Here is a 115343-nt window from a genome sequence, read left to right as displayed (position 1 = left end):
AAAGCGGCATAAGCTTTGTGCGAATTATTAAAGCTCGTCCACACTCGCTGTGGACGTTTTGTTTTTACCGCCAGCAGTTACGCATGGCGAAACGATTAAGTTAAATTAAATGGCTATGAATACAGAAACCTTATCCTTGATAAAGCAAAGCATTAAAACGATTCCTAATTATCCTAAGGAAGGGATTCTATTTCGCGATGTGACCAGTCTGCTGGAAAATGCCGCGGCCTATAAAGCGACTATCGATTTATTAGTTGAGCAATATCGTAATAAAGGCTTTACCAAGATTGTGGGCACTGAAGCCCGTGGTTTCTTGTTTGGTGCGCCTTTAGCACTGGAATTAGGCATTGGTTTTGTGCCTGTACGTAAGCCTGGTAAATTGCCACGCGCGACCATTAGCCAAAGCTATGAGCTGGAATATGGCCACGATAGCCTTGAAATCCATACCGATGCGATCACCGCGAATGATAAAGTATTAGTGGTTGACGATTTGCTGGCAACTGGTGGCACTATCGAAGCCACAGTCAAACTTATCCGCCAACTGGGTGGTGAAGTGCAAGATGCAGCCTTTGTGATTTCATTACCAGATCTCGGTGGCGAAGCCCGTTTAACTGCCTTAGGTCTTGAGTTGGTTAAACTTTGTGAGTTTGAAGGCGAATAATTCTTCAGCCAAAGGCGCCTAGGGATAGTTTAATGGCATGTCGCTAATTGACATGTTATCTTGCAACTATCTCGGGGCGCGATCCCCTTTTTTGTACCAACATTCTTGTCATGCACATTGGGGAGTTCCATGTCATATCAGGTGTTAGCCAGAAAATGGCGCCCTGCCACATTCGAACAGATGGTCGGCCAAAGCCACGTGTTGCACGCGCTCACGAATGCGTTAACGCAACAACGTTTACACCATGCTTATCTTTTTACGGGTACTCGCGGTGTGGGCAAGACCAGTTTGGCGCGTCTCTTCGCCAAAGGCCTCAACTGTGAAAAGGGCGTAACGGCTTCCCCCTGTGGTGTGTGTGGCAGCTGTGTCGAAATTGCCCAGGGCCGCTTTGTTGACTTGATCGAAGTCGATGCCGCTTCGCGCACTAAAGTCGATGACACCCGTGAACTCTTAGATAATGTGCAATATCGTCCGACCCGTGGCCGTTTTAAGGTCTACCTGATTGACGAAGTGCACATGCTCTCCCGCAGCAGTTTTAATGCGCTGCTAAAAACCCTCGAAGAACCGCCAAAGCATGTGAAGTTTTTGCTGGCGACAACCGATCCGCAAAAGCTGCCTGTGACTGTGTTATCTCGCTGCCTGCAATTTAACTTAAAGAGCTTAACCCAGCAGGAAATTGGCACTCAGCTACAGCATATTTTAACCCAAGAGCAATTGCCCTTTGAGCACGAAGCCTTAACGCTGCTCGCCAAAGCGGCCAATGGCAGTATGCGTGATGCCTTAAGTTTGACCGATCAGGCCATTGCCTTCGGTGGCGGCACGGTAATGCTCAACCAAGTGCAATCTATGCTGGGCAGCATCGATGAGCAGCATGTGCTGCGCTTACTCAAAGCCTTAACCGATGCCGATATTGGCGTTTTAATGCAAAGCTGCGCACAGGTGCTCGCCTATGGCGCGGACGCCCAAGAAGTGCTGCGCAGTTTACTGGAATTATTGCATCAAATTACTTTGACTCAATTTGCACCTGCTGCGGCGCAGCAATCCCTTTACAGCGCGCAAATTCAGGCTTTTGCCGAGCAGTTAGCGCCGGAACAAGTGCAGTTGTATTACCAGATTTTACTGACTGGCCGTAAAGACTTACCCCATGCGCCAGATCCTAAATCGGGCCTTGAAATGGCGCTGCTCCGAGCCGTGGCATTTGTTCCCGAAAAGCCTGTGAAACGTTGGCAAGTTGAAGACGCAGCAAAGGTGAGCTTGCCTGCTCAGCAGCCAACGTCTACTACGCCCGCATCAAATATGCCTGTGGTTGAACAGGCCGTTAATCAGGCTGTGGCTGAAAAAAAAACTCCGCTAACCGCTGAGCGTGACTCACAGACTCTGCCACAAGCTGCAATCTCTGAGCCTATGGCTAAGAGTGAGAACACTACAGCTTCGCAACAAGCCTTATCTGCTGAGGATATGTTAGCTGTCGATGATGCGATTGATGATGAGGCTGAACTGAATGCCGCATTAATTGCCGAGCAGCAAGTGATCTTAAGCCAAGCCCATAGCCAAGGCTTTGGCGCAAATGCCGAGACGGTATCGCGTACTGAGGCCCTCTCAACTCCAGAAGCAAAAGTTGACTCAAGCGCTGAATCGAACTCAGTTTCTATGCCGGCATCGAACATTGATGCAGAGCATAATCAAGCTGCAACAGTAGATACTGCTAGCGTTGACCAGGGGCCTTCTCCAGCGACATTAACAGAACCCGTAGCCTTATCTCTTGATGATATCGAGGAAAAAACTCAAGCGAGTGTTAATGAGAATGCTGATGCGGTAGCGCCGGACGAGTATTCCGCTGAAGATTACGGTCAATACAATTATGCCGCCGCGCCGCTCGATGCCTATCAGGATGATTATTCACAATTTATGGCTGAGGAGCAGGGCGGATTCTCTGGCATGGAAGAGAGTTCGTTTAATCGCGACAGTGCTCAGTCTATCGACCATAGGGATGTTGTGCATAAGTCCGCCGCGGACCCCAAATCGCAGTCTTTTGTCGACAATTCAGCTTCAACAGCTTCTCAGGCTTCAACACCTCCAGCTTCAACTACAGTGTCCCTCGAGGATGACGATATTTTATCGGCGGTATTAGCTGCGCGTGACTCCTTGTTATCCGATCTTGATGCGCTCAGCACCAAGGAAGGTGATGGAAAAAAGCCAGCAGCGGAAGTTAAGCTTAAAACCCCGAGCCAGAATGCGCATACCGCGCCAGTCTCTCACGCGACTTCACAAAACACGCCTTCAGTTGATGCATCTATCAAGCCGCAAGTCGCCAATAACGCGTCCGATAACGAGTTTGAGCTGCCCTTTGATGATGATTTCGAGGCCGAGCTCCATCTTGAGTCACAGTCAAATGTTACGCCAACTCCGCCGCTTGATCCGAACGATCGCCCGCCATGGGAAGAGGCGCCAGTTGCTGCGATGGATGAGACCCATGCGCCCGCTGCAAGTGTTAACCTACAGACTGAATCCCCTGTCGCGGCGCAAACAGCTGTTGAGCATTTAGGCGCTGCGCCCGTTGCCGCTCAAATATCGCCAACGGATAGGGAGGCTACACGGGTTGTGCAAGCGTTAGAGCAAGCGGCTGGACAAGAAAGCGAGCCTGCGACGCAAAGCCCTGAGCCGAATACGCCGCAGCAGCCTCAGGCGAAGGAACTTACACAACCAAAAACTCAACCACAAACTCAGCAACCAGCATCGGTGCAGTCACAGTCAAGCGAGACTGTACAACCAACGTCATCCACTGCATTAGCGCTGGCGCAATCGATTACAGGGCATCCCTTAGACTTGCATTGGTATAAGCTTATGGCGAGCCTAGAGATTGGTGGCCGTGTGCGTCAGTTGGCGGTAAACTCGATTTGTCAGGTGCAGGCTAACCCCTTGCCGTTGCTGCTAAAACCCGACCAGAAACATTTGGCGGCGCCCGTGGCGATTGAGCAGTTAGAGCAAGCTCTGACGGCCGCATTGGGGAACCCGAGGCAGGTTGAGGTGGTCATAGGAACAGATCCCGCGCGGGAAACCCCCTTAGAGATGCGTAAACGTTTCCACCAAGAGTTACTGCAGCAGGCGCGCCAATCGCTAATGATGGACGATAATGTGCAATGGCTGATTAACCGTTTTGGCGCCGAGCTGGATCAGGATACTTTACTCTATCCACCAGAATTGCTAGCCCAGCGTAGTGGACTTATTCCCGCACTGCCTGAGCCCGAGTAATATTTCCTCTGTGCATATGCTGCGTGGAGTGGCAGAGTTTGTTAAAAACTCACTATCAAGATCATAAGTTTAGTGATGGGATATCGGCATTGATTGCCAATCCCATTTATTTCAGTAAGATTAGCCAGCTTAAAAGCTTGCGACTAACCCTAATAGAAGAGAAATGACTATGTTTGGAAAAGGCGGTATGGGCAATCTGATGAAACAAGCCCAGATGATGCAAGAAAGAATGGCAAAAATGCAGGAAGAAATTGCCCGCATGGAAATGGTCGGTGAATCAGGTGCTGGCTTGGTTAAAGTGACCATGACTGGCTCACACACAGTTGGTAAAGTCGAAATCGATCCAAGCTTGATGGAAGACGATAAAGAGATGTTAGAAGATTTGATTGCCGCAGCGTGTAACGATGCCGCGCGTCGTATCGAAGAAAACCAAAAAGCCAAAATGGCCGAAGTGACCGGCGGTATGCAATTACCACCAGGCATGAAAATGCCATTTTAATTGAGATAGACGATGAAATTTAGTCCCCTGCTTGACGAGTTAATTCAGTCCCTGCGCTGTTTGCCAGGGGTTGGGCCGAAATCGGCTCAACGTATGGCGTTTCAATTGCTTGAGCGCGATAGAAAAGCTGGGCTTAAATTAGCCTCGGCGCTGTCGAGTGCCATGAGCGATATCGGTCATTGTCAGTCTTGCCGAACCTACACTGAAGAAAGCCTCTGTCCGATTTGTTCTAGCCATAAACGCGGGTCTTCGTCGACGATTTGTGTGGTCGAAACGCCGGCCGATGTGTTAGCCATTGAAGCGGGTGGACATTTTACCGGTCGCTACTTTGTATTGCTGGGCCATTTATCACCACTCGATGGGGTGGGACCTGAGGAGTTAGGCTTGGCGCTATTAGAGCGTCACTTAGCCTCGGGCGATGTGGCTGAGCTTATCCTCGCGACCAATCCCACGGTAGAAGGTGAGGCCACCGCCCACTTTATTGCCGATATGGCAAGGCGCCACAAAGTGGTGATCAGCCGTATCGCCCACGGCGTTCCCGTGGGGGGCGAGCTGGAATATGTCGACAGCACCACCTTAGCGCTGTCCTTCAATGGGCGTATCCCGCTGTAGCGAGTGATGGACTCAAGATAAAACCCGCCAGCCCAGTGCTCGCGGGTTTTTATTTTATGGGCGCAGGATGATGTGATTAAAGAGTATTGAGCAGATGGTCTTAGTGTTCTTGTTCACCGCGTTAGCATCCCTCATTTACGGCTGACGACTCCCCAAATATCTGGGCCATTGGCCGTATTTTCGCCCAAGATTGCCTTATTTTTCGCCATTTGATCTGTGATTTTATCTCCCCCCTTGAAAAGTGGATTTACAGCCCCATTTTATTAATCACTAAGCGTTTGCTTTAACCAAATTGCGTAACAAATAAGGAAAATTTCATGTCACAACAAGAAACTCATGGTTTTCAAACTGAAGTCAAACAGCTGTTGCATTTGATGATCCATTCTTTGTATTCCAACAAAGAAATTTTCTTGCGTGAACTGGTCTCCAATGCTGCGGATGCGGCCGATAAGCTGCGTTACCTTGCGTTGACCAACGACGCGCTATACGAAGGTGACGGTGAGCTACGTGTGCGCATTAGCGCAGACAAAGAAAAAGGCACTGTAACCATCGAAGACAACGGCGTAGGTATGACCCGCGATGGTGTGATTGAGCATTTAGGCACGATCGCCAAATCGGGCACCGCTGAATTCTTTAAAAACCTCTCTGGCGAAGCCTCAAAGGATTCGCAGCTGATCGGTCAATTCGGTGTGGGCTTTTATTCGGCCTTTATCGTGGCGAAAAAAGTCACTGTACGCACCCGTGCGGCAGGCCATAAGGCTAATGAAGCCGTATTGTGGGAATCGGAAGGTGAGGGCAGTTTCACAGTCGATACCATCACTAAGGCGAGCCGTGGTACCGAGATCACTCTGCACCTGCGTGATGAAGAGAAAGAGTTTGCCGATGAGTGGCGCCTACGCTCCATCATCACTAAATACTCAGACCATATCTCTGTACCAGTTGAAATGTGGCAGGAAGGCACCCCTGAGCGCGATGGCCCAGACGGTGAAAAAATCCCCGCAACCGAAGGTTACTGGAAAGTCATGAACAAGGCGACTGCGCTGTGGATGCGCAATAAGTCTGAGATCAGTGACGAAGAGTACCAAGAATTTTATAAGCACATTTCCCACGACTACACAGACGCACTGCTGTGGAGCCATAACCGCGTAGAAGGTAAACAGGAATACACTAACCTGTTGTATATCCCTTCAAAAGCACCATGGGATCTGTGGAACCGCGACCGTAAGCATGGTCTAAAACTCTTTGTTCAGCGCGTGTTTATCATGGATGACGCCGAGCAGTTTATGCCATCTTACCTGCGCTTTGTGCAGGGTTTGATTGACTCAAACGATCTGCCGCTGAACGTGTCTCGCGAGATTTTACAGGACAACCACATCACCAAAGCGATGCGCACCGGTATCACTAAGCGCGTGCTGGGCATGTTGGAAAAACTGGCAAAAGACGATGCGGAAAAATACCAACAATTCTGGGCCGAATTTGGTCAAGTGTTGAAGGAAGGTCCAGCGGAAGACTTTGCAAACCGTGAGCGTATCGCAGGCTTATTGCGTTTTGCGTCTACCCATACGGGCAGCGCGGCACCGACTGTTTCACTCGATGACTACTTAAGCCGCATGAAGGAAGGCCAAAACAAGATTTACTATATCGTGGCCGACAGCCACGAAGCCGCGGCCAACAGCCCACACTTAGAACTGCTGCGTAAGAAAGGCATCGAAGTGTTGCTGATGTCAGAACGTATCGACGAGTGGTTAATCAACCACTTAACTGAGTACAAAGAAAAACAATTGCACTCAGTCACCCGTGGCGAGCTGGAGTTAGGTGAGCTGGAAGATGCGGCCGAGAAGGAAGCGCAAGAGAAACTCGCCGAAGAGTCTGCGCCATTGATTGAACGCATTAAAGCGGCATTAGGCGCTAGCGTGGCCGATGTGAAAGTGACCTCACGCTTAACCGATACCCCAGCCTGTGTGGTGACGGGGGAAGGTGAGATGTCGAGCCAGATGATCAAACTGATGCAGGCTGCGGGTCAGCCAGTGCCAGAGGTCAAGCCGACGTTTGAGGTAAACCCTGCGCACCCATTAGTATCGCGCTTAAACGATCTTCAAGATGAAGCCGCCTTTGCCGATTGGTCGAATCTGTTATTGCAACAGGCGCAATTGTCGGAGAAGGGCAGCCTAGCGGATCCATCGGCCTTTATTAAGCTGATGAACCAAATGTTATTGGCGAACCTGAAGTAAGACATTCGGGGCACTTGAGTCGAGACACAAGTGCCCCGATTCCGTTTTAGGCACCGCAAAGAGCATTATCCTAGGGCATTTCTCTGTAGAGGTGCCAGTTTGGGAGTAAGGAAAACCATGGACAATATCCTCGATCTAACGAAAGACAATATTCAGCAAGTGGTTGATGCTTCGATGCAGCAACTGGTGGTGATGGTGTTTTGGGCCCAGCCACAGCCGCAGAGTGTTGCCATGGTGCAAACACTCGAGCAACTTGCCGCGCAACATGCTGGCCGTTTTGTGCTGGCGAAAGTGAACTGCGAAACCGAGCTGGAAATCGCTAACTATTTCCGCATTCAAGCACTGCCGACCACCTTAGTGCTCGATAAGGGCCAGCCAATCGATGGCTTTGCGGGTATGCAAGAGGCGGCGCAGGTGAGCGCTATGCTGGAGAAACACTTGCCACCCCTATGGCAATTACAGCTTGAGCAAGCCAAAGCCCTGTTAGCCTTAAGCCAAGTGTCGGCGGAGGATTTATCCACGGCGGCCGTGTTACTGAAAGACGCCCATAGCGCCTCACATCAGGCGGCCGAGGTGAGTTTAGTGCTTGCCGATGTGTACTTGATGCAGGGTGAACTCGCCCAAGCGCAGCTGCTACTCGAGCAGATTGGCCTTGCCGACCAAGATGGTTATTACCAGAGCTTAAAGGCGAAATTAACCCTTGCTTTGGATGCGGCGGACACGCCAGAAATTCGTGATTTGCAGCAGAAGTTCGAGCATAATCCGCAGGATTTAGTGTTATTACTCGAACTTTGTAAGGCCTTGCATTCGGCCCACCGAGACGAAGAAGCGCTTGCACATTTATACAGTGTGTTATCTAAGGATTTAACCGCTGAAAATGGCAAAGTAAAACAAGTCTTTATGGAGATTTTAACGGCGCTTGGGCAAGGCAATAGTCTGGCGAATCAGTACCGCCGTAAGCTCTATACCTTGCTCTATTAAGGATTAAATTGGCCGCAAAACTGCGATTTATTTACGGTTTCTGAGGCTAAAGTCGAAGCTAAAAGCCTTCTCAATGGCGGCCAGATGTGCGAAGATCGCCGCCCTAAGAAGAATATCAATGCGAAAAAGAGGACTCTTGAGATGCGCATTATCCTATTGGGCGCCCCAGGTGCCGGTAAAGGTACCCAGGCCCAGTTCATTATGGAACAGTATGGTATCCCACAAATTTCTACTGGCGACATGTTACGTGCTGCCGTTAAAGCCGGTACTCCGCTGGGTTTAGAAGCGAAGAAAGTGATGGATGCAGGCCAACTGGTTTCTGATGATCTGATCATTGGACTGGTTAAAGAGCGTATCGCACAGGACGACTGTGTTAAAGGTTTCCTGTTAGACGGTTTCCCACGCACTATCCCACAAGCGGATGCGATGGCGGCAAACGGTATCAGCATTGATCACGTGATCGAAATCGATGTGCCAGACGAAGAAATCGTTAAGCGCATGAGCGGTCGTCGCGTTCACCCAGGTTCTGGCCGTGTTTACCACGTGGTATTCAATCCACCTAAAGTGGAAGGCAAGGACGATGTAACAGGCGAAGACTTAGCGATTCGTCCAGATGACGAAGAAGCCACAGTGCGTAAGCGTTTAGGCATTTACCACGAGCAAACTAAGCCATTGGTTGAATACTATGGCAAAGTGGCTGCGGCGGGTAACACTCAATACCACAAGTTCGATGGTACTCAGTCGGTAGCGGCTGTGAGTGCACAGTTAGCCAGCGTGCTGAAATAAGCATCATTGCTAAATTCGAGAACAAGTTCTCATATTAGGAAAAAGCCTGCTATTGCAGGCTTTTTTTATTGGCGACCGAATGTTAGCCTGCCGAGGTATTTGGCTGATAAAAGGTAACACATTGACTTCTCCCTCTCCTGCGTTTGGCGTGTTATTGGTCAATCTCGGCACGCCCGATGAACCCACTCCCAAAGCGGTTAAGCGATTCCTCAAACAGTTTTTAAGTGATCCTCGGGTCGTCGATTTGTCCCCTTGGCTGTGGCAGCCGATTTTGCAAGGGATAATCCTTAACACCCGACCCGCCAAGGTGGCTAAACTTTATCAGAGCGTGTGGACGGAGCAGGGCTCGCCGCTGATGGTGATAAGTGAGCAGCAGGCGCAAAAGTTAGCCACGGATCTGAGCGCGACCTTTAATCAAACCATTCCGGTGGAACTCGGCATGAGCTATGGCAATCCTTCGATTGAGAGCGGCTTTGCCAAACTCAAGGCCCAAGGCGCCGAACGTATCGTGGTGCTGCCGCTGTATCCGCAATATTCCTGCTCAACCGTCGCCAGTGTGTTCGATGCGGTGGCGCAGTATTTTACTCAAGTGCGTGATATTCCTGAGCTGCGTTTTAGCAAACAGTATTTTGACCATGAAGCCTATATCGCGGCTTTAGCGCATTCTGTGAAACGCCATTGGAAAACCCACGGGCAGGCCGACAAGTTGATTCTTTCCTTCCACGGTATTCCGCTGCGGTATGCCACCGAAGGTGATCCCTATCCTGAGCAGTGCCGCGCGACGGCCAAGTTACTGGCGCAGGCGCTGGAATTAACTGACGGACAATGGCAGGTGTGTTTCCAATCCCGCTTTGGCAAAGAAGAGTGGTTAACCCCCTATGCCGATGAGCTGCTGGCCGATTTACCCCGCCAAGGCGTAAAAAGTGTTGACGTCATTTGCCCTGCCTTTGCCACCGATTGCCTTGAAACCTTAGAAGAAATTTCCATTGGCGGTAAAGAGACTTTCTTGCATGCGGGCGGCGAGGCCTATCACTTTATTCCCTGTTTAAATGATGATGAGCTCCATATCGAGCTGCTCAGGCAACTGGTGCAAGAACAAGCTCAACCATGGATACGCGCGGAGTGACGGTAAATTTCTCCGGTTGAAACCGAAACACGGCCTAGTTTCATGCTGATTTTATGGTAGAATCTGCGCCCTTTATGGCTCGGGAGTGGATTTTTTATCTCTCTAGCCTAGACTCATTATTTTTAGGACACGATGAGCAACGCTCGTTGTAATGCCCATTAGCATGGATGCCAGGAAAAGAGAGCCACTATGAAGTTTCCCGGTCAGCGCAAATCGAAACATTATTTTCCGGTCAAAACCCGTGACCCATTGCTTGAGCAATTAACCCAGCAACCTCAACCCTTTGCGACTTATGTCAGCGGTATCGATCAAACCCTAGTGGATATCGAAGCCAAGGTAGAGGATGAGTTGCTCAGCCGTTATGGTTTACCTAAGGGCAATTCGACCCTGATCAATGACGAGCAAGCGCATGCCCTGTATACCGAGCTGAAACAACAAGGTTTGATCAGCGATGAGTTCGCGGGCGGTACTATTGGTAACACAGTGCACAATTATTCTATTTTGGCCGATGACCGCTCAGTGTTGTTTGGGGTGATGAGCCAAAATATCGAAGTTGGTAGTTACGCCTACCGTTATCTTTGTAACACTTCCTCTAAGGTTGACCTTAACTTCCTGCAACCCGTCGATGGTCCTATTGGCCGTTGTTTTACGCTGATTTCCGATTGCGGTGAGCGTACCTTTGCGATCAGTAAAGGGGCGATGGACAAGTTAACTCCAGAATACATTGATAAAGATGTAGTGCAGGGCAGCTCTGCCTTGGTATTAACCGCCTATTTAATGCGTGCCAGTGGCGGTGACAGGATCACCGATGCGGCCATGTGCGCGATTGAATACGCCAAAGCCGCCGAAGTCCCCGTGGTATTGACCTTAGGCACACGCTTCTTAATCGATGAAGATCCCGTTTGGTGGCAAAACTTTATCCAAGAGCATGTGACCATTTTGGCGATGAACGAAGATGAAGGTGAGGCCTTAACCGGATTTCGCGATCCGCTGCTTGCCAGCGAAAAAGCCCTCGAGTGGTGTGATATGGTGTTAACCACCGCAGGCCCCATCGGGCTTTACACCGCAGGTTATACCGATGATGCCGAAAAGCGTGAGACCAGCCATACACTGCTGCCCGGTGCTATCCCCGAGTTTAACCGTTATGAGTTCTCGCGTCCTAAGCTGAAACGTGACTGCGAAAACCCGATTAAAGTGTTTGCCCATATTTCGCCTTACATGGGCGGCCCCGAGAAAATCGGCAACACTAACGGCGCCGGTGATGGTGCGTTATCGGCGTTATTGCACGATTTGGCGGCCAATACCTTCCACAAGACCAATGTGCCAGGCTCAAGCAAGCACAAGCGTGATGGTCTGTGTTATTCGTCATTCTCGCAAATTTGTAAGTACGCTAACCGCGTGGCTTACGAGGTGTTGGCGCAGCATAGTCCGCGTCTCTCCCGCGGTTTACCTGAGCGCGAAGACAGCTTAGAAGAATCCTACTGGGAAAGATAAGTCAGTACTGGCTTGAGTAAATAAGGGCAATAGCGGCAAACCGTTATTGCCCTTGTTGTTTTTTGGAACAGACGAAAACTTGAGCCAATGACGTTTTCTCAACAATTAACCCTGTGGATGGTAATTTTTGCTACAGGCAGACCCGAATAAATGATAACGTTAGCCCAATCACTGCTCCCAATAACAGCGAATATTAAGGTGGAATTTTCGGTGAAAGCGCAGATCTTAACAGAAATGAAGGTACTCAAGACCATCGATCCTGAGTTCGAAGTGCAGCGCCGTGTGGCGTTTATTAAATCTAAACTGCAAGCTGCCCGCAGCAAAGCCTTGGTCCTTGGGATCAGCGGTGGTGTGGATTCTTCCACGGCGGGACGTTTATGTCAGTTGGCCGTTGATAGCCTCAATAGCGAGCATACTGACGGCGGTTATCAGTTTATTGCGGTGCGCTTACCCTATCAAATTCAAAAAGATGAGCACGAAGCTCAGCAAGCTTGCCAATTTATTCAGCCGACCAAATTAGTCACCATCAATGTGCATCAAGGGGTCGATGGTGTGCATCAGGCGACTTTAACGGCCTTTGTCGAAGCGGGATTGCATTCACCGGATGCGGCTAAAGTTGATTTTATTAAAGGTAACGTGAAAGCGCGCATGCGCATGATTGCCCAGTATGAGTTAGCCGGTTTAGTGGGCGGGCTTGTAGTGGGAACCGATCATAGCGCCGAGAATATCACCGGTTTTTATACCAAATGGGGCGATGGCGCCTGCGATCTTGCGCCTTTATTTGGACTTAACAAACGCCAAGTACGCCAGGTGGCAGCATATTTGGGCGCGCCAGAGTCCTTAGTCTATAAAGCGCCAACGGCGGATTTGGAAGACAATCAACCACTACTGGAAGATGAAGTCGCGCTAGGGCTGACCTACGAGCAAATCGATGATTTCCTTGAAGGGAAAGAAGTCGGCAAGGATGTTGAAGAAAAGCTTATCAATATCTACAAGGCCACGCAGCATAAGCGTCAACCTATCCCCACTATTTACGATTAATTTAAGACGGTTACCGTCTGAGACATAACGAAAAAGCACCCTAGTGGGTGCTTTTTCATGTGTGAATGCTTAATGCTATCTCGCCAAGTGTCTCGATTCGAATTGAGCTTAATCACATTGTGCTTAGCCATATTGAGCTGAGTTGCATTGAACTCACCTCATTCCTTTAGCGCTGCTTCGCTTGGAGATGGTTACGCGTCAGGGCAATCAAAGCGTTTGAGTATTGGCGATAGTCTAAATAAGGCGTGAGTAGTACACAGCTTGAGAGTGGAGACTGTGACAGTATCATTGCCGTGACGTCTTGCAGTTTAGCCTGTGAGTCTTGCATTAATTGCTGTTTGGTTGTTTGCAACGCGTCAGTAGCGATATGGCTATCGACTGCAATCCCTAATGCCATGGCGGCGGCTTGCCCACAGACAATATGAATATTGGCATGTGGTGAGAGGGCATTGGCACCTATTAGCAGCATTTGCTGCTGTTTGAGTAATAAGTTGTCGCGATAATCGCGCCAATCCTCACTGGGAGCGCAAATTTTTGCCATAATTGTGAAGATCTTACGCCAGTGATTGCCGTTTAAGGCGATGAGTTCTGCTATCGCGTTATCCTGCTCCCAATGCCAATCTTCAGGCAAGAGTGGGGGATTCGGGAGATAAAAAGCATAGGTCGCTGCGGCTGGGCCAATATGCATAACAGTCGAATATGGGAGTCAAAGTGGGGCGGATCTTACCCTAACTTAGGCGCACAGCCGAAACTAAATTGCCGCGAGATCAAATATTAAACATGAAAGTTGAGGTTTTTTTTTATCTAACCTTATAATCTGATTGCGCATTTTACGGGATCCAAGGGACGAGAATGAAAGCCATCATCATAGGCTCAACCAAGCATTTATTTTTCGCGGCATTTTATGCCTGTTTGGGGATTGCCGTTGCCCTGTTGGTGACAGGCATACATTTTCTCAATGCCAGACCCGATCTTTCCCTCTGGCACACTACTGAGCTTAAAAACGAGTTTCGTTACAACACTAAATTAGACAAATTCAGTGATTACATCGCCTTAGAAGATAAGTTATTTGCCGAAGTGGACAATAAAGTCCTTAAAAAAGTCTCGGCGACGGATGCTTCACCCGTGAATCGCTATGTTAAAAACAGTCTGTCGGATCCCGCCCGTTGGCCCCATAACTGGAATCGCACCTTCGAGTGGCCCAAGGCCGATGCGCCCTTTGGCGTACTGTTGCTCCATGGTATGTCCGATTCGCCCTATGCCATGTCCAATGTGGCGGCACATTTTAAGGGTAAAGCCCATGTGCTTGGCTTAAGACTCCCTGGCCATGGCACCATTCCGAGTGGTTTGACGAGCCTCTACTGGCAGGACTTAGCCGCGGCGGTGAACTTGGCTACAGCGCATATGAAACAAGAGCTTAAAGGGAAACCGCTGTTTGTGATTGGCTTTTCAACGGGCGCCGCGGTAGCGCTAAACCATGAGTTAGAGCTTATTAATCAGGAGAAAGATCCTGATTATGCGGGAATGATTTTTATGTCGCCCGCCATTGGGCTTGCACCGATTGCGGCGGCGGCCCGTTGGCAAAGCTGGATTGGCCGTTTACTCGATTTAGATAAATTGCAGTGGAACAGTATTCAGATGGAATACGATCCCTTTAAATACACCTCTTTTGCGGTGAACGCGGGCGATGTGGTCTATCAATTAGCGCTGCGTAATCAAAGCTTATTGAGTGGGCTAACGCCTTCACAACGTGAGTCTATTCCTGACATATTAACCTTTCAATCTGTCGCCGATGCGACGGTGTCAAGTGCCGCGGTAGTGAACCTGCTTTACCAAGTGCTGCCCGAGAAAGGCCATGAGTTAGTGTTGTTTGATATGAACCGTACCGTGATCAACAGTAAATTGATGGCAAATGATCCGCTGCTCGCGTTATTACCGGCATCCTCCGACACTATCCATTACCGTGGCACCTTGATTGAAAATCAGGATAGCGAGACGACTCAGGTTCAAGCGCGGGAGTTTGGCCTTATACCTCAAGATAATAGTGTGCCAGCGCTGGAAAGCTTATCTTTGCATTGGCCTGCGGGGGTGTATTCTCTGTCCCATGTGGCCTTACCCTTTAATGAAGATGATGGACTATACGGCATTAAAACCAATGAAAAATTACACCGGATCCAAATTGGCGCTGCATCATCCCGTGGCGAGCGTGGAGTGTATAGCGTGCCCGCCGCGGAAATGTTACGCCAAAAATGGAATCCGTTTTTCCCCTATATGCTGACGCGGATTGACCAATATCGCACCGCGCATATGCCCGATTAAACTGTGACTAGGGTGCAAACCACGCAGTTGCGCCCTTGTTCCTTAGCTTTATAGAGGTTCTCATCCGCTTGTTTTAACCAAACTTCAAGCGTTGAGCTGTAAGCGGCATCGGCAATGATGGCGCCTATGCTGACTGTGACACTAAAAGTGACTTGATCGGCTGGGTTCGTAATCACCACGCTGGCGAGCTTTTCGCGGAAGCCATTAAGATGTTGCTCAACTTTCAAGGTATTACACATAGGTAATATCAAGACGAACTCTTCGCCGCCATAACGACACAGCAAATCGACATCACGCTTAAAGTGACTCGTTAACACTTCAGCCATCACCCGTAGGCATTCATCGCCCGCCAGATGGCCGTAGGTGTCATTCACTTTTTTAAAGAAGTCGAGGTCGAGCAATACTACGGCAATGGCATCTTGGCCTCGCTCACACAAGTCTTGAATTTTCAGGAATTGCTTTTCGGTATAACGTCGATTGTACAAATTGGTGAGGGAATCCCGCTCGGCCATATCCTTGAGTTTGCGGTTAGCGATTTCTAAATCCATAGTGCGCTGTTTTACTTTATCTTCTAACTCGAGTTGATGGCTAAGCAGCACTTGCTGATTGGCTTCTAAGCTCTCGTACAGGCTATAGATTTCCTTTGGCGTACTGTTATCGAGTAGCTCGTGTTCAAATTTTTCCTCATTGATACTGCCGTCTTTCTTTTGGCTAAAATGTTGCGCCAGTAAGGCGAGGGGAGTAGTCGTTAAACGGCTGATTGCTTTGGCGATAATAATGGCGCCGACCATACTGAGTAACAGTAGCACTATGGTCTTAGTATATTGCTCTTGGGCTAAGGTAAGCAGAGGGATAAACGGCTCAACCACATACAAATGCCAACCATTTTTGAGTTTATGGTGGGCGTAAATATATTCAGGCGTTTCGGTATCCTCCTGATTGATATTCATCAGCTGTAATCGCGTGCGATACTCAGTGCTACCCGTGACATAGTTGAAAGGGGTTAAGGGTTGTAGCCCGAGCCTTTCCGAGGCGTAAACAATATTTTTCTTCTCATCCAATAAGATAATGGATTGTGTCTCATGGTGTTGATTTTGCTTGTCAATATTGGAGAAGTAACTTAAATCGAGGCTGCCCTCAACAATACCAATCGCAGTTTTAGACTCTTCTTTAAAGATAGGGGCACTGATGGCGATGATGATGTCCTTGCCGAGCCCACGGCCAATAAATACTGGCGAGACAAAGGTGTTATGGTGAATAAAAGCTTGGATAAAGTAATCCCTATCTAGCACATTTACTTTTTGTGGTAACAGCCTAACTTGGTTAAGTTTCTCAAGTGGGCTGCCCGCCACTATGTCGCCATCTTCATTGGCGATAAACATAGTCGTAAAACTGGGGGTTAACCCTTGAACACTATCGAGGACGAGTTGCCATTGTTCGAATGGCAAACCCGATACGCTGATAAATTTACCTATGCTGGCAATAGTACGGGTGTTAGTGCTGATATAAGTTTCGGTGGCGTGGCCAAGGGAGATCCCTGTGTCATTGAGGTTTTGATTAATCAACACCTGTTGTTTATCCATAAAATAATGATTAAACACGAGGGATGAGGTCAGTAAGCTGATGGTGGTAATCAAAATAAACAGATAGCTAAGCTGCGCACTCATGGTGCGGCGAGTATGGTTTACCAGCTTATCTTTTAAGTGCCACAAACTGGGGAGTGCCACCACACAAAGCTCACCTAAGGTAGTGTAGAAAATGCCATTAAAAGCTTGTTTTACCGTGGTAAAGGGAATGTGGTAAGTCGGCATCCCCGTGATTAACCACAGGTATAAGCCCATTAATGGCAAGCCTAACAACAGCCAATAACAAATGCTGGCGTAGAGTATGGGGAAATCTCTGCGCCGCGCAAACCCCAACCACAGCGCCTCAAGCAAAAACACCAGATACACGTGGGCACTAGACCAAGCTAACATCAAACCCGTTGCCGTAAATAGGGCAGTAAACAGGGCATACCAAGGCCCGAGTAAGATGGCAACAATCACCACCGCCGCGTTGCCTAAAATAAGCTGGACGTTGGCAAAAAGTGGAATAGGGTAGATGTTGAGCACTAAACCCACTAGGCCGAGAAAGGTGGCTAACTTTAGATGGGCAATATTCAGAGCTGATACACGCAAAGATAAGTCCCTTTAGTCAAAATTATGCTTAAAAAGCAATCGATTGCACTGAAACTATAAATTATATCTAGCTTAGCAGAAGTTTCTTAATTTGATATTGAACAGGTGGTTTAAGTTTGGTCTTAGCTCACAGTCTGGCATTCTCCATGGTTTTACCTGCTATAGGCCATATGGTTTCTGGCAAAAATTAGCCACACAGACCAGAAACTAAGCAGTTGATCAAACTCATCTCACTAAGCACTTGCACAGAGGCGAGGCAATTGCTAAAGTCTGGCTCACTTAAGGTGAACCCCAATCAATAGCATCTTAAGTAACAAGTGCTTAAGCTTATCTAAGATAATTTAGTTAAGCACGACATTTTCGGTATGTAGCGCAGCCCGGTAGCGCACTGTCATGGGGTGTCAGGGGTCGGAGGTTCGAATCCTCTCATACCGACCAAATTCATAAACAATAAAGCCTGCAATCTTAATCAGTTGCGGGCTTTTTTGTGTCTGTGATTTGCATTGAAGTGGTGTCTTTACGTTTTGTATATGGGGAATACAACCGAGTTATTAATAACTTAGGGAGTTTTTCGTTGGTATGGCTTATGGCAATCAATGGCATGTCAAATAGCGGACGGTCGCCTCGCTAATCACCACGGCTCGCCTGTTTAGCATCGGTTTAGCCTGTAGGTTTAAAGAAATGCTAAGCAGTTTTGGGACATAAATGAGTTAGATTATTAACTCTAAATTATGAGTTTCGGATTATAATTTCTATGGAGATAACGCTCGCCAGTTTGAGCATGCGAAATTACAACGTTCAGGTTGGAGAAACTTACTCCATGGTCAAAGAAGCAGGATAAACTCACAGGGCAAGGCATGCCTGAAACTCAATATATAGTGTGATATTTAAACAATTAAGAGGCATTTTGTACCGAAAAACAAAGACCAATACAAAGTTAAGTTCTTTAGAATATATAAAACTTATCTCAAAGTTCCATAAATGCTAGTATATTCACTTGAAATTTTTGACACACAATTCCTATAGTCTTGAAGCATCCTTTTAAATATAAAATATGCTGGCTGTTCTTTATTGTACTTAAAAATTAGCTTTGTAGTTTGATCAGAGTTAGTTAACATTTTAAATAGTTCACAGTTATACAGTTCTATAACTGATACTCCAATTCTAGGATCTATATAACTTAAGAAATATTGAGATGTATTTATAAATTCATGTATCCTGGCAGGATATATATTAAATAAAAACTCATATGCGTTCAAATTTTTAGCTGTACGAACATCTCTTATATCGCTAGTTTGCATTGCAACATCGTCATAAATAGAAAAACTGACCAAAAAACTTTCCAAATATTCATCACTTGGAATTGAGAATTTTATTTTATGATTTGAAAGTATATTGAAAAATGATTTAGAGTTTTCCATAATCATTTTCATAATCCTATCGGAGTATGTTTTTTTGAACAATAAATCGTCATAGTTTTTTAAGCACGCAATTACCATGTAGAAAACATAACCATTAAAAAATGTTAGTGCTGAGTTGCTTATCAACTTGGAAACTTCATCTCCTTTATCAAACAACTCTGGTGATGAACTAAATATCACATCTATCAATATAGAAACTACCAAACTAATAATTGCAATAAAAGTAACTACTTTATGTGAGTTAAAAAATCCTTTAATAGTTGTGAACCACATTTTTTTATCCATGTAAAAAACTATAAAATTGATTTTGTGAACTGTTATGTTAACTATAGTGCCATGAATTAAAAGACTCTACAATCAGCTATTCCCCTTCCTATGTGTAGAAGGAAATCAAACACCTGAAAGCCTGGAATCATATAGCTTTTACCTCATCAGCATCAAAAGCGCATCTTGGTAATATCTTGGTCGCAAAGACAATATTGAATGACCCCTTATGAAGTAGCCACTTTGTAGCATTACTAAAATTTGTTCAATTATCTAACGCTGAAGAAGGCACTTTGTCACCCTATCAACACGGAAAGGGGCATCGTCGTAATAAAGGACTCTTCTTCCTCGCTAGGGACAACTAAGAGATGGATCAACTGCCCTGTGCGGAGCCGCATGCATGGTGGTGTGGAGGCTAGATACCTCCGGCTACTCGATTAGAGCTGCACTCCACACTTGCCTCGTAGGACAATGACTTATAGCCGCAATGCTGTTCCATTAATTTCAAAAACTCTTTCATTTTTATAAGTGAAGCATCAGTCTCTTCACAGCTGGGAGCTGCATGCATTTGCATAAAGTACAGCTCCATTTCGTTTCCGTATTTTGGCATTACCGAGAACAAATACTTACCGTTTTCATTGCTGGATATTGATAGTTGGTTTTCGTTATGTGGCTCAGCCTTAAGATTGATGGATGCAATATTGTCATATACACAATCCCAACTCCCTTCATATGCTGGTTTCACTGGTAGGCGCAAACCGTGGAGCGTATCGCACCCAGCAATTAAAATTAGCGACGAAAGAGCGCAAGCCAAGCATTTATGCGCCCTTTTAAGTAATTTGTTAGCTTTCATTGCCTTGAACAATACTAATATTTTTAGCGCCTAACAAAGCTGTCTCTACTAAAATTTGAATGAACTCTTTTTTTTCAGTTAAAACAAGTTTAACTTGTTCATCGAATGAATCCCCATCATCGCCAGGTAATTCCGTACCTGCATATCGCGCTACAGGGCATGCTTGGAGCATTTGCTTTTGAGTTTTAGCATTAAACAATGTTGTACATACAGAGGCAAAATTCATTACTGTAGAAACACCTCCTTTTGAAGCAGTATACCTACCATACCCTTTCGTATGTGGTGCTATATCGGTTGTGTCACGCGTGCTAAATACTAAAACGTATGATGCACCTGAATTTTCAGCCATTTCAAATATTTCATTATTAGCGCTTCCAAGATCTAATGAATAATCCCAGTGACTAGTTACTAGTTCACCAACTTCGTTCGCTTTATCTGACTTGAACGGTAAAAATTGGAATCGTGATTTAGCTAACTTGATGAAGTTGTACGCTATTAATGAGTCTACATCCCATTCCCTCACATCAACTTTATTAAGTTCATCTGAAAATGCACCTGTATTTCTAATTGAAAGGTTATTCCCTAGAGCTGATACAACAAGTATTTCTTGATTATCAGGAATCTGTTCTATCTGTTTTAAACTAGTTGATTGGCATGCCGAAAGTATAAATACACACAATCCACACATGATATATTGAAAAAGATTCACAGACTCTCCTTGAAAGCTAGCATTTTATTCGTGCGCATGTGCGTTTATCACGTTAGAACAGTAGAAACGCGCATGGTTAACTACCTGTATGTAAAGAAGTTATCAGCTTTTTATCAAATATACTATCCGGAAAAATGCGCATGCGCGATTACCAAACCTATTATCTAACCTTTTCTGTTTCTATCATGCTGATTTTAATAGGCTTTAAATTATTTCCATTGGAAAATCGCGAATGGATATTGCTCTAAGGTCCTCAAAATAAGCATTTTTAAGATATAGCTGTATGTTTATCCAGTATCTAGCTGCTATAGAGAAGCACTAAAGCGGATGGCTAATAGATGAGATTTTGTAGGGTAACTCTTTCGTAAAGCCCCGAATGAACAAACGAGTGCTAAATTGGAATGAGGCAAAAGCTTTTAGCCAGATGAACAGTTCAATGGTCGTAAAGATTGTCATTGTTGCAACTGTGACCGTTGGCGGCATGGATGCCGCCGTCGAGCCTATAGGGACATATTCACGGCGTGTCACTGGGGAAACAATGACAATTCATCCTGAACACCTGACGACAAACTTATCTCGTTTTGGGGCAAATAGGTATTTAGCTGCACGAAGAGTTATACAGTCAGTTCGGATTGGCATTGTTGCTATCTCATCACAAGTCTTACACCAATCATAAATGGACTAACTTTATTTGTATTGTTAGACCGCATCACAGACTTGATTTCTACCTGCTCGCTTGGCTTGCATCATGGCCTGATCGGCATTATTGAATAGGGTTTCCAAGAGGGTTTGTGCCTCATCGGGATGATTGATTTGAGGCAAGACCAAGGATGATATGCCAAAGCTTGCTGTGCAGTGGATGCTGTGGCCGTTAAGCTGTAGTGGCTGCGTATCAAACCCGTGTCGAATTGACTCCGCCACTTGCCATGCTTGCTCATGGTGAGTGTTGGGTAAAATCAGCCCAAACTCTTCGCCGCCTAAACGAGCAAGAATATCATTTGTTCTCAGTTTGGTTTGCGTCAATCTTGCGATATGGATAAGCGCCGCATCACCCATCGCATGGCCCCAGCGGTCGTTAATCCGCTTAAAGTGATCAATATCGAACATGATAAAGGCCAGTGGTTGTGCTGTTTGTTGCGCAATTTGGCGACCGAGATTGAAAAAAGCCCGGCGATTATAGAGTTGGGTCAGTTCGTCAGTGTCGGCAAGGCGCTCGGCCGTGGATTTTGCCTCTATCAGCGCTTGCTCCATTTGTTTGCGTTCGGTGATATCGGTGGCGATTTCGATTCTAACTAATCGGCCATCGGTCCAATGAATGGCTTGATCGCGACATTGGTACCAACGGCCATTTTGGGTGTTTTGAAACTCCCACACATGAACGCCAGCAGGATTTCCCTTTTCATCCAATAGTTTAGGGTTAGTACAAAATTGACAAGGCGAGTGTTGTGCCGATTGCAGCACTTGATAGCACTTTTTACCTTTTGCCTCACCCCAAACCGATACACCGTAGTCATTGAGATAGAGTAAATCATAGGTATCTAAATCAGAGACATAAACCAGCGCATCGAGACTATTTAAAATAGTATCAATGGCTTGACTATGGTTGGTATCGGAACCCGTTTCGGCGTGTTGTGGGGCAATTTTTGTCATGGTTCGCAGCCGTGCAATTAAAGGGAGTACTAACAACATGGGGTACTATTTATAGATGCTAATATAACCTATAAATATAAATCTGTCCGATATTCAATTAATTATGTTGTTCTAAAATGGCTAGATTTCTATTACTAGGCATTCACTTTGCCTCTTTAACGCCTTTCGCCGTGACATTTCAACCTGTCGGTTTAAGTTAAATCTGACTTTTTAAGTAATCGATGGCCGTTTGTGCTCGGCGGGACAAAGGCCACTCGGCTCTGTGGATCAACCAAATGGTGTCCACGACTTGGCTGCCACACTCAACCACATAGATTTCCTCTTGCCGTTCAAAGGCCTTACGGGCATAACGTGGGATCACGGTAAAGCCGAGTCCCTTGGCGACGGGTTCCAAGATTAAGCTTATCTGATTGATAAAACCTTTACAGGGGATCTCTTGGATGCCAGGACTCCCTGGATATTTGCGGCTCAATAAACGGGTGGCCATGGCTTCGCCATCGGGGTGGGAGATAAATCCGAGGCGCTGCAAATCTTGCCAACTGGTAATTTTCTGCCCCGCAGGCACAACCAACTCGAGGGGCTCTTCGGTAAAATGGCTGCTGCAAATACTGGGATCCGACGGCTTAAACGTCACCATCCCCAGCTCATGTTGATTAGCGAGAATGGCGGAGAGGATTTCATTATCGGGGGCAAAACGATGATGAATTTTTAGCTGCGAAAACGCCGTTTGTAGCTGTAAAAGCAAGGGGTAGAGGGTTAAGCCAATACTGCCAGGGGTGATAAGGCTAATCTCGCCAATATGGGCATCGTCTTGAATGAGTTTTTGCTGTAATCGCTTCTTGGCGCAGTCTATATCGTTGACGTAACTCAACAAATGCTCACCAATGGGAGTGATTTCGAGTTGGCGGCTACGGCGCAAAAATAGGGTGCCGTACTCTTCCTCTAAGCGACTGATATGCTGGCTGACCGCGGCTTGGGTGATACCTATGGCTTCGGCCGTGCGGGTAAAGTTTCCCTTTTCCACTAACACTGCAAAGGTATTGAGCCATTGTGGATTTATCATAACGAAATCTTATAGAACCTATAATATGGTGATACTTTTAATTATGGCACGTTCGTTTTAGTCTGTCCTCATCTAGTTAACCCATGGTTAGGACTGTCAGATGACCCAGCTATTTTCTCCTTTCAGATTAAAAGATATCACGCTTAAAAACCGCATTGCCGTGGCACCTATGTGTCAGTATCAGGCTCACGACGGGCTGAGTAACGATTGGCATCAAGTACATTACACTAGTCTCGCTCGCGGCGGCGCAGGTTTAGTGGTGGTTGAGGCGACGGCCGTATCGCCTGAGGGACGGATCACCCCGCGCTGCTTAGGATTGTGGAACGAGGAACAAGCGGCAGGTTTGGCCAACATCGCCTCGGCGATTAAAGGTGCTGGCGCGGTGGCGGGGATCCAAATCGCCCATGCTGGTCGTAAAGCCAGTGCCAACATTCCTTGGGAAGGGGATGACCATATTGAAGGTGACGAAGGATGGCAAACGCTTTCGCCATCGGCCGTGGCATTTGGTGCTAACCTTGGCAAAGTACCAACAGCCATGACGATTGACGATATTCAACGTGTGAAAGCCGATTTCGTTGCAGCGGCCAAGCGGGCGCTCGAGGCAGGGTTTGAATGGTTAGAGTTGCACTTTGCCCACGGTTATTTAGCGCAAAGCTTCTTCTCGACCTATGCCAACCAACGTACCGATGAATACGGTGGTGATGCACAAGGGCGAGGCCGTTTTCTTATCGAGACGGTTGAGGCGGTGAGGGCGGTTTGGCCTGAACATTTACCGTTAACGGCGCGCTTTGGGGTGATTGAATTTGATGATAAAGACGAGCAAACCCTGAGTGAGTCCATCGCCTTGGTGAAGCAATTTAAGCGCGCTGGTCTCGATATGCTTAACGTCAGTATTTGTTTTTCAACACCTACGGCCAATATTCCATGGCGCCCGGCTTTTTTGGCGCCTATTGCCGAGCGAGTGCGTCGTGAAGTGGGTTTCCCGGTGGCAACGTCATGGGGCATGGATAATCCTCACCACGCAGAGCAAGCGATTCAAGATCAGCAAATGGATTTAGTCATGATAGGTAAAGCGTTCTTGGCTAACCCTCACTGGCCGTATCAAGCGGCACAAACCTTAAAGGTTTCGCGTCCATCTTGGGTGTTACCTTCATCCTACGCCCATTGGTTAGAGCGTTATTCCACCGTGAAGGCGGAATCATCCATAGATTGAGCTAGTTCTTAGCCAAATAAAAAGCCCCACGATGAAGTGGGGCTTTTTGTTTATTGTTTATTTTTTTCTCGTTTTAATCCAAGCTTTACTGGGAGCAATAACGACCTGTAACGATTGGCTCGCCTAGTAACTCTCTACTTAATGATTATAGAGGCGACGGCCTTCTCGCATCACTTGGATAAGCTCGGGCGCACTCATCTTCTTATGCAGTCTGTGCTCAAAGTTTTCATCGTAAATGCGGTATTTACCATGGCGGTCGATGACGGTGATTTCCGACTGTTGGTAAATGGCAAATATGCGACTGTCACCGATGTAAATCCAGGTCTCTTGGCTCGGTTGCAGTAGGCTACGGCCCGCGCTGTAGTCAGTGGTGTTATTGGTGCAACCTAAGATATGGGTCATCAAGGTTGGCACTACGCCATAGTGACTGGTGCGGTATTTAACCTTACTGGCGCCGACATTCGGCCAATGAATAACCATAGGCACTCTGACACTCTCGGGAGACAAATTGCGCTGGGCTTCATCGCTGTTGCTGGTGAATATCTTGCCGTTAACGCCAGTGATCACCACTAAGGTATCGCTCGGCAACTCACTCACTATCGCTTGGATTTGTTTATCAATAAAATTCAACGATTGGCGATATTGGTTAAACAGCACCTTTTGTGCGGGTTTCAAATTGGCATCGGCCTTAACGGTTTCGATGCCAAGGAAGCCGACTGGGGTATCAAAATTCTCTGGTGCCTTCAGGTTGACGAGGGCGAACCATGGGCTCTGTTGCTCGCTTTGCCATTGCTTAAAGTGGCCTACACTGCGTAAATCCGCATCGGCACTGCCATTGGTTTCTTTGGCGATGACTGGGGTAAAGTCATTAAACATGGCCTGCGCGGAGCGTAAATTCAGATTGGTTTCTGGGATAAATAAGCCAAGCTGATAACCCGCCTGTCTAAAGCTTTGGGTCATGATGGGGCTAGTGCTATTGAAGATGCGCGCATCGCCATAGCTGCCTTGCAAGCCATAGAGAAGGGAAAACATGCCGGTTCTAAATTGATTGCCGCCACTGTAATGCTGGGTAAAGCTCTGATTCTGCTCAGTGTATTGATGCAAAAACGGCATGGTCTTAGCGTCCACCATGTCGGCACGTAAGCTGTCGATGGTCAGCATTAACACATTGGGTTTGCTGTCGGCTTGACACTGTAGTGGCTGCGTGGGGTAACTGAGCGTGCTGGTCGCATGATTGGCTTCATCATCCGATTGTGAAGAGCCATCAATACCATGGCTTTCCATAAAGGAGCGCGCCGTGGCGGGGTATGACAGCGGATAAGTATCATCGAAACGGGTTATTTCGGTGATATCGGCCGCGTCGGCCCAAATGTGGATCAAATGGCTGCTGACAAAACACACCCCAATCAGGGTAATGACCTTATTGCCAAGATTTAGCTTTTGGATTTTCTCAATCCGTTTCCACAGGAAGTTGGCCGCCGTTAGCTCAATCACCAAAATGGCGATAGGCGTGACAATATAAGAGGTACCGTGGAGCAGGGCATTTAAATCGGCCCAGGCTAAGTCGAAGGCGAAGGGGCTCAAGTGCATGCCATAATCGGCATACACTATGGTGTCGTACAGTAAGATACACAGGCTTAAGGTGGCGATAACTGCCGCTAAGCCCCTTAAAATCTTGGAATAAGGCAAGATTAAGGTCAGCGGGAATAGGCAGATCAAGTAGGCGATAAAAGCAAGAAAACTGAACTGGCCAATGGTGCTGACGGCGAGGTAGCCCCAGCCAAACCAGGTTTCGGGATAACCCACACTGCTCAGATAGCGTGTGCCGACAATCATGGCCAACAGGCCATTAAAGAAGGCGAACCAATGTCCCCAGTTGATGAGTCGTGACACGCGATCGCGGCTCATTTGCTTTTTTCGCTCGACCATAGTGATCCGCTTATTCCTAAAAGACGTTGTATCTTATGTTGTTTTAACGATTGTTACTCGACTAACTTAATTGGATTTCACCGATTGTGCGAGTGCTTTTGCAAATTGTTCAGCGACCGCTTGGCGAGATTCGCTTGGCACTTTGCGCTCAAGCAGGTGAGTGACACAGTTGCCCAGCGCCATGAGGCTTAAGTCAGTAGGGGCTTTGTGCTTTTCGAGTACCGCTAAAATCTCGGCGATTAATGATTCAACTTGTGCGTTTGAGTATTTCGATTGGATTGCCATAATCAAAAAATGTTTCACTTTGGAATGGATTAGCGGCATATAATAGCGGATTTATTCCAGCATCACTATCAGGGCTTATGAGTATTAACATCGAACAAGCAATTATTCACGAGATTTCCCAGGACAGTCAGGGGCAATTACGCTGCCGTTTACGTCCTCAACCTCTGCTGAACAGTCAGGCTGTCGAGATGATGCTGGAAGAATTGCATCAGACTTATACCAGCAAATCCGGCAAAGGATTTGGCTATTTTGGTATCCACGGTGATGACGGTGAAGCCAATCCAGCTTTTTCTAATGCGCTGCAGGAATACCGTGCAGGGGATTTAGGCTTCGTCGAATTTACCGGCCAAGCCAGTAAGTTGTTGCAGGAAGAGTTGGCAAAATATGATTTTAGCCAAGGCGGATTCCTGTTGATGTCCTGCTATACCAGCATGGCGAGTGATTTTTTGTTTGTGGCGCTGCTCAGTGCCAAATCATCGATGACGGTACTCGATGATATGGAACTGTCGCAAAACAACCACTTAGATTTAAGCAATATTCAATTAGCGGCGCGTATCGATCTTACCGAATGGCAGGCCGATAAGGACTCTCGTAAGTACATCTCCTTTATCCGTGGCCGTGCTGGTCGTAAGGTTGCCGATTTCTTCCTCGACTTTATGGGCTGCGTTGAAGGGGTGAATACTAAGGCGCAAAACAAAACCCTGATGAACGCGGTGGAAGACTTTGTTGCCAGTAGCGAACTGACGAAGGAAGAGCGTCAGCAATGCCGTAACAAAGTGTTTGAGTATTGCTCCGAGCGTTTCGACGAAGGCGCAGACATTGAGATCAAAGATTTAGCCGATGAACTCGCCGACCAAGGTATGGAGTCTTTCTATGACTTTGCCCGTGGCGGCAGTTATGAGTTGGATGAAGAATTTCCCGCCGATAAATCGACCTTAAGACAATTGAAGAAGTTTTCGGGTACTGGTGGCGGCGTCACCATTAGCTTCGATGGTGGCCATTTAGGGCAGCGAGTGATTTACGATCCGATTTCCGACACGCTCTTGATTAAAGGCGTGCCCGCTAACCTAAAAGACCAGTTAGATAGACGTCTTAAGGGCGAATAAGCCGCTAGGGATATTGTCACTTAAGCTTTAAGCGTCCGCTTTTTAAGCTGCCAGCATTAAACAAAAAGGCCGAGGATGAATCCTCGGCCTTTCTCTTTTGCGCGAAAGCGACTTATCTGAAGTGCCGTTTAGCTCGGATTACTTGGTTGCTGCTGCAAATGGTACAGGGCGCGGCGTCGCTTTATTCGATGGCGGCAGAATTGGCAGAGTGATCTGCGGCTGTTCACCTGTGAGTGAATTTAAAAACGACACCATTTCCTTGGTTTCCTTGTCGGTAAGCTTTTGCCCTAACTGAATATCTGCCATGGTATTGACCGCTTCTTCGAGCGTCCATACGCTGCCATCGTGGAAGTAGGGATAGGTGAGCTCGATATTACGCAGCGTCGGTACTTTAAACACATATTTATCGGCTTCTTTGCCCGTCACGCCTTTACGCCCTTCGGCAGGATTATTGGTGTGGAACGGTTTGATTAAGCCCATCTTCATAAACATAGTGCCACCGACCGCAGGGCCGTTGTGGCAACTGACGCAGCCTTTGTCCTTAAACAGTTGGTAACCCGCTTTGGCTTCGCTGCTAATCGCATCCTGTTTACCCAATAAATATTGATCGAAGGGGCTATTCGGTGTGACTAAGGTTTTTTCGAAGGCGGCAATGGCATCGGTTAAACGATCGATATCGACTTTGTCATCACCGTAGACCTTAGCAAAGCGAGCACGGTATGCGGGCATTGAGGCAATGGTTTCGGTGGCCAGCTCATGGGTAAAGCCCATTTCCTTCGGATTGGCAATCGGACCCGCGGCCTGTTCTTTTAAGTCGCTGGCACGGCCATCCCAGAATTGCGCCAGCATAAAGTCGGCGTTCAGCACGGTTGGGGAGTTAATTGGACCCTCTTGCCAATGGTGGCCAATCGATGTAGGTAGGGCATCCACGCCACCGGTGGAAAGATTGTGGCAAGAATTACAGGAGATAAAGCCTGATTTCGACAGTCTAGGTTCGAAAAACAGCATCTTACCCAGCTCGACTTTTTCTGGCTCAGTGATTTTAGCAGGCGTAATCACTTCAATCGGTTCGGCAGCAACGGCGTAGTGCCCGCCTAACATGGCCATAATACTGATCGCGATAGCGGTGAGTTTTATCATCTGGTCTCTCCCTTATTAACCTTGTTTTATGTGTGGTCTATAGGGCGATACTAACGGCTTAATCGGCTTAGGGATAACGCCTTGTTTCGATTGGGTCTATCGCAGTTGTGGATTAGATTTTTGTGAGCTAATTCGCTGTTTTTGTTTGATTATCTCGATAGGCTGGGCGGTGTTTCGTTTAGCAATTCATCTGCTAATCGCGAGTATCTATTAACCAGCCTGTATTTATGCTCGTCTATTCATCGCTATTGATCAGATGTAACCCTTGGCGGGCTTATCGAGATGTTTCCGCGCGCAAGGGATGGGCGAGTGGCGTAAGAGCATTTTGCTTTTTGCTTACTCAGCCATTCAATTAGCCATTGAATTGGTTAACTCATGCGCGCAGCTTGTGCATTTGTTGTGTCATACAGATAAAAAGCGCCTAACAGCGGATTCATTTGTCGCGGGGCGAGGCAGAATTGATTAGAATCCTTATTTACTGTTTGGGTAAGCTTGGTGTAAGACCAAGTGAGCGTGCTCGGCCATCGCTAAGTGGCGCAATCCCTATTAAGGCGGACTGTTTTTCTGCCGAGGAGAGTCAATGCAACTGTTTGTAAAAGATTTAACCGTGATCGATTTTTCCTATCTTTGCCCCAAGCGTGGCATGGTAGGGGAAAGCTGGATTGTCGATGTGGTATTAGAAGGCGGCCTAGACGAGCAAAATATGGTGCTCGATTTCGCTAGAGTGAAACGAACCATTAAGCAGACTATTGATGCGGTGGCCGATCATCGTTTATTGGTGCCGACCGCCTACAGTGGCGTGCGTTGGCAGCAGCAGGGCGATCGGGTGTGGATGGATTTCGATAGCGCGCTCGGTGAGATCCACTTAGCTTGTCCTTCCCAAGCCTTTGCACTCGTTCCATCGGAACAGATTGATATTCCAAGCGTTAATGCCTTTTTACAAAAAGCACTGCGGGAAACTCTGCCCGATAATGTTGAAGGTATTAGCCTCACCTTAAGACATGAGATCCTGAACTCGCCTTACTATCATTACAGCCATGGTTTACGTAAACACGATGGCAATTGCCAGCGGATAGCCCATGGTCATCGCAGCCCGGTTCAAGTGTTTGAAAACGGCATTCCGGCACCGAAATGGGATGAATATTGGGCCAAGCGTTGGCACGATATCTACCTCGGTAGTGAAGAGGATTTAGTGTCAGTAAAGACCTTAAACCTGTCGCCACAAACGCGGATCAGTGATGACAGCCATTATGGCTTTCACTATCAAGCGCCGCAGGGGGATTTCCAACTGGCCATGCCCAAGGAATGTTGTGATTTGATCCCGCACGATACCACGGTTGAATTGCTGGCCGACTATATGGCGACCACCTTAGTGGCAAAAGTGCCTTCAAGCCAATTTACTGTGATTGCCTACGAAGGCGTGGGGAAAGGCGCCATCGTAAGTAAAGGCAATTAACCCGTCGATTTTTTATAACGCCCTAATCTTTAGGGCGTTATTGTTTGAATAAGGATTTTTGAGAAGATGCTAAACGCTTTACCAAATGCGCTACCTAAGTTGTTAAAAACTTTGCCGAATACACCATCGCGCACTTGTAAGACTGCGATCTTGTCGTTCTTAACTCTGTTTAGCTTATCGACTCAGGCGCAGGTCAGCTTTGAAGGGCAATTTGAGCAGGGCGCGTTAATTCGTGGTAAAGCGCCGGCGGGCACGCAGATAAGTCTTAATGGTGAAGCATTAAAAGTGACGCCAGACGGCCATTTTGCCTTTGGTTTTGATAGGGATGCGCAGCTGAGTCAAGAGCTACGCTTGGTCTATCCCGATGGCTTAACCGAAGTCAAACCGCTTAGTGTCACTAAGCGTGAATACAATATTCAGAGCGTTAAGGGCATCAGCAATAAAATCATGAAGCCCGATCCGGTGGCCCAGGAGCGAGCAGCTAAAGATACGGCGCAGGTGAAAGCGGCTCGTGGCACTTTTAGCGAGCAAACGGCATTTTTACAGTCGTTTATTTGGCCATTAACCGGCAGGATCTCGGGCGTCTATGGCAGTCAGCGTATTTATAACGATGTCCCAGGCAATCCACATTTTGGTGTGGATGTCGCCGCGAAAACTGGCACTGTGGTAGTCGCGCCTGCCGATGGCGTGATTAGTCTTTCGGTTCCCGATATGTTTTATTCGGGCGGCACTATGATCATCGACCATGGTTATGGTGTGAGTTCCAGCTTTTTGCACTTAAGCAAACTCTATGTCAATGCGGGCGAAACCGTTAAGCAAGGGCAAGCAGTGGCAGAAGTCGGCGCGACAGGCCGAGCGAATGGCCCGCATTTAGATTGGCGATTAAACTGGTATCAAATGCGCCTCGATCCTACAACCATAGTGCCCTCTATGGCGACCGTGCTGGCGGCGGAAAAAGCACAGAAAGCGCAAAAAGTCGCGAAGTAACTCCCGCGACTATCTCTTAGTCTATCTCTTATCTCCTAACTGGGCGCCTAATCATTGGCGCCCTGTTTTATGCTTGAGCGGTTATTGCAATAACGGGTGATCTGTCGGCAGATGTCGGATGATCCACAGTACCAGCTTGTGCTTCATATTCGGGCCATCTTCCTTGTCTTTGGCTAAGGGTTGGATCAAATTATCGGTCACTAAAAGCCGATAAATACATTCCACCTTATCCTTGGGCGACACACCCTTATCAAAGTCGTCAAAACCACGTTTTTTGGCGTAGCCGATCCCAATATCCAAGGCGAGTTTGAGTAGCTGTGCTTCATGCTTGTGGGGTTTCATGCGCTGCGTCCTTATAATAACAGGGGAAGCCTGCTGGCATTCCCGTGTTCGATAACACAAAAATCGATAAAACCTAATGGCGAATCAAAGCGTTAATAGTCATAAACTAGACTATTTCCACCTTTATTGTTGCTGACTTTTTCTCAAACTGCCTGTTTTGTGCAGGCGATTGTCAGTAATTGGTATGGGGCTCACACTCTTCTCGAGAAGGGGCGCAAATGGATTGCTGTTTCCTCTACGCCTGTTCGCTGGCGATAACCGCTTTTATGCTGTGCGGGTGAATTTTGATACAAATATCGGCTTGTTTAAAGGCAATGGTGGGGTTGGCTAAACGTTCTTTATCACCCTTGGGCGAGCTGAATTTCACTTTTATCGGCGCTTCGGTTAAGGATGCCGTTTTCCCTTGGAGTAATGGCACAAGTGATGGGCTCAACTGAGCTAGTTCTTGGCTTAGGCTGTCGCAGTCCTGTGCAGTGGATGGCTGTACCAGTTCGATATGTTCCCAACCTTCTTGGGGATAAAGGGTATCACCGGGATAGGGTAATTCGACGCAGTCGATGTTAAAGCTACCTAATATTAATGGCTTATCAAGTTCGATAATCAGGATAGTGCGGCCATTAATTTGATTATCCGAGATGATCCGCCCGCGTGCGTTAAAGGCCTGCTTGAGTGCATCGGCAGCAGCTATGCTGTTCACTCTCAAGGCGACATGATCGCAATGCAGCGCCTTGTCCGCTAAGCCTAATTGGTCGAGAAATGCGAGGATTTTCGCCTCAAACTCTGGCCATGTCAGCTCTAATGTGGCGTAGCTGAATACTTCAGCCTCTGTAGTGATTGTTGACATAAAACATCCTTAAAACGGGTACAAACAAAAACGCCCATTTGACTGGGCGTTGAGTCGCATAGGGCTAATCAAGCTTAGCGCTTAGGGCCAAATCTCGATGGGCGTGCCTTCATCAACGGCTTTCCACACTTCATCCATCTCGGCGTTGGTAATGGCGATACAACCGTCGGTCCAGTTGTATTGCTGCGCCTGCTCGGGAGTGAGAGGTGAACGTGGGTTCTGGCCGTGGATCATGATCATGCCACCCGGGCGGATCCCCAGCGCCTTGGCTCTTAACTTATCTTCTTCATTGGGATAAGAAATATGGATCGATTTGTAATAGGCGCTATCGGATTTTTTGTAGTCCAGAATATAACGGCCCTGCGGCGTACGTTGGTCACCTTCAGTTAACTTGTGACCCGTCGGTAAGTCACCCATGGCAATACGGTATTGCTTGAGGATTTTGCCGTCCCTTAATAGCGCCATATTGGACTCAGACTTAGTGATCACCACTAAATCGACTTTACCTATACCCGATGAGGCGAGCACTTGGGGTGAAATCAGTGCGGCGAGAGTCATGGCCACAGTAATTGTTTTAGTGAGTAGGGGTACGCGCATGTCTTCCTCTAAAAATAACGCAGATATAGGTTTTTCGCGCATCATACCGCAATTTTATGTCTATGTGAGTAGATAATTTTGAGCTAGTGGCAATTGCATGGCAGACTTTGGGGATTTGGAAAAGATAACGCTTTTTGTCGCAAGGAAGTTTTCCCTTATGTCAGATCTGTCGCCTGAAAAACCAGACACCGAAAGCCCATTAAAACATCAGTTACGCACCATAATTTTTGGCACTGATACGCCCGCAGGACGTTACTTCGATATCGGCTTAATGGTCTGTATTGTGCTCAGTGTTGCGTTGGTGTTCCTAGATACGGTCGAAGCGGTTCACCAAGATTATGGGCACATCATTCGCGTTTTAGAGTGGGTGTTTACGCTGATTTTTACCATTGAATATGGTTTAAGGCTGTATTGCGCGACCCATCCTGTGTTGTATGCCCGCAGCTTTTACGGTTTAGTGGATTTATTGTCGGTATTGCCGAGTTATCTGGCGCTGTTTATTCCTGGGGCGAATTTCACCTTAGTGATCAGGGTGCTGCGCCTCTTTAGGATCTTTAGAGTACTGAAATTACTGCGCTATTTAAGCGAGGGTAATCTGCTGCTCAAGGCCATGTTGCAGTCGAGCCGCAAGGTGTTTTTGTTTTTCTTCTCGGTGAGTTTAATCATCATGGTGTTAAGCGCCGTGATGTATGTGGTCGAAGGCCCTGAGAATGGTTTTAGCTCTATCCCCAAATCTGTCTACTGGACAATTGTGACAATCACGACTGTGGGTTATGGCGATATCACGCCAAAAACCGAATTAGGTCAAGCGATTGCGGCTTTTACTATGTTGCTGGGTTATTCGATTATTGCGATCCCAACGGGGATTTTAACCGCGGAAATCTCCCAAGAAGTGGGCCGTCACAGGGACCTACGTTCCTGCAACCAATGCCATAAGATGGGCCATGATCTCGATGCCACTTATTGTAATCGTTGTGGTTGTGAACTGGATAAGCTTGAAGCGCCCCACTGGAAAGGAGATAAGTAGCATCAAATGTAGGTTTCTTCATCCCTTAGTGCGTTAACGGCACTAAGGGAGGAAGGATTAGAAGGGATAAGAAAGGAGGAACAGATTAGCTGGCGACGGCGTTCAATGTATCGTCTTTTACCTTGAGATTTTTATCCTGATCCAGCCCAAGGCTAGAGACTAAACGCAGCTGCATCCCTAAAGCCGCCATCTGTTTCTGTTCACGCTGCAAATCTTTCATAAACAAACTGATTTTACGTTTATGGCTGGGCAGCACTAGCATGAGTCCCTCTGGAACCACTTGGATTTTCTCAAGCACTAGGGCCTTGGCAATCCGGCCTAAATGCACTAACACCGCTAAGCGCAGCAGACAGGCGAGGCGAATGAGGGTGAGTTTGTGGTTTGGCTCTAATTCGGCGAGTAACAATTCATTGGGTTTCTTACGGTGGTTGGCGATAAGCCTAGCTAAATCCTGTTGCAGCGCCTCACTAAAACCCGGTAAGTCACTGTTACTGATGATATAAGCGCCGTGTTTATGCAATGCCTTTGAGTTGATGTGCAGCCCAATCTCATGCAAAGTGGCAGCGTAGGACAGCAAACGCGCATGGGGTCTTAATCCCCATTCATCGGCGACTTGCTCAAACAGCGCCATGGCGGTGTCCCGCACTTTGGCCGCGTGGGGCATATCCACATGGTAAAGCTGGGCAATACTGTCGACTGTGCGATGGCGAATATCTTGATATTGACCGATTTTCGCTAATTCGTAGAGTACGCCTTCGCGCAGGGCGCCCGGACTAAATTCCAATTGTTCAATAGGTAAGCGCCTAAAAAAGCTGATTAAAATTGCAAGGCCAGCGGGCACGAGTGGCGTGCGTTTATCATCGACATTGGCAAAGTGCACTTGGCTGATGTGTCCGCACTTAATCAGTTTCAGCTTTAATTGTTTGAGACGGGCGAGGGTGACGATTTCATCGCCATGATCTTCCTGAATCGCTTCGCAAATGGCTTTGACTGTACCTGAGCTGCCAAGCACTAAGTCCCAATCGCCACTGAAATATTCTTTTGATAGCGAGGCAAATTGTTTATCGGCGGCGCTTTGCGCTCCGCGAAATGAGGCCGGCGTGATTTGTCCATCGATAAAAAAGCGTTCGTTAAAACTCACACAGCCACAACGCAGGCTCGATAAATAGGTGGGGGTATTTTTTTGCCCGAGTACCACTTCGGTCGAGCCGCCGCCGATATCGATAACGATATTGCGTTTACCCAGCACTTGGCTTTGGGCAATGCCGTTATAGATGAGGCGCGCTTCCTCGTGGCCAGAAATCACCTCCACCGGATAGGGCATAATGCTGAGCGCCGCTTCAATAAACTGCTCACGGTTTTTGGCCACCCTTAGGGTATGGGTGGCGACTAAACGTACCTGGGCTTGGTCGAGGTTGGAAAAACGCTGATTAAAGTCTCGCAGGCAATTGAGGCCGCGCTCGATAGCATCCATGCTGAGGATGTTCTGCGCATTAAGGCCCGTCGCTAACTGAACTTGTTGTTTTTCTTTGTGCAATATTTGCAAGCTGCCGTCTTGCTCACGGGCGATAACCAGATGAAAACTGTTTGAGCCCATGTCGATAGCGACAAAGTGTCGCGGTTGTGAATGTGTGGCAACCAATCGGATTATCCTTAGGCAATCGAGACGATGATAAAGCCAGCGTTAGCTGGCTTTGGCCTGTAATTCGAGATTGTGGGCAAGTTCCGCCGCGTGCTCCGCTTCAAGCTTTGCGGCTTCGCGCTGGGTGCTAAATTCTTGCTGCAATCGCTTCTCATAATTAATCAGATATTGATAAATGGCAATTTGAGAACGCACTTTACGTTTATTACCGCGGTTACGATAAGGATTGCTCTGTTCCTTATTGATGATGCGCGCCTTAGTGTTGTCATTGAACTGTAACGATAAAATATCCATCACCATTTGTTTTAGACGCGGATCATAAATAGGCACACTCACTTCGACGCGGTTATCTATGTTGCGGCTCATCCAATCGGCGGAGCTGATAAATAATTTATTCTCACCACCGGCATGGAACAGCATCACCCGTGAATGTTCTAAAAATCGGTCGACAATACTGTAAATCTCGATGTTGTCGCTGATCCCCGGAATTTGTGGAATCAGCGAGCACATACCGCGGATCAACAGTTTGATTTTGACCCCCGCAGCCGAGGCCTCATAAAGTTTTTGGACTAAGGATTCATCTAGCAGGTTATTCAATTTTAAGGTAATCGCCGCCTTAATATGGCTCTGGGCATTGACGATTTCGTTATCAATCAAATGGGTCAGTTTTTGTCTCGCATCATAGGGCGACACAATCAAATGCTGGAAGTTATCGCGGCGGTATGGATGTTCAATCAGGTCAAACACTTGCTCCACTTCGCGGGCGATTTCCTGATTGGCGGTAAACAGCGATAAGTCGGTATAGACCCGCGCCGTGCCTTCGTTAAAGTTGCCTGAACCTACGTGGCAATAGAGCTTCATCTCGCCTTGCTCTTCGCGGCCAATCAAACACAACTTTGAGTGTACTTTTAAGCTGGTGATCCCATGGTGGACTTTCACGCCCGCCTCGGCGAGCACCCGTGTCCACTCAATATTAGATTGCTCGTCAAAGCGTGCCCGTAGCTCAATCACGGCGGTGACTTGTTTACCATTTTTCACCGCATCGATAAGCGATTGCATCACATGGGATTTTTTCGCGACACGGTAAAGGTTGATGCGAATAAAACGCACAGCAGGATCGTAGGCGGCCTGACGCACCATTTCGGTAAAGTGGGAAAACTTATGGTACGGATAGTTGACCATAATATCGCCCATCTTGATCGCATCGAAACTGTTGGCGCTGCGACCAAAGCCCGAGCTATTGAGCGCGGGCAATTTCTCGTTTTCGAGGTAATCACGGCTAGGGTTAGGGAAGCCGATAAAGTCTTTGAAGCTGTGGTAGCGCCCGCCGGGGATCAAACATTCAGTCGAGCTGATGTTTAAATTTTCCTTTAGCATTTCAAGCATATGCTCGGGCATTTCTTTGTCGTACACCAAACGCACGGGTTCGGCGGTCAGGCGTTTTTTCAAACCCTTGGTCATTTTTTCAAGCTGGGTTTGTTCAAGTTCGTCGGTAATATCGAACTCGGCGTCGCGAGTCAGCTTCATCGAATAGACTTCAATCGCATCGTACTCGAAGAAGGGACCAAAGAGATCGTCCACACAGTGGCGAATAATATTATCCAGCAGGATTAAGTATTTTTTCGCCTTCGATTTTTCGGCGGGTAACTCAATAAAACGCGGCACATTTTTGGTGGGCACTTCCACGAGGGCATATTGTCTGCGGGATTTAGTGAACAAACACACACACAGATAAGTGGCGTCGTCGTTGATATGCTTTACTAAATCGCGATTGTTGTTAACGATAAGCGGCGCGATATGGCGTTTAAAATGATCGCGAAAATGTTTTTTAAGCCAGTTACTGTGGAACTCACTTAATTGTTTTTCGTTAATTAACAAAATGTTGCGACGGACTAACTCACGCATCAGTTCGACGTAAATGCTATCGAAACGCTCCTGCAATGCCATCACTTTAGTTTGAATTTTGGCCATGAGGTGACGGCTATTGCTGCGACCTTCCTGCAACGCGGAGAGTAGAATTGAACGTCTGACCGCGGCCACCCGCACCCGAAAGAACTCATCCATATTATTGGAGAATATGCCTAAAAAGCGCACCCGCTCCACGATAGGCACATTGGGATCACAGGCCTCCTGCAGCACCCGCTCGTTGAATGACAACCAAGAGATTTCTTTATCGATCGACAGTTTATCGGTATTCGGGGACACTGCACAGCTCCTTTAAGCAAGCGTCATGGCGCAATATACAATAGCATTCATCCATCGGAGTGCAATCAGATTTGCTACTGAAAAATGAAGGGATTTACTGACCATTTCCCCTTCAGGCGAAAGTGATATGCGCTCAAAGATACGAGCTGAATATGTCAGATTGATGACAAGTGTGACAGAAATGTGACTTTAAAATGAACTTACATTTAGCCGCAAATTTACAAGGTAAAGCAGGGAAACTGTGCTGGGCTTCCTTTGGGATTGGGGCAAACTGTGTTACCTTGCTCGGCTTTTTGATTGTGGTTTGACTGTAGGGGTAAGCGGATGTTTGTCGGATTTGATTATGGCAGTGCCAACTGTGCCGTTGGGATCATGCAGGGAGATGACGTTTCACTGTTACCCTTATCGAGCGATTCAGCCTATTTACCTTCCACTGTGTATGCAATGGATAGAGAGCTTATTGCCGAGGCCGTTTACCGTGGCTTGCCGCAGGCGTTAAAAGCGGATTATGCCAAGAAGCGCGCCGCGCAATTGAGCCGCGCCCGTATGGTGCGCCATGAATTAGATCTCGATGCCGAAACCCAAGCGGTGTTTGTGGGTGAGCAGGCCGTGGCCGCTTATCTTGAAATGCCGGAAGAAGGTTTTTATGTCCGTTCGCCAAAATCCTTTTTAGGGGCAACGGGCCTGAGACCCGAGCAAGTCGCCCTGTTTGAAGACATAGTCACCTTAATGATGCAGCACATTAAAGTGCGCGCCGAAGCCGTACTCGCTGAAAAGGGCGTCGTATCTGAGGGACAGACCAGCATTACCCATGCGGTGATTGGCCGCCCAGTGAACTTTCAAGGCATTGGTGGTGAAGAGAGTAACCGCCAAGCTGAGGCCATTTTGACCTTAGCCGCGAAACGGGCGGGGTTTGTTGATGTGGCATTCCTATTCGAACCACTGGCCGCGGGGATGGACTATGAGGCGAGCCTCAGTGCCGACCAAACCGTGCTGGTGGTCGACGTCGGTGGCGGTACGACCGACTGCTCCGTGGTCAAAATGGGGCCAAAGCATCAGGCGAGTTTCGATCGCAGTGCCGATTGCCTTGGCCACAGCGGCCAGCGGATTGGCGGAAACGATTTGGATATTGCGCTGGCGATGAATGCCTTTATGCCGCACTTTGGCTTAGGCTCGCTGATGAGTAATGGTAAGCCTATGCCGAGCAATCCTTTTTGGAATGCGGTCGCCGTCAACGATATTAGCGCCCAGCGTGAGTTTGCCACCCTAAGCACTCGCAAGTTGATTGATGAACTCATTAAAGAGGCCGAGCAGCCGCAGCTGTTAAAAAGATTGCTTAAAGTGCAGCAACAACAGTTAAGCTACCAAATTGTACGACTAGCAGAACGCGCTAAAATTGCCCTGTCGGAGGCACAAACGACGCAGAGTGCGCTGGACTTTATTGAAGCATCACTTCGGGCCGAAGTGAGCCGCACGGGCTTTGAAACGGCGATTGAGCCTTCGCTCACCAAGATTGAGGCGCTGATGCACCAAGCGTTGACTCAGGCGGCAAAGAGTCTTGCGGGCAATGGCTTAGCGCCAGAGGAGCTGTCTGTGGATGCCGATAGTCTTGAGTGCAAACCCGATGTGATTTATGTGACGGGAGGCACCGCGCGCAGCCCAGCGATTTACGCTAAAATCACTAGCCTTTATCCCGATACCCCTGTGGTCGTCGGTGACCACTTTGGTTCGGTGACGGCGGGGTTAACGCGCTGGGCACAAAAGTGTTTTGCTCAATAAGGAAGGATGATGAATAAGGATAAACAGATGAAAAGAGTCAATAAGGCTTTGATGTCTTTGCTGGCCGTGACGCTGGCGGGGATGGTACTCACGGGCTGTGGCGATGATGTCGGTAAAGTGAGCCTTGGGTTATTTACCACTAAGGATGTGATTATCGATGCCAAGCAGGACCCCAAAATCCCAGGAGTGACCTGCCATATTAGCCGTATCGAAGCGAACCTCGATTTTGCCGATCCTTCGGATATGGGCATAAGTTGTCGTCAAACGGGGCCGATTTCCGCCGCCGATATCGCCAACATCGATAAGAGCAAACACGGCGAAGTGGTCTTTACCGAATCTTTAAGTATTTTATTTAAGAGCTTAAAAGTGCGCCGAATTTACGATGCGCCCAATCAAACCTTGCTGTATTTGTCCTATTCGACTAAAGAGACTAATGGTAGCCACAAACATGCCTTATCGACCGTGCCTTTGTACGGCTCACAGGCGTGGATTGACCCCGCTGTCAGCGGGGCTCAGCCAAAATAGCAAAGGTGAATTGAAGCCGAAGTAATACGATGGCGGGGCACAAAGAAGGCGGGGCAAAATAAAGGCGGGAGAGTTCCCGCCTTCGTTGTTTAACATATAAGTTGTTTAAGCTTTATTTGGCCTTGGTGGCGAGTACGGCATTAAAGCGCTCAAAGCCCGCGCTGAGATCGGCAATTAAATCATCGGGATCTTCTAGGCCAATATGCACACGGATCAACGGCTTGCGTGCATCCCACTGAGTGGCACTGCGGATTTTTTCAATCCCGAAAATCCCTAGGATCAGACTCTCATAACCGCCCCACGAAAACCCCATTTTAAAATGCTGCATATTTTCAACGAGGGCGGTGACCGCTTCTTGATCCCCTTGCTTTAACACGAAGGAGAACAGGCCGTTGGCGGCGCTAAAGTCGCGTTTAAAGAATTCATGTCCAGGGCAGGTATCAAAGGCGGGGTGACGTAAATGATCAACCTCGGGGCGCGTTTTCAACCAGTTAGCTACTTTAAGGGCATTTTTCTCATGCTGCGCCATGCGCACGCCTAGGGTGCGTAATCCGCGCGTAGCGAGATACACATCGTCGGGGGAGGTGGTTTGCCCCAATAAATAACTGCGCTCACGCAGCTGCGGCCAGTGCTTCTCGTTGGCGGTCGCGGTGCCTATCATCACATCAGAGTGACCGACGATATATTTGGTCGCGGCTTGAATCGACACATCGACACCCATCTCGAAGGGCTTGCTATTGATTGGCGACGCCCAAGTGTTGTCGAGAATAGTCACCAATCCATGTTCATGGGCGATACGGCATAGGGTTGGGACGTCCTGCACTTCCATGGTGATGGAGCCGGGAGACTCTAAAAATAGCACCTTAGTATTGGGGCGAATAAGCTCGCGGATGCCTTCACCAATTAGCGGATCGTAATAGGTGGTCTCAATATTAAAGCCCGCCAGAATATGGCTACAGAGATCTCGCGTTGGCTCGTAAACACTGTCGACCATCAAGAGGTGATCGCCCGCCTGTAAAAACGATAACAAAGCCGCGCTAATCGCTGCCGCACCCGAGGGATAAAGCGCCGTACCTGCGCCACCTTCGAGCTCACTGATCGCCGCCTGAAACGCAAAATGGGTTGGGGTGCCGCGGCGGCCATAAAACATTTCGCCATTGGTTTTGTTTTTAGCGGCGTGACGCATGTCTTCCATGGTGTCGAAGACGATAGTGGATGCGCGAAATACGGGCGGGTTAATCACGCCCTTGGTCCATTTTTTATCTCGACCGACGCTGACGATTTGGGTGGCTAGCTGATGTTTATCTGTCATAGGGCTTACCTTGGCGAGTCAGTTTTTATGTTGTTATCCATTGTGATGGCCGTCATCTTAGCATCTGCCCGTGAAAATGGCAGGAGGCAAACAGATGAGTTTGCCTCAAGTTGCAGAGCGTGGATTAGCTCAGCGGCAGGGTGACCAGTATATCGACCCCATCGTTTTCGCTGCGGTTGCGGGCCAAAATTTTACCCTGGTGGAACTCGGTCACGAGCCTCGCAATATACAAACCTAACCCGAGGTGAGGTTTGTCTTGGGCTTGATTGATCCGCACCGAAACCATGGAGTCGAAGATCTGCTCCGACATATCCACTGGCAACTGTGGCCCTAAGTTGCTGATAAGCAAAGTAGCTTGTTTGCCAACTTGGGTGAGGGTCACTTCGATCGCACTGCCTTGATGACAAAACTCGATGGCGTTGGCGATAAGTTTGTCCATCAATTGGGCGATGTATTCGGGTACGCCCTGCATCATCAACGGCTGCTCGGGCACTTTGACGCTAAACTGCTGCTCAGGGTAGGTCATTTGATAACCTTGCATACAGCCGCTCACCACTTGGGATAGCGGGAACTTAGCCACATCGGCCTGAGTGAGGCTCTGCTCGAGGCGCGTTGCCTCACTCATATTGTTCAAAATCATGCTTAATCGGCTCACCCCTTCTTGGGCGCGGTCGACGTACTTTTGCGTGTCTTTATCTAAGGTTTGTAAATTTAAGTGTTCTAACGAGGAGCGCACTACTGCCACCGGCGTGCGTAATTCATGGGACAGGCGCGACGACATATTCTCTAGATAATGGGTGTATTGACCCAAACGGCCGACAATACTGGCAAAGCTGCGTGATAAGTCGCCAATCTCGTCCCGCGCCTTAGAGGGTTTTAAATGGTTACGCACACGACCTTGGCTGTCGATAGCATTCTCGGCTTCATCGCGCAGTTTGCGGATACGATTAGAAATGCTCGAGGCGAAGAAAAACAGCGCTAAGGTGCCCATGCTCATAATGGTCAGGATCACGTTAAACAGTTTTTCCAGCGCACGGTTACGCAGGGTGCGAATACCGTGGGTGGTTTCTTCGGCCACCACGGCGCCCATCACATTGTTATCAATCCAAATGGGGCTTGCGGCCGCCAGCACCACAGCCTTATTGTCTGGGGTCAGTCGCCAGGTCGAGCTTTGTTGTCCCGCAAGTGCCTTTTGAATATGGCTGCCGTCGAGCTCAGTCGAATCTTGCAGGGAATCGATAAAATCCTTAGGTGGTTTAGTGAGGATTTTATAGTAGAGCGGGTGTAGGTAGTCGCGCTGAAAACGTTGCCACATAGAATTGCTGTTTTCATCATCGAGGGTGCGCGTCCACACACTGTTGCTGTCACGGATATCGCCAGACTTCGCGAGCACACGCCCGTGTTTATCGACCACCCAAATCCGTGAGCTATAGTGGCTCATCCCTTTGATAATATTTTCAATTTCGGGTGATGGCACTAATACTGTACCCAGTTTATCGACGGTATCTAAGGCGGAGGTGCCGACAACCGCAGTGATATCGCGGTACTTGCTGTCGTTGACATCGGAAATTGCAAATCCCAGTTTACTGCCCACCATGTCTAAGGGGATCCGCAGTTCGATATTGTAGCCCACATCCGTGGTGGCCCATTGTCCTTGAATCCGGACTTCGGGTGTCACGGGCACGGTTTGTTTAGGATTGGCGGGCAGTTCGAAGGCACTGATCCAGCCTGGCTGGGTCGTAGCCACGATATAGCGTTTAAATTTATTGTCGGGGGCAAGGGTCGCAATCGACAGGTGATCGTTTCTATCGACGCTTAAGGCATTCTTTCCCCGAAACACCACATTGGGATCGACCACCTGAAAAAAGGCATACAGATAACCATCGTACTGACCCACCATATGGGTAAAACTCAAGGTGAGCGGCGTACTGGGATCGGCACGCATGATGAGATTCGCCTCACCGTACTGGATAAATCTGTGCTGATATTCCTGCCATTCATTGAGTTTGCCATCGAGCAGGATCGCACCTGCGAGGGGGTAAGCATAGAGATCGCGACTCTTTTCAACCTGCTTTAAAAAGCTGGCCTGACCGTCGAACAGCTTGGGCCGCTCATGTAAGGCGGTCGCTAAGGCTTGAGTGGTGCCCTCTAAGGTGCGTTCCTGACCGTGGCGCAGGTATTTTTCCATCTCCCACACATATTGGTACCCCAGCCAAGGTAGGCAGAGTAAAAACAGGCTGAGGCCAATAACTTTAGTGCGAAGACCGAAGGGAAAACGTGTCATAGAATGCTGGCTAATCTGCTACTTTGCATGGTTTAGGCTAGGCTGTCCCAGCGATAGCCCATGCCATAAACGGTATCAATACAATCAAATTCGGGCGCGGCGGCCATAAATTTCTTACGGATTCGCTTCACATGGGAAGTAATAGTGCTGTCATCGACAAAAATCTTCGCCTCTTGCATTAGCTCATGGCGGCTACGGACGTGCCCCGGGTGCTTGGCAAGGGCGTGCACCATCCAAAACTCGGTGACTGTGAGTTCAATCGGGATCTGGTTCCAAGAAACCTGCATCCGATTGGCGTCGATGGTGAGCGGTCCGCGCTCCAGTAAATTTTCCTGCGGCGTTTGGCTGGTGGCTAGCTCAGAGCGGCGAAACAGTGCGGCTAAACGCGCGGTCAAATGGGGGAAGCTCACTTCTTTGCTCAGGTAATCATCGGCGCCTAAACGCAGGCCGCACACAGTATCAAAATCGCTATCCCGCGCGGTTAAGAAGATGATCGGCAAAGTGCTCGACATGGCGCGCAGGGACTGACACAGCATAAAACCGCCGTCAATCTCATTGCCAAGGCCGATATCGATAATGGCTAAATCCGGCAGACGGGTATTAAACGCCAACATGGCCGATGGCCTGTCGGCATAGGTTTGCACACTGTAACCGTGTTGCTGCAACACATCCTTGTAATTTTCGCGAATGGCCGCTTCATCTTCCACAATGGCGATACGTTTCATTAGCCATCTTCCTATTGACTGCTGGGGATAAGTTTTCGTGACTATACAGGAATTTATTTCTGAGAAAAGCTCCCAAATGCAATTGCCATTTTGTTGCCACAATTGATAGTCGCATTGCCATTTTCCATCCCCGCTTATGCCATGGCGCTTGTGTTTAATAAGCTCATTCCGTTTTACCCGCCGCGCTAATGACTTAGGCGGGTAAGCGCAGCACAAATCAAAAGGAATGAGATGATGAAAAAGACGCTGATTAATATCTTGGTACTGAGTGTATTCGCCGCGCCCATCGCTAGCGTATCGGCAAGGGTTTCCTTGCAAAATCAACCCGTGCTCTCAGAGCCACAGACTGAGATGCTTGAGCAAGATGAGGATGATGGTGAAGCGCTGATAGGTCTTGGCGGCGGAGCGTTACTTGGCGCCCTAGTGGGCGGGCCTGTTGGCGCCATTATCGGTGGATTTACCGGCACCTTAATTGGCCAATCGGTCTCCGATACCGACACGGTTAAAACCCAGCAACAGCATATTGCCTTGCAGCGCCAACAACTGGCGAGCATATCGGCCAAACAACAGGCCAGCGAGCAACGCGCTGCCGAATACGCCTCAACCCAAAAGCAACTCGATGAACTGCTCGCCGAGCAACAACAACTGTTAAGTGAGTTGGCGCTGGGCATGAATGTGCAGTTCCGTACAGGCTCGTCGGAGCTTGAAAGCCATTTTTTGCCCCAATTAGACAATGTCGCCAAGGTGATGAAGCGCTCGAGCGAGTCCAATCTCGAGCTGAAAGGTTATGCCGACCGTCGCGGTGATCTGGCCTACAACCAAGCGCTCTCGGAGCAACGTTTGTTAGAAGTGCGGGGCTACTTGATTAAGCAAGGCGTAGCCCCCGAGCGGATCACCACCCAAGCCTTCGGCGCCAGAATGCCGCTCAATGATCAGCAAGATAGTGAATCCGATGTGTTCGATCGCCGAGTCACTCTGACTATGCAGCCTAACCAAGGACTGATGGCGAGCCGCGTGACCGAATAATTCAACAATATCAATCGTATTCAATCAAGATCAGGAGCCTTTGTGATGATCACAGGGAAAAGGGTAAAAGAAGTTTGTCAAACACTGGCGATGCTAGTGATCGGCGCCTCCATTTGTTGGGGGCTACCATTTGCGGTGTTAGCCTCACCGAACAGTGTGGGCACCTTATCGGCGCCACAAAATATTGCCGCGACCTTCGATGAACACACTGCGAGCATATTGCCAGCGTTTAGTTTCGACGATGTCACCCAAGGGATGCTGGTGTATCAAACCGCCAGCGGCCGTTTAATGCCGTCCTTACCCGTGGACACGCAAGTGTCGATGCAGGTCTCGGGGCTGACCAATAGGGTGAGCGTAAAGCAGGTTTTCAGTAATCAAACGGGATTTGTCCTCAATGGCCGTTATCTGTTCCCTTTACCCAATGAGGCGGCTGTGGACTCACTGCGTTTGCACATTGGTGAGCGGATCATCGAAGGCCAAATTCACCCAAAACAGCAAGCAAAACAGATTTTTGAGCAGGCCAAATCCGAAGGGAAGCGTGCCAGTCTAGTCAGCCAAGAACGGCCCAATATGTTCACGACCGAAGTCGCTAACCTCGCTCCCGATGAGGAGTTGGTGGTCGAAATCAGCTATCAAGAAACCATTCATTATGAAGATGGTCTCTTTAGCCTACGTTTTCCGCTGGTGGTGGCGCCGCGCTATATCCCTGGCTTAACGCTAGGCGGAAACAATGGTGAGCGCGTGACCAGCAGCCAAGTCTTCGATGCCGACCGGATTATTGCCCCGATCCGTGATGCCAATAGCGAGGCGGATCCCGTACTCAAGGCCGATATTAAGGTCAAACTCGGTGAAGGCGTGGACAAATCCGCCGTGGTGAGTCCGTATCATCCCATTACGATTGATGAAAAACAGGGCCAACTGACGGTGGCCTTGGCTAATCGCGTGCCTGCCAATCGTGACTTTGTGCTGCAATGGCGTCTTAAGCAGGGCACCAGTCCCGTGGGTTGGGTATTCAACCAAGCGGGCAAAACCCATGTGTCGCAGGACGATAATGCGAGTGCGGATACAGGTCCAACTGGTAAAAGTAGCAATACAGATAACTACAGCTTAGTGATGGTCCTGCCGCCCAAAGTCGAGGCCAGTGAACAACTGAACTTGCCCCGAGAGCTTATTTTAGTGATTGATACTTCGGGGTCGATGGCGGGAGACTCTATCATTCAGGCGAAAAATGCCCTGCGTTATGCGCTGCGCGGTTTAAGGCCACAGGACAGTTTTAACATTATCGAATTTAACTCTGATGTGTCTTTACTATCGCCAACACCATTGCCCGCAACCGCGAGTAATCTTGCTATGGCACGTCAGTTTGTGAATCGTTTGCAGGCCGATGGCGGCACCGAAATGGCGCAGGCTTTAAATGCCGCGCTGCCAAGACAGGCGTTTAACGCAGCGTCGGCTGAGGATAAGTCGCTAAGACAAGTGATCTTTATGACTGATGGCTCAGTCGGCAATGAGTCGGCGTTATTTGAGTTAATCCGCAATCAAATCGGCGACAACCGTCTTTTTACCGTCGGCATTGGCTCGGCGCCAAACTCGCATTTTATGCAGCGTGCGGCTGAACTTGGGCGCGGTACTTTTACTTACATTGGTGATGTGGATGAAGTGGAGCAAAAGATCAGCCAGTTGCTAGCCAAAATCCAGTATCCGGTACTGACCGATTTGCAGGTGCGTTTTGACGATGGTTCTGTGCCTGATTACTGGCCCGCACCTATACCCGATCTTTACCGTGGTGAGCCGGTATTGATCAGCCTAAAGCGCCATCCTCGTGAGCCTCAGGAACTGGTGATCTCCGGTCGTCAGGGCCATAAAAACTGGCAACAGTCGTTATCTTTGCAAGCCAATGTCGCAACTGATGTAGCGCAATCCTCAGCGGGACTCGATTTACTCTGGGCGCGCAAACAGATTGCGGCCTTAGAGCTGAGTAAAAACGGCGCTAACGATGACAAGGTCAAACAACAGGTCACGGCGCTGTCGCTCAACTATCACTTAGTCAGCCCTTATACCAGCTTGGTCGCGGTGGATTTAACCCCTATCGCCAGCAATGCCATGAGCCGCGATGCGGTGGTGCGCCAGCATTTACCCTTGGGTTGGCAGCCAATGGGCGTTTTGCCACAAACATCGACCTCGAGCCGTTTCGACATGCTCTTAGGGGGCAGCGTGTTACTGCTTGCCTTGATGTTGGCACTGTCGATTCGTCGCCAGCAGCGGCAGCAACGCGCGCTGTCATTCGCGCTGAACGGCTGAGTCATGTCCATGAGTAGGCGCATGACTCAACAGATACAAATAGGATTGCTGGTGGGATTGGTATTACTCGGCATCACGTTGTTTGGAAAAGGATTCTATATGCAAGCGAAAGCACACTTTGCCCAATATTTGATTGAACAAGCCTGGGCTAAAACCTTAATCGATGGTCAATCCCATAAGCCTTGGTCCTGGGCCGATACCTATCCCGTGGCTAAGCTCTCCATCGAGCAGGCCAAAAGACCGAATCACTTCGATGGTCCGGCATCCAACGACAGCTTATATGTGCTGGCGGGCGCATCAGGTCGTAATTTGGCCTTCGGGCCAGCCTTAGTGTTATCGAGTGCCCCCGCTGGCGCGCAAGGTAATACTGTGATTGCAGGGCACAGGGATACGCATTTTGCGATGTTAAATGGCATCAGTGTTGGACGCCGCTTGGCGCTGCAAACCGCGACGGGCAAAGAAATTGTTTACCAAGTAGTCGCGACCGAAGTGGTGCACGAATCGCAAACTGAGTTGATGGCGCCAAGTGAGGATAATCGTTTAACCTTGATCACTTGCTATCCCTTCGATGCGTTGCAAGGTGGGGCGGAACTGCGTTTTGTGGTGCAGGCTTTTCCGATCGAACCCGAGCCTGCTGCGGTACAATCCGCTGAAACGATGGCCACACAGGCGATGGTTCAAAAGGTGGCCTAGCGGTAACGCTTTTATCCTAAAACTTATTTAAAAACGTTGAGTTAACAGCTTTGTGTAAATTCTAACGTGAAGATAAGCATGTAAATAAGTCGGTGAGATAAAAAGAGGGCGCTAAGCCGCTGTTGATAAAGCTCACGACAATCAAAGCGTGATAACCATGGCCTGATGGGCATGGCGTGAAAACTGGCGTGATGAACAAAAAGGCAGAACCAGAGTTCTGCCTTTTTGTTCGAGCTAGTTGCTCATCGGCATCACCCGATTTCGACCTAAGCGTTTGGCTTCATAAAGTAGCATATCCGCTCTTTCGATGAGGTGAATAGCCACTTGTTTTTCCTGCCACTGGGCGACACCGAAGGAGGCGGTGATATTGTCGATACGTTGATCTTTGCGCCTATCCTTGAGGCTGAGTTTCTCGAGCCCACGGCGCATGGCCTCGGCCAGTTGCCGCGCAATACGCAGTTGGCTTTTCGGCACGATAATCGCAAACTCCTCGCCGCCGAAGCGGTACAACTTACAACCATCCCGACAGGCTTCCTGCAAACGCTTTGATACAGCTTTTAATACTTGATCGCCCAGCTGGTGGCCATAGTTGTCGTTAAAGGCTTTAAAGTGATCGATATCGACCAAGATAAGACAGGTGCCCTCGGGGGCCTGTGCCAACATGCCGGCGAGGTCGGCGTCGAAGGCGCGGCGGTTTAAACAGCCCGTGAGTGCATCGTAAAGTACATCTTTCTCTGATTTTTCAAGCTTTTGTTTTAACGCATCAATCTCAGTCTGTGCTTTTTGTAACTGGGAAGTGAAATACTCAGTGCTCGAGCGAATATTCTCGGACTCTTTCACCAAATTACGCACTAAATCCAGCACTTGCTCGACGCTAAGCGCGCCTTCTTCAATGCCATTGAGTTTGGCAAAGTTGGTGTTAATACAGGTCTGGAACTCAGTTGCATCGAGATTGGTATCCCGAATCGATTGCGACAGCTCAGTGGCCATGGCCTCAAGGTTGAGCCGCATATCGCGAACATCCAACTCAACCGGATCGGCGACATACTGGCGAAACAACAACTCGCTACTGACTGGCGGGCAAGTGTTGTAGTGGGCGATAACCGTATCAAGCTGTGCGTTTAACGCTGGGTTTTGTTCGCCCACGTAGGTATACCACAGGGCATAATTGATTGGCGTGGTGGGAATTTGATGCTTGAGCATTAAGGGAACCGCTTTTTTAAGATTTAAGGCTGCGGTTTGTAATAAATCTCGTGACATGGATACATCCCAATAAAAATAACTCGATAAACTTGGTATACCACATTTGGGTAAACAGTTTTGCTCGTTAAATCCCGTTACAACTAATGCCCAAATGCAGGCTGAATTACCTGCCAAAAGCGTTGGGGGATATGATAGAGTTTATCGCTAAAATTAAATAATGATAATAACTTGGGAGAAAGTCTTGAAAAATTTCATCCTTGCCGGTGCCCTAGGTTCCTTACTGTCACTGCCTGCTATGGCCGCATCTTCCTTCAGTGATAGCCTGGATCTCGGCCAGTATCGCACCGACGTTAAAACCTTAGCCAGTGATGCCTTCGGCGGTCGCGCGCCCTTATCTGAAGGCGAGCAACTGACGATTGATTACCTTGAGAAGGCCTTTAAAGAGATGGGGCTTAAGCCTGGGTTTGGCGACAGCTATTTGCAGGCGGTACCGCTAGCGAAAATCACCGCCGATCAAAACATGCAACTGGATATCGGCGGACTCAAGTTTGCCAATGGCAGCGAATTTACCGCCAGAACCCAGAGAATTAGCGATAAAGTCAACCTCAGTAATAGCGATGTGGTGTTTGTCGGTTATGGCATCAATGCGCCTGAATATGGTTGGAATGACTATCAGGGCCTCGATGTCAAAGGCAAAACCGTGATTGTGCTCGTCAATGACCCAGGTTTTGCGACTCAAGATCCCAAGGTCTTTAAAGGCAATGCCATGACCTACTATGGTCGCTGGACTTACAAATACGAAGAGGCCGCGCGTCAAGGCGCCGAAGCTGTATTTATCGTCCATGAGACGGCACCTGCCGCCTATGGCTGGGGCGTGGTGCAAAACTCCAATACTGGCACTAAATTCACCTTGATCGATGCCAATAATAATCAAGGGCAGGTGGGCGTGATGGGCTGGGTGCAACATGATGTCGCCAATAAGATTTTTGCTAAGGCCGGCATGGACTTCGATACCTTAAAGCAACAAGCCGCCAAGCCAAACTTTAAGGCCATTCCCTTAAAGTTAAAGGCGAATGTGAGTTTAAATAATACGATTGAGCGCGCCGAATCCCACAATGTGGCGGCATTGTTGCCCGGCAAGAGTCGCCCCGATGAAGTGGTGATGATGCATGCTCATTGGGATCATCTGGGTACAGTCATTGAAGATGGTAAGCCAGAGATCATTAATGGCGCCGTGGATAACGCCAGTGGTGTGGCGGGAGTGTTAGCACTGGCGCGTTACTTTGCTAAACAAGCGCAAAGTGCGCCGCTTGAGCGTTCGATTCTGTTTAGTGCCTTTACTGCCGAGGAAACTGGCTTGATCGGCGCCCAGCACTTTGCCCAGCATCCGAGTGTGCCGACCAAAAATATCGTGTCGTTTTTGAATATCGACGGCATGAATATGAACCAAGGTGTGGATTATATTCTGCGCTACGGTGAGGGTGTGTCTGAATTAGAAAACTATTTGAACAAGGCCGCTAAGGCGCAGGGACGGGTGGTGAAGGGCGATCCAAGACCACAAAATGGTTTGATGTTTAGATCGGACCACTTCGCGCTGGCCCAACAAGGCGTGCCCGGCTTGTTATTTATGAGCCTTGGGGATACGGATCCTGACTATATTGCCCACAAATACCACAAGGGCGCCGATGATTATGATCCTAACTGGACCCTCGAAGGGGTGAAGCAGGATTTAGAGCTGATGGCGAGCATGCTAACCACCTTAGCCAATGGCACCGATTGGCCACATTGGTTAGAGGCATCAGACTTTAAGACCAAGCGTGAGCAAGACGGTCGGAAAAAGTAATCATATTAAACAAAAGCAAAAAAGGACGCCTAGGCGTCCTTTTTTATGCTTATCAATCTATTAGAAGGTATAGCTGACCGAAAGCATCGGGCCGATAAAACTGTAGTAAATGTTGTAGTCGGCGATTTGAGTATCTTTATTCGGTGATTTTTGGGCGATATCCACATCGACCTTGTAGTAGTTGTAGGCCACGCTCATGCGCCAGTTATCGGTGATATTGGCATCGATGCCGAGTTTAACATCTACCAGTTCGCCTTTTACATCATTGAGTTTGATGTAGAAATACTGGGCATGGGTCGTCAGCTTCCAGCCGGGGATAAATTCATAGTTGGCATAGACGCCAAAATCAGGCAAAGGTGCAGTGACATTTTCATCGACGATGCGGGGGATGGCTTGGCTACCACAAACATTGTTCAGCAGCTCAGAGGCATGGCAGACACCGATAACGCCTTCAAAGCCGGTCTTGATAAACATAGTGTGCAAACCAAGGGAAATGCCCACATCGTAGTCGCTGCCTTGGATGGCATCGTAACCGTAACCGAGCCGCAGAATATCAATATTTAAGGTGGAGTTGAGCTTGCCCCCAGCCTTAATGTCGTAAATGGTGTCGTTTATTTCGATTTGAAAGGGTTTGGATAAGGCTTGCGTTTCGGCGCTGCGGTGAAGTTGTTTCCAGTCGAGGTAAATATTATGCCGCTCGTTAAAGTGATAATTGACTTCAACAAAGGGTAAAAACTCATTCTCGGCCAGTTGCAGATCGGATTCATAGTCTAAGGTGAAGTTATTACCCGTGGTCGGGTTCGTCACCTCCATATTGGTATCAGACTGTGAATAAAATCCCCCTAACTCAAGGCTCAATTCCCCCGCCAGCACAGGACTGCTGCCGAGTAGAGCGATCAATAGGGGTGTTAGACGAGTAGAAATCAACGTTACTCCAGTATTCTTCTTATTATATCCAGCGATAACATCAGACTTTTGTGCCATAAGCCATGGACATTTGGAGTGTAACAGCAAATTTCAAAATGTGAATAAAATGTTTTATAAATTGCCGTGTTTTGTGATTTAAAACAAAAGTAGTACTGCTAATAAGCTTGGTATGATGAGCTTGTGGGGCGGATCACGGAAATTTGCATCCCAGTGATTTGTGACGAAAATGTATAGTCAGGCCAAAAAATGCGGCCCAGTAAAGACTGGGCCGCAGATAAGAGCTTAAGGATGCAGCATCACTTGCTATGCGTGTTAGCGGTAGGTGTCGAGGCGCTGGTATTCGTCGCGGAACTCACCTCTGGCGCTGCCATTTGAGCAGGCGTTGACTCGCTACTTTTCTCGTCCTTGTTAAACATGCCTAAACGGATGCGGATAAAGTGCAGGATTTGCGCAGCAATATCCACGTTTAAGCAGGATTCTAAGCCTTCGAAACCGGGGGATGAGTTGGCTTCACAGATTTTGTAGTGGCCGTTATCGAATAACAAATCGATACCTGCAACATCTAAATCAAGAATATTGGCGGTTTGTGTCGCTAGCCATTCGATTTCAGGTGTGATCTCGAAGGGGCGCGCCGAACCTCCCGCGCTGACATTTGCTTTAAAGCTGTCTTCTTGCCCACGGCGTTCATAGCAGCCGGCTACGCGTCCACCAATAGTAAATACCCTGAGATCGCGGCCGTGGCTGTTGGCGATAAACTCCTGCAAAATAATGTTGGCGTTTTTATTGGTCGCTTCGATTAATTGCATTAAATCATCAAATTCGCGGGCCTTATGGGACAAAAATACGCCGCTACCCTGAGAGCCCGAGAGGGTTTTAATCACCACGGGAAAACCTAAGTGACGTTCAACCAGTTCGATATCGACGGGGAACTTCACCAACATGGTTTTGGGCGTGGGTAAATTCTTCTCGGCCAGTAATTGCTGGGAAAAGAGCTTATCTTTAACGATTTCAATGGCTTTAGATGGATTTAAGCAGTAAACCCCTAAGCGTTCTAAATGGCGAATGATCGCCAACGCAAAGTAAGTGGTGCCGGAGCCCATTCTCGGGATGATAAAATCGGGTAATTCAACGGGCTGGCCGTTTAACAAAATACTCTTGTTGTCTTCTCTCGTCACGGTGAGATCGAACTCATCCGGAGCATACACTTCTAACTCAATATTGTCGGCCTTGGCTGCTGCCAATAGACGTTCAATTTCATACAATTCAGGTTTTAGCTGAGTCGCGGTTTCTTTATATAAAATCCACCCACGCATTTAATCGCAAACCTTCATTTTCATTCTTTATCCTCGGGTTCAGCTTCATCCTGAACATCATCGTCAATTTCGACATCCACATCGAATGCCGCTTCGGGCTCGGCCTCAGGCTTAGTGGGGGGCAAATGTACTGTGCCAACCACGGCATAAAAGGGTTTACCTAGGGCGAGTTTGCGGTACTTTAACCAGATCTGCTCTAACAAGCTACTGGGAGCGATGTTTCCTTTGATGACTTCGACAAATTGCGCTTCATCGGCGGTGACGGGGAGTGTCTTGCCTTCGTCGAGATTTTTCATGGCATGGCCATGTATTTCAAGCAGTTCGGCTTCTTTACTGGTGAAGTCGCCACTGCGCTTAAAACCTTTCGGGAAATTGGCATCGTCATAAAAACGTTTATGGGATACAAAGCTGGCAGCTGAGCCGTTCACCGTCTCAGAACCCTTGTTAGCGTTTGAAAAAGACTGTTCAGACATGGCTGTTACCTTCTAGTTTTTGATATACAAAGATTTGCAACTGGAGTATTGGCTAGTATTATTGATTTATAAATCAAAAAAATTTGCCAATGTTGGTCAAGAATTTTTATGGATACCGATTTACTTAAGACCTTTTTGGAAGTCTCCCGTACCCGTCATTTTGGCAAGGCCGCGGAAAATCTTTACCTTACCCGCAGCGCGGTAAGCTTTCGGGTAAAACAGCTCGAAAGCATTCTTGGTGTCGCCTTATTTGAGCGCCAACGCAACAATATTCAGCCCACCCCGGCGGGCGAACGTATGCTTGGACATGCTGAAGCGGTATTAACCGCATGGGAGCGCGCCAAGCAAGATGTTTCCCTCAGTCAGTTACAATCGACTCAACTCGCCATTGGCGCAGGCCCCAATATTTGGGACGCCTACCTGCAGGGGCATTTACAGCATTTGCATGTGGGATTACCCGGTGTTGCCCTGCGGACCGAAGTGTTGCCATTAACTGTGATGACACGGCAATTGATGGACCGCACCCTCGATTTGGCGATTTCCTTCGACCCACCCAAACTGGACCAATTCGAACTGGTGCAATTAGGCCAAATTAATTTATTGCTGGTGTCCAAAACCATGGATGTGGCGGTGAATGCGGTGCAGGCAGGGCAATATGTCAAAGTGGATTGGGGCACGGCTTTTAATATCCTGCATGCCCAGGAATATGCTGCTTTACCCGTGCCGACCTTACACACTAGCTCGGCCCGTATCGCCTTGGATTTTATCTTGAATAACGGTGGCTGCGCGTTTTTACCCGAACATTTGGTTCAGCCACTGCTGAACCGCGGGGAGTTGCATTTAGTTGCGGGAGCGAGCCCCATTTCACGCAGCGTGTATGTTGCCTACTGGGCCGAGAATGACCGCTTAGAGCAAATCAAACAGGCGATTGGCTTTTTAGCCGATACGTCAGCTGAAATACGCTAATCTGTAACAACTGCATATAAAAAACGCCTTTGGGAGATATCTCAAAGGCGTTTTTTACAGCAGAACAATCAGTTAAGAAGTAACACTTCGCTTTGTTAGGTAAATGCGCTCGTTAAAGATTGCTAAATCAAAGCATTTAATCAATAGCGTATTAAATAAATAGCGGTAGCAGCACCACAAGCCAGGTGATACCGCAGAGCGCTAGACTCATAAATACCGCGGCAGAGGCGATATCTTTTGCTTGACCACTGAGGTGATGGATTTCACTGCCAACACGGTCAACCACGGCTTCAATTGCCGAGTTCAATAGCTCAACAATCAACACGATAAATAAGGTTAAGATCAACATCAGCCGTTCCATGGTGCTGATATCGACCAACAGTGCGACGGGCAGCATGACTACGGCCAGCATCAATTCCTGTCTAAAAGCGGCTTCGTGGATCCAAGCGGCTTTTAAGCCCTTCATCGAAAATCCCGTCGCTCTAAAGATGCGTTTAATACCGTGGTTGTTTGCTGGTTTCATAATAATTCCATCGACTTGGGCGATTGTTCGCGAAGCATTTACCCGTTCAAACCGCCTACGACTCGCGTGTTAACATTTGAACGAGCTTAAAAAAGAGGCCGCAGTATAGCCCGATAACTTAAGCGTATAAATAGCTAAACCGACAAATTCGCAGTCCTGCTAGGGTGTTACCTGACAGTGGTCGTATTCGCGGCGAATAAATCTTAAGACTAAGCTTGAAGCTCAATACCGCTTTAATGAAGAGGCAAAGGAATGACTCTTACAACTCGCTTACAATTTTTAACATTTGCATTTGTGCTGCGTGTCGCTGTTTTCTTCGGTCTTTACTGCGGAATTTGCGGCTTATTCATGGCTGTGAGTGACGCCAATCCCGAAGCACCGAATATTCAATTAGCGACAGAGTTTTCAAAGGAGAAGAGTGCCCACATCAGTGATTTTCTTGTCAGCGAAAAACTCGATGGTGTGCGCGGTTATTGGGATGGCAAACGCTTAATGACTCGTCAGGGCAATCCCATCTTAGCGCCTAGTTGGTTTACTGCGGATTTTCCGCCCACCCCGATGGACGGTGAATTATGGCTCGGGCGAGGGCGGTTTGAGGCCATATCAGGGCTGATTCGCCAAGCGTCCGCGAATGAGAGCGAGTGGCAGAATGTGCGTTTTATGGTGTTTGATTTACCCAAGGCGCAAGGGAGTTTTGCAGCGCGGTATCAGCAGATGCAAACCTTGATTGCAGGTAAATCGGTTTACCTGCAAGTGATTGAACAAGTGAGCGTAGAAAGTGTCGAGGCGCTGTATCAGAAATTAGACACCTTAGTGGCTCAGGGTGGTGAAGGCTTAATCCTGCATCGACGCACGGCGTTATATACGCCGGGTCGTAATCCTAACGTGATGAAGTTAAAGCCCTATTTAGATGCTGAGGCCAAAGTGATTGGCCATATAGCGGGTAAAGGACAGTTTGCCGGGCAACTGGGCGCATTGAGAGTGCAAACAGCTGATGGCCGTGTTTTTAGTATTGGCACGGGTTTTAGCTTGGCCGAGCGTCAGCATCCGCCCGCGATTGGTACGCTTATCACTTACAAATATCTTGGATTAACCGTCAATGGCTTACCGCGCTTTGCGAGCTTCTTGCGGATAAGAAGTGACATGCCGCCAGAGAATAAAGAATAGGTTGCGAAATTGTTGGTTTTTGATAAAGATCGAATGCTTAACAACAGTTTTGCCGGGTATCGTATTGATTATTAATGGGCAATCATATCAAGGAGTGAGTTTTGGTCGACAGTCAACATGGATTAATCCTTTGGAAGCAGCGTGTGCGGCAAGTCTTGACTGCGCCTAAATGGCTTAAACATCCATTCGTGACGCTTAAGCAATTTTGGCAGAGCTTAAATGTTGCCCAGCGTTGTTACCTGTTCGCGTTAATGGCGTTAATGGTATTCCAACCCGAAATTTGGATCGCCGCCATCATCACCGCTATTGCCTTGATTATTGAGTTTTGGCCCAAATTTGCCATGGCTTGGCATACGCTGGCGGGGAAAGCCATTTTCCTGCTGTTTTATGCCGTTATTGCTAACTTTGCTTTAGCTGCGAGCGGCAGTGTGGTGAACGAAATCACCGGTGTATCGGCCTCACATTTGTCCTACACCCATAACTTTGCCATTTTGCTGTATCTGCCGATTTGGTTTGTGTGTATCTCCATCCTTGCCTTACTCCTGTTGCAATTGGTGATCCCTTGTTATTTGTTTTTCCATATCGGATTGCGGATTTTAGGACTCGAAGCCAAGCAGCAAGGCAGTAAAAAACGATTTGTGGTGACAACCGCGCTGGTGCGTATGATTCTGTCTGTGGTGTTGTTATTAAACTTGGTTGCGATTACCGATGGTGAAAACTGGGTAGGGGATTTAGCCAAGAAAACCCAAGCGTTAAAACATGATTCGATAGATAAAAGAGTGGTTAATGAAGGCGAAACCATTCTCAAAGCCGAGGATAGTATTGAACAAGCGGGAACTGAACTCACGCAGCAACCTAACCAAACTGACACCACCGAGACACTTAAGGCCTTTGGTCATAGCTATTACAAAGGGATCCGCGATTTAATTGCCCTATTTGCCTATAAATTTGAAGCCGACGGTCGCAGTCGTTGTGATAAATTGGCCGAATCAGTCGTGATTGAGCTAAATGACTATGAAATATTGGAAATTACCGAGTCTGCCCATGAGCAGTATGGTTACCATTTTGAAGTCAAAAAATGTATTTCTCCCGCCTTTGGTCAGATGGCATCAACACCTAAGTAGCAACACGAGAGGATGTTAAGTTGTTAGAAGATAGAGTGTTAGCAAAAGCACAGTCAGTACGACGTATTTTAATGGTCTGCATGGGTAATATTTGTCGCTCGCCCACCGCCGAGGCCGTTTGCCGCGCTAAAATTCGCGAGCGCCGTCTTAATATCGAAGTCGATTCGGCGGGCACTATTGATTACCACCAAGGGGATCATCCCGACAGTCGCTCTATGGCTGCAGGTAAAAAACGCGGCTTGAGTTTCGACGGCATGCGAGCAAGACAAGTGATTGATGCCGATTTTGAGCATTTCGATCTTATTTTAGCGGCAGATAATAGCAATCTCGCGGATTTGCGCCGCCGTTGTCCACCCGAATATCAATACAAATTAAAGTTGATGCTGTCCTATAGTGATTGCGACACGGATGAGGTTCCCGATCCCTATTACGGTGGCACGCAAGGATTCGAATTAGTCCTCGATCTACTCGAACAGAGTATGGACGCTTTATTAGACCAGTTAGCCGGAAAAACGGATGGGAAGAATAACGATTAAGTGCAACTTGAATAAAGCGTAATTGCCCCAAATCTATATAAGTTTGTCGTCAGGTGTGCAGGATGAATTGTCATTGTTTCCCCTGTGACACGCCATAAACTCCTCCCTGAGGGCTCGACGGCGGCATCCATGCCGCCAACGGTCACAGTTGCAACAATGACAATCTTTACGACCATTGAACTGTTCATCGGCTAAAAGCTTTTGCCCCATTCCGTATTTCAGCTCGTTAGCTCAAACGAAAATTCCCACTCCTGCTGCCATACATATTCTTATCTATTTGCCTATGTTTGGCCTTACCAGAAATCGGCTAACAATGTATGGGTATACAGTCGTATTTAAATTTAGGTGTTTTGGTCTGATTTTTAGACAAAATCAGTACGCACCAATTCCATCAGAAATAAATAAAACTCTATAAAATCAGTTAAATATAGTAACTGAATTTTAGTTAATAGGTTTGAAAAACGCGCATGCGCGTTTTTCCAGATGGTATATTTAACAGAATGCTGATAAGTTCTTTGCATACAGATAGTTAACTGTGCGCGTTTTCACTGGTCCAACGAGGTAAACGCGCATGCGCACTAATAAAATGTTACGTGCTAAGGATTTATTGTGTCATCCGATGATTGGTACAGGAATAAAAATTGGAATGCTTCTATCGAAGAACATTTCTATTCGAAGTTGAAGCGAGCAAGAACGCAGCGAGATCAATATTTAGTAATCCAAGCTCTCACTTTGGCTGATAATGATCCAGAAGTATCGCTTCGTTTGGTTAATGAATACTTCGAATCAAGAAAGGATAAATTTGATGATGTTCGTGCTTTATTGGCAAAAGCAACCGCATTTAAAGCGCTAAACGATTTGGATGGATGTATTTCTGCTTTCAAAGAAGTGCTTGAGAGGGAAAGAGAATTTCCAAACCACCAAACCGGGGTGTACCTTGATTATCCATATTTGGTAGCAACTCGAAAAATTGAAAACGAGTACGCCAATGCTCTTGATGTGCTTAATGAGCATGTTGATAGACTCACGTTTCCTCTTGATCATTATAAGTGGCACGCATCTAAAGCATTAATCGGTAGCGATGGCTCAGAGGCAAAAAAGGCTCTCGAAGCTGCTAAAGTTAAAAAATCTGGATTTCGATTTCATCAAGATGTTGGCTTAGTCGGTAAGGAACATGAAAAGACAATTAAACATCTGTGCAAGATCTGCACGTAACAAAGCCAGCCAGAGGGACAGCCAAACCGCTGCGCGCTTTGTCTGCCCCTGCTGGCGGCGTTATGTTCCCTAAATGGAGAGTTTGTGCAGAGTTTTTCGGTCAGCGTTAATGATAACGACTCTTTCATGTGCTCCAGCACGGATAGAGTTTTTGATGATGTGATTGGCGTAAAAGTCTGTCCAGGATGTCATTACAGGACTAACTTTGAGTTCGTAAATCAGGATTTTAAGATCAAAAGAAAAACATACGATTTATCGGCTACTTATGATGGCTATTATATAGCCTCTCTGAAATTCAAAGAGACTTTAAATAGAGAAGGCATAACCGGCATAAATTTCGTGGCAATCAGTAAAGAACCAGAATATTTTGTCATGTTTGTATCTAACGTAGTTTCCTTTGATACCAAAAAGCGTAAATCTAGAGCTGAGAAATTTTGTTCGGTTTGTGCCAATTACGAATCATATGTTGGTGCCACGCCCGCGTTTTTAAAAGAACTGCCGCGCTTTGATTTATCGCGCACAGATGTTGCCTTTGGCTCCGGTAATGCTAAGCATCCTTTATTGATTGCAAGCGAGAGCTTCGTATCGTTAGTTAAGCGTGAAAAGCTGAAAGGCCTATATTTTGAACCAACAAGAACATAACAAACGGCTGCACCGGACAAATTTCCGCTGTCACCTTTTTTGCAAAAGCAAAAAAGCCGCCATCAAAAATTTGCTCGGTGAGCCGGGCGTTATCTCCTTAGAAATTTTAATCCGAAACTGAAGAGTTAGAGCAAAGGGTCTATGTTGCTTTTGTCCCATTTCATGCTGATGGATTTATCTACAATGGGTGATCTGCTTTAGTGTTTTCATCCCAATGTGGTATTGGCGCCAATGGGATTTATCCGTATCTTGCTTTAGAAGCTTGGCTCATTTTAAGGGAGGTATTATGGCCGAAATTAACGTTATATCTGAGGAAATTCAGAAAGAACTCGAAGGCTTAGCCGAAAAAGGGCTCGTATTGCTCAGTTTGTCGGAGCACACATCGCCGCCGGAGATAGTGGCGGCGATTACAGAACTGACGCGTGACTATCGGGCAAATCAACGAGTGATGGATGATGATGTGATTTACGCACTCGGGGCCTTGCTTGGCTGGCAATATGTAAAAGGGCTCAACTGGCACTGGGGCTCAGTCGTTTGGGACTTTGATGAAGCCAACGGTGCCATTGGAGTATTAAATCACGATAACTCCTTATTTAATAATCCTATTGGCTGGATGGACAATATTATGGCCTCGGAGGGAGGAGTGCCCTTTATGTTGAGTTACAACATGATAGCCGCAGGCCAAGCCCCAGTGTTCGAAGCCAATAGTGCTTCTGGTTTGTACTGATGGAATCGCCCCTAAGCATAAATCGCTTAAGGCTTATATTGTCGCGAATCGATGAATGCCCACGTCGCAGTTAATTTTTGCTGTAGATTGAGTGGGATTGCTCAGCGAAACATGAATACGTGGGAGCAAATAAAAAGCCAGCGCTGAGATGGCGCTGGCTGATACATCAAACTGAGGGCTGTGAATACATTCTGCTGTGCGATAATTCTTAATATAAATAATGACTTTTAATCTAAATCATCACTTTAATGAGCCACTTTAGCCCGCTATTGACGGGGTAAAGTGATTAAACACAGCGCTTAAACGTTATGTCGTTTACCTGAGCGTTTCAGTTTTTCCGCTTCTAGCTTAGCGGCTTTCTCGGCGGCTTTTTCAGCCAGAATACGTTCCACTTCGGCTTTCTCGATTTCGGCCATTGCTGGAGTTTCTAGGGATAATAGGCCAATTCGACCAGAGCGATAGTCGTGTAACACGACTTCCGAAGCTTTATGTAAATCGATGCGACCACCGGGACGCAGGGCACCGCGTTTACGGCCGATTTCTTCGAGTAACGCCATATCATCCTTAGGTAATTCGCTGATGTTATAACGCTCGCAAATTTCCTTCGGGTACGCCTTTAAGAAATAACCTGCGGCAAACAGTGCCACATCTTCGTACTCCATGGCGGTATCTTTAATGGCACCCGTGACGGCGAGACGATAGCTACTGGCTTCGTTATCGACTTTAGGCCATAAAATCCCTGGCGTGTCCGAGAGCACAATGCCGTTGCGTAGGTTAATACGTTGCTGGCTTTTGGTGACGGCGGGTTCGTTTCCGGTTTTGGCGATAACTCGACCGGCTAAGGTGTTGATAATGGTGGACTTACCCACGTTTGGGATCCCCATGATCATAGTGCGAATGTCCTTTTCGGTCTTATCGCGACTCGGCACTAACTTACGGCAAAGATCCGGCAGCATTTTCAGCATACCCGGTTGCAGTGTAGTTATCGCAGTCGCTTTTACCCCTTGTTCACGTTCAAGGTATTCAATCCATTGGGCGGTGATCTCAGGATCGGCTAAGTCGGATTTATTCAGTAGCTTAATACAAGGTTTGTCGCCGCGAAGCTTTGACACCATGGGGTTTTCACTACTGTAGGGAATACGGGCGTCCAGCACCTCAATCACCAGATCGACCTGAGGCATAGCCTCTTCGATCTCTTTGCGTGCCTTGTGCATGTGCCCCGGATACCATTGAATTGCCATGATAGCGCCTTGTTCTAAATGACCTAAAGACGCTTATTCTACCTTGAAGGCGACGAATGTCATAAAAAAAGCGCCCGAAGGCGCTTTAATTGCTTAATCTTGATGCGAATTTGAGCATCTATTGCTTGGGGCTGAGTTAAAGTACGCCCAGTTCGCGCAATCTTTCCATTAAGTAGCTGTCGGCGGTATAACGCTCAGACAGCACGACCGAAGGATTCGGGTGTAAGAATAAGGGCAGAGAAATACGCGACTTAGTCTTATCCGTGCCTTCTGGGTTAATCACGCGGTGTGAGGTGGATGGGAAGTAACCGCCTGAGGCTTCCTGCAACATATCACCAATGTTGATGATAATATTGCCAAAATCACTTGGCACATCTAACCAAGAGCCGTCTTTGGCTTTGACTTGCAGCCCTGGTTCGTTGGCCGCAGGCAGTACAGTGATAAGGTTAATATCTTCGTGGGCGGCAGCGCGGATTGCGCCCATTTCTTCATCGCCCGTCATCGGTGGGTAATGCAGAATGCGCAGCAGGGTTTTGTGGCTGTCGGCAATCATTTCTGGCAGCGGGATAGAGAATTTGGCTTTAACCTCGTCTGGCGAGTAGGTTTCAATCCACTCTAACAGTTCAGAGGCCAGCGCATTGGCTTTTTCATAGTAGGCCAGAATATTGGCACGCAAAGAATCTGGAATACGACCCCAAGTGTACACGTGGTAATACTCTTTGATGTCTTTAACCGTGTGGCCTTTTGCGGTTTCAGAAATCGACGCGGGGAAGAAGCCATCGTGGGTTTCACGATTGAACATAAACTCGTTCTTAGCGTCAGAATTGAAAAAGGCTTGCCACTCAGCGTAAATGCTTTCGACCAGCTCTTTATCGATAGGGTGGTTAGAGAGCACACCAAAGCCCGTTTCACGTAGGGATTCGACAAAGCGTTTGGCGCTATCGGCTGCGCGATAATCAATGGTTTCTAATTTCATATTGTTTCTACTTGTTATATATGGTTGTTAACCAAACACTTTCTAAGGATAAAGGTAAGGAGTCATTGCCACTTATCTCATTATCGGTATGGTGCGCTAAGCCCTAGTGCAAAGCGGCCAAAATAGAAAGCATTTGGGTAGAGAATTGACCCGCAGCAAGTGTAGCTTTGCACTCTGCTTGGTGCAAACACTCAAGACGATGGACTGAGATTACTGCTGAATTTTCCTCCAGTTATTTAAGCAATGGCTCAATCAACAGGATTTTATCGACTAAAGCGGCTACTATGCCAAAAAGCCAATTCAGGCCGAGGCGCAATAAACCTGAGGAATAAACGGTCTTATGCAGGCGAATACCTTAGGAGCTAAAGGAGACTTTTATGAACAAACTGACTGATTTTGAACGCTATGTCATAGAAGAAAAGGGCACTGAACGTCCCTTTAGCGGTGAGTACTATAAACATGACGCCAAAGGCGTGTATTTGTGCAAAAAATGCCATGCGCCTTTGTATCGCTCAGAAGATAAGTTTAATGCTCACTGTGGTTGGCCTGCCTTCGATGATGAAATTCCGGGGGCGGTGAGTCGTCATGTCGACGCCGATGGTCGTCGTACCGAAATCGTCTGTAGTCAGTGTGGCGGTCATCTTGGCCATGTGTTTGAAGGGGAATATTTAACGCCGAAGAATATTCGTCACTGCGTTAATTCTGTCTCTATGGTGTTTCAAGCGGCCGATGAGGTGACAACATCGACGCATAAAACGGCCTTTGCGACCTTTGGGGCGGGCTGTTTTTGGTGTGTTGAAGCGATTTTTAAGAGCCTTAAGGGCGTGCTGAATGTCAGATCTGGTTACTCGGGCGGCGAGGCGAGCGATGCCGATTATAAGTCGGTGTGTTCGGGATTAACTGGGCATGCTGAAGTGGTGCACATCGAGTTTGACCCCGCGCAAATCAGCTTTACAACGCTGCTGCAGGTGTTATTTGAGAGTCACGACCCCACTACGCTCAACCGTCAAGGCAACGATAAAGGGCCGCAGTATCGCTCCGTCGTCTTTACCCACGATGCGGCGCAGATTGAAGAGACCAACACCATGATTGCCAAATTAACCGAGGCAAAGGTATTTGATGCGCCGATAGTGACCCAAGTGGTGGCCTTTGAGTCATTTTATCCCGCTGAGGATTACCATAATGACTATTTCGCCTTGCATGGCGAGCAGCCCTATTGCCAAATTGTGGTGCGGCCAAAGGTTGAAAAGATCAGAGCCCTCTTTGCTGAGCTACAAGCATAGGCTTAATGTGCGAGCAAAATGACGGATAAAAAACGCCACCAATTAGGGTGGCGTTTTCGTTAATTGCTTGCCTGATAGGCTGAAGACTCAGTGTATTAGCGGGATTGCGCTAACCATTCGGCATACTGTTTTGCGTAATAACTGACAATTAAATCGGCGCCAGCACGTTTTAACCCGATAAAGGTCTCGGTGACGACGGCGCGTTCATCGAGGGCGCCCGCCAGTGCGGCAAACTTAATGCCGGCATATTCGCCGCCGACTTGATAAGCCGCTAAGGGAAGGTGGGTTTCCTGTCTTAGGCGACTTAACACATCCAAATAGGGCGTGCCGGGTTTAACCATCAGAATATCCGCGCCTTCCTCTTCATCGAGCAGCGCTTCGAGCAAGGCTTGGCGACCATTAGCGTAATCGAGCTGGTAGCCCTTACGGTTTCCGCTAAGTTCGCAATCCACCGCGGCCCTAAAAGGCCCGTAGAAGGAAGAGGCGAACTTGGCTGCATGGGCCAAAATGGCGATGTGCTCAAAGCCTGCCTCGTCCAGCCCTTGACGAATGGCGTTAATCTGGCCGTCCATCATCGCCGATGGCGCCAGCATATCGGCTCCCGCTTTGGCTGCGGTGATGGATTGTTTAACTAAGTTAGCCACGGTTTGATCGTTACAGACTTCGTCATGGTGCAATACGCCGCAGTGTCCGTGGTCGGTATATTCACAAAAACAAATATCGGGGATCACCATCATCTCTGGCGCAGCGGTTTTGATGGTGCGGATCATCCGTGCGAGTAAGCCATTGTCATCCCAAGTGTCGCTGCCCTGTGCATCTTTGGTGTGGGAAATGCCAAAGGGCATCACATAGCGGATCCCTAATACGTAAAGCCTTTGAATTTCATCGGCAAGCGCACTCTCGGGCAGACGGCTGATCCCCGGCAAGGTTGAAATGGGCACGGCTTGGGTGATGTGCTCTTCAATAAAGAGTGGGTGGACTAAGTCGCTTAGGGAAATCTGGGTTTCACGCACTAGGTCACGCATGGCTTCAGTGCGGCGTAGGCGTCTTAAACGGCGAAGGGGTTTAAGGGTATTTTCTCTGGTACTGCTCATTGAATTTCCTTATTAACAGTGTGAAAGCATCACGCGAAGCTTAGCGTCAAAGGGAGATTGTAAAAACGATGCTTAGGTTGTACTTGTTGTTGCTTTGGTGAGCTTGATTAAGTGAAACAAAAGCTTCAGCACTGTTTGCTCAGACCTAAAATAGGGTAAAAGTTTCCCAATATTTGGCCAAAGGCTGAAGAGGTTGTTGAGTTAGTGATGGCGATCACAAACTCGACGCTAAGCTAATCGAGCCATTAACCGCTGTTTTTAAGCCTTTGCTTTCGATTATTTGATGTTATCATTTGCGCCAATTTACACTTGGTATAGTGCAGGACTTCGATAAGTCACTTTTTCAGTCCAACTATACCCACAGCGCGGTTTTTATATGACAACACCCCAAGACTCTGTTTGTATTCTCGCCCTCGACACTTGTACCGAAGCTTGTTCGGCTGCCCTGTATTATCAAGGACAGGTTTTTGCTGAGTTAGCCGATGCGCCTCGGGAGCATAGTCAGCGTTTATTGCCTATGGTGGAAGCCGTATTAAAACAAGCCAATATCGGCTTAGGTAAACTGGATGCCATTGCCTACGGCCGTGGGCCTGGTAGTTTTACGGGGATCCGTATTTGTACCAGCATGACCCAAGGTTTGGCCCTAGGGTTAGACCTACCCGTGATCGGCATTTCAACCTTAGCGGCCATGGCACAAATGGCGATTGCTGAGCACGCTGCCGAACAAGTGCTCTGTTGTATCGATGCGCGCATGGGAGAAGTGTACTGGGGTCAATTTGTTGCCGTTGATGGCATTGCGACTTTAGTCGGTAAAGAGGTGGTGAGCGCGCCAGAGCAGGTTGAACTGGCATTCGATCTTAATAAAGCCATTGTGGGCTGTGGTACTGGGTTTGACGCCTATCCCGAGTTATTAGCGTTAGGCAGCGGCATTACCTCCTTAGCGGCGGTGAAGTATCCCGATGCTCGAGCCATGTTAGCGCTGGCCGAAGCGGGTATCAAAGCGGGATTAACCACCAGTGTCGATGAACTCGAGCCAGTGTACCTACGTGATACTGTGACATGGAAAAAGTTACCGGGACGTGAATAAACTGTTCATTCTCACCTATGATACGTTAGAATCTAGATTGTCTGCATGGGTTCTCGATGCAGACATCAATTCTTAGTTAGGCATCCGTCACTCCCGCCTAGCAAGGTTAACTAGGCTTATAGGATATAAACTGGGCATTTTGATGCAGGTAAATTCGCTTCAAACGAGTTTGACACAAGCGGTTGCGAGTAATCGCCCCGCAGTCATACAGGGAATGTCGCCGACACAAGCGCCACGCCCTGTGATTGAACTCGATGCGGTTTCTGCCTTAGCCTTTGATGATACAGCGGAAGGGTCATCACAAAACCTACAATCCAGACTCGGTGCCCTGCTCGAGTACGAGCAAAGCACCCGAGGTCATCAAGGGGCTATCGCCCAATATCTACAAACGCAACATGCCGCCAAACGTGAAGAAATTCAGCAGATGGTCGGTGTGGATATTTATGCCTGATAGCGCGCCTGTGTCTTCTCAATCCCGTTTTACTCCTCGTTTAACCGGCGGTTTGCCTAGCCGTGGTTTGTTTATCATCGAACTGATGCTGGCACTCATATTGACGCGCATTCCTTATTTGAGCGTGCCTTTTAAGTGGCTAGAGAGCTATTTCCACGAGTTATCCCATGGGATAGCGACTGTGCTCAGTGGCGGCATAGTGAGTCATATTCAACTCTTTCCCAATGGTGCTGGTTTTTGCTTTAGCCAAGGTGGCTCGCCACTGGTGATTGGATTTGCGGGCTATTTTGGCGCAGCCTGTTGGGGATACCTTATTTATCTGCTGGCAACTTGGCCTAAGGGCATTCGCCTAAGCTTTGCCTTTTTAGGCGGCTTAGTGGTGTTAAGCGGTCTGCTGTGGGGGCGAGATTTACTGACCTTAGCCATATTAGCGGTGCTGACGATAGTGTTATTACTGCCGCTAAAACTCAGCAAAAATAAAATCCTCACGCAATTTTTACGCATTATTGGCCTGATGATCATGCTCAATGCGCTGGCAAGCCCGACGGTATTGCTCGGGCTCGAAGGGCAGGGCGATGCGGTGCTGTTGGCCGAGCGTTCATGGATCCCGGCATGGATTTGGGTCACCATTTGGCTATTTTGCAGTATCTGCGCCTTGTTTATGGCTTGGCGCCGGGTGGACTCCGCCATCTCTCGCTAATCTATGGCGGCATCATGCCGCTATGACATCACAAATATTTACAGCCTAAATAGTCAACTTGTGCGGCTAATTCTTGGATTTTTTTATATAGACTGCTAGCTTAAGTCTTCGGTATCCAAGGAGAATTATTATGAAAAAAGTCACACTCGTCGCCAGTATGCTGATTGCTGGTTTATGTTCAGGTATGGCCTATGCCGATGAAGGCTTGGATAAGGCCATTAAGAGCGAATTTCGCCAAGCGAAAAACGCCAGCCGCGATATTTATCGTCATCCCGCAGAAACCCTCACATTTTTTGGTATCACCCCCACGCAAACCGTGATTGAACTCTGGCCTGGCAATGGCTGGTACACAGAAATCCTTGCCCCTTATCTTGCGCCTAAGGGGCAGTATATTGCCGCCAGTTTCGAAACTACCCCTAGCACGGACACCCCAGGTAATCGCTATCGCGCCAATGCGGGCGTGAAATTCGATACTTGGATGACGGCCAATAAAGCCTTATTTGGCAATGCGAAAATGGTGGTTCTCGACCCGCCTGCAAAAATGAATTTAGGTGCCGATGGCAGTGCTGACTTGGTATTAACCTTCCGTAACTTACATAACTGGGCCTCAAGCGATCAACTCGAAAACGTGTTTGCCGCCTCCTATAAAGTGCTGAAAGATGGCGGTGTGTTTGGCGTGGTCGAACATAGAGCCAATAAAGGCATGAATATGAGCACGGGTTACATGGACCAAGACGAGATGATCGCGCTGGCCAAAAAGGTGGGTTTTACCTTAGCAGAAAGCTCAGAAATCAACGCCAATCCGAAAGACACTAAGGACTACGCCAAGGGGGTATGGACGCTGCCACCTTCGTTTGCCTTGGGCGATACCGATAAGGAGAAATACCAAGCAATTGGTGAGAGCGATCGCATGACGCTCAAATTTATCAAAAAATCGCGCTAATCACCTGACATTAGAGGCAATATGTGGCAATCTTTCGCCCCCAAAAATCAAGTCGAGTTTGTGTTACCCCATATCAAGCTCAGTGGTCGATTATGGGGAGCGAAAGATAAGCCGTTATTGCTCGCGTTGCATGGCTGGTTAGACAATGCGAACAGTTTTGAGCCTCTCGCTGAGTATTTGCCTCATTATCAGATACTTGCCATAGATTGGCCCGGTCATGGCTTTTCTGCACATCGGCCGGGACATTATCCATTGCATTGGATTGACTATTTATACGATCTCGATGCGTTACTGGCGATGTTGCCGCAAAAGCCGCTGGCTATCATAGGGCATTCGTTAGGGGGCATTATTGCCTCGGCGTATACCGCGACCTTTCCAGAAAAGGTCAACAAACTGATTTTGATTGAGGCGTTAAGCCCACTGTTTGAGTCGGCGACTCAAGCGAAAACGCGGCTGCGAAAGAGTTTTTATCAGCACGAGAAGTTTTTAGCGCAAAAGCATAAACAGCTAAAAGTCTACGACAACATGGACACCGCAGTAAAAGCCAGAGTGCACTTGACGGGGCTGGCGGAGCCTTGGTGCCGCTTGTTACTCGAGCGCAATATGCAACCAACCACCGATGGTGTTGCGTGGCGTAGCGATCCAAGATTAAGGCTCGACTCGCCCATGCGGCTGACCTTTGAGCAGGTTGATGCACTGATGCAGCATATTTCGGTCTCGACCTTATTGATCTGCGGCAAACAGGGTTTTAGCCAGCTGCAGGCGGCGCTGCCTAAGGCGAGGAAATGGTTCACACACTTGTCAGAACATATGCTCGAGGGCGACCACCATGTGCACATGGATAACGCCAAAGGGGTCGCGCACTTGATCCAGCAGTTTGTCGAGTAATCGCTTTTGCTTACATAAAAAAGACGCTAGGTTTTTTGTTTTTTTTATGTGATGATGATCAAAATTAAAACGCCCGTATGATTTATGCGGGTCAATCAATAACAATAAAATGTAAGTCGGTATTTTAACTCGGTATTTGTCGAGTATTGACGGTAGTAGGGATACCGTGTCCGCAGTTGTGGGGATTTAGGAGAAAGTAGTGGATCAGCCTTGGATTAATCATTTGCCAAAAGATGTACCTGCCGAGATTAATGCGGATCAGTATTCATCGCTCGTCGATATGTTCGAGACGGCGGTGGCCAAATATGCGGATCAACCGGCATTTATCAACATGGGTGCCACGCTAACTTACCGTAAACTTGAAGAACGCAGCCGTGCGTTTGCCGCTTATCTGCAAAATGAATTGAAACTCCAAAAGGGTGACCGTGTCGCCCTGATGATGCCGAACCTGCTGCAATATCCCATTGCGCTGTTTGGTATTTTACGTGCGGGCATGGTGGTGGTGAACGTTAACCCGCTTTACACTCCCCGCGAATTAAAGCACCAATTAGTCGACTCTGGCGCTAAGGCCATTGTGGTCGTATCAAACTTTGCCCGTACCTTGGAAGAAGTTGTAGACCAGACGCCCGTTAAAAGCGTGATTATCACCGGGCTTGGGGATCTGCTAAGCGCGCCAAAACGCACCTTAGTTAACTTTGTGGTCAAGTACATCAAAAAGCTGGTGCCTAAATACGACTTACCCCATGCACTTTCAATGCGCGAAACTCTCTCTAGAGGGCGCAGAATGCAGTATGTCAAACCCGTTATCACGGGTGATGACCTAGCCTTTTTGCAATACACTGGTGGAACGACTGGGGTGTCAAAGGGCGCCATGTTGACCCACAAAAACGTGGTCGCAAACGTATTACAGGCCAATGGTGCCTATTCACCCGCACTGCGTGATGGCAACGAATTTGTGGTAACAGCCTTGCCGCTTTACCATATTTTTGCTTTAACAGTGAACTGCTTACTGTTCTTACATAAGGGCAGCCAAAACCTGTTAATCACTAATCCTCGGGATATTCCAGGGTTTGTGGCCGAACTGAAAAAATATCCTTTTACGGCACTAACGGGCGTCAACACCCTGTTTAATGCGTTAGTGAACAGTAGCGATTTTGCGGAACTGGATTTTTCTCGCCTAAAATTATCCATTGGTGGCGGGATGGCGGTGCAAAAAGCCGTGGCCGATAAATGGCAAAGCATCACGAAAACCCGTTTACTCGAAGGTTACGGTTTAACCGAAGCCTCGCCGTTACTCACTTGCTGCCCCTATAACTTAGACGGTTACAACGGTTCTATCGGTTTCCCTGCACCATCAACCTTAATTCAAGTGCGTGATGATGCGGGTAATGTGTTACCGCAGGGTGAGACGGGTGAACTGTTTGGTAAAGGTCCACAGATCATGAAAGGCTACTGGCAGCGTCCAGAGGAAACGGCCAAAGTGATTGATAAAGACGGCTGGCTTGCCACCGGCGATATCGGTTATATGGATGAACAAGGCTTCTTCTATATCGTCGACCGTAAGAAAGACATGATTTTAGTGTCGGGCTTCAACGTCTTCCCCAATGAAGTTGAAGAAGTGGTCGCGTTACATCCTAAAGTGATTGAAGTGGCCGCCGTTGGCGTACCAAATGACGCCAGTGGTGAATTAGTGAAGGTGTTTGTGGTTGCAAAAGATAAATCTTTAACCGCTGACGACATCATTAAGCATTGCCGCGCGCATTTAACGGGATATAAAGTACCGAAGCTGGTAGAATTTAGGGACGAGTTACCTAAAACCAACGTGGGTAAGATCTTGCGACGAGAACTTCGAGACGAAGTGAAGCGCGCGTAAGATTGAAGCCGGCAATGAGCCGGCTTTTGTTTTTATGGACGGTGCTTAACCCACAGGAACTGGAGAAGAATTTGTCAGTGTTTCAGTATGTGAGCGACGAAGCGAGCCTCAATGCCCTCGTCGCTCAATATCAACAGAGTCCGCTGCTCGTGTTAGATACCGAGTTTGTGCGCACACGTACCTATTACGCTAAGCTTGGCCTCATTCAAGCCTATGATGGCAAAACCTTAGCCTTAATTGACCCGGTTGCGCTGCCAGATCTCAGTGCATTTTGGTCTTTGCTGGATAATCCCAACATCATCAAACTGGTGCATTCGTGCAGCGAGGACTTAGAAGTCTTCGCCCACTATGGTCAGCGTCAACCTACGCCTTTGTTCGATAGCCAAATCGCAGCCTCTTTATGTGGCATGGGCCATGGCCTAGGTTATGCCAAGTTAGTGGAAACCTGCTTAGGTGAAGTGATTGATAAAGGTGAGTCGCGCACCGACTGGATGCGCCGTCCTTTGACTGAGGCGCAGCTGAGCTACGCCGCCAACGATGTGTTGTATCTGTATCAACTCTATCCGCAACTCGCCGACAAGCTTAAGGCACAAGATCGCTTAGGCTGGTTGTATGAAGAAGGTGAACGGATGACAGAAGGGCGCTTAGCAACGCCAGATATGGATACTGCGTACCTGAGAGTCAAAAACGCTTTTCAGCTCACCGAGCATCAATTGGCTTATCTTAAAGTATTGGCTAAGTGGCGTTTAGAAAAAGCCTTAGCGCGGGATTTAGCCTTGGGCTTTGTGATTAAGGATCACGGCCTGATCGCGCTAGCGAAAAAGCAGCCAAAGAGCATGGGCGATTTGCTCAAATTGAACGATTTGACCGAGCAAGAGAAACGCATTCACGGTAAAGATATTTTACGGGTGATGCAGACTGCGGATTTAAGCAATCCACCAGAATTAGTGGATGTCTTAGCGCTAAAACCAGGTTATAAATCGGCCTTTAAAAACATTAAAACCTGCTTATCTGAACTGTGCGAGCAGCATGCCATCCCGATGGAGATGCTGGGCTCGAAACGTCATATTCATGAGTATTTACAATGGCGTTGGGATAAACAGCAGGGTGAGTTACCGACAGTCTTAAGTGGCTGGCGTGGACAAATCGCCGCCGAATCGTTGGCAAAGCTTGACGTCTAATTTTAGGGCTGATTAATACATAATCTGCAGTAACATAGAGGTCTTGGCGTGTTGTTAAGACCTTTATCGCGTATATCAAGGCTTAGCTTATTTCGCCTAAGACTCTACAAAAGCGCAGCAGAAAGCGTCATCCCCGCGATGAGGATGACGCCAACGCTCGACTTATCTGTCAGGCAATGTGACGTTAAGTTCGAGTACCGACAGGTTATCGTCGTTCTGATCTAACTGCACAGAAACTTGATCATCAGAAATATGCACATATTTGCGGATAACGGCGATAATTTCTTGTTTCATCTGTGGAAAATAATCGGGTGTATCCCGTTGTCCACGTTGATGGGCCACAATAATTTGTAGTCGCTCTTTTGCCATTACCGCAGTGCTAGGCTTTTTCTTGCTTTTGAAATAGTCGAGTAAAGACATAATTAGCTACCAAATATCCGTTGTAAGAAACCTTTTTTCTCTTCCGTAATGAAGCGTACTGGCACATCTTCACCCAGTAAACGCGCGACCGTATCACTGTAAGCCGCACCTGCATCACTCTCTTGATCGATAATCACAGGCACACCCGAGTTAGAGGCCTTGAGTACAGATTGTGATTCAGGGATAACACCAAGTAATTCAATGGCAAGGATTTCTTTTACATCGTCAACACTTAACATTTCGCCCGATTTTACCCGACTCGGCGAATAACGAGTCAGCAGTAAGTACTCTTTTATTGGCTCTAAATTCAGTTCGGCGCGGCGTGACTTGCTTTGCAGCATGCCCAGAATACGGTCAGAGTCACGAACCGAGCTCACTTCAGGGTTGGTGGTCACAATAGCGATATCGGCAAAGTACAGTGCCATCATTGCGCCTTGCTCAATCCCTGCAGGAGAGTCACAAATAATAAAATCAAATTCTTTGGCTAAATCATCGAGTACACGACCCACGCCTTCTTTGGTCAGTGCATCTTTATCGCGGGTTTGCGATGCAGGCAGTACAAACAGTTTTTCACAGCGTTTGTCTTTAATCAGTGCCTGATTTAAATTGGCTTCACCGTTGATCACATTGACAAAATCATAGACAACGCGGCGCTCGCAGCCCATGATCAAATCTAAGTTACGTAAGCCTATATCGAAATCGATAACAACAGTTTTATGCCCTTGTATTGCAAGTCCAGTTGCAATCGCCGCACTGGATGTGGTCTTACCAACACCACCTTTACCTGAAGTGACAACAATAATTTGTGCCATGTTTCTCTCTATCCTTTTTTATGCCATTTAGAGGGGCAATGATTCAACGATAAGCGACTCGCCATTTAAGCGAATGCAGCCGCTTTTATCTGAGCTATGTTGTTGTAAATTTTCAGCGAGCCAATATTGCCCTGCTATTGAAACTAATTCGGCCTCGAGGGAATGGGCGATGATTACCGCGCTGCTGTCGCCGGCCGCGCCCGCCATGGCTTTTCCCCGTAATGCGCCATAGATATGAATGCTACCATCGGCAATGACTTCAGCGCCATTACCTACGGCACCAAATATGATTAAATCACCATTTTTTGCATAGACCTGCTGGCCTGAGCGGATATTTTGCTTCAAAACCTTCGTTTGACGCGGTGCAGGCGGGGGCGTCACGCTTTGTTTGCCCGCTTTGACGATAGCAAGGCCTAGGGTCTTGGCTTGATTGCTGAGGGCGGTCGTTGCCCCGGTGATCCCCACGATAACGAGCTGGCGGGAAAGTAATAACTCTTTTAAGCCATGTAAATTGAAATCATTATCTTGGATGGCGCTGAGATTGACGACTAAAGGGGCACCCAGAAAAAATTGAGGGGCTTGTGCCAATTTGCTATCTAATTCAGCCATGACAGCATTTAAGTCGCTGCTATTGATATGAAGCACTGAAAGAGTAAAAGAAGCGCCTTTTAACTCTAAGCTAGGTTTTGACATCCCGGCACTATTCTCCAGAAATCATCAGTCGGTTCGCTGATTTTACAATTAAATTACTAGGCGACCATGTTATAGTGTGCCCCATTGACTGGCAAGTTTGAACTATTGGATATTTATACTCTTATGCTATGTGCGGTTTATAAAAGTAGTCGAAAGGCTGACACTTACTTATTTGTGAACAAAAGGGACTGTTTTGATGATGTTCCCCAAGCGTTGTTGGAGATGTTTGGTGTGCCTCAGTTAGTGATGGTGTTCCCCATCGCTAAGCGTGAATCCCTCGGTATCGCCGATATTCAAAAGGTCAGAGCAGCGCTCGAGGAAAAGGGTTTTTATTTACAAATTCCGCCACCGCAGGTTAATTTATTGGCCGAACACAGAGAAAGCCTTGGGATTAAAGACTAGCCCATAAACTGCGGACAAAGGTATATGCCAAAGACCCTCCTTCAACGCGTTGCAGCATGTACATTGATTTTCTTGCCCTTGATAAGCCATAGCGCGCTAGGGCAAGACGCCTCCTTCAACGATTACCTCCTTAAGCTTAAGCAAGAGGCGAGTGCCCAAGGCATTAGCCAAGCGACGATCAATACGGCTTTTCCGCAGATAAAACGCTTTAAAAAAGCCAATGTGGCCGCAGCGCCAAGCCAATCTAAAACCCTTGAAACCTATTTGCCAGAAGTGGTGCCGGAATGGAAGGTGGATACGGCGCGCGTACTCTTTAACGAGCATGAAGTGCTATTGAGCAATATTGCCGACAAGTATCAAGTGCAGCCGCGGTTTTTAGTGGCGCTCTGGGGCTTAGTGTCTAACTTTGGGGATGCGTCGGGGGATTATCCTGTACTGTCTGTGATGGCGTCGTTAGCCTTTACTGGCGAAGATACGGCGCGTTACCAACGGGAGTTTATGGCTGCGCTTTCCATCATGGATAAAGAGCAACTTAAGTTTGATGATCTTAAAAGCAATGACAAAGGCTTTATGGGGCAAACCCAATTGCTACCGAGTGAATATTTAGCCTACGGCCAAGATGGCGACGGTGATGGTAAAAAAGACATTTGGCATAATGTGGCCGATGCGTTTGCCTCTGCCGCGAATCTGCTTAAGCAGCAGGGCTGGAATGGTGAAGATACTTGGGGACGTCAGGTTCAAGCACCGGCGGATATTAAGACCGAGTTTATCGGACTCAATCAATCACAGACCCTAGCCAAGTGGCAACAGCTCGGTGTCAGGCGGTTCGATAATACGGATTTACCGAATCGTGAGGATATTCATGCTTCGCTTATCATGCCCGACGGTGTTAAGGGCCGAAAATATCTGGTCTATGGCAATTACCGCGCCTTAATGCACTGGCAAGCGGTGAATTATTTAGGCGAGGGCGATTATTTTGGCATCTCTGTGGTGCATTTATCGGAGAGAATTAAGACTCCCCAGTAAATTGGTGTAAAATGGCCCGCATTAAGCGGGTTTTTTATATGAAGATAAGCGTAAACATGGCATTTTGGCAGAATAAAGCGTTAACCGAGTTGACGTCGCAGGAGTGGGAGTCCCTCTGCGATGGTTGTGGTAAGTGTTGTTTAAACAAGTTGATCGATGATGAAACCGAAGAGCTGTATTACACCAATGCGGCTTGCCTACTGCTCGATCATCAAAGTGCCAGCTGTAAGCATTATAGTGACCGTTTCAGCCATGTTCCCCAATGTACTGTGATCACTCCGCAAAACGTCCATGAACTGACGTGGTTACCCGATAGCTGCGCCTATCGTCGTTTAGCCGCTGGTCGAGACTTGCCAAGCTGGCATCTATTACTCACGGGCTCTAAAGAGGCCATGCACCTTGCGGGTATGTCGATTCAAGGCAAGGTGGTGGATGAGCGCAGGGTGAAAGATATTGAAGATCATATCGTGCTGTGGCCGCTGAAAGATCTAGATTAACGCTATTACAGCAGCTTTTGTCTCTAATAACTGACGTTAATAAACAATCAGATGTGAATAAACAAAAAGGAGCAACTAACCATTGGGTTGATTGCTCCTTTTTCTATCTAGGGGTTAAAACCAAAGTCTTATCTATGAAGGAATGGAACCGACTTTCCGCACCTGATTTAGGAATAAATTTGCCGATACCGTTCGCCTAACACGTCGAGAATGATCTGCTGGTCCACTGTGAGTCCTGTGACTTGAGGTGGCGCCTCTCCCAACTGGTACTCGTGCACCCCGCCAAAGCGTAAAAAAATCCACCGCGCAGTCGGTTTTTGCGTGGGTTTCTTTTTCATGTCCGCCACACTCCGGTTCTGCTCTACTAAGCCCTGCCGGATCCGGTGCTCCAGCGCCGCATAAATCATCAGGCTACAGGTCATCACCATCAGCAACGCTTCGATACGTTCCGGTTTTTTAAGATATAACGAGGAGGTTAAAAATTCGGGACTTTTCAGAAACCTAAAACCACGCTCGACATTCTGCTGGGCTTTATAGGTAGCCAACAGCTCAGCCATGGTGAGCGTTTCACTGTGATCATTGGTCGCGAGGATGAACACCCCTGTCTGGTTGCGCGCCTCAGCCACCCGCGCCAAGCTACTTGCGGCTAACCCCTTGATGTGAAATTGGTAGTTCACCGGCATTTCACCCTTTTGGGGCCTTCCGCGCCCTGCATAGATAGGTTCACTCACGACTTCTGCTTCTAGTTGCAGCAGATTTAAGCTGACAGCAAAACGGGCTAATTCAGCCTGCGCATCGGTCTCGCAGGCAAAACGCTGGGCACATAATTTGTTGAAGGCTTTCAGTTCACGCGTGCTGTCTTTCAGTAGGTTTTTGGCTAATGTTTGCTGCTCACGGTGGCTGGCCTGTTCGCTGCGCACCAGCAACCAACGCTGCGCGACGTCGGCATAATTGGCGCTTTGCCAACAGCCATGATAGCCATTGCCCAGCGCAACCAGCGACTGGGTGCCAATGGTTGCCACGGCTCGCTTGGCTTCATTGAGGGTGACAGGCACACGAGTCACGAACAACTGTTGCTGTTGTGCCAGTAGTTGCAAGGTGTCGGCGCAATACAGCGCCGCATCGCCGACCAGATAACGACTCTCCTGCGCGGCCTTGAGACTGCTCAAGTGGCGCCGTACCGTCTGGGCAAAGGCCTTGGTATCATTAATATTACCACTCAAGGCTTGCATGTAGATGGGCAGGCCGGCCTGATTTTCACAGATAAGCTCCAGGATAACCTGGTTTAGCTCTGGCCGATGGTCGCGGCTATAGCCCCGTACCAATTGCAACTTACCGAGCTGCTCGCCATCGGCTTGGTCATAGGCGCCATCGACGTGGAAGCTGGTGATATCGAGGTGTACTGCAGTACTTTTGAGCCCCAATCGTTCAACGACCTGCTCCGCCATCACCTGATAAAGCGTGCTGACATCGGCCTCAAAGAGGGCATCAAGGCAGCGGCCGAGCACATCATCATTGAGGTCATCGGCACAGATCCCCGGGCCAATCAGGCGTTCTACAGGCTTGTTGGCAAAGAATTGCGGGAACATGTGCAAGGTCGAACTATGAAAGCCAAGACCGTTCAGTATCATCGCCACCAACGCTTCACCATGTGAGACTTTGTAGGGCGGCGTTTTGGGTAGCACCGCATCAATCATGCGAGCAATGCCGAGTTCTTGGCAAAGTGCAGCGACCAAACCAAGGTGGTCGAGGTTACGGATAGAGATAGCGGGAGCGGCCATGATGAATTACCTGCAAAAGAGAGTAATAGATCAGAATGACCGATCGCCGTCAAGTTTTTTAAATCGAAAATTAGGTGCGGAATGACGGATGGATGCGTTATTGCTGTACCACAGCTAAGTAATGCCACTGTATTCATCGATTAGATAAAGTACTTATTCAACGATAATGACTATTTTTCAACGGTAATTACTATTTTTCAATAATAGTCACTTTTTCGATAATAATCGGCTCACGGGGCACGTCCTCATGGCCTGCAACACGGGTGGTTTTTACGCCTTCAATTTGCAGCAAGACCTCGAGTCCTGCGGTGACTTTACCAAATACCGCATAACCCCAACCGTTGTTCGTGGTTGCAGTGTGGTCGAGGAACTCGTTGTTGGCCGTATTGATAAAAAACTGCGCGGTTGCCGAGTGCGGTGCATCGGTGCGGGCCATGGCAATTGTGGCAAACACATTCGATAGGCCTTTATTGGCTTCGTTAACAATCGGCTCGTGGGTGGGCTTTTCCTTCATTTTGGCGGTAAAACCACCGCCTTGGATCATAAAGCCTTTGACCACTCGATGGAAAATAGTGTGCTCATAAAAACCTTCCTGGCAGTAGCGGATAAAGTTTTTGGCGGTAACGGGCGCACGCTCCATATCGAGTTCGATACTGATATCACCTAGGTTGGTTGTAAAAATAATCGTCATATTTGCTTCTGCTCTTTTGAGTTAATTCGTTGATAAGCTGCTAATTCACTTAGTGCTTTTGTGCCAAGGATTTGCATGGGGTTCGCTATCGCCCTGTGGCTTGATGCTGTTTTGCCATGGATTACCTTGCAGTGGATTCGCAGGGCGGCTATTTGAGCGAGCACCTGAGTGAGTATCTGAGCGACTATCAGTCCCTGTTTTTTGGGCTTTAGGCGCTGGAGCCGCCTTGGCACTGCGATGCTTCTTGGCTTGTGTCGCCTCAAAGGTGCCCGGTTTGCCACTCGAATAGGGGCGAGATTGTAGGTTGGTCTCGGCGGGGCTATTAGGCTTACGCTCTGTTTTAGACGCGGATTTAGGCACAAAATCGAGTATAGAAATCGGCACGACTTTTTTCGGCTCAAAGCCAGCAATCTCCCTGCGCACGATAACATGACCTAAGCGACGTTCGATGGCGCATAGGTTTCTGAAATCATCCTTAGAAACAAAGGAAATCGCTTCCCCTTGGTTACCCGCACGTCCGGTACGGCCAATGCGGTGAATATAGTCGTCGGCTTCATCGGGTAAGTCGTAGTTAATCACCCGCGCTAAGGCATCGATATCAATACCGCGTGAGGCCACACCCGTAGCGACCAAGAAGGAGACTTTACCCGCTTTAAAATCGATAAGCAGTTGTTCGCGCACCGCTTGGCTACGCCCACTGTGAAAAGCTTCTGCAACAATGCCACGCTTTTCTAACTGGCTAACCAATTTGGCAGCGCCGTGTTTGGTTTGGATAAAAATTAATGCCTGTGACCAGTTTTGTTCTTGGATCAAATGGCTCAACAGCGCCGACTTTTTATCTTTATCGACCGTGGTCAACCATTGGTCAATATGAGTCGATGCTGCGCTCTTACGGCTGATTTCAATCTCGATGGCGTCCGGAATCGCGGATTTCGCCAGCGCTTTCACCTGTTTCGATAAGGTGGCTGAAAATAAAAGGTTTTGTCGCTGCTCGGGGAGTTTTTCTATGATGCTATTAATATCTTCGATAAAGCCCATATCGAGCATGCGGTCGGCTTCGTCGAGCACCAATACTGAGACTTCATCGAAACGAATGGCCCTTTGGGTATACATGTCGAGCAAACGCCCAGGCGTGGCCACCAGTAAATCGACGCCTTCAATCAGCCGTTTCTTTTGCGGCGCGGCGTCGACACCACCGTACATCGCCATGGCCGTTAAGGGTAAATACTTGGCGTATTGGTTGATATTTTCTTCGACCTGAAGCGCTAACTCACGTGTGGGGGTGAGTATGATGGCCCGCACTCGCTTAGGGCGGATCTTGGGCGCGTCAGCGAATCTGTGCAACAGCGGCAGCACAAAACTGGCGGTTTTACCTGTACCCGTTTGCGCCGCAGCAAGCACATTCTTGCCCGCTAAAATGCTGGGGATGGCCTTTGTCTGTATCGGCGTGGGGGTCGTGTAACCCAGTTCAGTCACAGCTTTGACAAGCGCGCTGTGTAATCCAAGTTGGGAGAATGGCATTGAGAGTCTCAACTAAATGATTTATTGGCAAACTGTAGGCCTGAGGCGAACAGCGAAGCAGGTCGCTATTATAGCAGTAGCGTTAGTGAAATAGGGGATTATCTCACGCAGGTTGATAGTTGAGCGCTATCGGCACACGGGCATACAAATTTGTAACTGGGCATGTATTCACTCGTAACACAGCTGCAATTAGGCGGCTGATATGATTAACTTAAGTCCTTTTATTGGCGTCTGATGAGTTAAGTTTTAGACGCTTACGGTCGCCTCGAGGCACTGGAATTAACGCATAAATATAAAAAGGACGAAAAAGAATGAAGAAAACCGCCATCTCTCTTGCGATCTTGTTATCGCTCACAGGCCTTGCGGGTTGCCAATCGCAATCAACTCAAGTGTCAGCCGATACCGCCAAATCAAGCGCAGTCAGTGCTGATGTGAAGACCAGCGCCTTTGCACAATTTAGCCAGACCTTTATCGATGATCTGTGGCAATTAGCGCCAACCTGGGCACTCTACAGCGGCAAACACGTTAATGATGGCTATTTAGAAATCCCCAATGAAGCGAGCCGTGTTAAGACGCTTGCCTTTGTGAAAGCCCAGCAGGCAAAGCTGAAACAGTTTGAGCTTAAGTCCCTGACTTCTAATGAAACCATAGATTATCACTTAATTGATAATCTGCTAAACAGCATGGCGTGGGAAATCACCGACTTTAAATCATGGCAATGGGATCCCTCGAGCTATAACGTGGCGGGCGGTTTTGCACAAATCATCAATGAAAACTTTGCGCCACTGGATGACAGATTACGCTCCGTATTGGCCAGAATGGAAAATATCCCCGCTTATTACGCCGCGGCGCGCAGCAATATTCAGCAGCCAACCCTAGAACACAGCGAATTGGCTGTGATGCAAAACCAAGGTGCGTTTTCGGTATTCTCCGATGATTTATTGAAGCAAGTAGCGGATTCGGGTCTGTCGGATGCGGAAAAATCGCTGTTTAAATCCCGTTTCGACACGGCAACGAAAGCGATTAATGAACATATTACTTGGTTAAATGCACAAGTCAGCCAACTTAAAAAAGACGGCGCCCGCAGCTTTAGAATTGGTGAAGAATTATACGAGCAAAAGTTTGCCTTTGATATCCAAGCGGGCATGACAGCAAAACAGCTTTATCAAAAAGCCATGGCGGATAAAGAAAGAGTGCAAGGTGAAATGGCGAAGATCACCGACAAGCTGTGGCCAAAATATTTCACTACGCCAAAACCTGCCGACAATAAAATCGCAATTCGCCAATTGATTGATAAATTATCGACACAGCACGTTAAGCGTGATGACTTTGTGAGCGAAGTGCGTAAGCAAATTCCTGAGTTGATTGAATTTGTAAATAAAAAAGACTTAGTGACCTTAGATCCTAAAAAACCATTAGTCGTGCGTGAAACCCCTGAGTATATGCGTGGTTATGCGGGAGCGTCGATTAGTGCGCCTGGTCCTTATGATAAATTAGGCAATACCTATTATAACGTCACACCACTCGATGGTATGAGTGATGAATCCGCTGAAAGCTATTTACGCGAATATAACCACTGGATATTACAGATTTTAAATATCCATGAGGCGATTCCTGGACACTACACCCAATTAGTTTATTCCAATGAGTCACCAAGCTTAGTGAAAAGCTTATTTGGTAATGGCGCTATGGTCGAAGGTTGGGCCGTTTATACCGAACGCATGATGCTTGAAGAAGGTTATGGAAATTTCGAGCCTGAAATGTGGTTAATGTATTACAAGTGGAATTTACGTGTTATCTGTAACACCATCTTAGACTACAGCATTCATGTTAAAGGCATGACTGAAGAGCAAGCCATTAGCCTGATGATGGATGAAGCGTTCCAGCAACGTGCTGAGGCGGAAGGCAAATGGCGCCGTGCCACCCTAAGCCAAGTGCAGCTGACCAGTTACTACTCGGGTTACCGTGAAATTTACGATTTCCGAGAAGAATATAAGCAACTTAAAGGCAAGGATTTTGACCTAAAAGCATTCCATGAGAAGTTCTTAAGTTATGGTAGTGCGCCGGTGAAATATATTCGCCAATTAATGTTAGAGCAGTAATCCATCATCCAGATATAAGGCGCTAACAGAGCGCCTTATATCTATTCGCTAAACGCCATTCGCTTAAAATCGATTCATTGGTCATGAATGATGTTCCATAACGTCCTTAAGACCGCCAAAATCACTGAAGCAACAATCCTGAGATGCCGTATTGAATCGAGATATTAGCGGAAAGGGTAAGATGCGTTGAATATCGAAGTGGGTTATTTCTTAGTGTCAGCATCTGCCATGATGGCTAATACTTCTTCGTAGGAAAGGTTTAATTCGCGAGAGAGGTTAATGATTTTGGTTTTATAGGTTTGAATGTTTTCTTGTTGTGCAAGCTGATGTTTCTTTTCTTCTACTAATTCGTTAACAGTTTCTTGCAATATCAATAATCGACGTAAACTGTAGTCTAGGGATTTGATATATTTCCCCATTTGTTGTTTATTACGGGCTTGCTCAAGATCCGTTGAGGCTTTTTTCTCATATCCATATTCATCGAGCGCGGCAATAGCGCTTTGCAAATCAAGATCTGTTGTCATTTGGTGTTCACTTTATTACAAGAAGTTGAGAAGCGAAATAATGAATTAACGTACCCAAGCGGGTGTCATAGGAGGTTAACTATCGCAGATTATCATGTTTATGCCAATGCTCATAAACTATTTAAAGTGTAAACCTCATTAAAAAGTCGAGTTTCGCATTGGGCTTGTAGGGGTCTACAATAATGGTTAGTCTAAACTTTTCACTTCGCGGAGATCCAAATGCTTGATCTATTGCCTGATTTGTTCGATCACTACCCTACAAAACTGTCGCTGTTACCGCTCGATTTTCGCAGTTTTGGTGGTAAGCGTCTGTTTTGGGGTGAAGTTGTGACGGTCAAATGTTTTGAAGATAACTCCAAAGTGAAAGAAGTGCTGGCCCAGCCCGGTCATGGAAAAGTATTGGTCGTCGATGGTGGCGGTTCACCCCGGCGGGCGTTACTTGGGGATTTGATCGCGCAAAGTGCCCTCGATAACGGTTGGCAAGGTGTGGTGATTAATGGCTATGTCCGTGATGTGGCAAGGCTTTCCACTTTTAATCTCGGCGTCTATGCCCTAGGGGCTATGCCGATCAAGACCGAAAAATTAAACCAAGGTCACATCGATGTGCCGATTGAGTTTGGCGCTGTGACAGTAAAACCCGGCATGATGCTTTATGCCGATGAGAATGGTATTGCCGTGAGCGAGGCATCATTAAACTTTGCCTTTCTAAGTTAAGTGTTACCAAAAATTCAAGATGTTATTGATAAGGATGTTTCTATGAAATTCATTAAGTGGCTTTTAGCTCTTCTGGTGACCTTAGTGGTTGCAGTCACCTTATATCTCACCGTATTTTTCGACCCTAATGATTTTAAACCAGAAATTGTCAATTCCGTTAAAAAGCAGACAGGGCGTGAGCTTGTCATCGGTGATGATTTGTCGTGGACATTTTTCCCGACGGTTGGGATCAATCTAGGGGGGATTTCACTCTCTAATCCCGAGGGATTTACACCTAAAGCTATGCTTGAAGTGAATAAAGCTGTGGCAGAAGTCGAGCTTATGCCACTGTTTAGCAAGCAAATTGAAATCGCGCAGCTAAGCCTTGATGGTGCAAAAATCAATCTGGTCACCCGTAAAAATGGCAGTTCGAGCCTCGATGGCTTAACGGGCAAGGGCGCAGAAAAAACCGCAACGCCTGCCGAGCCAAGCGCCAAAGCACAATTAACCAGCATTGATGTGGGCGGCGTTTCGATTACCAATACCGAAATCAATTTGATTGATGAAGCCAAGGGACAAACCCAAACCTTAACCTTGAAGCAATTTACACTGGGGGCATTTTCACTCGATAAATTTGCACCTATGGCCTACGAATTCGCCGCGACCCTACCTGATATGACTGTAAGCAGTAAAGGCGAAGGACAAATCAAGTTAAGCCATGATTTTAATCAGCTGGTGATTGAGAAGTTGGATATTGAGACTCAAGTTGAAGGCGAGGGGATCCCCAATAAAAAACTGACCGCAGAGGTTAGTCTAAATAGTCAAATCGCATTAGATAAAAAGCAGTTGTCGGCGGACATCAGTAAATTAACGGCGATGGATATCAATGCAGCGGGAAAGTTGGCGGTGAATTACGGCGGTAAAGTGCCGCAAATTAACGCGGATTTGCAAGTGGGTGACATTGACCTCGATGCCTTATTGCCAAAATCGGATACGGCGGAAAAACAAGCCGCTGCCACGCCTTCACAGACTCAGGCGGTTGAGCCAGATCTTACCGCGCTCAATGGCTTAGATGCCAAACTGACATTGGCTGTGAAATCCATCAAGGTGGCGAACCTGTCAACGCAGAACTGGTTGATGGATTTAGGCATTAAGAATGGTGTGGTTGATCTTAAGCAACTGACGGCGGATCTTTACCAAGGTAAATTGATGCTCAATGCGCAAGTTGATGCCCGCTCAAAAGTTGCCAGTTACCAATTTGATAAGCAAATCTCGGGTGTACAAATTCGTCCATTACTTAAGGATGCCGCTGAGCTGGAAATCCTAGCAGGTACGGCCAATTTCAACGTTAAGGGTAAAGGTAAGAGTTTAATTCCAGAGCAGTTGAAGAAAAACCTACTTGCTAATGGCCGTTTTGATATTACCGACGGTGCCCTTTACGGGGTGAATATTCCACAAATGATCCGTAGTGCTCAGGCCAAGTTAAAAGGTGACATGTCTGCCGACACCAAAGAAGAGCGTAAAACCGACTTCTCGAGCCTGACGGGTAACTTCAGCCTAGAAAACGGTGTAGCGACAAATCCTGATCTTGCCATGTCATCACCGCTATTACGGGTGGCGGGTAAAGGCAGTGCAAACCTGTTGACCGAAGGCTTGGATTACCGATTGACCACGACCTTAGTCAATTCCCTCAAAGGTCAGGGCGGTAGCGAGAAAGATGCATTGGCTGGCATTGATATTCCACTGGCGATCACCGGCACCTTCCAAAAACCTGAGTATGCCTTAGATACCCAAGCGCTGCTGAACAATCAGTTGAAGGAAGAAACGGATAAAGCCAAGGATAAATTAAAGGACTCCCTACTGAAAAAACTCGGTGGTTTTTAGGCATGGGAAAACACATCGCTAAGCATGTTTCTGCTAGCAAGCGTCGACCTAAGCAGACATTAACACGCATTGCGCGCCCACTTGGGATGGCATTGGTGGCGGGGCAGCTGTTTGGCTGCTTTGCCCCGCAGGCCCAGCCTAATCCGCCAAAAACGGATATTCGTACCGAGGCGGCGAAACAACCTGAAGTGGTACAGACCGCCGATTTAGCGGCCAAACTACAGGGAATTGAAGCAAAATCCAGCTTAAAAGTGGAACAGGTTTCGAACAATCAGTCTCAGGCTTTGCTCACTGGTACGCTTTCCCTCGATGCTTTTGTGGATTTTAAACAACCCCTTAAGGCGACATTAACGGTTCGCAATCCCTCGACTCAGGCGGTTGCACTGCGTTATCACTCGGGCATGACAGCCGATTTGCTACTGACCACAGTGCAAGGAAAGCGTCTTTGGGCTTGGTCTGACGATATGATGTTTACTCAAGCCCTGCGTGATACTCAGTTAGCGGCTGGTGAGGAGCTGGTGGTCAGGTTTGCGATCCCGGCAAAAGCCTTGGCTGGGATCCCAAATGAAGGAGCCCATCTTGAGGCGCAATTTGCCGCTAAGGCGCTGGAGAGTGAATTGCCAGCAATGGCGCCCGTGGTGTACTTGCTCACCCTCGAGTAGCGGTTGCTAAACATAGCGCCATTCTTGCAAACTACTGTGTATTTAACATTGCAGATTGAAAGACAGCAGGCTCGAAGTACAAGTCTCGAGGGGATTTTGGACGGATCTTGCGAATAAAAAAGGCAGTAACCAAGTGTTACTGCCTTTTTGTTTGCCCTATTAAAAGGCTTAAGTGTTTAATGCTTGCCGAACCTGCACTGCTTTTGTACAGATTAATGGGCTTAACTCAATATCTAAGCAGCTATGTCGCTAAGTACTAAACATCACGCATTTAAATTGCTTTCATCCACCACCAGCTTTAACACTTGGCCGGGTTGAATGTATTGCGATGAGGTTAAGCTATTCCACTCGAGCAGCTCGGCAACCGTCACTTTAAACTTGCTGGCAATGCGCGCTAAGGAGTCGCCAGATTTCACCTTGTAGCTGACGGTGCGAATCTGCTCCGCTTCCGCTTGGGTTGGCGGCGCAACGATGGTCAGTTTTTGGCCCATCTGCAATTTACTGTCTTTGTTTAAATGGTTCCAAGCGGTGAGCTGTTTCACCGATACCTTATGATTCTGCGCGATTTGCCATAGGGTATCGCCGGATTTCACTTGGTAAGTCAACTTATTGCCAGAGGTTGAAGTTGCCGCTTTTTTAGGTAACTTCTGGCTGGTTGACATGGCATACAGCTGTTTATCGTCGGCAGAGACCGGAATAATTAGGTGTCTACCCGCAACGATATTGTTATTTTTCATACCATTAGCCGCACGGATCGCATTGACTGTGGTATGGTGTTTCTTGGCAATGGCACCGATACTGTCACCGGATTTAATGGTGTATCTGAGCCAACTCACACGGGCTTCACTCTCGGTTTCGGCCAGTGCTTTTTTAAACTCTTCTGACTTATCAATCGGCAATACCAGCGTATGGGGTCCCGTCGGTGCAGTGGCCCAGCGGTTGTATCCAGGATTGAGTTTTAATAGCTCATGGGTCGTCATATTGGCGAGCCCAGCCGCCATGGCCAAGTCAATTTGGCTATCGATATCAACCACTTCAATAGAAGGGCTGTTGTCAATTGGCGCTAGCGTAATGCCGTATTCGTCGGCATGTTTAATCACTTCGGCGAGGGCCAACAATTGTGGCACATAACGCTCAGTCTCTTTTGGCAGATCCAGTGACCAAAAATCGGTTTTAAGGCCTTTATCTTCATTGCGTTTAATCGCATTGAGGACGCGAGACTCGCCCGAGTTGTAAGCTGCAATCGCATAAAGCCAATTATTATTGGTTTTGTCATACAGGTATTCGAGCATGTCCAACGCGGCCACCGTGGAGGCGGGCACATCGCGACGGCCGTCGTACCACCAGTTCATCTCTAACCCAAAATGGCTGGCCATTGGGGTTGTAAATTGCCAAAGCCCTGAGGCGGCACTGGCTGAGGATGCACTGGGATCGAAGGCGCTTTCGATAATCGGCAGCAACGCGATCTCAATGGGGAGATGGCGCTTTTCAAGCTCTTCGACGATCAAATACATGTAAGGCGCCGCACGCTCAGAAATCACTTCGAGGTGTTTGGGGTTCTTGATGTACCAATCGCGATAATAGTTAACTAATTTTTTGTCAGGAACGGGGAGTTGCATTCCTTGACGAATTCGCTCCCATACATCAGTAATTTGCGCCGACTCAGGTTCGGTTGCGAGATAATACTGTGGGACGGTATTTTCAGTTGTGACGGTTTCAGCTTCAGGTTTGGTCACCTGATGGTTGTCTAAAGTCTGACAACCTGTGAGCAGGGCAAATCCCCCTGCTACAACATAAAGTGATACTCTCATGGAAAACGATAGTCCTCTGTTAGTGCATTGCCACTGCACAATCTCATCGAGCCTCATTGAGCTAACAAATTGATTATTATGTAAATAGTGGCAACACAGAGCGCAAAGTATTCACGCAAAAACGAGCCATTCTATGGGATCTTTTTGATCTTGTCCCTAAATTATCGTACATCTTGTAGGGTCACTTTTGATTTACATCATCAAAAGTGGGAAAAACTGTATAAATTTCAGCCATAAATAGATCGTTTTTTACTAAAAAATATCTTTCCACTGCCTGAGTAGGGTAAAACAGGTCAGTTCATCTGCTTTAGTCAGATCTTGATCACAAAACTGATTTTTTATGCTGTTGACTATGGTGGGCGACAAAGGGCGCAGAAAGGGATTAATGGCTCGCTCCAATCCGATCGTGGAGGGAATGGTGGCTTTGCCTTGGGCACGAAGGGTGCTTGCTTCCTCCACATAGGCGTTAAGCGCTTCATTATCAGTATCGACCGTTTGGGCAAACTTCAGATTTGATAAAGTGTATTCATGGGCGCAGTAGACTCGGGTTTCATCGGGCAGCGCCGCGAGCAGACTTAAGGATTGCCACATTTGGCTTGGTGTGCCCTCAAATAAGCGGCCGCAACCTGCGCTAAAGAGGGTATCACCGCAAAATAATGCGTCATCAACCAGATAGGCAATATGCCCAGCCGTATGACCAGGAACGGACAGGATACGCACTGGCGCGTCAATAAAAGGCAGAGTGAGTGAATCACTCAGCGTTGGCTCAATTGGCTGATTGATGCCTTGAATATCTTCACTTTGTGGACCATAAACCGCTAAGTCATGGCCTGTGGTCTGTTTTACGTGGTCCGTTAGGGCGGCGATCCCACCCGTGTGGTCCCTATGGTGATGGGTGATCAAAATACCCGCTAACGAGAGTCGCTGGGCGTGCAAGTAGTCGAGCACGACATTGGCATCACCTGGGTCAACCACATACACGGCTTGCTGGGAGTCTTGTCGCAACACCCAGATATAATTGTCATTAAAGGCATTAATCGCTGTTATAGTGAGCATAGCACCGCCGATCGCTGTATTTCGTTTTGAAGATAAGGTTATTATCCATAAGAGGGGCTCACTTGGCGACTGTTGCGATTGCCCATGACAATTGCTCATGGCAAACGCCAAAGCGGTAATGGGCAAGATGGATGATTTGCATTAAGCACATGGGTAACGGGAAGGGAGGAGACTTGTGTCGTATAACAGTTCTATGCGCAAACCCGAGCAATGGGACGATTTGCCCAATGGTCCTGCACTCCAACAAGCCGTTTCCGATAAGCTTGCCGATTGGTGGCCAAGGGTGTTTGGCTATCATCTACTCAAACTCGGTCCCTTAAGCGCCGATCTCTCGAGCATGGCATCCCCCGTTGCCCACCATTTCTCACTGTGCTCAGAACCCAATGCCTCGTTAATTGGCGATTTTTGCCATTTACCCCTACAGAATGGGGTGATCGATGCGGTGCTGATGAGCCTGCTGCTTGAATTTGAGGCAGATCCTTACCGTATCCTGCGGGAAACCGACAGGGTGCTGATCGCCGGCGGCTACTTATTTATCGTGGGCTTTAATCCCCTAAGCCCAGTGTTTCTCGGTAAGTTATGGCCAAAATTTCAGGACAATCTACCCTGGTGCGGGCGTTTTTTTATGCCCTCTCGAGTGCGAGACTGGTTAGGCTTATTAGGCTATCAAGTGGTCAGCGATGAACGTTTAGTCTACCACCCGTTAATTGGTGAGTTTAATGATGGCCGTTTTATGCAGCAAACCTTGGCCTCATGGCTACCCAGTGCGGGCAGCTTATATTTGATTGTGGCACGTAAATTAGAGTCGCCATTAACGCCCATCCGCGACAAACGTAAAGTATTACAGCCGAATTGGACCACAGCCCCGAGCGCGGGTCGAACCGGGCATTTATCCGAACATACCAAATAATTTCATTCATTAATGAGTCTGTTATGCGAATAACCTTAAGGCAACTTGCGGTATTTGAAGCCGTTGCACGCAGTGGGCAAGTGGCAAAAGCGGCAGAGCAAGTTAATCTATCGCCGCCTGCGACCTCCATGGCCTTGGCCGAATTAGAAAAACAGCTCAATGCCCGTTTATTTGAGCGGATTGGCAATCGATTACAGCTCAACTCCCAAGGGAATTTGTTGTTGCCACTGGCGACGGACTTGTTACATCGAGTCGAGCAAATCGAGCAAGCGTTCACGCGCCAAGACGGTGATTTAGTCGGGCATTTAAGCGTGAGTGCTAGTTCCACTATTGGTAACTATTTGTTAGCAAAAGCGGCGGTGGCCTTTTGTCAGCAACATACGCAGACCCATGTGGATGTGGCCATTACCAATACCCAAGAAGTGATCCAATCGGTCGCGCAATTTCGCGCCGAAATGGGGTTTATCGAAGGACATTGCACCGATAATCGCTTGAATATTGAGCCTTGGCATAAGGACAGGCTACTCGTCTTTTGTCATCCCGCGCATCCCCTTGCGGGGCAGACGGTTAAACCCGCGGCGGTCAAAGGCCAATCCTGGGTATTAAGGGAGGAAGGCTCGGGCACGCGTGAATATTTTGTCAATGCAGCCAATGAATTAGGCATGCAGCCTGAGGCGAAATTCTGCTTTACCACGCCCGATGCCATTAAGCTTGCAGTAAAACAAGGCGCTGGACTGGGCGTGCTCTCGGAGTTGGCGCTGGATAAAGACATCAGCCGAAAAGAGCTGGCACTGGTAACCATTGAAGGCCTAGTGCTAGAGCGACAGTTTTATCGGATTACCCACAAGAGCCGCCAAGCCACGTCATTAGGCCTAGCCTTTGTGCAGTTTTGCGGTAATTTTTTCCATTTATCTCGGGAGTGATCGGCGCAACGTTTAGCGCCGAAATGAGGGCCAGTTTTAGGACTCAGGCTGATAGCCTTCATCGACTTGGGTAGGGCTCGCTTCAGCGGCGGCGCGGGCGAGTTGATCGCAGCGCTCGTTTTCAGGGTGTCCGGCGTGGCCTTTCACCCAACGCCAATCAATTTGATGGAGTTGGGCGGCTTTGTCTAAACGTTTCCAGAGATCAACATTTTTCACTGGCGTACGATTCGAGGTCATCCAGCCTTTTTTCTTCCAGCCATGGATCCAGGTGGTGATCCCTTGGCGCATATATTGGCTATCGCTGGTTAAAATGACCTTGCAAGGCTCTTTTAACGCCTCGAGGGCGACGATGGGGGCTAATAATTCCATGCGATTATTGGTCGTCAAGGCAAAACCATCGGACATCTCCTTTGTATGGCCCTTATAATTCATTACAATGCCATAGCCACCGGGGCCAGGGTTGCCTAAGCAAGAGCCATCGGTGAAGATGTGGATCAGTTTTAGTTCAGTCATCAAATGGTTATCCGCAGCGTAAATACCGGCCGAGTATAACCAAAAAATGTCATAAGAAGCGCATAAAAGTATGAATATTATCTCAAACGCAAGCCGTCAGGTTATTTTGGATACTGAAACCACGGGTATGAACCAAGGCAGTGGTGCAGTGTATTTAGGCCACAGAATTATTGAGATAGGGTGCGTTGAGGTGATCAACCGCCGTTTAACGGGCCGTTATTTCCATCAATATATCAATCCCGGCCAAGCGATTGACCCAGAAGCGATTGCGGTTCACGGCATCACCGATGAGCGCGTTGCCAATGAGCCTAGGTTCCATCAGATAGCGCAGGAATTTATTGATTTTATCAGTGGCGCCGAAATTGTGGCCCATAACGCAAACTTCGACGTGAGCTTTATGGACCATGAATTTTCGCTGTTGCAGCCATTAGGGCCAAAGACCAGTGAAATCTGTGAGATCTTAGACTCCCTCGATATCGCAAAATTTTTACACCCTGGGCAAAAGAACAACTTAGACGCCCTATGTAAGCGCTACGGTATCGATAACTCTCGCCGCCTGTACCACGGGGCATTACTCGACGCCGAGATCTTAGCCGATGTGTATTTGGCGATGACAGGCGGGCAGACCAAGTTCAATCTCTCTAATGATGAAGTCGGTCAAGAGGCTGGGGGCATCCAACGCTTTGATCCGGCATCACTTAATCTTAAAGTGATCAGCGCATCGGCCGATGAACTCGTTATGCATGAAAAGCGTCTTGATTTAGTCGCAAAATCAGGAAAATGCCTCTGGAGAGGATAATTTATTGCCTATGACGATGTCGCTGCGAAAATCCTTACTGAATACCACATTAGTGCTCGGCGGCCTCTGCTTGAGCGCTTCTTTGCTTGCCGCCGATGCTGAGCCTACTGCGGTTAAAACCATTGAGCAGCCTGCCAATATGGCGCCAAAGGCCCAAGAAGCGCAGCCCAATGATGCGAAAGTCAAAGTGCCTAATGCGATTGCTGATAAACCTGCTGACGGGCAAGCGAGCGCCGAAAAGTCGGTTGAGGCTAAGCCGAGTGACGCCATTCAAGCTAAGCCGCCCAAACCAGCGACTCGAAAAGTGGTGCCCATCGATACCGCCTCTGAGCTTAAAAATCGCTTTCGGGTGGACCATATGGTCGGCAGCATGACGCTGTTGATCCAGCGGGAGTACGGTTCGGCGCCAGTGGTGATCGTATTGCCCGACGGCAGCAAGTGGTACGCCAACCGTCACCCTGAAACGGTGAAATGGGTCGATGGCATTACTGGCGACATTATTTATATCGAATCGCCTCAGCCTGGCCCTTGGCAGCTGGTGGGTAAGGTGGTGCCGGGATCGCAACTTAAGCGAGTCTCTAAGCTTGAAATTGAAGTGCAGCAATTGCCTCAGCCGCTATTCCAAGGTGAAGAAACCAAAGTGGTTGCTCAATTGATGGGGGATGCGGAGCGGGTGCGCATGCCGGGGCTCGATTATCTTGTCGAATGGACAGCCCATTTTGTGAGTAAGCATCGTGCGGGGGATGAAAACTTTGCCGCCGGTGACATTATCGTCGGCTCTTATAAAGATAATGGCGAAAAGTTCGATGAAAGGCCTGACGATGGCATGTTTACCAGTGATATCAATCTGAAGCAGCCCTGGGGCGAGTACGACTTTGTGGTCCAAGCCCGCAATAACGTGTTTGAACGACAGGTTTCTTTTCCCTTTACCTTATCGCCACGCCCCGTGAATGCCGAGGTGATCACCCCTGATGACCCGTTAACGGGGCGATGGAAAATCATGTTGCACGCCGATAGCAGTGTGCTGCAATTGGCTGAAACCCATTTTTCATTCGAGCTTGTTGGGCCAGCAGGTTTACAGCTTCCCCTTGTCGTTCATGGGCTTAAGGAGAGCGATACTGAACTGCCTATACCACCAGTGACCGAGTTTGGTAGTTACCGTATTAAAGGCACTGTGGCGACAACCACAGTCACAGGCCGTGAAATCCTGCTCGATTTGCCAGAACTCTTCTTTAACTTAGTGCAGCCTCCTGAACCGCCACCGAGTGAAGAGGAGCTAGCCGCCGTTGCTGCGCAAAAGGCCGCCGAGGAAGAGGCCATAGCAAAACAGGATGCGCTGTTTTGGATCATTACCATCAATGCCGTGCTAGTACTGCTTGGGGTCGCGGGGCTGATTTTCTGGCGTAAGCGTCAAAGTCTCGCGCAGGCTCTGGCCGCCGCAGAGCAACGGATGTTAGATGAGGCCGGGCAGAATAAGCCAGAGGCGCCATCCCTCGATGAGATTGATTTGACCATGCCGGATGAGCCGGATAATCGCCGATAAAAGCACAGAACTGTTTGGCTATTTCGACGTCAGCTTGCAGATATTTTGTCCACTTATCATGGGGTTTTGTTAAGTTTGGCGAAATTTTAACTAAACGATGCAATTGAGTGAAAAAAACGGTTGACGCTTCGAACGCTCAACCGTATTATTCACCGCAACTTGAGTGGAGCGGTAGTTCAGTTGGTTAGAATACCGGCCTGTCACGCCGGGGGTCGCGGGTTCGAGTCCCGTCCGCTCCGCCAGTCAAGTTGTTGAAAGTTAAAATTATAGTGCTCTAGTAGCGGTATAATAAAAGTTTGGAGCGGTAGTTCAGTTGGTTAGAATACCGGCCTGTCACGCCGGGGGTCGCGGGTTCGAGTCCCGTCCGCTCCGCCAACATTCATGAAGCCCATGCTATTAATTAGCATGGGCTTTTTGATTTTAGATCAGTTACTATCTCATTTCTTTCTTCGTGACCGTGACCAAAATGTGACCATTTGGTGACCGCAACCCACTTTTGGCCGAGTGTCATTCTTAGCATTTTGTCAGTTGGCAACAAAGTGATGGAATCTGTCTCACTTGAGTCCCAAACACAACGGACGGATCTTCTCACTATGAATACTGGATCAGATCACTATGAATTACACACATTAATAAATCCCTTCTAGGCTGATCGGATCAATAACCTCTGTGGGCGACTGGATCCCAGTTTTTATCGATTTCTTCCTTAATAAACTGCTGTTTTTCCTTGATTAGTTCGGCTTCGTTGAGACCAATTGCTTCCTGCGCCTTCGCTTTTGTACTGATATCAGGGTAGTATACCTCACTGTTTAATTGCTTTAGTACCTCGGCTAGGCTTGTGCGCGCACTCTTGGCTTGCTCTAAGGCGGTATCGAGTAGTTGGCGGCCTTCCTTCGGGTTATGGGCGTAAAGGCCGTGGGATGACATGGCAAAATCCCAGCGCCATTGGCTATGACGGATATCCATAATAGGGTCATTCATTTGCTCCCATGTGGCGCCTGCAACCCAAGCCGCCTTGGCTTCGTAGTGGGCTTTAACCAGCAGATCTTCAACCGCATGGGCCTTGTTATCAATTTCTGTTTTTAAGTCTGTCAGTTTGGTTTCTAATTTGTCCTTGCTGCTGTGACAACCTTTACAACTGGTTTCAAAGTTAGGTAAGGCTTTGTCTACCTTGTGATTAGTAAATTCATTGCCTTTTTTATCCTGCGCCGATGGCATATGGCAGGTGACGCAGGTGACCCCCACTTCAGCGTGTTTACTGCGACTCCAGTGCTCAAATTCTGGGTGGCGGGCTTTAAGCATCGGGGCTTTCGACAGTGGATGGACCCATTCATAGAAGCGGCGAGTGTCGTAGTATTTTTCAATCTCATCGGCCGTATTGCCGAAGATCCATGGAATATTCACGACGTTACTTTTCTCGGGGCGGAAATAGTAGGTAACGTGGCATTGTCCACAAACTTGAGCGCTCTGCATAGTGGCATTTTGTTGCTCGAAGGGAAGGTGGATTTTTGCCATTGCATCCTTGGCATGGGGGCGGGGAAGCGTGAGTTTTGCGCTGCCCGATTCGTGGCAATCGCTGCAATACACCACGCTTTTCATTTCGGCGCCAAGGTCGGTAAAGTTTTTGGCGGCATAGCCTTCAAAGCCAAGTTCGCCAATGAGCCTTGGTGCGTCTGGGCTTTTACAGGTCCAGCAGCTGGCCGATAGGCCTTTTTCGCCCGCTTTGGGGGCTACGCCTGTGCGCAGTGTATGGGACACATCGGCGACGGCAAACTGATGTCCGCGTGGACTGTGGTATTCCTTAGCATAGGATGAGCCCGCCCACAGAATGACATTGCGCGGGTTTTTCTCAAGGACGTCTTCTCGTTCGGCCTGTTCAATGGTTGCTCCCCAAGACTGGTGTTGCAGCGGAAACTTTTGTGCATCGCTGTTTTGTACTTCATCTTTTGGCAAATGGCTTTTTGGGGCTGCGCTTGTTGGTAACTCATTCGGTGCATTTTGGGCCATGGCGCCCCAATTGCTCAGCAGCGCGGCGGTGAGCAAACTGAGCTTGAGACCCGATAGGGCCGTTGTTTTGGTAAAATAATTCACGTTTATTTTCCTATAATTTGAAAGTTAACCTGGGCGTCCATCGATGCGTGGGCGAGTGAGAATAGGGCTGTAGTGCCAGACAAACAGGGCGAATGCACTAAACCAGCAGGTTGCTGCTAGCCACAGCCAGAGCTCAGTGTGCTCTGGAAAATAGATTGGCATTAATGCCCTAAAGAGTGCCGCAAGGGGTAAGCAAATAAAGGCTGGCAGCATATTCGGCCCTTCATAGATATTGCGACTCGTGTGTCCAAGGGATACGCGAGAAATCATAGATAGACACAACATGGCCATACAACCTACAGCGAATAAGTGTAGCAGACCGCGGTAGGCGTACTCATCGGCAATATACCAACTCATTAAAATCAAACTGATAGGTAGCGTTACATAGGCTAAATGCAAGGACCACAACATGGGTTCTTGCAGCGTTTTATGGGGCAACCAGCGGGAAAAGCGGATGAGGTGCAATAGCCCAGCAGCGAGTAATAATCCCTGAGTCAGGGGAATAGGCAACAGGTCGGTCAGGGTCTGGATGACGAGAATCACCATAGTGAATATCAGTGGATATTCAATCCAAGCGAGTGGTTCTGCCTTAGTTGCCTTGATGCGCATGGCGGTAAAAAAGGCAATAACACGACCACCAACAATAGTGATGAGCAGCGCTAACCACCACAACATCGCCTGCCAAATCTGATGGGCGAGAATAAAATCCCGTTTGAAAAGGGCGTAATAACTCAAGTGATTAATGCCGAGCGCAATAAAAATCATCAAGGGAAAACCGATATTGCGCCATTGTTTGACTTTAAATATGCAGCGCCAAAGAGTTACCCCCACGCTAACTAAAAACAGGGAATCGAAAACTGCGGGCAGTAAAATGGGAATTTGCACTGGGAGTAACAGCAACAAACGCGCGAGTGCCCAACTGGCGAATGTGAGTGCCAGTGGCCAGCCCTTGAGGGAAGGTTGATTGGTCCAGTTTTGCACCGCCGTTAATAGGAATCCCGATACTATTGCCATCGCGAAGCCGAACAGTAACTCGTGGGGATGCCACCATAAGGGCAGGATAGTCGCCCAAAACTCTGTGTTGAAGGGACTATATTGTGGCATCAACCAAGTGGTTAACCATAGGGGAATATAGAGGGCAGCGACAATACTGCCGCCGAGAAAAAACGGTCTAAAACCGAGGCGCCAGAGCGCTGGCGTTTTCTCGATTGTTTTAGGATCATCAATGTTGACCATAGATATTTACCGAGAGAATTTTATAAGCTTCATAATAATTGCACTTTATGTTATAGCGAAATGATTTCTCGCTCAACTTCGCGATCTTGTTTTGGAGTCGGTGTCTCACATATTCACAATTCAACAAATTTTCTATCGCGATTAAGTACATATCCTAGTTGTAGTAGCATAGTGAGTTTTATATTTATAAAGCTATTAACCTCTAAGGGAGCCTGAATCGCCACTATTTCACTAGACAACTTTGAGCCTCATTAAAATACTGACGTTCATACTCTAACGGTGATAAGCCATGATTGGAACTATGCTGCCGTTTAGGGTTATAAAACATATCGATATAATTAAAAATATCACTTTTAGCCGCTTCTCTTGTCGAATAGATTTTCCGCTTGATCCGCTCACGCTTTAATAGCTGAAAGAAACTCTCAGCCACTGCATTATCATGGCAACTACCACGTCGACTCATGCTGCCTTCCAATCCATGTGCGGTCAGAAATTCACTCCAGTCATGGCTAGTATATTGGCTTCCCTGATCTGAATGGACTAACACTTTACCTGTAGGCTTACGGCGCCATACAGCCATTAAAAGCGCGTCTAATGCCAGTTCTTTGGTTATTCTGCTGCCCATCGACCACCCAATAATACGACGAGAAAATAAGTCCATCACAGCACCCAGATATAACCAACCTTCATGAGTTTTGATGTAGGTAATATCCGTTACCCAAGCCATATTGGGGCCGATGGATTAAATTGCCGCTCTAAACGATTTGGAGTCACTACATGCTGTTCTCCGCCACGAGCACGAGGTTTTCGATATCCAACCTGCGCTCTGAGTCCTGCTCGTTGCATGAGCCGATGTACTCGATTAATCCCGCATTGCTCGCCAATATCCCGCATATCACGGTGGATTTTACGATATTCATAAACTCCACCAGATTCGAGCCAACTCTGCTTAAGCTGCCTAGTAACCCGTTCATTATCCTTCTGCCGCTTTGATTTAGGGCTGAGTCTCCATGCGTAATACCCGCTCGGATGAACATCAAACAGCTGACAAAGTTGTCGCACTGAATGGCTGTGGTGATGCTCTTGAATAAAGGCGTATCTTACTCGGGGTGGCTTGCGAAGTACGCCGCGGCTTTTTTTTACAAGTCACGTTCTTCAGTGACACGCTTGAGCTCTTTCTGTAGCAGTCGAATCTCGGCTGACTCTTCAGACTTTTGCAAATGTTCTGATGAATCGGGGCCGTAGCGTTTAATCCAGGCATAAAGACTGTGGGTGGTTGTTCCTAAACGCTGAGCAACATCAGCAACAGAATGGCCAGCAATGGTAACTTGCTTAACAGCTTCGATTTTAAATTCTTCGGAATAATGTTTGTGGTTCCTAGACACCTCTTTTGGGTTAGTTTATCTAACTAACCCAAAAGAGGTGTCTAGGAAATCGGTGGCGATTCATATTTTATCTAACGACTAGTTTGTATCGACATCATCTTCGACATACATCAATAGTTCCCCTGGCTCACACTCAAAATACTTGCATAGGGCATTGATTGTATCAGTGTTAGTCACATTGCCTGGCACGTTGGCTATGCGCGTCAATGTGGCACGGCTAATACCTGTCTTTTCACTCACTTCAGACAAGGTAATACGGCGTTTTTCCTTGAACGCTTTTTCATCAAGCAGCTTGATGAGAAGGACCCTGATCATGTTCTATCCGTAAGTCTTATTTGTCATGCATCATATCAAATGACTCATATATGACGCAAATAAAGCTTGACTTTAATCTTTTGTGGTTTATTTTAATCTAGAAAGATTCAAACGAATCATTTATGAGTCAAATTTAAGTGTGCAAGGTGACAGGTATGAATACTTATCTTACTACTGAAGAGTTATCCATAAGGATTAAGTACGACGTTCGTACTATCCGCCAATGCTTAAAGGACGCGGTGCTGTTTGAGGGGATCCATTACATCCGCCCCTTTGGCGGGCGGAAAATTCTCTATATATGGGAACGAGTTGAGGAGTCTATGTTGCTTGGAGCCTCCGCCCACGATCTGATAAATCAGCTGAACTAGGGGGTTGCCATGGGAACTGTAAATAGCCGAGATGGCAAACTTTATCTGGATTTTCGCTATAAGGGTGTACGTTGCCGAGAGCAGACCAGTCTTGCCGATACTCCGGCGAATCGACAAAAATTAAATAAACTGTTGTTAATGCTGGAACAGCAAATGAAAGCTGGTTCATTTGATTATCGGCATCATTTTCCTAATAGCCCTAAAGTCGAACATTTCGCTCAGTTAGCTAAACTCAGTCAATTCCATGTTACTGGTGGGCGCATATTGTTTAGTGTCTTTGCTAATCTTTGGCTGGACGAGAAGCGGGTAGAATGGCGCGCGAGTCAAATTGAGACGGTAGAGGGGATCTTAAGGTGTCACCTCATACCCGCGATGGGGACTAAGATGATAGCCACTATCTGTAAGCAGGATATTCTGGGTTTGCGTCTAAGTCTTTGTGAGGTCGATGCACTCACAAATCGTTCGCTGTCAGCTTCAAGAATCAATCACATTATGACTTATTTACGATTAATCCTAAATGAGGCTGCTGAGCGCTTTGGTTTTCAGACTCCTTGGCGAAATATCAAAGCGTTACCTATGCCGCGAACGGATATTCAACCATTTTCGTTGGTAGAGGTATATCGGATTATCGAGAGTGTAAGGGATGATTTTCGCCCTTACTACACCGTTCGATTTTTTACAGGTATGCGCACAGGGGAAATCGATGGTCTGACGTGGGAAAATATTGATTTTGCAAACAGATTGATCCACATCCGCCAGTCATTAGTTCGTGGCAGCCTTGGCCTAACTAAAACGTCAAGTTCAGACCGTGCGATTGCAATGAATCAGCCGGTATATGAAGCACTTCAGGCCCAAAGTAAGCTAACCAAAATTCGGAGCAAATTCGTTTTTTGTAACCGCCGTGGAGACGCACTGAGCCATCAGAATGTGACCAAACGTGTTTGGTATCCACTGCTGGAAAGCCTGGCACTCGAAAAGCGAAATCCTTACCAGACCAGACATACTGCAGCAACCCTGTGGCTTGCCGCTGGAGAGAGCCCAGAATGGATTGCTCGGCAGTTAGGACATGCCAATACGGGGATGTTATTTAGAGTGTATTCTCGCTATGTACCTAATTTATTAGGGCAAGATGGCGCAGCGTTTGAACGGTTGATTGGTAATGGTCCAAAAGGGGAGTCGTCAAAATGAATATTAAATCCCGAACAAATAATGCTGATGACTTGGCCTGGGTACATCTGATTGAGCGGAGAAAACAGGTAGAGTTGTGGCAATTTAGCTGCTTAAGACAGTCTTATTCGCTAGAGCTATCCCCAAATATTATGGAAGGTGTAAACCCTGAGGGGCAGCTAGTGATGGTTCACTGGAGCCCTAGCAATGATTTGCAGCGGGTAAAAATAACCTTGAATATCCATGAGGTTACCGATAAAGCTGCTGTGCATCATCATTTTAAACTTGTCCCCGCAGGTTGTGAGTCAATCATTATCGATATTTGGGGGATTTTGGGACTTATCCATGATGAGGCATTAAGACGCTTTTATTTAGCAGTATTGCTCAATAATGAGCTGATGGGGCAGTTTTTTAACGCTAGAGCGAGCCGAAGTCATCATCACAATCATGCTTGTGGATTATTGGAACATAGTCATGAGGTGGCTGTTACGGCGTCAATGCTGTGCTGGCGATACAATGTTGGGCCTTTAAGTGTATGTGTCGCTTTTATTGGAGGCCTTTTACACGACATAGGTAAAATTCACCTTTTTTATAATGCAGATACTCGGGATGGCATTGCAGGTTCACACGAGTCATACAATTTTATGGTGTTGGCTGAGCCATTAGCGTTGTTGTATCGAAATTCCCCCAAGATTTTTGAGGCGTTGAGTAGTTGCTTGTCGGTCAAGGTCGGGCGCCGCTCTGAGGCATATATTCCGGCCTCTATGGTGAGACTATGCGACAATCTCTCCATGGAAGTATGCCATTGGCGCACCGCTTTTGCAGATGTGCCTCCACATCATTGGTACGCTCATTCTGCTATGAACGATCAATGGTATAAGCGGCTCGGATGAAGCTTGGTGACATTAACTCTGTTCCCATTGCTTTATTTGCTCCGCTTTGAACAGGATAATCGCCAGCTGGTGGAATAAGATTTTCAGTGCCGGGGAGGAATATTGGCTTATTGCTTTGTCGCCGCGTGTTTTTATGTGCTTTTGTTCATTGGCATGATGTAAAAATAATGATCCAGCTCCTTCTGGATATTCATTTATTTTCTGTAACGTGTAGCAGGTTATCTGAAGGTTGCGGTGGCATTTCCACAGATTATAGGGTTTTCCATATTGATAATGCAGTCTAAGGTGCCAGCGCTTCCAAGTAAAAAGCTTGCTTACCACAGCCATAAATCGCTGAAACTCTATTGTTTTGTTAAAGAAAATCGACGGGTTACTGCTGGTTGTATGCGTTAAGTAATACTGAATAGCCCATTGTAGTTCGACGTTTCCTTTCTGACTCGACTTGAGTTCGCGACATACTTGTAGGGCTGAATAAATATCCTTTCGAACAGAAATGTCAATGGGATCTGCAGGTAGCAGCGCATTACAACGTCTGCTTGAAAATAATCGGCCAATGTCTCGTGGTGTTTTTAACATCCGAAGTGCAGTTGCTGCATCTATCCAGCGTTTGACGCGTTCAGGAGTGAGGCGATACTGAAAAGCAACGTCTTGATAGTCATGACCTAGATCAATACTCCTGAGTACCGCCAAGGCTTGATTGTAGTGACTGCTTTTTACAACCTCATTTTTCTGGCGGATTGTACTTTGGCGAATGCCGCTCACCGTGCCCATAAAAGGGACTAGCCGCTTTCTAAAAAATGGCAGCAAACGCACAGGAGTGATGTTTCCTGATTTTTGCATCACTTTATAACGGTGTGGGCGTACTCCAAGTACATTATTTGCGGTGTATTCAGGTATTTCTTGAGCGTTTATTGCCAAATGGCAGCCCAGCAGTAAATCGGTAAAATGTAGATAGTTTCTGAATGTGGTGTCTGGACTGCTATGGCCAGCAAACACTGCCAGCGCAGAATATCTGTCTCGTAACCGGTTTTCACCAAATATCAGTTTAGATATTATCCTTTTTTGTGACGGTGGGTATGGCAACATCGTCTTGATAACTTCAGGTAATGTGATTAAGTCATCATGGGCAAGGAGTTGAAGTCTGGACAATGCTGTATGGCGAAGATGATATAGACGATAGTAAATTCCGCCGGTTAACTGAGACAATATCTCTTTCACCATCAAGGATATTTGACCTGTATTGACAACGTGAAAGGGATTAGCCTCTTCGTGAAAGAGCAATTCGTTATAACGTTTATGGCAAGCGATAAGGCGATCCCTAAGATAGCTTTCCATTAAACTTTTTTCGTTGTCGGTCAACAAAGGAAATAAAGGCACTTTTCGAAGCGCAGAGTCGGTTTTGTTATGCCCGTGGCGGCTTTCACGAATAAATAGCCAGCCGATAGAGGAAGGCTCAATGTCTTTTAGACGCAGTTTGGCGACTTCACCGGGTCTGAGACCTGTACGATAGGCAATGAGCAAATAGCATTTTAACATCCGTTGGGCTGCATGGTCTAAATCGTCTATGTAATCGATTTGGCGAAGCAGGGCCGAAAACAGTGGCTCATCAACAATGGCTGCACTTACATGGGGAGTAATATTGCTGCCTTCGCTGAGTGGCTGATTAAGAGGAGGGAGATCAAATCTCTGTTGTGCGAATAAATGTAGGTTCTCAAACCGACGAGCTTTATAGTGCAGTTCATGTTGACTATCAGTGCGATTCATTATTTCTTGATAAATATCGATAAAGTCTTCACTGCTTAGGCTGTATAAGTCAATGTCTGCGGTCGCAGCCAACCAGTGGCCTCCAATTGCTCCAAAGTACCTATTCGCTGTTGATACTTCATTTTTCTCAGTAGTCAGGTGGTGAATGAGCCATTGAAGCAGGATCTCTTCGTTAGGGCAGAGGCTTGCTTGTGTTAGTTCTTGTAAATGAAGAACAACTTGGCGCTTTCCTTGGGGATTGGCGTTATTCTGCTTAAATATTTCTCTTATTTGGTTAAGCAGGTATCGGTTACCTAGCTTAAAACGGTGTGATGGCGATGTTACTGAAGAGTCTGTTTGTATTGAATTATACCATTTCTTGAATTGAGCAAAGCTTCTTACGTTGCAAGGTCCCGTTGCACCTTTAAATAATCTTAACCAGTAGGCATTGGGTAGGGATGCGCTTTTTTGACGTCCCAAGGAATACTCTACCAACACTTGTGGTAACTCGACATTAGGCTGAGCCTCTGCAAAACAAATCCCACCTTGCTGAAACTGTTTTTTTGGAAGAATGAGTTTAAGTTCTGACTTAATTATCTCTAAACATTGTTTGACTGATTTTGGGGGGCGCCAACTTCTTGTTCGGCTGTTTAGAAATGGCTTTATTAGCCCGAGACTTATTGGATCGGGGAAAAAATGAACCTCGACCTGAGCTTTATTAGGTTCAAAATCGTCTTGAACGGTGTAAAGATTACTGGCAAAGTTCTGCCCTGGACTTGGTCTCAACGTTAGCCAGCAAAGGTCTTTATTGCCATTTAATGGTTTATCGCTATTTAATGCCTTCGCCAGCGCGGGCCATAGCCTAGGTCGATTCAGGCCACTATAGCAAATGCAACTCATCAGCAATCTGGCAAAGCATTGTTGGGGATCGGATGTTTTATCAAGCTTCTCTAGCAAACCGTCAATTTTTGATGCGAAAACAGAAGTATTGTGTTGCCAGGTCAAATTTCTAAGCGGTCGAACTCTACGAAGCGTGAGATAGTCTGAGGGAGGATTGATCTGCCAAAGCCCTTGTCGGTTACCCGTTTCTAGTTGCCTGCAGATAAAAGCATATCCTCGGCGGTAGGCTGTTTCCGTTTTGAGGACCTTTCGCAGATCTGAGTCAACCTGTGGCCAAACTGCCGAAAATCGGTCGTATTTCGGTGGTGTTTCAAACAGTTCAGGTAGATGATGTTCAAGTACGGCCAGAGCTTGTTTTATTATCGTTATATGACTTTTTTGCCGAGCAGCCGTTCTGGACTGATGCCCCAATAACCGTACTAGGGATTTCTGTTCATGTGGAAGGATCAGCGGGTTTTCCATGCATCAACCACCGTAATTTCATGAGTGTTCAGTAGCGTTTCGATATGCTGAGCAATACGGTTGAGGTATTGAGTTGATAGCATGCTATGACGACCCATTGATTCTTCTCCAATATCTTCGTGTCCCATCCAACCATCTATCTCTGCCGGAACAACACCGAGACGCTTTAATTCGCTACGCATGTGATGCCTCCCCCAGTTGCCAGGCCAGGGTAACTGGTCTCCAAGAAATGCTTTTACTCTGGCAGGCGTGAGTTCTTGCGTAATTTGGGGGATGTTGTCCTGTTCTTGATGTTTTATAAAAAATAGAAGATTTCCGCTGCCTGTCATTGCCTCGTCTGCACGTTTGAAAATATCTTTTGCGATGAGTTGACTGCGTTTTTTCAACTCTTGAAGATGTTGTAGATAATGTTCAAGTTGCTTCACTGCAGTCTGTGGAAGTATCAGCGTTCTAGCAGATATCCCATGTCGGTTTTCTTTATCGCTAATCCACCAGGTATTGTTATGGCTGTTGAAATCGGTACGCTGTCCCATTGGTGCATTAACATCGCGGTGACCGGTTGCAAACGTCAAAAGCGCCCATACGTAGCAGACATAGTGATTATGTAGTGTCGTGAGTTCTTCCAAAGATTGCTTTCGCGGGCGAGGAATTTGACTCCTCAAAACGCGAAAAAAATTGTGTAAAGTCCGTGGAGGGAGATGTAATGCACTTCCCAGTTGCTTTTTGATGGGCTTTACTTCGGGGAGTTGCGAATCGATCTTAGCCATCTCGAAGATTGAACTCACGTATCTGTGGTGGTTTTCAATCAGTTTATCTGCATCGAAATTTGAATAGCTCAGTGCTGGCTGGTTTCGGGGGGCTCGCCCTTTTATGAGTCCGACTTCGGCACGATCTAGTCCATTATTGATATACCAGTGTTCAAGAAAACGGGTGATTCTTCCGAGACTTAAACGACATCGGTGCTGCTTGTTGATGTCATTAATGACGGACTTCAAGTCTGCAGTGCCCACGTTTTGAGTAAGCTTATCTTGTAAAAATTGAGGGAGCGGCAGCACTAAATGGTTTGTTATATTGTTCAAACATTTTTCTAGTCTTACATCTTGTTTGCTTGCTGGTACTGTGTGGGTTAGAGATATGCAAGGGCGATTTTTGTAATGTGTGAGACAAAATGTATTTGAAGATTGTCCTAGTGAAATAGGATCTCGACCGCATAGCAGGCACAGCAGTAGGGTTGAGCAGCTATCTGGGTTTACTCCAGTTTTAATTCCATTGGTCGTAAAACGAATGAGTTGACATATATCCCATTCGGTCAGTTGATTGTAACTGCAATTTAAGGATAACTGCATAATGCCGAGTTTTTCAGTCAGACACTTATGCTGTATAGCCCGTACCGCTCTTGAGGATGGGGGAGGGGGTGTTTTTAGTTTATTCGTTAAGGGTTTATCTTCAATACGAAATGTTCGACCAGCTGTTACCGATATAGCCTCATCTCGTTCTTGAGCCGTCGTCGGTTTTGTGAATGCGACACATAGTTCTTTAACCTCAAGGCCTGCGTCTTCAAATGCATCAACGGGATTAAGTTCGATGAAGGTGTCAGGGTCTGAAATAGGAGGTATTCTAATTCTTCTTCGTCGTCTTTTGCTCCCTGATACAGCTTCTCTAAGCACTAACTCCAAGTAGCCAAGGCCGTACTCTTGCGGGGCAGGATATTTTTCCTTTCGTAGTTCTTTAAGTTTTGACACCAGTCGTTCAACTGATGATGCGTCATCCAATTCTGGCAGTATATCTAATAGTTTTCGATGCTTGGGGTCCATCGCTACCAGACGTAGCTCGCGTAATGCATTTTCATTTCCTGAGGTTGCGAGTTGCTGGTCATGGGTATAGCGTATGAAACAACAGATAAGAACAATCGATTGGTATGCCGTGTATTTCGTTCTCCATTGTGGTGTGGCATTTGGGGGTAACACTGCACAAATGGTGGCAGCAAATGGGTATGATGTAAGATGCTTATTTTTCTTTAAAATTCCAAATATTTCAGTGTTACTGACAGAGCCTGAAGGCATTTTTGTTATCAGAATTTTTACTAGCCTATCTATTAGTTCGAATTGCTCCCAATAGCCTGCTGGAAATGCTTGAATACTATAGGCTAGTTGCATTAACAGCGTTTGCTTGAGCTCTGGATTCAAATGCTCTGGTGCAAAATATTTGCTTAAAAATTCCTTTAATTTTTTGCTGGTGTTGCGTACAGGAGGAGTCATTATTTGGGCTCCCATGGCATTGCTAATTCGGCGAGAATATCGACAGAATCAGATATTGGGCATTTAGGAAACTGGCGCTGCCGCTGCTGAACCAGAGTGCCTCTCGAGATAGATAACAAATCACAAAATAGCTGGTCAGGTAGTGTATCCTTCCCAAAGAGTTCTCGTGAAAACTGCTCTGGTAGGCCTTGACGCCAGTCATCAATAAAGGCGGCAACATATTTAGAATTGATGGATAGACAGAGCACTTGCAATAGTGATAACCATGCTTTTTTCTCGACGCTTTCAGGCGTCAATTGGCCTTGAGTATTTGTTTCTAAAACCAGAAGAGTACCTTCTGGTGGGCGACCATTTTCCCAAAAAAGAGCTGCCCAGATAGGACTATAAAACTGAAATGTTCTGGTATAGTATTTTGCTTTATTGCTGCTGGCTTTCGAATCTATGTACTCCAAACAATATATTGTTTGGGAGGCAAATTCAGACCTGATTATTGCAGGTAAGGCATGTAGATTACATAACCCAGGTAATGATTGCATTACATCGAAAGCTTTTCTCGCTGCTGGATGTAAGTTCACCTGATGCTTCTTTTGGAGCTTTAAAATTATTTGGGTCATCAGAATTCCATTTCCTGTGATTGCGTCCTTCCTTTAATATAGGGCTCACTTTTTCATCTCCCAAGTGTGATCAAAAGTTGATCGGTAAAAAGATCGATTTATGTGATCGTGATCGTGATCTGATTTGTTTCCTTAATCGAATTTATAAACAAGCCACTGAAATTTTTGAATATTGAACTTCGAAATGTTTTTCAGCATTCCTTGTCCTGCAAGCTGGTTTAAATCCTTAATCGTGGCGTGCGTTGTATGCTGTTTCCGTATACGCGAGCGTTGCTGATTGACTAACTTTTGCCCCAAAGCAATTCAGCGTAGTTTCTTCTTGATTGTAAGTTACACAGATTTAGCATTACTTTTTCTTATACTTCAACTATACAGATTAAGAGTGATTATCGAGTGGTTCAATAGTTATCTATTGTAGTGATCTAATATTCTTGATTAGGATCTTCAGGTCATTTAAAAAATAAATGTCTAGCACATAACTTCGTTTACCTACATTATTTTAGCGCTGATTATTTTATACTGACGACTGTTCCATTCGCAGAACCGTCGTGGAAATTTATAAAAATGAAACAAAGAATTATAGTAAAAGCCAATATTTTCAAAGCACTGGGGCATCCAACGCGATTATGGATGGTTGAGCAACTTGCACAGGGTGAGAAATGTGTTTGTGAGTTTGTTGAAGGTGTCGATGTCGATTTTTCAACAATTTCTAAGCACTTATCCGTTTTGCGCCATGCTGGAATTGTGGATATGGAAAAACGAGGTAAGCAGATTTTTTATCGTCTCACCATGCCATGCTTAATGACATCGTTACATTGCATTGATGGTTTATTAGATCTACAAATTCAGAAGCAGATCGCATTAATTGAGTAGTTTCAGACCTATCATTTGGTTAAATGGCAAAATAACAAAGTAACCAAATAAGGATCAATCATGGAAATTAAAATTCTCGGTACGGGTTGCAGCAAGTGTCAAAAATTGGCAGAGGCTACTAATGCTGCTGCGCAGGCACTTAATCTTGATTACCAGCTAACTAAAGTGACTGATATTGAAAAAATTATGGCCTACAACGTGATGTCGACACCGGCGTTGGTGGTCGACGAGCAAATAAAGCTGACAGGACGGCTTGCCAGTGTCGATGAGATCATGACCTTGCTTAAATCCCATACGGCTTAATGGCATAAAGGAGTCGGCATGAACGCTAAAAAAATTGTCCGCTACCTGCTGCTCACTGTGGTTTGTGTAGGCTTAGGGTTGGTTGGGTATCAGCAATTTGGCACGATAAACGATGCTAATACAAACAATGCGGATATCGTTGCCAGCGTGTCCCCTCAATTAAAAGATGGGCTGAATGTTTATTATTTTCATGGTAATCAGCGCTGTACAACTTGTGTTCGCATGGAAAAGTTCACTCAGTCTACTGTGATGAATCAGTTTTTTAAGCAAGTGCGCGATGGTGAAATGCAGTTAAATTTGGTGAATGTCGATTTGCCTGAAAACCAGCATTACATCGATGATTATCAGTTGGTATTTCGTACCGTGGTGATTGCTAATACTCAAAATGGCGTGGACACAGATTGGCGCCGGTTAGACCGTGTGTGGGAGCTTGCCAATAACGAGCGAGCATTCAGCCAATATTTGACTGAAGAGATTAACGCAATGGTTAATCAAACTCAGGCAAATCAAACCCTCGCGGCGCCATCTCCCAAGGAGCTCCCCCATGGATGAGTGGGCAGTCATGTTGTTATCGGCCTTTTGGTTTGGCATTTTAACCTCTATAAGTCCCTGTCCTTTGGCCACCAATGTGGCGGCCATTTCCTATATCAGTAAAGGAATACAATCGCCTTATCGGGTAGTGGGTACTGGGCTTGCCTACACGATAGGGCGCATGCTGAGTTATTTGGTGATTGGTGTGATATTGGTAGGCAGTTTGCTCTCGACAATGACATTATCCGTCGCGCTTCAGAAATATATGAACCTACTATTAGGTCCGATTTTGATATTGGTGGGGATGTTTTTGCTGGAGTTATTGACGTTGCGTCTGCCGGGTGATGGTGCCTTAATCGAAAAATTAAAGTCTAAAATCAATCCTCAGGGATATGTAGGAGCTTTACTGCTAGGCGTGTTATTTGCGCTGTCATTTTGTCCGACTTCCGCCGCGCTCTTCTTTGGTTCGCTGCTACCGCTTGCACTAGAGTCACAATCGAGTATTGCACTGCCAGCGATTTATGGTTTAGCGACTGGGCTGCCGGTTTTAGTTTTCGCTATTTTGCTTGGCGTTAGTGCCCATCGTGTTGCTAAAGCCTACAACCATATTTTGACGTTTGAGCATTGGGCCAGAAAAATCACTGGCGTGGTGTTTATCATCATTGGCGCCTATTACGCTTGGGTGAATATTTTCGTTCCATCTTTGTTTTAGCCTAATTTTATTCCTAACAATGCTTTTCTTGTGAGGTCCTTTCTGTGAAAAAACCGTTGGTGTTAATAGTTGGAAGTACCTTTATTCTATTAATTGGGATAGTAGTTTGGGGTCTTAATTTTTCCTCAAAAACACAAGATGCTGACAGTAAATTAACGGCAGAGATGATGGCTAAGTCAACGTCTAAAAAGTCACAACTACCTCCTGCGGTTAGCCTTTTTAAAGTCACAAATCAAACGTTTAGCCAGTATATTGTATTGACCGGAACAATTGAGCCAACAAAAGTGGCGAGTTTGGCCTCTCCGGCAGAAGGTCCGATTCTTAATCTTGTGGTGCGTGAGGGGGATACTGTTAATTTAGGACAAGAGATTTTACGCATTGGTCGAACTCATGCGGCTGATTCTCTTCAAACATCTGCCGCTGAAGAAGTACGTAAACAAGTATTAAATTTAAAGCGTATTGAAACTTTAGTTAAGCAGCATACTTTACCTGAGGAGCAGTTAGACGAAGCACTATCATCATTAGAAAAAGCGAAGGCGGCATTGAGCCAAGCAAAACAAGCCCTTAATGATTACATAGTGACCGTGCCTTGGTCAGGGATTATATCTAAAGTCTTGGTTTCAGATGGTCATTTCGTTATACCCCGTAGTCCCTTGGTTGAAATGTATGATCCAGATAGTTTGGTATTACGATTTAGCGTCGCAGAAGCCCAAGCTTTAGTTCTTAAGAAGGGGCATAAAGTTAAAGCGACTTTTGATGGGCTTGCTGGGCAGGAATTTGAATTAGAGATTATTCGAGCTTATCCCGATTTAGATAGAAAGTTACGTACGCGTCTTTTTGAGGCGTCGCTACCTGCAAATGAGTTTATTCCTGGTATGTTTGCGCGGATCCGAGTCGTACAGCAGGAGCACAAAAATACTCTTGTCATACCGATTGATACGCTTCAAGTGCAAGGAAAAGACAAAAGTGTGTTTGTAGTGACAGATAATATTGTCACTCGACGATTAGTCGAAACCGGTTTAGAGCAGGATGATCAAATTGAAGTGTTATCGGGACTGAAAGCGGGTGAGATAATCGTTCTAACTGGCATTGAAAGGGTGAAAAATGGCTCCGCAGTGAGAGTATTGGAGCAACCCGCTGAAAACAATAGCACGGGTGTTGAAAAATGATTATTAAAGCCGCGATTTCTCGTCGAATTTCAACGGCTGTATTGGCTTTCGGTTTAGCTATTTTCGGGGCGCTAAATCTGAATATGCTACCTGTCGATTTCTTACCTTCGGTTAAATATCCTCTGATAAAGCTATCGATTATTTGGCAGGGGGCGACACCTGAAGATATAGATCAAAATCTAGCCGATCCTATTGAGCGTGAACTGGCCTCCGTAGACGGCCTAGATTATCTTTCATCTAGCGCTATTGAGGGCTTATACCAACTGGATGTCAATTACCGTTACGGCGTTGATGTTGATGTTGCTTATCAAGATACGTTAGCGGCATTTAATCGTTCAACCAAAAATCTTCCCGTTGATATTGAAGCACCCGTCATCATCAAAGCAGATCCGTCACAATTACCGATAGTACAAGCGGTGTTTGAATCAGAAAGTATGGATTTGACTCAGCTACGTACTTGGATTGACTCATGGTTAACTCAGCGACTTTTATCCGCCAGTGGTGTGGCGGCCATTGATGTGGCTGGAGGTCTTGAGCGTGAAATTCGTATTTTTGTGGATGATGAAAAGCTAGAAGCCCATGGATTAGACCTTACCACGTTAGAGCGAGTTCTTTCAGCAGAGAACTTACAACGAGTAGGCGGGAGAGTGACAGGCAAATACCGTGAGAATATTGTGAGGGTAATGGGTGAGTTTAGCCAATTAGCCGTTATTCAAGATCTCGTATTAAGCCGTGATAGTAGCGGTAGTATTGTTCGCATTAGGGATGTGGCTGAGGTTAAAGATAGCCACGAAGACATTCGTATGCTGACCCGCTTAAATGGTCATCCGGCGGTTAAAGTTAACGTGATTAAACAAGCCGACGCTAATACTGTCACAACGGTAGATAATGTTGAGGACCGTTTAGCGGATTTAGCGCCATCTTTTCCTAAGGATATCAAATTCACTTTAGTTGAAAACCAAGCCGATTATATCAATGATTCTATCCGTGGTGTTCGTAACACGGCCTTAGAGGCTATGGCGCTGGTTGTGCTGGTATTATTCGTATTTTTAGGTAACTCAAGGCAAGTGTTAATTATTGCGATAGCCTTGCCATTTGCATTATTGGTTAATTTCTTTTTAATGCACCTCGCAGGCTTTTCACTCAATATTTTTTCCCTTGGTGGTCTTGTCGTTGCGATTGGGGTGCTACCCGACACATCAATTATTGTGGTTGAAAATATTTCCCGGCTGCGTAGTTTACATGATAAGGCTAACCCACAATCCATCTCCGAGGAGGCAACACTGGAAGTGGGTGGGGCGATTATGGCAGCGACAGTGACCTTTATAGCGCTGTTTGTTCCGTTTTTACTCGTGCCAGGGCTAATCACCTTACTATTTAAAGAGTTAGTCCTAGTTATTCTTGGTTTGATGATCATCGCGGGTCTTGCCGCTATCACACTGACTCCCATGCTAGGTGGCGTGTTATTAAAAGCCAATCAACGCGAATTTGCCTTCAGTGAGAAAATTAACCATGGCTTACGCTGGGCTTATGGCGCCTTGTTGCATAGCGCATTGCAGTTTAGGTTAACCACTATATTTATATTTATTGGTGTTGCAATCGGTGGTGTGTTGCTGTTTAAGTCCGCAGGGTCTGAATTTTTTCCTGCCGTTGATGATGGTCGTATAGTCGTTAAAATTCGAATGCCTGCGGGGGCGAATTTAGCTCGCATGGATGCCATAGCACAGCAAGTTGAAGCATTAGTGATCGGCGATCAGCGAGTTCGCAGTGTTTTTACGCTTTCAGGTGGTGCGGTCAGGGGACTGTATACCAATAAAATTGGCAATGAAGGTGAAGTCGATATTGAACTTGTCCCCTCCAGTGAGCGCAAAATCACTACTACGGAATACATCAAAGAATTGCGTCCTAAGGTGGCTAAGTTGCTAGCTCCGGGGGCGATATTAGCGGTCAATCAGGCAAAGATGCGAGGTATTCGCTCTGTGGGACAGGCCGAAATTGAAGTTGAAATTAATGGCTCAGAAGTTGATACACTTTTTGATGTGGCGAATAAATTGGCGGCAAAATTAGCCGAAAGGCCCGAATTAACCAATGTCTATGTCTCGCTTGATTCCTCGAAGCCTGAATGGCAAGTTGATATTGACAGGACTCTGGCCGCCGAACATGGCTTATCTACTAAGGAAATTGCTCACGTTCTTAACGGCTACATTAATGGAAGTGTACCGACACGTTATCGAGAGGCGAGTGAGTTGTATGATATCCGAATCATTATGCCTGAGTCACAGTTACGGTCGCGCTCTGATGTTGAAAATATTTCTATAGCCACGCCTTCTGGTCATTATGTGCGCCTTAAAGACGTAGCTAAAGTAACCGCAGCAACTGGTCCTGTTGAAATAATTAGAAAAAACCAGATAAAACAAGTGATTGTACGTTGTGATCCGTCAGCAACGGATCTTAACTCAGCAAAAGAGTTGGTCACTAATATTCTTACAGAGACAACTTGGCCTACGGGATACACTTATTCGATAGGCGGTAAGGCATTGCAAATGACGCAAATGCAAACAACAGTGCAAAGTATTCTGGGCTATGCAGTATTTTTTTCCTTCATTGTCTTAGCGGTGCAATTTAATAATCTTCGGCTTCCTTTGGTGATCCTATTTGCTGCTCCTTTTTGCCTTACCGGTATTGGGTATGGGCTCTTCTTCGCGAGCCAACCTTTTGGAGCTACCGTGATCATTGCGGCTATGATAGTGCTCGCAGCTAATGTTATTGATGGGGTGCTACTAATCCAAACTGCTGAACGTCAAAAACAGCAGGGTATCACTTTGCTCAAGGCGACATTCGATGCAGGTTTGAGCCGCCTTCGGCCTCGATTGATGACGGTATTACCCGCAGTATTGGGATTTATGCCGTTAGCATTAGCATTTGAAGAAGGAGGTGAGCTATTGCGCCCCATGGCAGCTGCTGCCATCGGAGGCTTGTTATTGAACGTTTTTGTCGCACTATTTCTAGTGCCTGTTTTGTATACTTTTATGGCATCTACGCCAGAACCAACATCCATAGATGTTGCTTAAGTTTTAGTATGGTTATGAATGTGTTCATTAGGTAAAAAATGCCTGTAAAGCTGATAGTTTTGCAGGCATTTTCGATTCTAGAGCCATTTAAAGCGCAATCTATACACGGAACGTTATTGAGCGACTCTTTGTCCATTAGCATCAATCACTACTTCACCGTCTTCCTTGGTAAAAGCGCCCTGTTGGGGATTAGGTAAAATATCCAACACCTGTTCCGAGGGGCGGCACAGGCGAGTGCCCAATGGCGTAACGACTATGGGACGATTGATTAGGATGGGGTACTCAAGCATAAAATCGATTAATTCACTGTCGCTAAACTTATCTTCACTTAAGCCTAATGCTGCAAAGGGCTCGACATTTTGCCGCAGTAAACTGCGCACCGAAATCCCCATCTCCGCAATCAGTTGCAGCAGAGTTTGTCGGCTCGGTGGCGTCTCAAGGTAGAGGATAATGGTTGGTTCAACCCCTGTATTGCGGATAAGGCCTAAAGTGTTACGCGAGGTGCCACAGGCCGGATTATGGTAAATCCTAATGCTGCTGTGTGTTTCAACGCTTTGTTTTTCAAGATGGTTGTCTGTGATATTTGCCATAACATGTCTCTGATAACTTCTCTCTGATAACTTTTCTCTGATAGCTTCTCTCTGATAAATAATCGCTTATACATTTATCCATAGGCACTAAATGGATGATTAAGTGCCTATGGTCATAGATCAGAAGGAGAGGCGCAGCGCCAGTGCCGCTAGGGTGACAAACAGCACAGGTACTGTCATCACTATGCCGACGCGGAAATAGTAACCCCAAGTTATATTGATATTTTTCTGCGCCAGCACATGCAGCCATAGCAGGGTTGCTAAACTGCCGATAGGGGTGATTTTGGGGCCTAAATCGCTGCCTATCACGTTAGCGTAGATCATGGCTACTTTAATCACGCCGGTTGCATTGCTACCGTCTATCGACAGGGCGCCGACTAACACGGTTGGCATGTTGTTCATGATGGAAGATAAAAAGGCGACTAAAAAACCTGTGCCCATAGTGGCAACCCAAAGTCCTTGTGCT

General features: G+C 47.3%; 101 protein-coding genes, 3 tRNA genes and 2 pseudogenes (1 of these 106 running past the window's edge). 61 read left to right on the top strand and 45 right to left on the bottom strand.

The window, feature by feature from the left end; genetic code table 11:
• The first annotated feature begins 109 nt into the window (after positions 1 to 109).
• The 10 genes from apt (at position 110) to nadE (ending at position 12683) form a co-directional block, all read left to right on the top strand.
• The gene (gene apt / locus SHEWANA3_RS12880) at positions 110 to 661 is read left to right on the top strand and encodes an adenine phosphoribosyltransferase (protein ID WP_011623016.1); all 552 of its coding nucleotides are present in this window, start codon (positions 110 to 112) and stop codon (positions 659 to 661) included.
• A 129-nt stretch (positions 662 to 790) separates the two neighbouring features.
• Positions 791 to 3913, top strand: coding sequence for a DNA polymerase III subunit gamma/tau (dnaX, locus tag SHEWANA3_RS12875; protein ID WP_011717373.1), 3123 nt, complete (start codon positions 791 to 793; stop codon positions 3911 to 3913).
• A gap of 169 nt (positions 3914 to 4082) precedes the next feature.
• A complete protein-coding gene (locus SHEWANA3_RS12870; protein ID WP_041413070.1) occupies positions 4083 to 4412 on the top strand; it encodes a YbaB/EbfC family nucleoid-associated protein in 330 nt (109 codons plus the stop codon).
• 12 nt (positions 4413 to 4424) lie between these two features.
• Positions 4425 to 5024 carry a recombination mediator RecR gene (gene recR, locus SHEWANA3_RS12865; RefSeq protein WP_011717371.1) on the top strand — a complete coding sequence of 200 codons (600 nt, stop codon included), beginning with the start codon at positions 4425 to 4427 and terminating at the stop codon, positions 5022 to 5024.
• Between the two features lie 317 nt (positions 5025 to 5341).
• Entirely contained in the window at positions 5342 to 7255 is a 1914-nt protein-coding gene (gene htpG, locus SHEWANA3_RS12860; RefSeq protein WP_011717370.1) for a molecular chaperone HtpG, read from the top strand.
• A gap of 117 nt (positions 7256 to 7372) precedes the next feature.
• Positions 7373 to 8236 carry a tetratricopeptide repeat protein gene (locus tag SHEWANA3_RS12855; RefSeq protein WP_011717369.1) on the top strand — a complete coding sequence of 288 codons (864 nt, stop codon included), beginning with the start codon at positions 7373 to 7375 and terminating at the stop codon, positions 8234 to 8236.
• 141 nt (positions 8237 to 8377) lie between these two features.
• Positions 8378 to 9022 (top strand): adenylate kinase, encoded by a 645-nt coding sequence (adk, locus tag SHEWANA3_RS12850; RefSeq protein WP_011623010.1) that lies wholly within the window; start codon positions 8378 to 8380, stop codon positions 9020 to 9022.
• A gap of 79 nt (positions 9023 to 9101) precedes the next feature.
• Entirely contained in the window at positions 9102 to 10148 is a 1047-nt protein-coding gene (gene hemH / locus SHEWANA3_RS12845; RefSeq protein WP_011717368.1) for a ferrochelatase, read from the top strand.
• Between the two features lie 189 nt (positions 10149 to 10337).
• Positions 10338 to 11642, top strand: coding sequence for an inosine/guanosine kinase (locus tag SHEWANA3_RS12840; RefSeq protein ID WP_011717367.1), 1305 nt, complete (start codon positions 10338 to 10340; stop codon positions 11640 to 11642).
• Positions 11643 to 11852: 210 nt separating this feature from the next.
• Positions 11853 to 12683: an ammonia-dependent NAD(+) synthetase gene (nadE, locus tag SHEWANA3_RS12835; RefSeq protein WP_041413069.1), complete on the top strand. Its 831-nt coding sequence runs from the start codon at positions 11853 to 11855 to the stop codon at positions 12681 to 12683.
• 166 nt (positions 12684 to 12849) lie between these two features.
• Here nadE and SHEWANA3_RS12830 read toward each other — a convergent pair whose 3' ends face one another.
• Entirely contained in the window at positions 12850 to 13371 is a 522-nt protein-coding gene (locus tag SHEWANA3_RS12830) for a hypothetical protein (protein WP_011717365.1), read from the bottom strand.
• A 164-nt stretch (positions 13372 to 13535) separates the two neighbouring features.
• On the opposite strand from SHEWANA3_RS12830, the gene SHEWANA3_RS12825 reads away from it, so the two are divergent.
• Complete coding sequence (locus tag SHEWANA3_RS12825; RefSeq protein WP_011717364.1) at positions 13536 to 15002, top strand: alpha/beta fold hydrolase; 1467 nt, start codon at positions 13536 to 13538, stop codon at positions 15000 to 15002.
• Here SHEWANA3_RS12825 and SHEWANA3_RS12820 read toward each other — a convergent pair.
• Positions 14999 to 17179, bottom strand: a complete 2181-nt coding sequence (locus tag SHEWANA3_RS12820; RefSeq protein ID WP_011717363.1) for a diguanylate cyclase — start codon at positions 17177 to 17179, stop codon at positions 14999 to 15001. The genes SHEWANA3_RS12825 and SHEWANA3_RS12820 overlap by 4 nt on opposite strands.
• Positions 17180 to 17540: 361 nt before the next feature.
• Between SHEWANA3_RS12820 and SHEWANA3_RS12815 the strand changes: the two genes are divergently transcribed.
• Both SHEWANA3_RS12815 and SHEWANA3_RS23615 read left to right on the top strand, forming a co-directional pair.
• Positions 17541 to 17617 (top strand) — tRNA-Pro (locus tag SHEWANA3_RS12815).
• A gap of 334 nt (positions 17618 to 17951) precedes the next feature.
• Positions 17952 to 18063 (top strand): annotated as a pseudogene (locus tag SHEWANA3_RS23615) (IS5/IS1182 family transposase); the annotation flags it as partial.
• A 78-nt stretch (positions 18064 to 18141) separates the two neighbouring features.
• Here the strand turns inward: SHEWANA3_RS23615 and SHEWANA3_RS12810 are convergent.
• The 5 genes from SHEWANA3_RS12810 to SHEWANA3_RS12790 form a co-directional block, all read right to left on the bottom strand.
• Positions 18142 to 18873: a hypothetical protein gene (locus SHEWANA3_RS12810; RefSeq protein ID WP_041412664.1), complete on the bottom strand. Its 732-nt coding sequence runs from the start codon at positions 18871 to 18873 to the stop codon at positions 18142 to 18144.
• A 406-nt stretch (positions 18874 to 19279) separates the two neighbouring features.
• A complete protein-coding gene (locus SHEWANA3_RS12805; RefSeq protein ID WP_041412663.1) occupies positions 19280 to 19717 on the bottom strand; it encodes a hypothetical protein in 438 nt (145 codons plus the stop codon).
• Positions 19707 to 20426, bottom strand: coding sequence for a hypothetical protein (locus SHEWANA3_RS12800; protein WP_011717361.1), 720 nt, complete (start codon positions 20424 to 20426; stop codon positions 19707 to 19709). Before SHEWANA3_RS12800 ends, SHEWANA3_RS12805 begins: the two co-directional genes overlap by 11 nt.
• Before the next feature lie 699 nt (positions 20427 to 21125).
• Positions 21126 to 22076 carry a GGDEF domain-containing protein gene (locus tag SHEWANA3_RS12795; protein ID WP_041412662.1) on the bottom strand — a complete coding sequence of 317 codons (951 nt, stop codon included), beginning with the start codon at positions 22074 to 22076 and terminating at the stop codon, positions 21126 to 21128.
• Positions 22077 to 22272: 196 nt separating this feature from the next.
• Complete coding sequence (locus tag SHEWANA3_RS12790; RefSeq protein WP_011717358.1) at positions 22273 to 23139, bottom strand: LysR family transcriptional regulator; 867 nt, start codon at positions 23137 to 23139, stop codon at positions 22273 to 22275.
• A gap of 100 nt (positions 23140 to 23239) precedes the next feature.
• Between SHEWANA3_RS12790 and SHEWANA3_RS12785 the strand changes: the two genes are divergently transcribed.
• Complete coding sequence (locus SHEWANA3_RS12785) at positions 23240 to 24352, top strand: NADH:flavin oxidoreductase/NADH oxidase (protein WP_011717357.1); 1113 nt, start codon at positions 23240 to 23242, stop codon at positions 24350 to 24352.
• 138 nt (positions 24353 to 24490) lie between these two features.
• Here SHEWANA3_RS12785 and SHEWANA3_RS12780 read toward each other — a convergent pair whose 3' ends face one another.
• The gene (locus SHEWANA3_RS12780) at positions 24491 to 26281 is read right to left on the bottom strand and encodes a DUF3413 domain-containing protein (RefSeq protein ID WP_011717356.1); all 1791 of its coding nucleotides are present in this window, start codon (positions 26279 to 26281) and stop codon (positions 24491 to 24493) included.
• Positions 26282 to 26347: 66 nt separating this feature from the next.
• The gene (locus SHEWANA3_RS12775) at positions 26348 to 26566 is read right to left on the bottom strand and encodes a YejL family protein (RefSeq protein WP_011622981.1); all 219 of its coding nucleotides are present in this window, start codon (positions 26564 to 26566) and stop codon (positions 26348 to 26350) included.
• Positions 26567 to 26643: 77 nt separating this feature from the next.
• On the opposite strand from SHEWANA3_RS12775, the gene yejK reads away from it, so the two are divergent.
• Positions 26644 to 27672 carry a nucleoid-associated protein YejK gene (gene yejK, locus SHEWANA3_RS12770; RefSeq protein ID WP_011717355.1) on the top strand — a complete coding sequence of 343 codons (1029 nt, stop codon included), beginning with the start codon at positions 26644 to 26646 and terminating at the stop codon, positions 27670 to 27672.
• Between the two features lie 138 nt (positions 27673 to 27810).
• On the opposite strand, the gene SHEWANA3_RS12765 is transcribed toward yejK, so the two are convergent.
• A complete protein-coding gene (locus tag SHEWANA3_RS12765; protein WP_011717354.1) occupies positions 27811 to 28812 on the bottom strand; it encodes a cytochrome-c peroxidase in 1002 nt (333 codons plus the stop codon).
• Between the two features lie 580 nt (positions 28813 to 29392).
• On the opposite strand from SHEWANA3_RS12765, the gene SHEWANA3_RS12760 reads away from it, so the two are divergent.
• Both SHEWANA3_RS12760 and SHEWANA3_RS12755 read left to right on the top strand, forming a co-directional pair.
• A complete protein-coding gene (locus SHEWANA3_RS12760) occupies positions 29393 to 30268 on the top strand; it encodes a 6-carboxytetrahydropterin synthase (RefSeq protein WP_011717353.1) in 876 nt (291 codons plus the stop codon).
• A 66-nt stretch (positions 30269 to 30334) separates the two neighbouring features.
• Positions 30335 to 31255 carry a M23 family metallopeptidase gene (locus SHEWANA3_RS12755; RefSeq protein ID WP_011717352.1) on the top strand — a complete coding sequence of 307 codons (921 nt, stop codon included), beginning with the start codon at positions 30335 to 30337 and terminating at the stop codon, positions 31253 to 31255.
• Positions 31256 to 31336: 81 nt separating this feature from the next.
• On the opposite strand, the gene SHEWANA3_RS12750 is transcribed toward SHEWANA3_RS12755, so the two are convergent.
• The 3 genes from SHEWANA3_RS12750 to SHEWANA3_RS12740 form a co-directional block, all read right to left on the bottom strand.
• Positions 31337 to 31597: a DUF5062 family protein gene (locus SHEWANA3_RS12750; protein WP_011717351.1), complete on the bottom strand. Its 261-nt coding sequence runs from the start codon at positions 31595 to 31597 to the stop codon at positions 31337 to 31339.
• 235 nt (positions 31598 to 31832) lie between these two features.
• Positions 31833 to 32441: a VOC family protein gene (locus SHEWANA3_RS12745; RefSeq protein ID WP_011717350.1), complete on the bottom strand. Its 609-nt coding sequence runs from the start codon at positions 32439 to 32441 to the stop codon at positions 31833 to 31835.
• A gap of 81 nt (positions 32442 to 32522) precedes the next feature.
• The gene (locus tag SHEWANA3_RS12740) at positions 32523 to 33038 is read right to left on the bottom strand and encodes a L,D-transpeptidase family protein (RefSeq protein WP_041413068.1); all 516 of its coding nucleotides are present in this window, start codon (positions 33036 to 33038) and stop codon (positions 32523 to 32525) included.
• Positions 33039 to 33195: 157 nt separating this feature from the next.
• On the opposite strand from SHEWANA3_RS12740, the gene SHEWANA3_RS12735 reads away from it, so the two are divergent.
• A complete protein-coding gene (locus tag SHEWANA3_RS12735; RefSeq protein ID WP_011717348.1) occupies positions 33196 to 34065 on the top strand; it encodes an ion transporter in 870 nt (289 codons plus the stop codon).
• Between the two features lie 85 nt (positions 34066 to 34150).
• Here SHEWANA3_RS12735 and ppx read toward each other — a convergent pair whose 3' ends face one another.
• Together ppx and ppk1 are read right to left on the bottom strand one after the other, a co-directional pair.
• Positions 34151 to 35707: an exopolyphosphatase gene (gene ppx, locus SHEWANA3_RS12730; protein WP_011717347.1), complete on the bottom strand. Its 1557-nt coding sequence runs from the start codon at positions 35705 to 35707 to the stop codon at positions 34151 to 34153.
• 42 nt (positions 35708 to 35749) lie between these two features.
• The gene (gene ppk1 / locus SHEWANA3_RS12725; protein ID WP_011717346.1) at positions 35750 to 37912 is read right to left on the bottom strand and encodes a polyphosphate kinase 1; all 2163 of its coding nucleotides are present in this window, start codon (positions 37910 to 37912) and stop codon (positions 35750 to 35752) included.
• A 324-nt stretch (positions 37913 to 38236) separates the two neighbouring features.
• On the opposite strand from ppk1, the gene yegD reads away from it, so the two are divergent.
• Positions 38237 to 39691, top strand: a complete 1455-nt coding sequence (yegD, locus tag SHEWANA3_RS12720; RefSeq protein ID WP_011717345.1) for a molecular chaperone — start codon at positions 38237 to 38239, stop codon at positions 39689 to 39691.
• A 27-nt stretch (positions 39692 to 39718) separates the two neighbouring features.
• Complete coding sequence (locus SHEWANA3_RS12715) at positions 39719 to 40216, top strand: CreA family protein (RefSeq protein WP_086017301.1); 498 nt, start codon at positions 39719 to 39721, stop codon at positions 40214 to 40216.
• Between the two features lie 112 nt (positions 40217 to 40328).
• On the opposite strand, the gene SHEWANA3_RS12710 is transcribed toward SHEWANA3_RS12715, so the two are convergent.
• The 3 genes from SHEWANA3_RS12710 to pdsR all read right to left on the bottom strand — a co-directional run bounded on the left by SHEWANA3_RS12710 (position 40329) and on the right by pdsR (position 44537).
• Positions 40329 to 41528, bottom strand: coding sequence for a cystathionine beta-lyase (locus SHEWANA3_RS12710; RefSeq protein ID WP_011717343.1), 1200 nt, complete (start codon positions 41526 to 41528; stop codon positions 40329 to 40331).
• Between the two features lie 124 nt (positions 41529 to 41652).
• Positions 41653 to 43812 (bottom strand): proteobacterial dedicated sortase system histidine kinase, encoded by a 2160-nt coding sequence (pdsS, locus tag SHEWANA3_RS12705; protein ID WP_011717342.1) that lies wholly within the window; start codon positions 43810 to 43812, stop codon positions 41653 to 41655.
• Positions 43813 to 43844: 32 nt separating this feature from the next.
• Positions 43845 to 44537, bottom strand: a complete 693-nt coding sequence (gene pdsR / locus SHEWANA3_RS12700; RefSeq protein WP_011717341.1) for a proteobacterial dedicated sortase system response regulator — start codon at positions 44535 to 44537, stop codon at positions 43845 to 43847.
• 231 nt (positions 44538 to 44768) lie between these two features.
• Between pdsR and pdsO the strand changes: the two genes are divergently transcribed.
• From pdsO to SHEWANA3_RS12685, 3 genes are read left to right on the top strand one after another with little or no spacing between them, the layout of a single operon-like run.
• Entirely contained in the window at positions 44769 to 45563 is a 795-nt protein-coding gene (pdsO, locus tag SHEWANA3_RS12695) for a sortase-associated OmpA-like protein PdsO (protein WP_011717340.1), read from the top strand.
• 45 nt (positions 45564 to 45608) lie between these two features.
• Positions 45609 to 47864, top strand: a complete 2256-nt coding sequence (locus SHEWANA3_RS12690) for a marine proteobacterial sortase target protein (RefSeq protein WP_011717339.1) — start codon at positions 45609 to 45611, stop codon at positions 47862 to 47864.
• Between the two features lie 9 nt (positions 47865 to 47873).
• Entirely contained in the window at positions 47874 to 48557 is a 684-nt protein-coding gene (locus SHEWANA3_RS12685; RefSeq protein WP_041413065.1) for a class GN sortase, read from the top strand.
• Positions 48558 to 48791: 234 nt separating this feature from the next.
• Here the strand turns inward: SHEWANA3_RS12685 and SHEWANA3_RS12680 are convergent, their stop codons facing one another.
• Entirely contained in the window at positions 48792 to 49817 is a 1026-nt protein-coding gene (locus SHEWANA3_RS12680) for a GGDEF domain-containing protein (protein WP_011717337.1), read from the bottom strand.
• A 160-nt stretch (positions 49818 to 49977) separates the two neighbouring features.
• Between SHEWANA3_RS12680 and SHEWANA3_RS12675 the strand changes: the two genes are divergently transcribed.
• On the top strand, positions 49978 to 51603 hold the full coding sequence (locus tag SHEWANA3_RS12675; RefSeq protein WP_011717336.1) for a M28 family metallopeptidase: 1626 nt from the start codon (positions 49978 to 49980) through the stop codon (positions 51601 to 51603).
• Positions 51604 to 51663: 60 nt separating this feature from the next.
• On the opposite strand, the gene SHEWANA3_RS12670 is transcribed toward SHEWANA3_RS12675, so the two are convergent.
• The 3 genes from SHEWANA3_RS12670 to SHEWANA3_RS12660 all read right to left on the bottom strand — a co-directional run bounded on the left by SHEWANA3_RS12670 (position 51664) and on the right by SHEWANA3_RS12660 (position 54316).
• A complete protein-coding gene (locus SHEWANA3_RS12670) occupies positions 51664 to 52527 on the bottom strand; it encodes a DUF481 domain-containing protein (protein ID WP_041413063.1) in 864 nt (287 codons plus the stop codon).
• Positions 52528 to 52826: 299 nt separating this feature from the next.
• Positions 52827 to 53843, bottom strand: a complete 1017-nt coding sequence (locus tag SHEWANA3_RS12665; RefSeq protein ID WP_011717334.1) for a RimK family alpha-L-glutamate ligase — start codon at positions 53841 to 53843, stop codon at positions 52827 to 52829.
• 20 nt (positions 53844 to 53863) lie between these two features.
• Positions 53864 to 54316, bottom strand: a complete 453-nt coding sequence (locus tag SHEWANA3_RS12660; RefSeq protein WP_011717333.1) for a DUF413 domain-containing protein — start codon at positions 54314 to 54316, stop codon at positions 53864 to 53866.
• Positions 54317 to 54424: 108 nt separating this feature from the next.
• On the opposite strand from SHEWANA3_RS12660, the gene hdfR reads away from it, so the two are divergent.
• Complete coding sequence (gene hdfR, locus SHEWANA3_RS12655) at positions 54425 to 55282, top strand: HTH-type transcriptional regulator HdfR (RefSeq protein ID WP_011717332.1); 858 nt, start codon at positions 54425 to 54427, stop codon at positions 55280 to 55282.
• Between the two features lie 151 nt (positions 55283 to 55433).
• On the opposite strand, the gene SHEWANA3_RS12650 is transcribed toward hdfR, so the two are convergent.
• Positions 55434 to 55805 (bottom strand): diacylglycerol kinase, encoded by a 372-nt coding sequence (locus SHEWANA3_RS12650; RefSeq protein WP_011717331.1) that lies wholly within the window; start codon positions 55803 to 55805, stop codon positions 55434 to 55436.
• A gap of 252 nt (positions 55806 to 56057) precedes the next feature.
• On the opposite strand from SHEWANA3_RS12650, the gene SHEWANA3_RS12645 reads away from it, so the two are divergent.
• The 6 genes from SHEWANA3_RS12645 (at position 56058) to SHEWANA3_RS12620 (ending at position 61216) form a co-directional block, all read left to right on the top strand.
• Complete coding sequence (locus SHEWANA3_RS12645) at positions 56058 to 56972, top strand: DNA ligase (RefSeq protein ID WP_011717330.1); 915 nt, start codon at positions 56058 to 56060, stop codon at positions 56970 to 56972.
• A 101-nt stretch (positions 56973 to 57073) separates the two neighbouring features.
• Positions 57074 to 58096, top strand: coding sequence for a hypothetical protein (locus tag SHEWANA3_RS12640; RefSeq protein WP_011717329.1), 1023 nt, complete (start codon positions 57074 to 57076; stop codon positions 58094 to 58096).
• Positions 58097 to 58167: 71 nt separating this feature from the next.
• On the top strand, positions 58168 to 58632 hold the full coding sequence (locus SHEWANA3_RS12635; RefSeq protein ID WP_041413060.1) for a low molecular weight protein-tyrosine-phosphatase: 465 nt from the start codon (positions 58168 to 58170) through the stop codon (positions 58630 to 58632).
• A 609-nt stretch (positions 58633 to 59241) separates the two neighbouring features.
• The gene (locus SHEWANA3_RS12630; RefSeq protein WP_011717327.1) at positions 59242 to 59847 is read left to right on the top strand and encodes a hypothetical protein; all 606 of its coding nucleotides are present in this window, start codon (positions 59242 to 59244) and stop codon (positions 59845 to 59847) included.
• Positions 59848 to 59931: 84 nt separating this feature from the next.
• Positions 59932 to 60489, top strand: a complete 558-nt coding sequence (locus SHEWANA3_RS12625) for a hypothetical protein (protein ID WP_011717326.1) — start codon at positions 59932 to 59934, stop codon at positions 60487 to 60489.
• 286 nt (positions 60490 to 60775) lie between these two features.
• Positions 60776 to 61216 carry a hypothetical protein gene (locus SHEWANA3_RS12620; protein ID WP_011717325.1) on the top strand — a complete coding sequence of 147 codons (441 nt, stop codon included), beginning with the start codon at positions 60776 to 60778 and terminating at the stop codon, positions 61214 to 61216.
• Between the two features lie 299 nt (positions 61217 to 61515).
• On the opposite strand, the gene ylqF is transcribed toward SHEWANA3_RS12620, so the two are convergent.
• Together ylqF and SHEWANA3_RS12610 are read right to left on the bottom strand one after the other, a co-directional pair.
• Positions 61516 to 62457: a ribosome biogenesis GTPase YlqF gene (gene ylqF / locus SHEWANA3_RS12615; RefSeq protein ID WP_011717324.1), complete on the bottom strand. Its 942-nt coding sequence runs from the start codon at positions 62455 to 62457 to the stop codon at positions 61516 to 61518.
• Positions 62458 to 62593: 136 nt separating this feature from the next.
• On the bottom strand, positions 62594 to 63433 hold the full coding sequence (locus tag SHEWANA3_RS12610; protein ID WP_011717323.1) for a 2OG-Fe(II) oxygenase family protein: 840 nt from the start codon (positions 63431 to 63433) through the stop codon (positions 62594 to 62596).
• A 377-nt stretch (positions 63434 to 63810) separates the two neighbouring features.
• Between SHEWANA3_RS12610 and SHEWANA3_RS12605 the strand changes: the two genes are divergently transcribed.
• Positions 63811 to 64716, top strand: a complete 906-nt coding sequence (locus tag SHEWANA3_RS12605; protein WP_011717322.1) for a bifunctional methionine sulfoxide reductase B/A protein — start codon at positions 63811 to 63813, stop codon at positions 64714 to 64716.
• Between the two features lie 95 nt (positions 64717 to 64811).
• Here SHEWANA3_RS12605 and hemB read toward each other — a convergent pair whose 3' ends face one another.
• Positions 64812 to 65810 (bottom strand): porphobilinogen synthase, encoded by a 999-nt coding sequence (gene hemB, locus SHEWANA3_RS12600; protein WP_011717321.1) that lies wholly within the window; start codon positions 65808 to 65810, stop codon positions 64812 to 64814.
• Between the two features lie 376 nt (positions 65811 to 66186).
• On the opposite strand from hemB, the gene tsaB reads away from it, so the two are divergent.
• From tsaB to rnd, 7 genes are all read left to right on the top strand, one after another.
• Positions 66187 to 66897: a tRNA (adenosine(37)-N6)-threonylcarbamoyltransferase complex dimerization subunit type 1 TsaB gene (tsaB, locus tag SHEWANA3_RS12595; protein WP_011717320.1), complete on the top strand. Its 711-nt coding sequence runs from the start codon at positions 66187 to 66189 to the stop codon at positions 66895 to 66897.
• Positions 66898 to 67039: 142 nt separating this feature from the next.
• Positions 67040 to 67348 (top strand): hypothetical protein, encoded by a 309-nt coding sequence (locus SHEWANA3_RS12590; protein WP_011717319.1) that lies wholly within the window; start codon positions 67040 to 67042, stop codon positions 67346 to 67348.
• On the top strand, positions 67341 to 68048 hold the full coding sequence (locus tag SHEWANA3_RS12585) for a M50 family metallopeptidase (RefSeq protein ID WP_011717318.1): 708 nt from the start codon (positions 67341 to 67343) through the stop codon (positions 68046 to 68048). The genes SHEWANA3_RS12590 and SHEWANA3_RS12585 overlap by 8 nt, the downstream gene beginning before the upstream one ends.
• A 130-nt stretch (positions 68049 to 68178) precedes the next feature.
• A complete protein-coding gene (locus tag SHEWANA3_RS12580; RefSeq protein WP_011717317.1) occupies positions 68179 to 68991 on the top strand; it encodes a class I SAM-dependent methyltransferase in 813 nt (270 codons plus the stop codon).
• Positions 68992 to 69012: 21 nt separating this feature from the next.
• Positions 69013 to 69879 (top strand): alpha/beta hydrolase, encoded by an 867-nt coding sequence (locus tag SHEWANA3_RS12575; RefSeq protein WP_011717316.1) that lies wholly within the window; start codon positions 69013 to 69015, stop codon positions 69877 to 69879.
• A gap of 199 nt (positions 69880 to 70078) precedes the next feature.
• On the top strand, positions 70079 to 71752 hold the full coding sequence (gene fadD, locus SHEWANA3_RS12570; protein ID WP_011717315.1) for a long-chain-fatty-acid--CoA ligase FadD: 1674 nt from the start codon (positions 70079 to 70081) through the stop codon (positions 71750 to 71752).
• Between the two features lie 71 nt (positions 71753 to 71823).
• Positions 71824 to 72933 carry a ribonuclease D gene (gene rnd / locus SHEWANA3_RS12565; RefSeq protein WP_041413058.1) on the top strand — a complete coding sequence of 370 codons (1110 nt, stop codon included), beginning with the start codon at positions 71824 to 71826 and terminating at the stop codon, positions 72931 to 72933.
• A gap of 162 nt (positions 72934 to 73095) precedes the next feature.
• Here rnd and minE read toward each other — a convergent pair whose 3' ends face one another.
• Genes minE through minC form a run of 3 tightly spaced genes read right to left on the bottom strand, consistent with a single transcriptional unit; the run spans position 73096 to position 74858 of the window.
• A complete protein-coding gene (gene minE, locus SHEWANA3_RS12560; protein WP_011622938.1) occupies positions 73096 to 73353 on the bottom strand; it encodes a cell division topological specificity factor MinE in 258 nt (85 codons plus the stop codon).
• 2 nt (positions 73354 to 73355) lie between these two features.
• Entirely contained in the window at positions 73356 to 74165 is an 810-nt protein-coding gene (gene minD / locus SHEWANA3_RS12555; protein ID WP_011717313.1) for a septum site-determining protein MinD, read from the bottom strand.
• Between the two features lie 27 nt (positions 74166 to 74192).
• Positions 74193 to 74858 (bottom strand): septum site-determining protein MinC, encoded by a 666-nt coding sequence (gene minC, locus SHEWANA3_RS12550; protein ID WP_011717312.1) that lies wholly within the window; start codon positions 74856 to 74858, stop codon positions 74193 to 74195.
• A gap of 123 nt (positions 74859 to 74981) precedes the next feature.
• Here minC and SHEWANA3_RS12545 point away from each other — a divergent pair, with 123 nt between their 5' ends.
• From SHEWANA3_RS12545 to SHEWANA3_RS12535, 3 genes are read left to right on the top strand one after another with little or no spacing between them, the layout of a single operon-like run.
• Complete coding sequence (locus SHEWANA3_RS12545; RefSeq protein WP_011717311.1) at positions 74982 to 75260, top strand: YcgL domain-containing protein; 279 nt, start codon at positions 74982 to 74984, stop codon at positions 75258 to 75260.
• A 24-nt stretch (positions 75261 to 75284) separates the two neighbouring features.
• Positions 75285 to 76286, top strand: a complete 1002-nt coding sequence (locus SHEWANA3_RS12540) for a lytic murein transglycosylase (protein ID WP_011717310.1) — start codon at positions 75285 to 75287, stop codon at positions 76284 to 76286.
• Between the two features lie 56 nt (positions 76287 to 76342).
• Positions 76343 to 76783 carry a YcgN family cysteine cluster protein gene (locus SHEWANA3_RS12535; RefSeq protein ID WP_041413056.1) on the top strand — a complete coding sequence of 147 codons (441 nt, stop codon included), beginning with the start codon at positions 76343 to 76345 and terminating at the stop codon, positions 76781 to 76783.
• A gap of 167 nt (positions 76784 to 76950) precedes the next feature.
• Here the strand turns inward: SHEWANA3_RS12535 and SHEWANA3_RS12530 are convergent, their stop codons facing one another.
• The 3 genes from SHEWANA3_RS12530 to SHEWANA3_RS12520 form a co-directional block, all read right to left on the bottom strand.
• On the bottom strand, positions 76951 to 78564 hold the full coding sequence (locus SHEWANA3_RS12530; RefSeq protein ID WP_011715680.1) for an IS1634-like element ISShes12 family transposase: 1614 nt from the start codon (positions 78562 to 78564) through the stop codon (positions 76951 to 76953).
• A 190-nt stretch (positions 78565 to 78754) separates the two neighbouring features.
• Positions 78755 to 79255 (bottom strand): peptidylprolyl isomerase, encoded by a 501-nt coding sequence (locus SHEWANA3_RS12525; protein WP_011717308.1) that lies wholly within the window; start codon positions 79253 to 79255, stop codon positions 78755 to 78757.
• Between the two features lie 45 nt (positions 79256 to 79300).
• Positions 79301 to 80776, bottom strand: a complete 1476-nt coding sequence (locus SHEWANA3_RS12520; RefSeq protein ID WP_011717307.1) for a DEAD/DEAH box helicase — start codon at positions 80774 to 80776, stop codon at positions 79301 to 79303.
• A gap of 311 nt (positions 80777 to 81087) precedes the next feature.
• Between SHEWANA3_RS12520 and SHEWANA3_RS12515 the strand changes: the two genes are divergently transcribed.
• Positions 81088 to 82878 carry a DUF885 domain-containing protein gene (locus SHEWANA3_RS12515; protein ID WP_011717306.1) on the top strand — a complete coding sequence of 597 codons (1791 nt, stop codon included), beginning with the start codon at positions 81088 to 81090 and terminating at the stop codon, positions 82876 to 82878.
• A gap of 203 nt (positions 82879 to 83081) precedes the next feature.
• Here SHEWANA3_RS12515 and SHEWANA3_RS12510 read toward each other — a convergent pair whose 3' ends face one another.
• A complete protein-coding gene (locus tag SHEWANA3_RS12510; RefSeq protein ID WP_011717305.1) occupies positions 83082 to 83402 on the bottom strand; it encodes a hypothetical protein in 321 nt (106 codons plus the stop codon).
• 219 nt (positions 83403 to 83621) lie between these two features.
• Here SHEWANA3_RS12510 and SHEWANA3_RS12505 point away from each other — a divergent pair, with 219 nt between their 5' ends.
• The 3 genes from SHEWANA3_RS12505 to SHEWANA3_RS12495 are packed head-to-tail and all read left to right on the top strand — an operon-like array spanning position 83622 to position 86641.
• Positions 83622 to 84116, top strand: a complete 495-nt coding sequence (locus SHEWANA3_RS12505) for a putative 4-hydroxy-4-methyl-2-oxoglutarate aldolase (protein ID WP_011717304.1) — start codon at positions 83622 to 83624, stop codon at positions 84114 to 84116.
• 42 nt (positions 84117 to 84158) lie between these two features.
• Positions 84159 to 85979, top strand: a complete 1821-nt coding sequence (locus tag SHEWANA3_RS12500) for an AsmA family protein (protein ID WP_011717303.1) — start codon at positions 84159 to 84161, stop codon at positions 85977 to 85979.
• Positions 85980 to 85981: 2 nt separating this feature from the next.
• Positions 85982 to 86641, top strand: a complete 660-nt coding sequence (locus SHEWANA3_RS12495; protein ID WP_011717302.1) for a BsuPI-related putative proteinase inhibitor — start codon at positions 85982 to 85984, stop codon at positions 86639 to 86641.
• Between the two features lie 263 nt (positions 86642 to 86904).
• Here the strand turns inward: SHEWANA3_RS12495 and SHEWANA3_RS12490 are convergent, their stop codons facing one another.
• Together SHEWANA3_RS12490 and gloB are read right to left on the bottom strand one after the other, a co-directional pair.
• A complete protein-coding gene (locus SHEWANA3_RS12490; protein ID WP_011717301.1) occupies positions 86905 to 88452 on the bottom strand; it encodes a LysM peptidoglycan-binding domain-containing protein in 1548 nt (515 codons plus the stop codon).
• A gap of 252 nt (positions 88453 to 88704) precedes the next feature.
• Positions 88705 to 89508 (bottom strand): hydroxyacylglutathione hydrolase, encoded by an 804-nt coding sequence (gene gloB / locus SHEWANA3_RS12485; RefSeq protein ID WP_011717300.1) that lies wholly within the window; start codon positions 89506 to 89508, stop codon positions 88705 to 88707.
• Positions 89509 to 89683: 175 nt separating this feature from the next.
• Here gloB and SHEWANA3_RS12480 point away from each other — a divergent pair, with 175 nt between their 5' ends.
• Positions 89684 to 90418, top strand: coding sequence for a class I SAM-dependent methyltransferase (locus SHEWANA3_RS12480; protein WP_011717299.1), 735 nt, complete (start codon positions 89684 to 89686; stop codon positions 90416 to 90418).
• A 23-nt stretch (positions 90419 to 90441) separates the two neighbouring features.
• Entirely contained in the window at positions 90442 to 91341 is a 900-nt protein-coding gene (locus SHEWANA3_RS12475) for a LysR substrate-binding domain-containing protein (RefSeq protein WP_011717298.1), read from the top strand.
• Positions 91342 to 91377: 36 nt separating this feature from the next.
• Here the strand turns inward: SHEWANA3_RS12475 and rnhA are convergent, their stop codons facing one another.
• Entirely contained in the window at positions 91378 to 91854 is a 477-nt protein-coding gene (gene rnhA / locus SHEWANA3_RS12470) for a ribonuclease HI (protein ID WP_011717297.1), read from the bottom strand.
• A 70-nt stretch (positions 91855 to 91924) separates the two neighbouring features.
• Here rnhA and dnaQ point away from each other — a divergent pair, with 70 nt between their 5' ends.
• From dnaQ to SHEWANA3_RS12450, 4 genes are all read left to right on the top strand, one after another.
• Positions 91925 to 92653 (top strand): DNA polymerase III subunit epsilon, encoded by a 729-nt coding sequence (dnaQ, locus tag SHEWANA3_RS12465; protein ID WP_011717296.1) that lies wholly within the window; start codon positions 91925 to 91927, stop codon positions 92651 to 92653.
• A 10-nt stretch (positions 92654 to 92663) separates the two neighbouring features.
• Positions 92664 to 94196 (top strand): TIGR03503 family protein, encoded by a 1533-nt coding sequence (locus SHEWANA3_RS12460; RefSeq protein ID WP_086017257.1) that lies wholly within the window; start codon positions 92664 to 92666, stop codon positions 94194 to 94196.
• A gap of 165 nt (positions 94197 to 94361) precedes the next feature.
• A tRNA-Asp gene (locus SHEWANA3_RS12455) sits at positions 94362 to 94438 on the top strand.
• A 56-nt stretch (positions 94439 to 94494) separates the two neighbouring features.
• Positions 94495 to 94571: transfer RNA gene (locus SHEWANA3_RS12450), tRNA-Asp, on the top strand.
• Positions 94572 to 94853: 282 nt separating this feature from the next.
• Here SHEWANA3_RS12450 and SHEWANA3_RS12445 read toward each other — a convergent pair.
• The 4 genes and pseudogenes from SHEWANA3_RS12445 to SHEWANA3_RS12425 form a co-directional block, all read right to left on the bottom strand.
• The gene (locus SHEWANA3_RS12445; RefSeq protein WP_011717294.1) at positions 94854 to 96287 is read right to left on the bottom strand and encodes an ammonia-forming cytochrome c nitrite reductase subunit c552; all 1434 of its coding nucleotides are present in this window, start codon (positions 96285 to 96287) and stop codon (positions 94854 to 94856) included.
• Between the two features lie 24 nt (positions 96288 to 96311).
• Positions 96312 to 97523 (bottom strand): NnrS family protein, encoded by a 1212-nt coding sequence (locus SHEWANA3_RS12440; protein WP_011717293.1) that lies wholly within the window; start codon positions 97521 to 97523, stop codon positions 96312 to 96314.
• A gap of 223 nt (positions 97524 to 97746) precedes the next feature.
• A pseudogene (locus SHEWANA3_RS12435) lies at positions 97747 to 98908 on the bottom strand (IS3 family transposase).
• 78 nt (positions 98909 to 98986) lie between these two features.
• A complete protein-coding gene (locus SHEWANA3_RS12425; RefSeq protein ID WP_011717289.1) occupies positions 98987 to 99223 on the bottom strand; it encodes a helix-turn-helix transcriptional regulator in 237 nt (78 codons plus the stop codon).
• A 155-nt stretch (positions 99224 to 99378) separates the two neighbouring features.
• Between SHEWANA3_RS12425 and SHEWANA3_RS12420 the strand changes: the two genes are divergently transcribed.
• The 3 genes from SHEWANA3_RS12420 to SHEWANA3_RS12410 are packed head-to-tail and all read left to right on the top strand — an operon-like array spanning position 99379 to position 101651.
• On the top strand, positions 99379 to 99591 hold the full coding sequence (locus SHEWANA3_RS12420) for a hypothetical protein (protein ID WP_011717288.1): 213 nt from the start codon (positions 99379 to 99381) through the stop codon (positions 99589 to 99591).
• 9 nt (positions 99592 to 99600) lie between these two features.
• Positions 99601 to 100779, top strand: a complete 1179-nt coding sequence (locus SHEWANA3_RS12415; RefSeq protein WP_011717287.1) for a tyrosine-type recombinase/integrase — start codon at positions 99601 to 99603, stop codon at positions 100777 to 100779.
• A complete protein-coding gene (locus tag SHEWANA3_RS12410) occupies positions 100776 to 101651 on the top strand; it encodes an HD domain-containing protein (RefSeq protein ID WP_011717286.1) in 876 nt (291 codons plus the stop codon). The genes SHEWANA3_RS12415 and SHEWANA3_RS12410 overlap by 4 nt, the downstream gene beginning before the upstream one ends.
• Positions 101652 to 101663: 12 nt before the next feature.
• On the opposite strand, the gene SHEWANA3_RS12405 is transcribed toward SHEWANA3_RS12410, so the two are convergent.
• The 3 genes from SHEWANA3_RS12405 to SHEWANA3_RS12395 are packed head-to-tail and all read right to left on the bottom strand — an operon-like array spanning position 101664 to position 107628.
• Positions 101664 to 104756 carry a site-specific integrase gene (locus SHEWANA3_RS12405; protein WP_011717285.1) on the bottom strand — a complete coding sequence of 1031 codons (3093 nt, stop codon included), beginning with the start codon at positions 104754 to 104756 and terminating at the stop codon, positions 101664 to 101666.
• Entirely contained in the window at positions 104741 to 107014 is a 2274-nt protein-coding gene (locus SHEWANA3_RS12400) for a hypothetical protein (protein ID WP_011717284.1), read from the bottom strand. The genes SHEWANA3_RS12405 and SHEWANA3_RS12400 overlap by 16 nt, the downstream gene beginning before the upstream one ends.
• Positions 107014 to 107628 carry a hypothetical protein gene (locus tag SHEWANA3_RS12395; RefSeq protein WP_011717283.1) on the bottom strand — a complete coding sequence of 205 codons (615 nt, stop codon included), beginning with the start codon at positions 107626 to 107628 and terminating at the stop codon, positions 107014 to 107016. Before SHEWANA3_RS12395 ends, SHEWANA3_RS12400 begins: the two co-directional genes overlap by 1 nt.
• A 564-nt stretch (positions 107629 to 108192) precedes the next feature.
• Here SHEWANA3_RS12395 and SHEWANA3_RS12390 point away from each other — a divergent pair.
• The 6 genes from SHEWANA3_RS12390 to SHEWANA3_RS12365 are packed head-to-tail and all read left to right on the top strand — an operon-like array spanning position 108193 to position 114287.
• The gene (locus SHEWANA3_RS12390; protein ID WP_011717282.1) at positions 108193 to 108501 is read left to right on the top strand and encodes a metalloregulator ArsR/SmtB family transcription factor; all 309 of its coding nucleotides are present in this window, start codon (positions 108193 to 108195) and stop codon (positions 108499 to 108501) included.
• A gap of 60 nt (positions 108502 to 108561) precedes the next feature.
• Positions 108562 to 108804, top strand: a complete 243-nt coding sequence (locus SHEWANA3_RS12385) for a thioredoxin family protein (protein ID WP_011717281.1) — start codon at positions 108562 to 108564, stop codon at positions 108802 to 108804.
• An 18-nt stretch (positions 108805 to 108822) separates the two neighbouring features.
• A complete protein-coding gene (locus SHEWANA3_RS12380; protein ID WP_011717280.1) occupies positions 108823 to 109356 on the top strand; it encodes a nitrophenyl compound nitroreductase subunit ArsF family protein in 534 nt (177 codons plus the stop codon).
• Positions 109349 to 110047 carry an aromatic aminobenezylarsenical efflux permease ArsG family transporter gene (locus SHEWANA3_RS12375; protein ID WP_011717279.1) on the top strand — a complete coding sequence of 233 codons (699 nt, stop codon included), beginning with the start codon at positions 109349 to 109351 and terminating at the stop codon, positions 110045 to 110047. Before SHEWANA3_RS12380 ends, SHEWANA3_RS12375 begins: the two co-directional genes overlap by 8 nt.
• 44 nt (positions 110048 to 110091) lie before the next feature.
• Positions 110092 to 111216 carry an efflux RND transporter periplasmic adaptor subunit gene (locus SHEWANA3_RS12370; RefSeq protein WP_011717278.1) on the top strand — a complete coding sequence of 375 codons (1125 nt, stop codon included), beginning with the start codon at positions 110092 to 110094 and terminating at the stop codon, positions 111214 to 111216.
• Positions 111213 to 114287 (top strand): efflux RND transporter permease subunit, encoded by a 3075-nt coding sequence (locus SHEWANA3_RS12365; RefSeq protein ID WP_011717277.1) that lies wholly within the window; start codon positions 111213 to 111215, stop codon positions 114285 to 114287. Before SHEWANA3_RS12370 ends, SHEWANA3_RS12365 begins: the two co-directional genes overlap by 4 nt.
• 113 nt (positions 114288 to 114400) lie before the next feature.
• Here SHEWANA3_RS12365 and arsC read toward each other — a convergent pair whose 3' ends face one another.
• Positions 114401 to 114877 (bottom strand): glutaredoxin-dependent arsenate reductase, encoded by a 477-nt coding sequence (arsC, locus tag SHEWANA3_RS12360; RefSeq protein ID WP_011717276.1) that lies wholly within the window; start codon positions 114875 to 114877, stop codon positions 114401 to 114403.
• A gap of 120 nt (positions 114878 to 114997) precedes the next feature.
• Positions 114998 to 115343 carry the final stretch of an arsenic transporter gene (locus SHEWANA3_RS12355; RefSeq protein WP_011717275.1) on the bottom strand. It continues 938 nt past the right edge of the window, so the window shows 346 of its 1284 coding nt (coding positions 939-1284); the start codon falls outside the window, past its right edge; the stop codon is at positions 114998 to 115000.

The sequence above is a fragment of the Shewanella sp. ANA-3 genome, assembly GCF_000203935.1.
Taxonomy (GTDB): Bacteria; Pseudomonadota; Gammaproteobacteria; order Enterobacterales; family Shewanellaceae; genus Shewanella.
Note: the sequence above shows the minus strand (reverse complement) of the source record. Positions and strands in the feature narration are given on the sequence as shown.

What these genes read in the sequence shown, in the direction of transcription:
- SHEWANA3_RS12425 (WP_011717289.1), bottom strand. Translation starts at nt 99,223, where the DNA reads ATGATCAGGGTCCTTCTCATCAAGCTGCTTGATGAAAAAGCGTTCAAG.
- pdsS (WP_011717342.1), bottom strand. Translation starts at nt 43,812, where the DNA reads ATGACACGTTTTCCCTTCGGTCTTCGCACTAAAGTTATTGGCCTCAGC.
- SHEWANA3_RS12390 (WP_011717282.1), top strand. Translation starts at nt 108,193, where the DNA reads ATGAAACAAAGAATTATAGTAAAAGCCAATATTTTCAAAGCACTGGGG.
- SHEWANA3_RS12575 (WP_011717316.1), top strand. Translation starts at nt 69,013, where the DNA reads ATGTGGCAATCTTTCGCCCCCAAAAATCAAGTCGAGTTTGTGTTACCC.
- SHEWANA3_RS12780 (WP_011717356.1), bottom strand. Translation starts at nt 26,281, where the DNA reads ATGGTCGAGCGAAAAAAGCAAATGAGCCGCGATCGCGTGTCACGACTC.
- recR (WP_011717371.1), top strand. Translation starts at nt 4,425, where the DNA reads ATGAAATTTAGTCCCCTGCTTGACGAGTTAATTCAGTCCCTGCGCTGT.
- SHEWANA3_RS12785 (WP_011717357.1), top strand. Translation starts at nt 23,240, where the DNA reads ATGACCCAGCTATTTTCTCCTTTCAGATTAAAAGATATCACGCTTAAA.
- SHEWANA3_RS12580 (WP_011717317.1), top strand. Translation starts at nt 68,179, where the DNA reads ATGAAAAAAGTCACACTCGTCGCCAGTATGCTGATTGCTGGTTTATGT.
- SHEWANA3_RS12440 (WP_011717293.1), bottom strand. Translation starts at nt 97,523, where the DNA reads ATGGTCAACATTGATGATCCTAAAACAATCGAGAAAACGCCAGCGCTC.
- SHEWANA3_RS12385 (WP_011717281.1), top strand. Translation starts at nt 108,562, where the DNA reads ATGGAAATTAAAATTCTCGGTACGGGTTGCAGCAAGTGTCAAAAATTG.
- dnaX (WP_011717373.1), top strand. Translation starts at nt 791, where the DNA reads ATGTCATATCAGGTGTTAGCCAGAAAATGGCGCCCTGCCACATTCGAA.
- SHEWANA3_RS12585 (WP_011717318.1), top strand. Translation starts at nt 67,341, where the DNA reads ATGCCTGATAGCGCGCCTGTGTCTTCTCAATCCCGTTTTACTCCTCGT.
- apt (WP_011623016.1), top strand. Translation starts at nt 110, where the DNA reads ATGGCTATGAATACAGAAACCTTATCCTTGATAAAGCAAAGCATTAAA.
- SHEWANA3_RS12405 (WP_011717285.1), bottom strand. Translation starts at nt 104,756, where the DNA reads ATGGAAAACCCGCTGATCCTTCCACATGAACAGAAATCCCTAGTACGG.
- SHEWANA3_RS12400 (WP_011717284.1), bottom strand. Translation starts at nt 107,014, where the DNA reads ATGACTCCTCCTGTACGCAACACCAGCAAAAAATTAAAGGAATTTTTA.
- SHEWANA3_RS12740 (WP_041413068.1), bottom strand. Translation starts at nt 33,038, where the DNA reads ATGCGCGTACCCCTACTCACTAAAACAATTACTGTGGCCATGACTCTC.
- SHEWANA3_RS12760 (WP_011717353.1), top strand. Translation starts at nt 29,393, where the DNA reads ATGCAACTGTTTGTAAAAGATTTAACCGTGATCGATTTTTCCTATCTT.
- SHEWANA3_RS12495 (WP_011717302.1), top strand. Translation starts at nt 85,982, where the DNA reads ATGGGAAAACACATCGCTAAGCATGTTTCTGCTAGCAAGCGTCGACCT.
- minE (WP_011622938.1), bottom strand. Translation starts at nt 73,353, where the DNA reads ATGTCTTTACTCGACTATTTCAAAAGCAAGAAAAAGCCTAGCACTGCG.
- SHEWANA3_RS12505 (WP_011717304.1), top strand. Translation starts at nt 83,622, where the DNA reads ATGCTTGATCTATTGCCTGATTTGTTCGATCACTACCCTACAAAACTG.
- rnhA (WP_011717297.1), bottom strand. Translation starts at nt 91,854, where the DNA reads ATGACTGAACTAAAACTGATCCACATCTTCACCGATGGCTCTTGCTTA.
- gloB (WP_011717300.1), bottom strand. Translation starts at nt 89,508, where the DNA reads ATGCTCACTATAACAGCGATTAATGCCTTTAATGACAATTATATCTGG.
- ylqF (WP_011717324.1), bottom strand. Translation starts at nt 62,457, where the DNA reads ATGGCAATTCAATGGTATCCGGGGCACATGCACAAGGCACGCAAAGAG.
- SHEWANA3_RS12620 (WP_011717325.1), top strand. Translation starts at nt 60,776, where the DNA reads ATGGCCGAAATTAACGTTATATCTGAGGAAATTCAGAAAGAACTCGAA.
- SHEWANA3_RS12530 (WP_011715680.1), bottom strand. Translation starts at nt 78,564, where the DNA reads ATGGCCGCTCCCGCTATCTCTATCCGTAACCTCGACCACCTTGGTTTG.
- SHEWANA3_RS12710 (WP_011717343.1), bottom strand. Translation starts at nt 41,528, where the DNA reads ATGACAGATAAACATCAGCTAGCCACCCAAATCGTCAGCGTCGGTCGA.
- SHEWANA3_RS12790 (WP_011717358.1), bottom strand. Translation starts at nt 23,139, where the DNA reads ATGATAAATCCACAATGGCTCAATACCTTTGCAGTGTTAGTGGAAAAG.
- SHEWANA3_RS12675 (WP_011717336.1), top strand. Translation starts at nt 49,978, where the DNA reads ATGATAATAACTTGGGAGAAAGTCTTGAAAAATTTCATCCTTGCCGGT.
- SHEWANA3_RS12410 (WP_011717286.1), top strand. Translation starts at nt 100,776, where the DNA reads ATGAATATTAAATCCCGAACAAATAATGCTGATGACTTGGCCTGGGTA.
- SHEWANA3_RS12365 (WP_011717277.1), top strand. Translation starts at nt 111,213, where the DNA reads ATGATTATTAAAGCCGCGATTTCTCGTCGAATTTCAACGGCTGTATTG.
- SHEWANA3_RS12415 (WP_011717287.1), top strand. Translation starts at nt 99,601, where the DNA reads ATGGGAACTGTAAATAGCCGAGATGGCAAACTTTATCTGGATTTTCGC.
- SHEWANA3_RS12665 (WP_011717334.1), bottom strand. Translation starts at nt 53,843, where the DNA reads ATGCGTGGGTGGATTTTATATAAAGAAACCGCGACTCAGCTAAAACCT.
- arsC (WP_011717276.1), bottom strand. Translation starts at nt 114,877, where the DNA reads ATGGCAAATATCACAGACAACCATCTTGAAAAACAAAGCGTTGAAACA.
- dnaQ (WP_011717296.1), top strand. Translation starts at nt 91,925, where the DNA reads ATGAATATTATCTCAAACGCAAGCCGTCAGGTTATTTTGGATACTGAA.
- SHEWANA3_RS12735 (WP_011717348.1), top strand. Translation starts at nt 33,196, where the DNA reads ATGTCAGATCTGTCGCCTGAAAAACCAGACACCGAAAGCCCATTAAAA.
- SHEWANA3_RS12870 (WP_041413070.1), top strand. Translation starts at nt 4,083, where the DNA reads ATGTTTGGAAAAGGCGGTATGGGCAATCTGATGAAACAAGCCCAGATG.
- SHEWANA3_RS12525 (WP_011717308.1), bottom strand. Translation starts at nt 79,255, where the DNA reads ATGACGATTATTTTTACAACCAACCTAGGTGATATCAGTATCGAACTC.
- SHEWANA3_RS12635 (WP_041413060.1), top strand. Translation starts at nt 58,168, where the DNA reads ATGGTCTGCATGGGTAATATTTGTCGCTCGCCCACCGCCGAGGCCGTT.
- SHEWANA3_RS12715 (WP_086017301.1), top strand. Translation starts at nt 39,719, where the DNA reads ATGAAAAGAGTCAATAAGGCTTTGATGTCTTTGCTGGCCGTGACGCTG.
- SHEWANA3_RS12510 (WP_011717305.1), bottom strand. Translation starts at nt 83,402, where the DNA reads ATGACAACAGATCTTGATTTGCAAAGCGCTATTGCCGCGCTCGATGAA.
- hdfR (WP_011717332.1), top strand. Translation starts at nt 54,425, where the DNA reads ATGGATACCGATTTACTTAAGACCTTTTTGGAAGTCTCCCGTACCCGT.
- SHEWANA3_RS12650 (WP_011717331.1), bottom strand. Translation starts at nt 55,805, where the DNA reads ATGAAACCAGCAAACAACCACGGTATTAAACGCATCTTTAGAGCGACG.
- SHEWANA3_RS12500 (WP_011717303.1), top strand. Translation starts at nt 84,159, where the DNA reads ATGAAATTCATTAAGTGGCTTTTAGCTCTTCTGGTGACCTTAGTGGTT.
- SHEWANA3_RS12775 (WP_011622981.1), bottom strand. Translation starts at nt 26,566, where the DNA reads ATGGCAATCCAATCGAAATACTCAAACGCACAAGTTGAATCATTAATC.
- SHEWANA3_RS12515 (WP_011717306.1), top strand. Translation starts at nt 81,088, where the DNA reads ATGAAGAAAACCGCCATCTCTCTTGCGATCTTGTTATCGCTCACAGGC.
- SHEWANA3_RS12540 (WP_011717310.1), top strand. Translation starts at nt 75,285, where the DNA reads ATGCCAAAGACCCTCCTTCAACGCGTTGCAGCATGTACATTGATTTTC.
- SHEWANA3_RS12460 (WP_086017257.1), top strand. Translation starts at nt 92,664, where the DNA reads ATGACGATGTCGCTGCGAAAATCCTTACTGAATACCACATTAGTGCTC.
- SHEWANA3_RS12660 (WP_011717333.1), bottom strand. Translation starts at nt 54,316, where the DNA reads ATGTCTGAACAGTCTTTTTCAAACGCTAACAAGGGTTCTGAGACGGTG.
- SHEWANA3_RS12755 (WP_011717352.1), top strand. Translation starts at nt 30,335, where the DNA reads ATGCTAAACGCTTTACCAAATGCGCTACCTAAGTTGTTAAAAACTTTG.
- SHEWANA3_RS12795 (WP_041412662.1), bottom strand. Translation starts at nt 22,076, where the DNA reads ATGACAAAAATTGCCCCACAACACGCCGAAACGGGTTCCGATACCAAC.
- SHEWANA3_RS12395 (WP_011717283.1), bottom strand. Translation starts at nt 107,628, where the DNA reads ATGACCCAAATAATTTTAAAGCTCCAAAAGAAGCATCAGGTGAACTTA.
- SHEWANA3_RS12375 (WP_011717279.1), top strand. Translation starts at nt 109,349, where the DNA reads ATGGATGAGTGGGCAGTCATGTTGTTATCGGCCTTTTGGTTTGGCATT.
- SHEWANA3_RS12805 (WP_041412663.1), bottom strand. Translation starts at nt 19,717, where the DNA reads ATGAAAGCTAACAAATTACTTAAAAGGGCGCATAAATGCTTGGCTTGC.
- SHEWANA3_RS12745 (WP_011717350.1), bottom strand. Translation starts at nt 32,441, where the DNA reads ATGTCAACAATCACTACAGAGGCTGAAGTATTCAGCTACGCCACATTA.
- tsaB (WP_011717320.1), top strand. Translation starts at nt 66,187, where the DNA reads ATGACAACACCCCAAGACTCTGTTTGTATTCTCGCCCTCGACACTTGT.
- hemB (WP_011717321.1), bottom strand. Translation starts at nt 65,810, where the DNA reads ATGAGCAGTACCAGAGAAAATACCCTTAAACCCCTTCGCCGTTTAAGA.
- SHEWANA3_RS12475 (WP_011717298.1), top strand. Translation starts at nt 90,442, where the DNA reads ATGCGAATAACCTTAAGGCAACTTGCGGTATTTGAAGCCGTTGCACGC.
- minD (WP_011717313.1), bottom strand. Translation starts at nt 74,165, where the DNA reads ATGGCACAAATTATTGTTGTCACTTCAGGTAAAGGTGGTGTTGGTAAG.
- SHEWANA3_RS12680 (WP_011717337.1), bottom strand. Translation starts at nt 49,817, where the DNA reads ATGTCACGAGATTTATTACAAACCGCAGCCTTAAATCTTAAAAAAGCG.
- minC (WP_011717312.1), bottom strand. Translation starts at nt 74,858, where the DNA reads ATGTCAAAACCTAGCTTAGAGTTAAAAGGCGCTTCTTTTACTCTTTCA.
- SHEWANA3_RS12840 (WP_011717367.1), top strand. Translation starts at nt 10,338, where the DNA reads ATGAAGTTTCCCGGTCAGCGCAAATCGAAACATTATTTTCCGGTCAAA.
- hemH (WP_011717368.1), top strand. Translation starts at nt 9,102, where the DNA reads ATGTTAGCCTGCCGAGGTATTTGGCTGATAAAAGGTAACACATTGACT.
- SHEWANA3_RS12420 (WP_011717288.1), top strand. Translation starts at nt 99,379, where the DNA reads ATGAATACTTATCTTACTACTGAAGAGTTATCCATAAGGATTAAGTAC.
- SHEWANA3_RS12380 (WP_011717280.1), top strand. Translation starts at nt 108,823, where the DNA reads ATGAACGCTAAAAAAATTGTCCGCTACCTGCTGCTCACTGTGGTTTGT.
- SHEWANA3_RS12645 (WP_011717330.1), top strand. Translation starts at nt 56,058, where the DNA reads ATGACTCTTACAACTCGCTTACAATTTTTAACATTTGCATTTGTGCTG.
- pdsR (WP_011717341.1), bottom strand. Translation starts at nt 44,537, where the DNA reads ATGAAACGTATCGCCATTGTGGAAGATGAAGCGGCCATTCGCGAAAAT.
- pdsO (WP_011717340.1), top strand. Translation starts at nt 44,769, where the DNA reads ATGATGAAAAAGACGCTGATTAATATCTTGGTACTGAGTGTATTCGCC.
- SHEWANA3_RS12605 (WP_011717322.1), top strand. Translation starts at nt 63,811, where the DNA reads ATGAACAAACTGACTGATTTTGAACGCTATGTCATAGAAGAAAAGGGC.
- yejK (WP_011717355.1), top strand. Translation starts at nt 26,644, where the DNA reads ATGAGTATTAACATCGAACAAGCAATTATTCACGAGATTTCCCAGGAC.
- SHEWANA3_RS12855 (WP_011717369.1), top strand. Translation starts at nt 7,373, where the DNA reads ATGGACAATATCCTCGATCTAACGAAAGACAATATTCAGCAAGTGGTT.
- SHEWANA3_RS12610 (WP_011717323.1), bottom strand. Translation starts at nt 63,433, where the DNA reads ATGAAATTAGAAACCATTGATTATCGCGCAGCCGATAGCGCCAAACGC.
- SHEWANA3_RS12545 (WP_011717311.1), top strand. Translation starts at nt 74,982, where the DNA reads ATGCTATGTGCGGTTTATAAAAGTAGTCGAAAGGCTGACACTTACTTA.
- SHEWANA3_RS12590 (WP_011717319.1), top strand. Translation starts at nt 67,040, where the DNA reads ATGCAGGTAAATTCGCTTCAAACGAGTTTGACACAAGCGGTTGCGAGT.
- SHEWANA3_RS12685 (WP_041413065.1), top strand. Translation starts at nt 47,874, where the DNA reads ATGAGTAGGCGCATGACTCAACAGATACAAATAGGATTGCTGGTGGGA.
- SHEWANA3_RS12765 (WP_011717354.1), bottom strand. Translation starts at nt 28,812, where the DNA reads ATGATAAAACTCACCGCTATCGCGATCAGTATTATGGCCATGTTAGGC.
- SHEWANA3_RS12535 (WP_041413056.1), top strand. Translation starts at nt 76,343, where the DNA reads ATGGCATTTTGGCAGAATAAAGCGTTAACCGAGTTGACGTCGCAGGAG.
- SHEWANA3_RS12750 (WP_011717351.1), bottom strand. Translation starts at nt 31,597, where the DNA reads ATGAAACCCCACAAGCATGAAGCACAGCTACTCAAACTCGCCTTGGAT.
- adk (WP_011623010.1), top strand. Translation starts at nt 8,378, where the DNA reads ATGCGCATTATCCTATTGGGCGCCCCAGGTGCCGGTAAAGGTACCCAG.
- htpG (WP_011717370.1), top strand. Translation starts at nt 5,342, where the DNA reads ATGTCACAACAAGAAACTCATGGTTTTCAAACTGAAGTCAAACAGCTG.
- SHEWANA3_RS12690 (WP_011717339.1), top strand. Translation starts at nt 45,609, where the DNA reads ATGATCACAGGGAAAAGGGTAAAAGAAGTTTGTCAAACACTGGCGATG.
- SHEWANA3_RS12830 (WP_011717365.1), bottom strand. Translation starts at nt 13,371, where the DNA reads ATGCATATTGGCCCAGCCGCAGCGACCTATGCTTTTTATCTCCCGAAT.
- SHEWANA3_RS12810 (WP_041412664.1), bottom strand. Translation starts at nt 18,873, where the DNA reads ATGTGGTTCACAACTATTAAAGGATTTTTTAACTCACATAAAGTAGTT.
- SHEWANA3_RS12490 (WP_011717301.1), bottom strand. Translation starts at nt 88,452, where the DNA reads ATGAGAGTATCACTTTATGTTGTAGCAGGGGGATTTGCCCTGCTCACA.
- SHEWANA3_RS12520 (WP_011717307.1), bottom strand. Translation starts at nt 80,776, where the DNA reads ATGCCATTCTCCCAACTTGGATTACACAGCGCGCTTGTCAAAGCTGTG.
- yegD (WP_011717345.1), top strand. Translation starts at nt 38,237, where the DNA reads ATGTTTGTCGGATTTGATTATGGCAGTGCCAACTGTGCCGTTGGGATC.
- SHEWANA3_RS12825 (WP_011717364.1), top strand. Translation starts at nt 13,536, where the DNA reads ATGAAAGCCATCATCATAGGCTCAACCAAGCATTTATTTTTCGCGGCA.